The following is a 113903-nucleotide window of genomic DNA, read 5'->3' as shown; positions in this document are numbered from 1 at the left end:
CTCTGCTCGCAACTCTACGACCGGCCCGGCAATCCCTATGGCGACGAGTCCGGGCGCGACTGGCCCGACAACGACATCCGCTTCGCCCGATTTGCCTCCGCCGCCGCTGAGCTGGCCATGGGCAAGCTGGACAAGAATTGGGCAGCAGACCTGATCCATGCCAATGACTGGCAGGCCTCGCTCGTGCCGGCCTACCTTGCCTGGCACGGCGCCAAGCTGCCGTCGATCCTGACCATCCACAACCTCGCCTATCAGGGTCTTTTCCCGAAGGACGCGCTGCGGCGGATCGGAGCACCGGAGAGCTCCTTCCACATCGACGGCGTCGAGTTCTACGATCAGGTCTCCTTCCTCAAGGCGGGCCTCGTCTACGCCTCGCACCTCACCACCGTCAGCGGCACTTATGCGCGCGAGATCACCACGGCCGAGTTCGGCTGCGGCCTGGAGGGACTGCTCCGGCTGCGCTCGGACGCCGCCGAGCTCACTGGCATCCTCAACGGCATCGACGAGAGCTGGGACCCGCGCTCCTGCGCCCAGCTCGCCCAGCAGTTCGGCGCCGGCGACTGGGCCGGCAAGAGGGCCAATGCTGATTACGTCCGCAAGCAGTTCGGGCTTGCGGTCTCGCGCGGCCCGATGTTCGGCATCGTCGCGCGCCTCGTGCACCAGAAGGGTATCGACCTCGTGCTGTCGGCGGCCGACGAAATCGTGGATGCCGGAGGGCAGATCGTGGTCACCGGCTCCGGCGAGCCGGCGCTCGAGCAGGCCTTGATCGACGCGCATCGCCGCCGCCCCGACGCCATCGGCGTCGTGATCGGCTTCAACGATGCCCAGGCACGCCGCATCTTCGCCGGCAGCGATTTCACCCTGATGCCGTCGCGCTTCGAGCCGTGCGGCCTCAGCCAGATGTACGCCCAGCGCTTCGGCTCGCTGCCGATCGGACACCAGATCGGCGGGCTCGCCGAGACCATCACCGACGGCGAGACCGGATTTCTGTTCTCGAAACCCTCGCGCGATTCCTTCCTCGGCGGCGTCCGCCGGGCCTTCTCGGCCTTCATGGCGCAGGACCAGCTCGACACCATGCGCCGCAGCGCCATGGGCCGATCGTTCTCCTGGAGCATCTCGGCCGGCAGCTACAGCGCGCTGTACCGCAAGCTGGCGTCGGTGTGAGGCGCTTCGGCGCTCCCTCAATCTCAGTCATTGCGAGCGCCTCGCCCCCTCGTGCCCCGGACGCAGCGTGGCGTCTCTGCTGAGCACGGGCCCATCGCGCGTCGCAGTTCGCGGCCTCTGGGTCCCGGCTCTGCGCCGCAACGCGCTTTGCGCGTTGTGGCTTGTCCGGGACACGAGAGATCGTGCCCTCACCCCTTGCCGCGCGCATCCATCTGCGGCCGTCCGATCCACGCGCGGTTGAGGCAGCGGATCATCCAGTCCGGCTGCGGCTCGCCGCGCAGGCGCGCCTGTGCTTCCTGGTAGGGGCCGACATAGCGCAGCCTGTCGGGCAGTTTTGGATAGACGCGCCTGATCCAACGCAGCGCATTGTCGACCGCCCTGTCGTCGTTCGCGTCGAGCGCAAGAGCGAACCCGGCGCGCAGCCGTTCCGGCAACATCCGCGCCGTCAGCGCGCGGTACCAGCGCGGCGGCCGCAGCCACGAGCGGGCGCCGGCAAAGATCTGCGTCGCGATCTCGCGTGCCGCCGGGCTCACGGTGAGCGTCTCCGATTGCGCCATCGCCGCGGTGTAGGCGGCAAAGCCGGACCAGTCCGCCGGCAGATCGTCTGTCCTCAACCCGAACAAGGCACCGAACAGCCGGCTCTCGCTCCAGTAACGTTCGCGCTCCTCCGCCGTGAGAGCCGGCAGGACCAGGTCGTGCGCCATCAGCGCCGACTCCACCAGCGTCGCATGGACCCAGCGCAGCGATGCGATGTCGTTGGCGTGGTAGCGCGAGCCTGCCGCGAACGGGCCGACCGTCTCGGGCATCTCTCCGACAATCATGCTGTGACGCCGGTGCAGCTGGCGCGACGACAGCAGCGCCCGCTCGAGCGAGCCGAACACCATGGCAAACACGATGTCGAAGGTGCGATGGAAGCGTCCGATCGGATCGGCAAAGGTTTTGGAATGCTCGGCGATGGCCGCGGCAACCCAGGGATGGGCCAGCTGCAGCAACAGCGCGCGGCCGGCGCCGAGAAAGATGACGGCCTCGCGGTCGATCCGCCAGGTCAGCGTGTCAGGACCGAACACGCCGGCCACCGCTCCCGCTGCGTTGGCACGGACCTGATCGAGCGTTGCCTCGAGATCGTTCGCGGACACCATCTGCACGGCCTTCGGCTGCGAGGTGACCGACGATCCGCAAGGCCTGTGGCAATTCGATGATGAAGGAGCCGTTCTACTCCGCCGCCATCGGCAGCACGTCCATATGCTCGTGCAGCACCACGCCGGCGAGCGGATCGAATTCGCCGATCCACGGCTTTCGTTCGAGCACGGACCGCGTATGCGCATAGCCGGCGTCCCAGCGCCGCATGATGCCGGACGGGCTGAAGTCGATATCCTTGGTATGGGTCTCACGATCGAGCTGCGGCGCCAGCAGCCGCACGACATGCATTCGGGTCGGACAGCCGTAGCTGATCAACTCCCGCACTGCTGGGTCGCGGCGCTCGCTCTCGGAGAGGCGCGCGGCGAGCTGATTGATGACGTGGCGCAGGCGGTGGGCCTGCTGCTGGCGGGCGATCTGGCTCGCGATACGGCTCGAATATTGCACGTCCTTGTGCCGGTTCAGCACCTCCGCCATCGTCGTCGGCTCCGCGCCGATCGGATTCCACAGATGCACGGCGAAGATCAGCGAATTCCTGCGCGGATTGTCGTCGAACACGGCTTCGGTCGGCGTGTTGGACAGGATGCCGCCGTCCCAATAGAGCTCGCCGTCGATGCGCACCGCCGGAAACGCCGGCGGCAGCGCGCCGGAGGCCATCACGTGATTCACGGTCAGCTCGCCGTCGCGGCTGTCGAAATAGCGCATCTGGCTGCTGCGGACATAGGCGGCACCGACCGTCAGCCGCGGCGAGCAGCTGTTGACCAGGCTGAAATCGACCAGCTCGAGCAGCGTCCTCTCCAATGGTGCGGTCGAATAGAAGCCGGCGTGATCTGCTCCAAGCGGATAGGAATCACCGGCATGCGCCAGCGGATTGGGGCGAAAGAATCCGGGAATGCCGTTGGTGACGGTCGACCAATAGGTGAGCTTCTCGTTGAAGCCGGGAAACGCGGTGCGCAGATTCCAGATCGGATTCTGCTCCATCCGCTTCCAGAATTCCTTCAGATGCGCCAGCCGCTGGCCGGGTGCATTGCCCGCGATCAGGCTGGCATTGATGGCGCCGATCGAGGTGCCAATGATCCAGTCCGGCTCGATGCCGGCCTCATGCAGCGCCTGATACACGCCGGCCTGGTAGGACCCGAGCGCGCCGCCGCCCTGGAGCACGAGCACGACCTGGCCGGGCAGATCCGCGCCCTTGCTCTGCGTGTTGTCCTGCATGCCATTCATGTCCTGCTCCTGGTGAGCTTGCACCGATCGAATATTTACATGCCGTTGCGGCTTGTTGCGCCGGCCCATCTCAATGCGCGGTCCAGCCGCCGTCGACCGGAAGCGCGATGCCGGTGATCGAAGCCGCCGCGTCCGTCGACAGGAACACCGTCAGTGCGCCGAGCTCCTCGACCGTGGCGAAGCGCTTGTTGGGCTGCTGCGCCAACAGCACGTCGCGGATGACCTGGTCGCGGGAGATGCCGTGCGCCTTGGCCTGCCCGTCGATCTGCGCTTCGACCAGCGGCGTGTAGACGTAGCCCGGGCACACGGCGTTGCAGGTGATGCCATGCTCCGCCGTCTCCAGCGCCGTGACCTTCGTCAGACCGACGATGCCGTGCTTGGCGGCGACATAAGCTGCCTTGAACGGGGAGCCGACCAAGCCGTGCGCGGAGGCCACGTTGATGATCCGGCCAAACCCGTTCCGGCGCATCGCCGGCAGCGCGAGCCGCGTCGTGTGAAAGGCCGAGGTCAGGTTGATCGCGAGGATCTGGTCCCATTTCTCGACGGGAAATTGCTCGAGCGGCGCGACATGCTGGATGCCGGCGTTGTTGACGAGGATGTCGAGCCGGCCGGACTCGGCGATGGTCGCCGCGATCATCTCGGCGATCGACTTTGGCCTCGTCATGTCGGCCGGCGAGTAGCTCGCCCTGACGCCGAACTCGGCGGCGATCTGCTCGCGCGTCCGGCCGATCTCACTGGCGACGCCGAGGCCGTTCAGGACGACATCGGCGCCGGCCGCGGCCAGGGCACGTGCGATGCCGAGACCGATGCCGCTGGTCGAGCCCGTGACGAGCGCGACCTTGCCGGCCAGCGCGCGGGCAGGCTGCGATGTCTGCGGCTTCAGCGATATATTCATGGCACGGTCTCCGTTGGCGATGACTGGACTTCAAGCCTTCGCAAGACCCTGGAGGATCGGCGACCCGAACGGAAATACCGGCTGGCTTCCGACTCCATACGTCCGCGCTATCGCGGGCGGGATGTCATTTCCCGCTCCGATCGGCTAGGTTTCCGGCACTCTTGCTGGGAGCCGATCCATGGAAATGCACCAGGTCCGCTATTTCCTCGCGGTGGCGCGATTGCTCAATTTCACGCGTGCGGCGGAGGAGTGCAACGTCACGCAGCCCTCGCTGACGCGCGCGATCAAGCAGCTCGAGGCCGAGCTCGGCGGCGACCTGTTTCGCCGCGAGCGACCGGCGGCGCAACTGACCGAGCTCGGCCAGCGCATGCATCCACTCCTGAAGCAGTGCTATGATGCCGCAGTCGGCGCGCGCTCGCTCGCCTCCTCGTTCAGGAGCGGTGAAGTCGGCGCGCTGCGCATCGCGTTGACGCATTCGATCGACCTGGCATTGCTGATCCCGCATCTCAACGAGATCAGGCGGCAGTTCAACCGGCTCGAGCTGCGCTTCCTACGCGGGACGAGCCGCGAGGTCGCCGATTTCCTCAAGAAGGGCGAAGCCGAGCTCGGCATCGCCGCCGAGATCGACGAGGCCTGGGACCGGCTCGACACCTGGCCGCTGTTCACCGAGAGCTTCGAGCTCGTCGTTGGCGACGGACATCGGCTGGCCGGCCGAAGCAGCATCGAGCTGGACGATTTGCGCTCGGAGCAATTGCTGAACCGGACCTTCTGCGAGCATTCGCGCCGCATCTCCGCGAACCTGCGCGAGCACGGCATCGAGCACGGCCACGAGATTTCGAGCGAGCGCGACCTGATCGAACTGGTCGAAGCCGACATCGGCGTCGCCATGGTGCCGCACACCTCGCCTTTGCCGGAAACGCTGAGCCGCGCCACCGTCGCCGGACTGGACGCACGCCGCACCGTCAGCCTCTACGGCGTGGCCGGCCGCCAGCGCACGGCGGTTGCCAACGCCGTGATGCGTATGCTGCGCGGCGCCGACTGGCGGGCGATTGCAGGCTAGAAACCTACCCCTCATCCGGCGCTCCGCGCCGCCTTCTCCCGCAAGGCAAGAAGGGAAGAAAAGCTCAGTTCTCCCGGCTCGCGCTCTCCAACGCCGCGAGCAGATCGTCGATCTCCATGCGCTTGCGGAAATCGGGATCGACGAAGCGCGCTTTCACCATTCCGTCGCGGCCGACCACGAACACGGCCGGGATCGGCAGCATCCAGCCATCATTGCCGTGGAATTTCGCCATGTCCTGATACGACAACAGGTGCTGGATCTCCGCGCCGAGCCAGATCGCGAGATTGAGCGAGAGCGCATAGCCGTTGTCGAGATCGGTCAGGATCGGAAACGGCGCACCGGATTCGGTCTTGAGTTGTCCAGTGTATTCCTGCGTCTCCGGCATGATTGCAACGACCTGCGCCCCCATGGCCTCGATATGATCGAGCGCCTGGACCACGGCGCGGACATTGAGCCGGCAATAGGGACACCAATGGCCGCGGAAGAACATCACGGCGAGCGGACCTCGCTCCAGCAGCGCAGGCAGCGCGACCAGACGTCCGCCCTCGTCCGGCAGCATGAATGGCGGCATTGCATCGCCGGGACGCGGCGCGGTCTCGCCGCCGCCGTTCCCACCCAATCTCGCGACCAGGCGATCGACTGCCTCGCCATAGGCCGGAAAGACCGCACGGCTGGCATCGGCATAGGCGCGGAGCTGCTCGTTCAGGGTGCCGTCCATGTCGCGGCAGCGCTCGAAGGCAAGCCTGAGCTGCTCGGCATCGGCTGGCGAGAGAGATGTCATCTTCTGCTCCGGCATTGCATTCGGTGAATATTAGTTTCCCGGTTCGGCCGGCCGCAAGGGGCGGCCGCGATACCGGGCGCCAATCGGGGCGCCCTGTCATCGGACGCCGAATGGTACGGAAGCGGAAATGCCGTTGCCCAATCGGATCGATAGCCGCCGCGCATCAACATAGCGCATCGCTATCGCATCGAGAGCAAGCCGGCATTTCAGGATCGACGCGTTCTCGACCAAGCTCCCGTCATAGCCGGCGACCAGCGAGGTTGCGGCCAACACAGGAGACTTCTCATGTCCAAGCATCCCACATTGTCGCGCCTGGTCTGGTCCGGCCTCGCCGTCGTCGGCGCGCTGACGTTCGCGTCGCAGCCTGCCGTCGCGGGCGAATGCCCGGCCGACAAGGTCAAGCCGAACGCGCAAAAGATGGTCGACTACAAGCCGGTCGGCGTCACCGACGTGACGCTGGGCGCCATCGACCTCGGCAAGCAGCCCGCCCGTATCGAGGGCCGCGAGCTGCGCTTCCGCAAGCTGACCATCGCGCCCGGCGGCATCGTGCCGTGGCACAGCCATGACGACCGTCCCGCGCTGATCTTCGTGCAGCAGGGCGAGATCGTCGAATACGCCTCCAACTGCGTCGATCCGATCGTGCACAAGGCCGGCGACATCCGTCCCGAGGTCCACGGCACCTCGCATTGGTGGAAGAACCTCGGCAAGGAGACCGTCATTCTCTATGTCGGCGACGTCCGCAAGGATCCCAACGACCATCACATGTGAGGCCGCCTCGGGGGCTTGCATCCCCACCATTCCGGGCCTGGCGCTGCCGCGCCATCCCGGAATGACCATCCACTATACGCGGACAATCACGTCATGACCGACCTCTCCACGCCGATCAAGCCGTCCGCAATGGCGATGGACGCGCATTTGTCCGGTCTCGTGCTTCGCTCGGTCGTAATCGGGTTGACTGCATTCCTGACGGTCGTCGACCTGTTCGCGACGCAGGCGATCCTGCCGGCGCTGACGCGCCATTACGGCGTCTCGCCCGCGGCGATGGGCTTCGCCGTCAACGCCAGCACCTTCGGCATGGCCGTCGCAGGTCTGGTGGTCGGCCTCTTCAGCCCGCGCATCAACAGGCGGACCGGCATCCTCATCAGCCTTACGCTCCTCGCCATCCCGACGAGCCTGCTGGCGAGCGCGCCGAACCTTGCCGTCTTCACGGTCTTGCGGGTCGTGCAGGGCCTGTGCATGGCCTCTGCCTTTGCCTTGACGCTCGCTTATCTCGGCGAGCAATGCAGCACGATTGACGCCGGTGGCGCATTTGCCGCCTACATCGCCGGAAACGTCGCCAGCAACCTCGTTGGACGCCTATTCTCGGCAGCGCTCGCCGACGGCCTTGGCCTTGCCTGGAATTTCTACGTCTTCGCCGCACTCAATCTGGCCGGCGCGATCCTGGTCTTCTTCACGATCAAGCGTGTATCGCCGATGCATGCAACCATGCCTGCGACATCGCCGCTGATCGCCGCGGTCGCGCACTGGCGCAATCCGTCGCTCCGGGCCGCCTACGGCATCGGCTTCTGCATCCTGTTCGCCTTCATCGGCACCTTTACCTTCGTCAATTTCGTGCTGGTCCGGCCGCCGCTGTCGCTTGGCATGATGGACCTCGGCCTCGTCTATTTCGTCTTCCTGCCCTCGGTTGTCACGACGCTTCTGGCCGGCAGGGTGGCATCAAAGCTCGGCACGCGGCCGACGATCTGGGGCGCGCTCGCCATCGCCGGGCTCGGCCTGCCCTTGATGCTGAGGCCACATCTGAGCGAAGTCCTCACCGGCATGGTTCTGGTCGGCGTCGGCACATTCTTCGCGCAGGCCGCCGCCACCGCCTTCGTCGGACAGGCGGCTCCTGACAACCGCGGCATTGCCAGCGGGACCTATCTTGCATGCTATTTTGGCGGCGGGCTGGTCGGTACGGCCGTGCTCGGGCGCCTGTTCGACGCTTTCGGATGGCCCGCCTGCGTGCTCGGCGTCGGCGCGGCCCTTGCGGCCGCAGGCCTGCTCACCTTCGCCTTGAAGCGCTAGCGCTTGGGGGGAGCTTCCGGCGCCGGCTCCTCGTCGGCGATGGCGCGCCAGGCGGCACCGTCGAGGTCATCGTACTGGCCGCTCTTCAGCGACCACAGGAAGGCGACGAGACCCGCGCCGCCGAGCATCAGCGCCAGCGGGACCAGGATGACCAGGATCTCCATCACACGATCTCCCGCGAGGCGCTACGCGCGCGCAGCGAATTGAGCATGACCAGGATCGACGATCCGCTCATGGCAGCCGCCGCGATCAGGGGCGTCACGACGCCGCTGATGGCGACCGGCACGGCGAGGACGTTGTAGCCGATCGCGAGCCAGAGGTTCTGCCGCATCAAATGCAGCGCCTTGCGCGAGGCGTCGATGGCGGCAACCACCGGCGCCAGCGGCCGGCCGAGGAAGACGAGATCGGCGGTGGCCTGGCTCAGATGCGCGGCCGAGATCGGCGACATCGAGACGTGGGCTGCCGCCAGCGAGGGCGCGTCGTTCATGCCGTCGCCGACCATCAGCACCTTGGCGCCCCGCTGCTTCAGTTCCTCGATCCGCGCGATCTTGTCGGCCGGCGTGACGCCGGCGCGCCATTCGGGAATGTCGAGCGCGTTGGCCGCCGCCTTCACGGCCGCCTCGCGATCGCCGGAGAGAATCTCGATGCCGATGTTGCGCGCCTTGAGCGCCGCGATCACGGCCTTCGCATCCGGACGCAGGCCCTGGCGGACCGAGAGGACGAATTTCTCGCTGCCTTTGCTGAATGCGACGATGGAGGCCTCAGGATCGACGCTGCCGACGAGCGCCTCGGCGCCGCAGAATGAGGGGCGACCGAGGCGAAGCTGGACGCCGTCCACGGTTGCGCGGACGCCCTGCCCGGCCTCTTCGACCGCACCGACGACAGGCGATTTGGCGCCGGCGGCCTGGGCGACGGCGGCGGCGACCGGATGATGGCTCGACAGCGCAAGCCGGCCGGCGAGCTCGAAGATGTCGGCGGGGATGTCGGCGGCATTCATCACTTCGAGATCGGGCAGCGTCAGCGTGCCGGTCTTGTCGAAGATGACGTGATCGGCCTCGGCCAGCCGCTCGATCGAGTCGCCGGAATTCAGCAGCACGCCGGACTTGAACATCGCGCCGGAGGCGATGGTCTGCACGGTCGGAATGGCAAGCCCCAGCGCACAGGGACAGGTGATGATCAGCACCGCGACGCCGGTCACGATCGCATCATGCCAGGACGCACCGGCCATGACCCAGCCGAGGATGGTCAGAAGCGCGGTCGCATGCACCACGGGTGCGTACAGCCGCGAGGCGCGGTCGGCGAGCCGCATGTAGCGCGAACGGGCCTGCAGCGCGTTGTCGAGCAACCGCGAGATCTCGGCCAGCAGCGTAGCCTCGGAGGCGGCAGAGACCCGCACCCGTAGCGTGCCGGAGATGTTCATCGATCCCGCATAGACCGGCGTGCCCTGATCGGCCGTGACATAGAGCGTCTCGCCGGTGATCAGGCTCTGGTCGATCTCCGAACGCCCCTCGATCACGGTGCCGTCGACCGCGCAGCGCTCGCCGGGCCTGAGCAGCACGATGTCGCCGGGATTGATGGCTGCCACCGGAACCTGCGAGATCTCGTCGGGTCCGACGAACTTGGCGGCCGTCTCCGCCTTGAGCGCGGCGAGATTGCCGGCGACCGCGCGGGTCCGCCGCCGCATGTTCTGGTCGAGGAAGCGGCCGACCAGGAGGAAGGTCAGCAGCATGATCGCCGCGTCGAAATAAGCGTGCTCGGCGTGGTGGATGGTCTCGACCACGGACATGCCGAGCGCGAGGATCACGCCGATCGAGATCGGCACGTCCATGTTGGTCGTCTTCGCCGACAGCGCGCGCCAGGCCGAGCGGAAGAACGGCTGGCCGGCATAGGCCGCCGCAGGCAATGCGATCAGCGCCGAGAGCCAGTGGAAGAAGTCGCGCTGCTCGGGCAGCATGTCCGAAACGTTGCCCGACCACACCGGGATCGACAGCATCATCACGTTCATGGTGGCGAAGGCGGCAACGCCGAGGCACCGCAGCAGGAGACGCGATTCGGCGACCTCCGCCGCCTCCGCGCTCTCGGTCTCGAATGGGTAGGCCTTGTAGCCGAGCTCCTCGAGCCGATCGATGAAGCGGCCAGGGTCGAGCGTGCCCGCCTTCCATTCCAGCGCGACGCGGCGGTCGGTCAGGTTGACGCGCGCCAGCGTGACGTCGGGGATGGCGGACAGGCCGCGCTCGATCTTGGCCATGCAGCCGGCGCAGTGAACGCCTTCGACCGCGAGATCGATGTGCTGGACGCCCTCGCCCGCGGCCCGGACGTAGTGCGAGAAATCCCGCGTGACGTGCATGACAAAATCCTTCAGTTCAGGATCACGCGGTTGCGCGACAGGAACACGCGCGTCCCCCGCGCCTCGCCCTCGATCACCAGGTCCCACTGGCCCGGCGCAACGGATTCGGCATCGCCGCGATAGAGGCCGATGCCGGATTCGGTGAGCTCGACGGCGAGGTCGGCGCGCTTGTCGGTCGGCCGCTCCAGGCGTCCGCCGAATTTCAGCCCCGAGAGCGGCTGGCCGCCGGCATCGCGCGCCTCGACCTGGACCAAGGCACCGCCGTCGTTGCGGCGCTCGATATGGGCGTTGACCTTCCATTTGCGCAGCGCCTGGTCCTGCGCCGCCGAAATCTCGCGGTCGTAGGTCAGACCTGCGGCATAGGCGCTGTCGACTTCCGTTCCCGGCAGCGTCGCAATCGCCAGCTTCATCATGGTGGCGTTGACGCCGATCACGAGGGCGAAGAAAGCGACCAGCATCAGGAACACCTTGGTTCCGGTCAGCGGCTTGGATGACATGATGGTCTCCTCGACTTACGGCGCGACGAAATTGTCGGTGGCGCTCGCGGCCACGCCCAATCCGATATCCATGACGTGGAAGCGGACCGGAATCGACTTCTCGGGATTGTTCTCAGCCGGCGCGGTGACGAGCAGCCGCAGCTCGCTGGTGGAGTCGCGCGGGATCACGATGATCGGCCGATCCGGCGTCACCGAATCGACGCCGACGACATGCATCGTGGGATTGATCGGCCCCTCCACGTCGATGGCGATGGCGCGATCGTAGCCGCTCTTGTTGAGCAGCCGCACCGTGTAGGCGTTGCGGATCGAGCCGTCGCTGAGCTTGACCGCGACCGGATTGCGGTCGTGCAGCACGTTGACGTCGAGCAGACTGCGGGTCGCCAGCGTATAGACCATGAAGCCGCCGATCGCCGCGATGATCGCGCTGTAGACGATGGTGCGGGCCCGGACGATCCGGTAGATCGGCGCCTTGCCTTCCTGGCGGCGATGGATGTTGATGTCGTTGTCGTAGCCGATCAGCCGCTTCGGCCGGCCGATCTTGGCCATCACGTTGTCGCAGGCATCGATGCAGAGTCCGCACTGGATGCATTCCATCTGCGGTCCGTTGCGGATGTCGATGCCGGTCGGACAGACCGCGACGCATTGGTAGCAATCGACGCAATCGCCGACCTGCTGGCCGAGCGCGCGCAGCTCGGCGGCCTTCTTGACCGAGGTGCGCTTCTCGCCGCGGTCGTAGCGATAGGTGACGTTGAGCGCCCATTCGTCGGTGAGCGCGGCCTGGATGCGCGGCCACGGGCACATATAGGTGCAGACCTGCTCGCGCATGTAGCCGGCGAGGATATAGGTCGTCGCGGTGAGGATGCCGATCCAGATATAGGCGAGCATCGGCCCCTGGAAGGTGACGAGCTCCTTCACCAGGGTCGGCGCATCGTTGAAGTAGAGCACCCAGGCGCCGCCGGTCCACCAGGCGATCATCAGCCAGATCGAATGCTTGAGCACGATCTCGGAGACGCGCTCGAGCTTCAAGGGATCGGACGATTTGGCCTTCTTCATCCGCTCGCGCCGGTCGCCCTCGATCAGGCGTTCGACCGCGTAGAACAGATCGGTCCACACCGTCTGCGGACAGAGATAGCCGCACCAGATGCGGCCGCCGACCGAGTTCATCAGGAACAGCGCCACCGCGGCCACGATCAGCAGGCCGGTGAAATAGTAGACCTCCTGGGGCCACAGCTCGATGAAGAAGAAGTAGAAGCGGCTGTTGGGCAGATCGATCAGCACCGCCTGGCTCGGGGCGCCGAGGCCGCGGTTCCAGCGCACGAACGGCAGGAAATAGTAGATGCCGAGGCAGATCGCCATCAGGCCCCACTTGATGCGGCGGAACGTGCCGGAGACGCTTTGGGGGTAGACCTTCTGGCGGGGCGCATAGAGCGGCCCGACGTCGTCCACAGGCTTGAGCTCGTTCGGATTGACGGTCTTGTTCATCGCTTGGAACTTCTAAAAGAGGTGCGATTAAACCTAGACCCGACACCGCCGCGTCAGTTGATCCAGCTCAAACGGGGGCACTTTTGTTCACCCCCGTTTGAAGCCTTTGTGTCGCGGATCCGCTATTTTCCGCCGCCGAGCGAGTGGACGTAGACCGCCATTGCCTTGATGGTGGCGGGATCGAGCCGCCCTTCCCAGGCCGGCATCACGCCGGCACGACCCTGGCTGATGGTCTCGATCAGGCTCGCTTCGTCGGTGCCGTAAAGCGAGATCTTGTCGGTCAGATTCGGAGCGCCCACCTCCAGGTTGCCCTTGCCGTTGTCGCCGTGGCAGGCGACGCAGTTTTCCGCGAAGATCTTCTGGCCCTTGGCGGCGTCATATCCGTTTCGGGTCGACAGGCCCGACAGCGAGCGCACGTAATTGGCGACCGTGACGATCTCGTCCGGCTTCAGCACGCCATCCTTGCCGAAGGCAAGCATCTGGCCTTCATGCGCCTTGGCATGACCGGACCGGGCGCCGAACTGGATGGTCTGCATGATCTGGTCGAGCGTGCCGCCCCACAGCCAGTCGTCGTCGTTCAGGTTCGGATAACCCTTGGCGCCGGCACCGCCGGAGCCGTGGCACGGCGCGCAATTGTCGCCGAACACGGTCTTGCCCTTGGCGCGAGCGAGCGCCAGCAAGGCCGGGTCCTTCTCGATGTCGACCAGCGAGGCAGTGCCCAACGCCGCCATCTTGTCACCGCGGATCTTCTCGAGGTTCGCGAGCTCGACCGCGACGTCGGCGCGCGAGGAGTAGCCGAACATGCCGGTGGTATTGCTTTGGATCAGCGGCCATGCCGGATAGACGATCCAATAGCCGATCGACCAGATGATGGTGAGGTAGAAGGTGATCACCCACCAGCGCGGCAGCGGCGTGTTGAGCTCCTTGATGCCGTCCCATTGGTGGCCGGTCGTGGACTTGCCGGAGACGGAATCGATGTCGCTAGAATGATCGGTCATGGTTCTCTACTCCTCCCGCAAGGGCAGGTGCGCTGCCTTGTCGAACACAGCCTTGTTACGGGGCCAGAATGCGTAGGCGATGATCGCGAGAAAGATCGCGACGAACACCGGTGTCCAGATCGTCGTCACGAGATCTGACGCAAGATTGTGGACTGTAAGGATGGCTTTCATCGTTCATGCCTTCTCAGCGAAGATTGGCTTTCTCGTTGTAGATCTTGAAGTCGACCAGCGTGCCGAGCATCTGCAGGTACGCGACGAGCGCGTCCATCTCCGTCGGCGCGCCGACCTTGCCGTCGAAGTTCCGCACGACGGCCTTGGCGTAGCGCTTGGTGAAGGCGTCGGACCCGGCATTGTCCGGATCGGCCTGGGCTTTCATGTCGGCGGCGGCATTGGCGATCTGCTCGTCGCTATAGGGGACGCCGACCGTCCTGAGCGCGCGCATGTCGCCCGCGATCGCATCCGGGTCGACCTCGGCCTTGCTGAGGAACGGATAGCCGGGCATCACCGACTGCGGCACGATCGCGCGCGGGTTGGTCAGATGGGTGACGTGCCAGTCGTCGGAGTACTTGGCGCCGACGCGGGCGAGATCCGGGCCGGTGCGCTTGGAGCCCCACTGGAACGGATGGTCGTACATGCTCTCGGCCGCGAGCGAGAAGTGGCCGTAGCGCTCGACCTCGTCACGCAGCGGACGGACCATCTGCGAGTGGCAGAGATAGCAGCCCTCGCGGACGTAGACGTTGCGGCCCGCCAGCTCCAGCGGCGTGTAGGGCCTGACCCCGTCGACCTTCTCGATCGTGCTCTTGAGGTAGAACAGCGGGGTGATCTCGACGAGACCGCCGATCGCGATCACCAGCAGGATGCCGACGACCAGGATGATCGAGTTCTTTTCGAAGACTTGGTGGCGTGTCCAGAACGACATTGCTTTAGCTCCTCATTCCGCCGGCTGAAGAGCGACGGGCATCTGGACTTCCTGCTCGCCGACGCGAACCGTCATCCAGAGATTGTAGGCCATGATCAGCGCGCCGATCAGGAACAGGCCGCCGCCAGCGGCGCGGATGATGTAGAAGGGATGCATCGCCTCGACGGTCTCGATGAAGGAATATTCGAGGAAGCCGAGCGAGGTGTAGGCGCGCCACATCAGGCCCTGCAGGATGCCGGACACCCACATCGCCGAGATGTAGAGAACGATGCCGAGGGTGGCGACCCAGAAGTGCCAGTTGACGAGCTTCAGGCTGTAGAGGCCCTTGCGATTCCAGGCCCACGGCACCAGGCAGTATAGCGCGCCGAAGGAGACGAAGCCGACCCAGCCGAGCGCGCCGGAATGCACGTGGCCGATGGTCCAGTCGGTATAGTGGCTGAGCGAGTTGACCACCTTGATCGACATCATCGGACCTTCGAAGGTCGACATGCCGTAGAAGGCGACGGAGACCACGAGCATGCGCAGCACGGGGTCGGTGCGCAGCTTGTCCCAGGCGCCCGACAGCGTCATCAGGCCGTTGATCATGCCGCCCCAGGAGGGCATCCACAGCATGATCGAGAAGGTCATGCCCAGCGTCTGCGTCCAGTCCGGCAGCGCCGTGTAGTGCAGATGGTGGGGACCTGCCCAGATGTAGAGGAAAATCAGCGCCCAGAAGTGGATGATCGACAGCCGGTAGGAATAGATCGGCCGTTCGGCGCGCTTGGGGATGAAGTAGTACATGATGGCGAGGAAGCCGGCGGTCAGGAAGAAGCCGACCGCGTTGTGGCCGTACCACCACTGGAACATGGCGTCCTGGATGCCGCCCCAGGCGACGTAGGACTTCGAGCCGAACACCGAGACTGGAAGCGCCGGATTGTTGCCGAGATGCAGCACCGCGATCGTCACGATGAAGGCGAGATAGAACCAGTTCGCGACGAAGATGTGCGGCTCCTTGCGCTTGATGATCGTGACAAGGAAGACCAGCAGATAGACGACCCAGACGATGGTCAGCCACAAATCGGCGTACCATTCCGGCTCGGCATATTCCTTCGACTGGGTGACGCCGAGCAGATAGCCGGTGCCGGCGATCAGAATGAAGAAATTGTAGCCCAGGACGACGAACCACGGAGCGAGGTCGCCGGCGAGTCGGACGTGGCAGGATTTCTGCACCACGTAGAAGGAGGTCGCGATCAGCACGTTGCCGCCGAAGGCGAAGATCACGGCGGAGGTGTGCAGCGGCCGCAGGCGGCCGAAGCTGGTCCAGGGCAGATCGAAGTTCAGCGCGGGCCAGGCCAGCTGCGAGGCGATGATGAGGCCGACCAGGAACCCGGCGATGCCCCAGAACATCGCCATGAACGCGGAGAACTTGATCGGGCCCATATTGTAGTTGGGGCGTCCGTTGATCTCCGCCGGCGGCAGCGCCGCCGGGCGATCGAGGTAGCGGTTGACGATGACGAACAGCGCCGCGAGGCTCGCCGCCGCGCTGAGCGCGGCATGGAAGGCGAAGGGCGCATCGAGCGCCTTGGCCGAAGCGACCACGCACAGGAAGGCGGTGACTGCGAACACGACAGCCAAGCCGCTTTCACCGATGGTCATGGATTTGGAAATGGAGGGCTGGCTCATGCGGATTCTCTCTGAAAGAACACACCGCCAGAAACCACATTCATCCTCACCGGGAATTGATTGAAATCAAGGGCGGCACTTAAGTTCTCCGCAGCCACCCTTTGTGAAGACAAGGACCGTGCGGGAAGCTCAAATGTATGTGGGCTGGCCGCAGCGGACGTGTTTCCCGCCGGAACTGGTCCGGCGTGGCGCGCAAACGGGAGCCTCCGTACAATAACGGAGGCGACGATGAGATTGCCGGTCAGGGATGGTGCGTCAGTCGCGCGTCGTCGCCTTGAGCGCCGCGATGACGTCCTCGCGGGCGATGATCCCAACCAGCTTCTGCGCGCTGTTGAGGACGATGATGCTCCGGATGCGGTGCTCGACCATGATCTGGAGCACGCGCGTCAGCCGCGTATCGGGGCTGACATAGATGAACTCCGGCGTCATGACGTCGCCGACCTTGCGGCTCATCAGGTCGTGATAGCGCGGCATCATCTGGCTCGGCGTGAAGGCGAAGCACTTCAGGATGTCGAACTTGGTGACGATGCCGACCACCTGCCCGTCGTCCTCGACCGGATAGGAGTTGAAATCGTCGGTCTCGAACATTTCGCTGAGCTCGAACAAGTCTCGGTCGCGCTGCACCGTCTTGACGTTGCGCGTCATGTAACCGTCGACGGTCTGTTCAAGAAATCTGTACACGGCGCGTCCTCCTCGATTCGATTCCGGCCGACCGTCAGTGCGACAGCAGCACGCAGCGGGCGGTCTGCGTGACCAGATACTGGGTGACGCCCCCCAGGATCAGTTCACGAAACCTCGAATGACCATAGGCGCCCGCGACGATCAGGCTGGCATCGACGTCCCCTGCGACTTTTTCCAATTGCGCCGAGGCGTTTCCGTTCCGGGTGCCTTCGTACAGGCGCGCCGTCGCCGTGACGCCATGGCGGGCGAGCCAGGCGGCGACGTCGGCGACGCCGGCCATCACGACCGAACGGTCGTCGTCCCGCTCGGGAATTGTCGCGATGGTGACGTCCCTCGCCTTGCGCAGCATCGGCAGCGCGTCGGCCACTGCCCGCCGCGCCTCCGGCGTGTCCTTCCACGCCACCAGCACGCTGCGCAGGTCGAGCCACGTGACCCGATCGGGGACGACGAGAAGCGGGCGGCCGGCCTGCATCACCAGGTCCTTGGGGCTTGCGAGCGCAAACGCGTCGGAGAAGGCCGGGCTCTGCCCGCCGCTGACGATGATGTCGGCGCAGCGCGCCTGCGCCAGGACGAATCGCGCCGGAAAGTCCATCGCGCTGCGCCACTCCGCATGACCGCCGCGATTCCTGGTCGCCGCCCGGAATTGAGCCTCGAGGCCGGCCAGCCGCCGCTTGACCGAAGCCTCGCCCTCGTCGATCAGCGCTTGTGCCTCGGCGCCGTCGGTGAAATAGAGCGGCGGCGCGAACTGTGCCGCGGCGACCCCGACGATGGCCGCCTCGAATCGTTCGGCAAGCTCACCGGCCACCTGGAGACGCGCCTCGTTGGACTGATCGAGCGCCAAGCTGACCATCACCGTCGCGTATGTCATCGAGTATCTCCACATCACCGGGTTTTGTTGGAGCCTAAGCCCGCTGTCATGCAGCAGGATGAGATAGATCAAAATGAGCGCTTCCGGCTCCCTTGTCCTTCCCAATGGAATCCGCCAGTGAATTCAACGTCCGCGCTTGCCTCGGAGCGCGCCTTGGGCGAAATTGCGCCAGCGGTAACGGCGTCCTGCCGACCGGGCCGAGATGAGGAGCAGAGTTTGGCGCCGATCCGCGAGACCCAACCGGCAAACGATGGTCGGGGCGAGCATTTCCCGGTTCGCATCGAGGAATTCGGGGTGGGCACCTGGGACCTCGATCTAAAGACGCACGAACTCGAATGGTCGGACATGGCCAGGCGGCTGTTTGGCCTCGAGCGGGACCAGACCGTCAGCTACGATCTCTTTCTTTCCTTGCTGGAACCCGGGGATCGGGACCACCTTCTGAAGGCGATCGGACGCGCCTCGGAAGGCGGCGGAGGACTTGACCTGTCCTTCAGGTTGGGCGGCGTCTCCGGGACCGGTCAATGGATCCGGGCCAGGGCCGGCGTGATCCGGGACGATTCAGGAACGCCACGCCATCTCAGCGGAATCTTCCTCGACATCAACGAGGAAAAGCATCTCGAGGACGCCCTGCGCTCCCAGGAGAACCATCTTCGCTCGATTCTCGAGACCGTGCCGGACGCCATGATCGTCATCGATTCCCGCGGCATCATGCAGCTGTTCAGCAGCGCGGCGGAGCGGCTGTTCGGCTACAGCCGGCAGGAAGCCATCGGCCGGAACGTCAGCATCCTGATGCCGGAGCCCGATCAGTCGCGTCACGACAGCTATCTCGTGCGCTATCTCAGGACGAATGATCCGCACATCATCGGCATCGGCCGCATCGTGACGGGAAAGCGGCGCGACGGCACGACTTTCCCGATGCACCTGTCCGTCGGGCAGACGCAGCGCGCCGGCGAGCCCTATTTCACCGGCTTCGTCCGCGACCTCACCGAGCACCAGCAGACCCAAGCCCGGCTCCAGGAATTGCAATCCGAGCTGGTCCACGTCTCGCGGCTGACCGCGATGGGTGAGATGGCCTCGGCGCTCGCCCACGAGCTCAACCAGCCGCTGGCGGCGATCAGCAATTACATGAAGGGGTCGCGGCGCCTGCTCGCCGGCAGCAGCGATCCCAACACGCCGAAGGTCGAAAACGCGCTGGATCGCGCGGCGGAGCAGGCCCTGCGCGCCGGCCAGATCATTCGGCGCCTGCGCGACTTCGTCTCCCGCGGCGAGTCGGAGAAACGGGTCGAAAGCCTGTCCAAGCTGATCGAGGAGGCCGGCGCGCTCGGGCTTGCCGGCGCGCGCGAGCAGAACGTGCAGCTCCGCTTCAGCCTCAATCCCGACGCTGATCTCGTGCTCGCCGACCGGGTGCAGATCCAGCAGGTGCTGGTCAATCTGTTCCGCAACGCGCTGGAGGCCATGGCGCAGTCGCCGCGCCGCGAGCTCGTCGTTGCCAACACCCGCGTCGCCGACGACATGATCGAGGTGGAGGTCTCCGACACCGGCGCCGGCTTCCGCGATGACGTTCTCCCCAATCTCTTCCAGACCTTCTTCACCACCAAGGACACCGGCATGGGCGTGGGACTCTCCATCAGCCGCTCGATCATCGAGGCCCACGGCGGCCGCATGTGGGCCGAGAGCAACGCAGCGGGCGGAGCGACATTCCGCTTCACCTTGCCGGCAACGGACGAAAGCTGATCATGACGACCAAGGGACGTGTCTATGTCATCGACGACGACGCAGCGATGCGCGATTCGTTGAATTTCCTGCTGGATTCCGCCGGCTTCGACGTCACGCTGTTCGACGACGCCCTCGCTTTTCTCGAGGCCCTGCCGGGCCTCGACTTCGGCTGCGTCGTCTCCGACGTGCGGATGCCCGGCCTCGACGGGATCGAGCTGCTCAAGCGGATGAAGGCGCAGCAGAGCCCGTTCCCGATCCTGATCATGACCGGTCATGGCGACGTGCCGCTCGCGGTCGAGGCGATGAAGCTCGGGGCCGTCGACTTCCTGGAAAAACCGTTCGACGACGACCGCCTCACCGCCATGATCGAGTCGGCGATCCGCCAGGCCGAGCCCGCCGCCAAGAACGAGGTCGTCGCGCAGGACATCGCCGCCCGCGTCGCGTCCTTGAGTCCCAGGGAGCGCCAGGTCATGGAAGGGCTGATTGCGGGCCTCTCCAACAAGCTGATCGCCCGCGAATACGACATCAGCCCGCGCACCATCGAGGTCTACCGGGCCAATGTCATGACCAAGATGCAGGCCAACAGCCTCTCGGAACTGGTCCGGCTGGCGATGCGCGCCGGCATGCTCAACGATTGAGGCAGGTCAAGGCACCTTGCCGGCGCAGTGCTAGCCAGAGGACATGATCGAGGTTGGCTCACATCCTGCGCGGTCGTCATCCCCTGCCCGACCCACCGTCTTCGTGGTCGACGATGACGCCGCCGTCCTGGGATCCCTGCGGTTCCTGCTGGAGACCGACGGCTTTGCCGTACGGACCTTCAGGAGCGGCACGGCGCTGCTCAACATCGGCAGCGCGGCCGGACCGGACTGCTACGTCATCGATTACAAGATGCCAGACATCAACGGTATCGAGCTGGCCGGCCGCTTGCGCAAATCCGACCGCGACGTGCCTGTAATCCTGATTACCGGCTATCCCGACGAGAACATCTCGGCCCGGGCTGCGACGGCGGGCATCAAGGAGGTGGTTTTGAAGCCGCTTCTCGAGGAAAACCTGGTCAACTGCATCCGCCACGCCATCCAGGACCGCCCCGTCGCCTGACCTACGGGATTCTACGTAAGGCGCCCCCCTTAAGATATCGATCGAAATTTTCGAAGCCCCCGATACCGCGTACCAAGGCGCCATCACAACGGAGATGGCGCAGATGCTGACCCAGACGATCAACACCCCAGCGATCAACACCCAGCTTATCGGCAAGGCTGCTCCCGCCCATCCCGTCACCGACCAGTTCGGCGCCATCACCGGCCACGTGGGTCTGGTGGCCACGGAATTCTCCTACCGCAAGGACGAGGAGATCTATGGCGAGGACGAGCCGGCCGAATATGTCTACCAGGTCGTGTCGGGCGCCGTGAGCAGCTACAAGCTGCTTTCCGACGGCCGTCGCCAGATCGGCGCTTTTCATCTTCCCGGCGACGTGTTCGGCCTCGAATCCGGCCCCGCTCACCGCCTTGCCGCCGAAGCCATCATCGACACCACCGTGCGCCTCGTGAAGCGCGCGAGCCTCGAGAAGGCCGCCGGGACCGACGTCCAGGTCGCCCGCAAGCTCTGGGCGATGACCGCCTCCGAGCTGCGCCATGCCGAAGACCACATGCTGCTGCTGGGCCGCAAGACCGCGATGGAGCGCGTCGCGACCTTCCTGCTCGAAATGGACCGTCGCCTCGCCGTCGCCGGCATGATGGCGCTGCCGATGTGTCGCCGCGACATCGGCGACTATCTCGGCCTCACCCTTGAAACCGTGTCGCGCGCGCTGTCCCAGCTTCACACCCAGGGCATCCTCGGCTTCTCCGGCGCCCGCCAGATCGTGTTGCGCAACCGTCAGCGTCTGCAACATCTCGACGCCTGATCTTCGCCTGATCCTCCTCCCTACCAACTTGGCCGGTCGAACTCGTTTCGACCGGCCATTTTCTTTCTTGACCGGCGGTCATGCCGTACGCCGCGTCTCCGGCATCGCAAGGAGAATCAGCAAGAGTCCGGTCGCGGCAACGCCCGACAGCCCGATGAAGGCGGTCGCGTTGCCGAACTTGTCGCTGACATAGCCGCCGAGCACGGTGCTCAGCGACGCGCCGATGCCCGTTGCGGTGCCGACGATTCCCTGTGCCAGATTGAAATGGCCGCTGCCGAAGGCGACGTCGGCAACGATCAGTGGAATCATCACCGCGAATACGGCGGCGGTAATGCCGTCGAACACCTGCACGGCGACCAGCAGATAGGGATCGCGCACGGTCGCAAACAACAGGCCGCGAATCGCCAGCGCGCCGAACCCGATCAGCAGCAGCGGTCGCCGACCCCACGCCTGCGCCTTGCGCCCGACCGTCGGCGACAGCAGCGCCACGATCGCTTGGGGGACTACGATGCAAAAGGCGACGAGCACCGTCGCCCATTGGGCGGACCGCGCCGTCACCGCACTTGCCATCAGCGGCATCATCGAGGCGTTCGCCAGTTGCAGCAGCAGAACGCTCAAGGCAAAGATGATCAGCGGACGCTGCCGGATCAGGTGCCAGATATTGGTGTCGGCACGGTCGGCGGCTTCAGGCGGCATCTCGCCGTGACAGCGCCTGATATCGACCTCATTCTCGCGGATGCGCGAGAGTGCGATCAGAGTCGGAATCACGAGCAGGAACGTGACCAGGAAGACCGACCGGCTCGACAGCAGATACCCCGCCGTGCCCATCACCGCCGCTGCGACGCCGTTGCCGAGCGAGGCAAAGCGCGCGTTGCGGCCGAGCCGCTCGCCGATCGCGAGCGGGCCGACAAGGCCCAGGCTGATGGCCGCAATCGCCGGCCCCAGCACGCAGCTCGCCATCGCATGCAGGGTGGCGGCGGTCACCACGACCGCGAAGATCGGCATCGCGGCATAGGCCAGCGCGCAGGCGCCGATGGTCGTGATCGCGAGGGCGGCGACGAGACGCTCCGATTTCGCGGCATCAATGATCGCCCCGCCCGGCATCTGCCCAATCAACGCGACGATGCCGCCGATCGACAGCACGAAGCCGATCTCGACCTGGGTCCATTTCTGGGTGGTCAGATAGACCGCGATGAAAGGACCGAATCCGGTCTGCACGTCGGCGAGGAAGAAGATGAACCAGTCGAGGCCGCGCAGGCTCTGGCGCGACGGCGCCGGGACGCCGGCGACCGAAGGCGCGGCGACGTTGTCCTGCTCAACGCGGCCCTCCCGATCTGCATGGTTCGGCTTCCTCGACAACAGCACAGGCGGTGGGCCCTCCCGGCACCTCACTGGATCGCTTGCAGCGGTTGAAGGCTGCCGGACGCGCCGAGCACGACGATCGGCGTGTCCTCCTTGTATTCCGGCGCGGCCGCAACCTGCGCCTTGGTCAATTCCAGCGTGATGCTGTCCTTCTTGTTGGCAATCTTGCCGAAGCGCAGCGCGTTCCATTCCACCACGATCTTGCGGCTGCCGACGCCGAGAAACCCGCCAAAATCGATCGCGGCAGCGCGCACATGGCCGGTGCGATCGACGATGACGTCGACGATGCGGCCCATGTCCTCGCCGGCCGCACTGCGCACGTCGCGGCCGAGCACGCCGTGGGCCTCGCTCGCGCCGATGATGGTCACCGACGGCGGCGGGGCGGCATCCTTCGGCGTCACCGGCACGGTCGAGGCCGGCGGCTGGGTCGCCGGCACATTGGCCTCGCGCGGGGGTGTCGGCGGCTCGTCGGCGGCGTGCGAGGAGGCGACCGCCAGGCTCGCAACGATGGCTATACCAAGGATCAACGCTCCATTCGCACGCATGACGCCCTCCTTGCGCGCCGCTAGCGCGCCAGCACGATCGAGACCTGAATCTGGCCGCGCGTGCGCATCACCTCCAGCGCCACGTCGTCGCCGTGGCGGCTGACGCGCAGATCGACGCTGGAATCGCCCAGGCGCAGATCGCGCAGGATCACCTCGTTGAGGAATACCGGCAGATGCGGGTTGCGCAGGCGAATCTCGCCGCGCGCGACGTCGAATTCGAGACCGAGCGCCGCCTCTAGCAGCGTGAACGGCGTCGCGCTGGCCCAGGCCTGCGGCGCACAGGCGACCGGATAGAGCGTCGGGCCTCGCCGCTTCTCGCGCCGGAAGCCGCAGAACAATTCGGGCAGCCGGCGCAGGTCCATGTAGGTCGCCGCGTCGAACAGCCCCTTGAAGACATGCGCCACCGAATGCTTGAGACCGTAGCGCGCGAGCCCGAGCGCGATCAGCGCGTTGTCGTGCGGCCAGATCGACCCGTCATGGTAGGACATCGGATTGTAGCGCGCTTCGCCCTGCGCGACGGTTCGGATGCCCCAGCCCGAGAAGAAATGCGGCCGCATCAGATCGGCGGCGACGAGGCGGGCGCGGTCCTCGCGGATCATGCCGCTGAACAGCACCTGACCGGCGTTCGAGGTCCGCACCTTGCACGGCCGCTTCCTGCCGTCGAGGGCGAGCGCATAGGTGCCGAGCTCCTCGCACCAGAACGCCTGCTCGAAGCGTTCGGCCAGCGCCCTGGAATCGGCGTCGAGCTTGCGCGCACGGTCCAGCTTGCCGAGCCGCAAGGCGCAACGCGCGGCGAGCTGCTTGGCGGCAAAGACGTAGCCCTGGACCTCGGCGAGCGCGATATTGCCTTCCGCGAGCTTTCCGTCGGCGTGGAAGATCGCGTCGTAGGAATCCTTCCAGCCCTGGTTGGCCAGCCCCTTCTCGGTCGCGCGCTGGTATTCGACAAAGCCGTCCTGGTCGGGATCGCCGGGGCCGTCGATCCAGGCCAGCCCGGCCTCGATCGCCGGCCACAGTTCGGTCAGCGTGGCCTCGTCGCCGGTGCGCTCGAAATAGCTTCCCGCGAGCAGCACGAACAGCGCAGTCGAATCGACGCTGCCGTAATAATGCGCGAACGGCACCTCCCCGAGCGCCGCCATCTCGCCGCCGCGCATCTCGTGCAGGATCTTTCCGGGGGCCGCGTCAGCGAGCGGGTCGACCGCCTCCGCCTGGAAATGCGCGAGCCGGCGCAGAACGCCCTTGGCGATGCGCGGGTCGACCCACAGCATCTGGAGCGCGGTGATCAGGCCGTCGCGGCCGAACGTCGTCGAGTACCAGGGAATGCCGGCATAGGGATAACGCCCCTGCGGCGTCTCCGTCATCAGCATGTTGAGGTCGGCCATGGCCTGGCACAGCACCTCGTTGAAGATGTTGTTGGAGGTCTCGATGCTGGCGGCGCCCATGGTGGAATGGCGCATCTCGCGGCGGTGGGCGAGCAGTCCCCGGAAGAACCGCGCCGGTTTCTCCGCGATCGGCCGGTTGCAGGACACGGCCACGAAAAGAGAGGTCGATTCGTGCGGGTCCAGCTCGAGCTGCCAGGTCGCCGCGTTCACCGACAGCCGCGTCGGACGCGGGTCGAGATGCAGCGCCGTGGTGCGCTCGGTATCGTCGAGACCGCGATATTCGAACAGCACATCGGTCGGCCCGAGCAATCTGCTCGTGCCGGTCCCGCGATGCGGGCGGCGCTCGCCGCGAACCTCGAACAGGTCGGCAAAGTCGTTGTCGAACAGCAGCGTCAGCTCGAAGCTGGTGCGCCGCTCGCCATGGTTCTGCACGCCGATGCGCTGATAGGCGGTGCCGCGCCACAGGAAGATCGTGCGCACGATGTGCAGCAGATCCTTCTGCAGGACGAGGCTGTCCTGCCGGTAGATGTCCGGATTGGTCAGATCGACGGTCAGCGCCGAATTGTCGTCGCGCAGGTTGGAGCCGAGCAGCAGCGGCTGGAGATCGTCGAGCACGAGCTCGAGCCGTGCGAGGTAGCGCGTATCGTGATGGAACAGGCCATCCGGCCCGCCTGCCGATGCGCCGATGTCGCCATGGCTGTCGAGCACAATGAACATGTCGTCGTGCTTGAGCGACCGCCGAGGCCGCGCCGAGGGCCCGGTCATCGGAATGTAGAAAGGCTGCTCCGCGACCTGTTCGGAGGTCCGTGTCACGGAGACGAGTTGGGTTACGGCTTCGGCCGACATGAGCAGCTCCCCTGCGCTTGTTTTGAAACGCGACCGACTCGAGAACGCGACTGTTGGCTTACGCGGCGGCTTGCGCCAGCCTACTCATTTCCTGCGTGACCAGTTCACGATAGGGTCCGTGCCCCTGCATGAGGCGCTCGGGCGATCCGTCTTCGATGATCTTACCATTTCTCAGCACCACCACGCGGTCGAAATTGCGCAGCGTTGCCAGCCGATGCGCGATCGCGATCACGGTGCGGCCGCGCATCAGGCGCGACAGCGCCTCGCGGATCGCCTCCTCGGATTCGCTGTCGAGCGCGGCGGTGGCCTCGTCCAGCAGCAGGATCGGCGCGTCCTTCAGGAAGGCGCGCGCGATCGCGATGCGCTGGCGCTGGCCGCCGGACATCTTGACGCCGCGGTCGCCGACCATGGTGTCGAGACCTTCGGGCAGGCCGTCGATGAAGTCGCAGCGCGCCGCGATCGCCGCGCGCAGCACCTCGTCGTCGGTCGCGTTCGGGCGGCCGTAGCGGATGTTCTCGCGAATGGAGCGATGAAACAAGGAAATGTCCTGCGGCACGACTGAGATCGCCTCGCGCAGGCTCAGCTGCGTCACCTTCGAGATGTCCTGCCCGTCGATGGTGACGTTACCCTCGTCGACGTCGTAGAAGCGCTGCAGCAGCGTGAACAGCGTCGACTTGCCGCCGCCGGACTGGCCGACCAGGCCGACGCGCTGGCCGGGCTGCAAGCGAAGGCTGAACCGCTCGAAGATCTTCTCCCCGCCTGGATAGCCGAAGGTGACGTTGTTGAACGCGATCGCCGCGCCGCTCTTGACCAGCGGCTCGGCCTCGGGGTGATCGCGCAGCTCGTGCGGCACCAGCAGCGTGGCGATCGCCTCGGTCAGGCGCGCGACGTGCTGGGTGACGTCGACCAGCGCCACCGCAAGATCGCGCGTCGCGCTCAGGATGGAGATGCCGAGCGTACAGACCAGCACGACGTCGCCGGTGGTCGCCGCACCCTTCTGCCAGAGCGTGATGGCCCAGGCCATCAGCGCGATCGTCAAAAGCACGGTCACGGCGGCATGCAGCAACCGCAGCTTTTCCAGATAGCGCAGGCTGCGGCTTCGCGCAGTCAGCTCCCGGTTCACCGTCGCGTCGAACCGCTCATGCTCGTGGCCGATGCCGCAGAAGGCCCGCACCAGCGGCATGTTGCTGATGACGTCGATCATCTCTCCGTCGACCGCGGCCGCCTTGTCGGCGAAATCGTCGTGCAGCGGCTTGCCGGCGGCGGCAAGGTGAAACATGGTGACAACCATGCCGCCGGCGATCACGATGAGGCCGAGCGCCATATAGGGACTGACGGTTCCGATCAGCGCAATCGCCGCAATTGTGGCGATGCAGGGCGGCAACACGTTCCAGACGAACATGTTCTCGACCGTGAACACCGCGTTCGAGGTCGCCGTGATCCGGCTCGTCAGCATCCCCGGCATCCGGTCCGAGAAATAGCTGGGTGCGTGTCCGGTCAGATGACGAAATATGTCACGCCGTAAATCGCCCGTGACCCGGACGAAGGTGAAGCTCGCCGTCCAGCTTGCGATCCGCCACAGGAAGTTGTCGGCGGCGATCAGCGACATGAGCAGAATGAATGCCAGCCATACGCCACCGCCCTGCGATGGTCCCGCCGACAAGGCGTCGACGAGAGATTTGACCCCGTACTGGGTGCCTACGGAGCAGGCAACCGCTCCGACCACCGCGGTGAGGATCACCAGATGCGACGCCATTCGCATCCGAAGATAGCGCAAGACAAAGGCAAATGGCCTGCGCGCGTATCCAGAAAGATGATCCATATCGCTGACGCCCCGTTGTTCTGTTGTTCGTTTCGCTACTGGCCGAGTGAACATCGACCGCTTCCGCTCGGTTCCCCGGCGACGCCATCACGACATGCGGATGCGGACGATCTGCGAAGATGTGGTGGCAGCATCGCGACGCTCCCCGGACGTGTCGAATAAGTAACGTTTGGGAGAAGGAACTTCGCAGGTGCGGGAACGTTCCCCTGTCTGGCATAGCCGGTGCCGTACTGGCGGGGGTTTTCGACAATCATGATCGCAGAGGAGATGGTGAGATGCGCATCGCGCAGGTAGCTCCGTTGACGGAGGCTGTTCCACCCAAGCTTTATGGCGGCACCGAGCGGGTGGTGCATTGGTTGACGGAAGAGCTGGTGGCCCTTGGACACGACGTGACGCTTTTCGCCAGCGGCGACTCGCAGACCTCGGCCAAGCTCGATGCCTTGTGGCCGAAGGCGCTTCGCCTCGACGGTTCCGTGCGCGATCCCAACGCGCTGCACATGGTGCTGCTGGAGCGGGTGCGGCAGAAATGTGACGACGAGGAATTCGACTTCCTCCACTTCCATCTCGACTATTATCCCTGGTCGCTGTTCCACCGGCAGCCGACGCCGTTCCTGACCACGCTGCACGGCCGACTCGACCTGCCGGAGCATCAGCCGGTCTTCAACACCTTCTCCAAGATGCCGGTCATCTCGATCTCCAACGCGCAGCGGCGGCCGGTGCCGCAGGCCAATTGGGTGACGACGATCCATCACGGTCTTCCGGAGAACCTGCTGACGCCGAAGCCCGCGCGACAGGAATATCTCGCCGTGCTCGGCCGCATTGCGCCCGAGAAGGGCGTCGACCGCGCCATCAAGATCGCGACGCATTGCGGCATTCCGCTGAAGATCGCGGCCAAGGTCGATCGTGCCGACCAGGATTATTACGACGAGCTGATCCGGCCGATGATCGAGAACAATCCGCTGGTGGAATTCATCGGCGAGATCGGCGATCACGAGAAGTCCGATTTCCTCAGCGGCGCGCTCGGGCTGCTGCTGCCGATCGACTGGCCGGAGCCGTTCGGCCTCGTGATGATCGAGGCCATGGCCTGCGGAACGCCGGTCGTCGCCTTCAACCGCGGCTCGGTGCCCGAGATCATCGACGAGGGGCTGACCGGCTTCATCGTCGAGGACGTGATCAGCGCGGCGGGCGTGGTGAACCGCCTTCCGCAACTCGACCGCGCCGCGATCCGCAGGCAATTCGAGACGCGCTTCACGGCGCGGCGCATGGCGCTGGACTATCTCGCCGCCTACCGCAGCCTCGCCGAAGAAAAAGCGCCGCGGATCAAGCTGGTGAGCAGCGCGGAGTAGCTAGCACACCTACAAATGTCGTCCCGGACAAGCGCGCCGTAAGCGCGCGCCGATCCGGGACCCATACTCCGCAGCAGTAGTTGTGCGAAGACTCGGAGCTATCAGCTCGCGCCCCGACTTCTTCCTGGGGTTATGGGTCCCCGCCTTCGCGGGGACGACAGCGGGTGCGACGCAGCTCTTGGGTACGCCAAGGCCAACCCAACCTACACCACCACCGCCCGCTTCGGCTCGACGATCTCGAACATCCTCGGGAATTCGTCCATCAGGCCCATCAGCTCGGCGAGCTTCATCGGGTTGCCCGATAGCTTGACCTTGCCGGCCGCAACGGCTTCCGGAAAGCTCGTCAGCTTGGCGATCACCTCGTCGAGGGTCGCGCGCGCCAGGGTGAAGCTGGCATCGGCGCCTTCCGCCTGCACCCCCTCGCTGTAGGTGAGCGCGCAGTTCTCCAGATTGAGCACGAAGGTCTCGCGGGTGTCGGAAAAGTTCCAGTTCAGGACGATGTGCTTGCCTTCCGCCTTCGGACCGTTGAGGCGAATACCCAGCACATCCCAGAGCTGCGAGGTGCGCAGCGCGGCCAGCGTCTCGCGCGGCATCGGCGGGCGTGCCGGCACCTTCGGCATGCCCTGGCGCAATTCCTGGGCGCCGAACAGATAGGCGTTGCGCCAGGTCGCGCTTTCGGCGGCATAACCGAGCTGCTCCAGCGTATCGGCCAAGAGACCGCGGGCCGCCGCATTGTCAGGCTCGGCGAAGACGAGATGGCCGAGCACTTGCGCGACGAAGCGGAACTCACCCTTGTCGAAATCGGTGCGCGCCCGCGCCAGGATCGCGTCCGCCCCGCCCATGTACTCGACATACTTCTTGCCGGACTCGACCGGCGGCAGCGGATCGAGATTGACCGGATTGGCGTCGTACCAGCCGAGATATTTCTGGTAGATCGCCTTCACGTTGTGGCGGATGTGGCCGTAATAGCCGCGGCCGTGCCAGGCGCCCTCCAGGCTCTTCGGCAGCTTGATCGTCTCGGCGATCTCGGCGGCGGTGAGGCCGTGATTCATCAGGCGGATGGTCTGGTCATGCGCGAATTTGTAGAGGTCGCGCTGCTGCCGGATCATCGTGCCGATGCGCTCGCGTCCCCACACCGGCCAGTGATGCTGGCCGCACATCGCTTCCGCCTTGCCGTCCCACAATTGCAGGGCCTCGCCCAGATATTTCGACCAGGCCAGCGCGTCGCGCACATCGGCGCCGCGGAACGGCAGCAGGTTGTGGAAATTGTGCGTGCAGTTCTCGGCGAGGTTCAAGAGCTTGTAGCGCGGGACGAAGAAGTGCATCTCCGCCGGCGCCTCGCTGTTCGGCGCCATCTGGAATTCGAACGCGATTCCGTCGATCACGCGCGTGTCGCCGGTCGCCATGATCAGGTCGGTTGGGCGCAACAGCGCAACCGATCCCGCCGCCATCGACTTGCCGAGACCGCAATCGACCTGTCCCCGCGCCCCCTTGGCGAGCAACGGCCCGAACTGGTACTGCGCCCGGCGCAGCATCGCCGGTCCCGCAATGATGTTCTCGGAGACGGCATGCTCCATGAACAGGTTCGGCGCGATCAGGGGCACGCGGCCGCTGGCGAGCGCCTCCTCCTCCACCACGCCGCGGGCACCGCCCCAATGGTCGGTGTGGGTGTGCGTGAAGATGACGGCCGAGACCGGCTTCACGCCGCGATGCCTGAAATAGAGATCGAGCGCGGCGCGGGCGCCCTCGATCGAGGTCAGGGTGTCCACGACGATGACGCCGCTGTCGCCCTCGATCAGCGTCATGTTGGCGATGTCGAGCCCGCGCACCTGGTAGACGCCGGGCACGACCTCGAACAGGCCGTGCTGCATGTTGAGGCGCGACTGCCGCCACAGGCTGGGATTGACCGTGGGCGGCGCCTCTTCGGCGGACAGGAAACCGTAAGGCCGAAGACTCCAGACCGTCCGCCCCTGCGGGCTCGTGATCTCCGCGTTCTCGATGCTGCCGAGGAAGCCGCGCGCGGCATCGTCGAAATCCCGCGTGTCGGAAAACGGCAGCGCGTTCAGCATCGCCGCTTGCTGCGCGATGACGGAGGGCGTTGCGTCCTTCGGCTCGCTGGCGATGTCCGTCATGCGTGTGTCCTCCCGGCCTGTCGCGCGGCATCTAACCGCATCTGGCGGACGTTTGCCATCGGCGACGGAAGGATACGTAGCCCGGATGGAGCGAAGCGCAATCCGGGAAAGTCGACGCGCTGGAAGAAAGGCCCGGATTACGCTTGCGCTTCATCCAGGCTACCAAGTGACCTTCCCGCTACATCCCCAGCAGCCTCGGCAGCCACAGCGACAAGCCGGGCCAATATGTCACCACCACGAGGAAACCCAGCATGGTGAGCAGCCATGGCCACACCGCGACCGTGAGCTCTGTGATCCCCATCTTGGCGATGCCGGAGGCGACGTAGAGATTGAGGCCGACAGGCGGATGGCACAGGCCCACCTCCATGTTGACCGTCATCAGGATGCCGAAATGAATGGGATCGATGCCGAGCTTGACCGCGACCGGAAACAGGATCGGCGCCATGATCAGGATGATGGAGGACGGCTCCATCACGTTGCCTGCGATCAGCAGCAGCAGGTTGACGAGCAGCAGGAACCCGATCCACCCCAGGCCCTGGTCGATCATCCATTGCGCCAGCGCCTGCGGCACGTTCTCGTAGGTCATCAGGAACGAGAACAGCACGGCGTTGGTGATGATGTAGAGCAGCATCGCCGAGAGGTTCGCCGATGACAGCAGCACCCGCGGCACGTCGCGCAGCTTCAGATCCTTGTAGATGAACACCGCGACGATGAAGGCGTAGACCGCGCTGACGGCGGCGGCTTCGGTCGGCGTGAACAGGCCGCTGTAGATGCCGCCGATCACGATCACGATGAGCAGGATGCCCCAGATCGACTTGCGGAAGGCGTCGAGACGCTCCATCAACGTCGCCTTCCGCATCCGCGGATAATCGTTGCGCCAGGCGCGATAGAACGTCGTGGCGCCGAGCAACGAAGCGAGCGCAAGCCCGGGGACGATGCCGGCAATGAACAGTTTTCCGACTGAGCTGTTGGTGGAGACGGCGTAGAGCACCATCGGGATCGAGGGCGGAATCAGGATGCCGAGCGAGCCCGAGGTCGTGATCACGCCGGCGCCGAACCGCTTCGGGAAGCCTTGCGCGACCATCGCCGGCAGGATCACCGAGCCGATCGCCACCACGGTCGCCGGCGACGAGCCGGAGATCGCGGCGAACAGCGCGCAGGCCACCACACCCGACAACGCGAGACCGCCGTACCAATGGCCGACCAGGGAGGTTGCGAAGGCGATCATCCGCCGCGCCACCCCGCCATGGGTCAGGAAGTTACCGGCCAGGATGAAGAACGGGATCGCCATGATCTCGAAGTTCTCGATGCCGGTGAACAGCTTCAGCGCCACCGATTCGGTTCGCACGTCGGTGAGCGTGAACATGAAGCTGAGCACGGTGAGACCCAGCGCGATCGAGATCGGCATGCCCGTCAGCATCAAGGACAGCAATAGCGCGAACACGATGAAGACGCGCAGGCCTTGCGGCAGCGCGATGATGTGGGCCGCATGCGCGATACACACGGCAACGATCAGGACCGGCAGCAGCATCAGGATCCAGCCGAGCGGGCTGCGCTCGTCCCTGGCCACCTGCGTGGGCGTGACCGGGGCCGGATGCACCGGATCCACCTCGACACCCTCAACGCCTTCGACGCCCGCCACGTCGTGGTGCGGCAGCTCGCCGGTGCGGTAGAACGACCAGGCGACCTGCAGGAAGCGGAAGCACATCAGGCCGGAGCCGACCGGGATGGTGAGATAGACCATCCACATCGGCGCTTCCAGATCGTTGGACTGCTGACCGCTGTGCCACATGTGGCTGACGAAGGCGGCGCCGAAATAGCCGATGATAGCGGTGAAAAGTGCGCCGCACAGCAGGCCGAAGGTGATGACGCGCCGGCGCGACCCACCGGGGAGAATGTTGACGAGCACGTCGACGCCGACATGGATGCCGGTCCGCACGCCGTATGCGGCGCCGAACTTAGCCATCCAGATGAACATGTAGATGCAGAGCTCCTGCGCCCAGGACAGGTCGAGCGCGGCAAGCCAGGCGAACACCGCGCGCATCGGGACGGCCAGGAAAGCCAGGTTGCGGGCTTCCGCCCATTTGGCGATGTCGATCGACAGGCCGGCGCCGTAGCGGTGCAGCACGGCGACGAAGATCAGCGACGTCGCGGCCGCGATCATCGTCGCGATCAGCCATTCCTCGAGATGATCGAGAAAACGATTCAGCACTCGCAGCAACTTGGTCCCCCCAGCTTCGGTTCGTCCATTCAAGAGCGAAACGGCCGGGAGTGCGATCACGCCCGACCGTCGGCATTTCTTATTGGGGCGCAGCCCGTCAGTTCATCTTGACGTCGAGTTCCTTGGCAAGGAGATCGAGCACCTCCTGCCCGACCCGCCCCTTTGCCCATTTATACGTCGGCTGCATCGCCTCTTGCCAGGCCTTGCGGTCGGCATCGGTGAGATAGTGCAGATTGGTCTTGCCCGTCTTCTTGATCGCGGCCAGCGCGTCCTCGTTCTCCTGGCGCGCGATCGAGTTGGTGTAGTCGGTCGCCTCCGCCATCGCCTTGTCGAGCTGGGCGCGGATGTCGGGCGGCAGGCCCGACCAGAACTTGGAATTGACGATCACGGCATATTGCAGATGGGCATGATAGGACACGGTGATGTCCTTTTGCACCTCGTAGAACTTCTGCGTCAGGTAGTTCGACGCGGTGTTCTCGCAGCCGTCGACCACGCCGGTCTGCAGGGCCTGGTAAACTTCCGAGAACGCCATGATTTGAGGGATCGAGCCCATGATGCGGAGATATTGGTCGGCGATCTTCGATCCGGAGATGCGGAATTTGAGACCCTGGAAATCCGTCGGCTTCAGCAAGGCGCGGTTGGCGGAGAGCATGTGGAAGCCGTTGTCCCAATAGGCGAGACCGGTGATGCCCTTGGCCTCCAGCTTCTGGAACAGCCATTTGCCGATCGTACCCTTCATCGCGTTGGCATACACCGCATCGTCCTTGAACAGCCAGGGCAGATCCAGCGCTTCGAACTCCTTGACGCCGAGCGGCGCGAATTTCGCGGTGGAGGGCGCGAGCATCTGCACCGAGCCGAGCTGCAGAGCCTCGATCTCCTCCTTGTCCTTGTAGAGCGTGGAGTTCGGGTAGACTTCGACCTTGACCTTGCCGTCGGTGTATTTCTCGGCCAGCTCCTTGAATTTCAGCGAGCCCTTCCCTTTCGGGGTGTCGTTGGCGACGACGTGGCTGAACTTGATGACGATCGGGGCTTGCGCCGGCGCAGCGGCGGGGGCCAGACCGAATGCGGCCGCCGCGACCGCGAGTAGCAGTTTGCGCATGAAAACCTCCCCAACAACCTCGAAACCGGGTTCTTTTTGTTTTGCGGTCAGTACTGGCAGCAATCCGCAAGCCGAACAACCAGACCTAAGCCCAATTTACCGCACCCAAGCTATCTTGACGGACGCTGTCTGCGCAACCCGGCATGCGGGCCCGTCCGTGGGAAAGAGCGCTTATGTGCATTGCGGCAATGCATCAGCCCTTGCGCTGGGCGACCATGAAGAGACGGCGGAACGGGAACAGGGTCTGCCCTGCCGCATTCTTCGGGTAGGCTTTCGCAACGCGCGCGCCATAGGCGGCTTCGAACGCGATCTTCTCGTCGCCTGAGAGCACGTCGAGATAGCGCGTCAGCCAGGTCCCCTTGGTCCATTCCTTGACCGGGTTGTCGCCGTCGAGCACTTGCAGATATTCGGTCTCCCAGATGTCGATATTGGCCGACATCGGCGCGAGAAGATCATGGTAGTAGGCCGGGCCCTCGACCGGCGGCGGCGTGACGAGATGCTCGACCTTGGATCGCCAGGGACCATCGAGCGCGGTCTCGCCGATCAACACATGCGACGGCGCCAGGAAGTTGCGCGGCATCTGCACCGCAAGCATGCCGCCAGGCTTCACCCTCTCCATCACCGACGGAAACAGTGCCGCATGATTGGGCAGCCAATGCAGTGCGGCATTGGAATAGATCAGGTCGTATTGCCTGGCCGGATGCCAATGGCCGAGATCTTCCTGTGACCATTGCACATCCGGTGCCGCCTTGCGGCCGGCGGCGACCATCTCGGCCGAACCTTCGACGCCGGTCACGCTCGCCTCCGGCCAGCGCTCCTTGATCAGTTTCGTGACGTTGCCGGCGCCCGCGCCGAGATCGACAATCTCGCGCGGGCCAAAATCCGGAATCCGCATCAAGAGGTCGACGGCGGGCCGGAGCCGATGGCCGGAGAATTTCAGATATTGCTGCGGATCCCAGACCATCGCTCAACGCCATTTTTCTTTTTCGTGTTTCCTTCAACGTCGCTCTTGGTTACCACTGCTCGTCCCGCTCAGGCAATTCGCAAGGCCGGCGGGACGGGACAGGAAACGATCAGCGACAAGCAAGAACAACCAAGAGAGCGTGTGACCATGGACCTCGGGCTCAAATCGAAAACCGCTGTTGTCACCGGCGCGAGCATCGGCATCGGACGCGCCATTGCCAAGGGCCTCGCGGCCGAAGGCGTGCGCGTGGTCGGCGTGGCGCGGCGCGGCGACTTGCTCGCAGAGCTCGTGAAGGAAGTCGGCGGCGGGCTGATCACGCCGTTCGAGCAGGACGTCATGGCCAAGGACGCGGCGGAGCGGATCGCTTCCTTCACCTTGAAGGAGCTCGGCCATGTCGACATCCTCGTCAACAATGCCGGCGGCAGCCGGCCGCTGCCGGTCGATGCGCCCGACAGCAAATGGGACGAGGCGATCGCGCTGAACTTCACCAGCTACCGCCGCATCGCGCATGCGCTGCTGCCGCAGATGATCGAACGCAAATGGGGCCGCATCGTCAACATCACCGGCAAGTCCGAGCCCGAAGGCCTCAACGCCGCCTTCGCCGCCAAGGCCGCGGTGCACGCCTGGGCCAAGGGCCTGTCGCGCGAGATCGGCGAGCACGGCATCACCATCAATTGCATCCCGCCCGGCCGCATCATGAGCGAGCAGATCCGCCGCAACTACGCGCCCGATTATCGCGAGCGCTTTGCGGAAGAGGAAATTCCGGTCGGCTATTGGGGCGAGCCGGAGGATCTGGCGGCGCTCGCGGTGTTCCTGGCCTCACCGGTGGCGCGGTACATCACGGGCACGGTGATCCCGGTGGACGGCGGATTGCGGCGGTATCAGTTCTAGACAAAGACCGATCCCGTAGGATGGGTGAGCGCAGCGAAACCCATCGATCCAAGTCAAGCCGCAGCATGATGGGTTTCGCAAGTGCTCTTCCCATCCCACACGCTGGTTCCGCGCAACATCACTGCCCGGTGATGCCGGAACGGTCAGTCCGCCAGCGCGTTGGCTCCTATATATAAAGGAGACCATCATGAGCGTTGAAGGCAAGATCAAGGAAAGTGCCGGTTACATCAAGGAAGAGATGAACGAGCACGGCAAGGACCCCGAGAGCCAGCGCAAGGCTCAGGAGGGACGCGATCTTCGCAACGAGGGCCGCATGGAAGACGGCAAGCCGCCGAAGACCACCAAGCCCGGCACCGGACACTGATCCGATCCAGTTCAAAGCCGCCTCCGGTCGAAACCGGGGGCGGTTTTTGTTTGGGCAATACGAGCGCGCGGAACATGCGTGGGATCGCGCCGTTGCTCCGGGCCCACTGGAGGAAAGTCTATGTCCAAGACATCGCTCGCCGAGATCGCAAAGGAAATGGCCGGCATCGACATCGCCATTCTTTCGACCCACACCGACAACGGCCAGATCGCCAACCGTCCCATGAGCAACAACGGGGATGTCGCCTACGACGGCACGTCATACTATTTTGCCCATGAGCGGACTCGTACCGTATCGGACATCCAGCGAAACCCGAAAGTGGCGCTCGGGTTTTCGTCGGAAGCAGGCCTGTTCTCAAAGGGCATCTACATCGCCGTCGAAGGGACCGCCGAGCTGATCCGTGACAAGGCGGCCTTTCAACAGCATTGGACCAGCGATCTCGACAAATGGTTCGAGAACGGCATCGATACGCCGGGCATCGTCCTGATCAAGGTCAAGGCTAGCCGCGTGACCTATTGGAAGGGGCGAGACGAGGGTGAAATTGAGCTCTGATCGGCGAGTTCATCGTGCGGCGATTCCTTCGGTGGTTCTTCCAGAACCGCGAGACCGGTGCCATCACCGTCGCGCAGTGGCCCAATCTCCTTTTGTGGACCGTGATCGTTGCGGGCGTTCTGCTCTGGATCTGGCCTTCCGCAGGCAAAGCCAGCGTCGGCTTGACGATCGTATTGAAAGGCGGACTCGTCATCTGGGGCATCGACGAGATCGTTCGCGGCGTGAACCCCTGGCGGCGCTGTCTCGGCGCCGCCGTCGTCATCTATGAGTTCACGACGCTTCTGCCGTGAACCGGGAGACAATCGACGGGTGAGACGACGGCCCTGCCGCTGCAAGCTTGCGGCCCTGCTTCGAGACGCGCTCAGTTCGCGCAACGCGCCAAATGCGATCTGCCCCCGGGGGATGGGGAGCGACGGTATCAATTCCGGAAATGCAGGTTCTTGCTCCACGTCCTGAACGTTGCTACGCCGCAGCAGCGTCGAGGCGTCGACAACGTTGATTTGCGTCAAGGGAACGTTCGAGACGCTGCCAGATCTTTGCGCGCGATCGGCGAGCCGACACCAGACTGCCGCGGTAATTGGCCATAGCCCGCAGGGCGGCCGGCCATTGGAGTGAACTCCGTGAACGATTGGACACGTTGGGTCCCCGGAATCCATACGCTTCGCCACTACGAATCTGATTGGCTTCGGCACGATGTTTTCGCAGGTCTCGCGCTGGCGGCCATGCTCGTTCCGGTCGGAATTGCTTATGCCGCGGCGTCCGGCCTGCCGGGCATCCACGGGCTCTACGCCACCATCGTCCCTCTTCTTGTCTACGCGATGTTCGGTCCGAGCCGCATCGTCGTGCTTGGCCCCGACTCGGCGCTGGCTGCCGTCATCCTCGGCGTGATTGCCCCCTTGTCTGGCGGTGATCCGGTGCGCGCAGCGATGCTTGCCGCGATGATGGCGCTCGTTTCAGGAGCTATGCTCATTGTGGCGGGCATCGCGCGGTTGGGGTTTTTGACCGAGCTTCTGTCCAAGCCGATACGCTATGGCTACATGAACGGCATCGCGCTGACCGTTTTGATTAGCCAGCTGCCAAAGCTGCTCGGCTTCTCGATCGAGAGCGAGGGCCCGCTGAAAGACCTTTGGGCTATCGCCACCGGGATCCACGAAGGCAAGATGAACAGGGCCGCATTCGCAGTCGGGCTTGGCACGCTGATCGTCATCCTGCTGCTTAAGGGCAGCAAACGACTTCCGGGAGTCCTGATTGCCGTCGTCGGAGCGACCCTTGTCGTCGCACTGCTTGATCTGGCAACCGGTCATGGTGTGAAAGTCCTGGGGCCACTTCCGCAAGGTCTGCCGGCTTTCGCGATTCCCAAGATCGGATACGGCGATCTGATCCCCGTGCTGGCCGGCGGATCCGCCATCGCCCTGGTCTCGTTCGCCGACACCAGCGTGTTGTCGCGAACCTATGCTGCTCGTTTGGGTGACAAGGTCGATCCCAACCAGGAAATGGTGGGTCTTGGCGCAGCCAACCTGGCGACCGGCTTCTTTCAGGGTTTTCCGATCAGCAGCAGCTCGTCGCGTACGCCGGTTGCCGAAACCGCCGGCGCGCGCACCCAGCTGGCGAATGTCGTCGGCGCGATCGCGATCGCGTTCCTTCTACTGCTTGCGCCCAATTTGTTGCAGCACCTGCCGAACGCCGCATTGGCGGCAGTGGTGATCGCAGCCGCGATCGGCCTGATCGAGATCAACGATCTCAAGCGGATCTACCGGATCCAGCGGTGGGAGTTCTGGTTGACCGTGCTGTGCTTCGTGGGCGTGGCCGTGTTCGGCCCAATTCCGGGAATCGGCCTCGCCGTTGCGGTGGCGATTGCGGAATTCCTGTGGGACGGCTGGCGTCCGCACTCCGCCATTCTCGGGCGCGCGTACGGCGTCAAGGGCTATCACGACATCACGAGATATCCCGATGCCCGTTTGATCCCCGGACTGGTGCTGTTCCGATGGGATGCGCCGCTGTTCTTCGCCAACGCCGAGTTCTTCAAGGAGCGAATTCTCGCCGCGATCGAAACATCGCCAACACCCGTGCGCTGGCTGGTCGTCGCCGCCGAACCGGTCACGAGCGTAGACGTAACCGCCTGCGATACTGTTGCCGAACTGGACGAGGCGCTCAAGGCCAGGGGCATTGAACTCTGCTTTGCCGAGCTCAAGGATCCCGTGAAGGACAAGCTGAAGCGTTTTGGTTTGTATGCTCAGCTTGGCGAAGCCCAGTTCTTTCCGACCATCGGCTCGGCCGTTTCGAGCTATCTGGAGATCAATGACGTCGCGTGGGAGGACTGGGAGGATGAGGTCAAGGTCGGCCCGTAGAAAGGCAGAGCGGCGAATATGACCCGCTCGCGCCTGCAGTGACTGGGCCTACCCGCGACAACGAAATAGCCTCGCCGGCAGATGACTTGCCGCAAGCCGGCCATTCTCCGATGAGCCGCCGGCAAACCGATGCAGTCTATCCCTGGCCCACCGGCGGAACGACATACAGCGTCAGCGCAAAGACCGCATAGATGAAGATCATCAGCGCGCCGACGAACCACGCGGAGCGGCCGCTGGCGGTGATGTAGGCGGACGTGACCGTCGCGATCATCACCATGGTGACGGCGCCCGGCCAGAACTGCAGGTCCATGGGCTTCGGCCCGACCACGTAGCTGAGCAACACCAGCGCGGGTGCCACGAACAGCGCGATCTGCGAGGCGCTGCCGAGCGCGATGCTCACCGCCATGTCGAGCCGGTCCTTACGTGCAGCGGCAAAAGCCACCGCAAACTCGGCTGCGGCCCCGACCAGCGAGACGACGATGAAGCCGACAAAAGCCGGGCTCATCCCGAAGGTTTCCGCCGCCTTTTGCACCGATTCCACGAAGATCTCGCTGACCAGCGCGACCAGCACCGTGACGACCAGAAGCGTGCCCACGGCTATTCCGATCGGCCAGTGCGCCTCCTTGTCGTCGCCGTGGTCGGCGCTGGCAAACAATTCCTTGTGGGTCACGAGCGAGAACCACAGGCCGAGTCCGTAAGCGAGGATCAGCAGGATCGAAATGCCGAGGCTGAGCTTGGTCAGGATGCCGCCATCCTGCGGCAGGTGATCGAGATCGGCGACCGCCGACGGCGCGAGCAGGGCCACGGTTGCCATCAGGAGCAGACCCGATGATAGCCGCGCGCCGGCACGGTTGAACTCCTGAACATGGTAGCGCAGGCCGCCGAGCAGCAGGCAGGCCCCCAGCATGAACACCGCGTTGGTGACGATCGCGCCCGCAATCGAGGCCTTCACTAGCATGTACTGGCCCGCATGCAGTGCCGTGATGGCGATGATCAGTTCCGTCAGGTTGCCGAGCGTAGCATTGAGCAGCCCGCCAACGGCATCACCAGTCTTCGCTGCCACGGCTTCGGTAGCATGACTGAGCAGGGCCGCCAGCGGCACGATGGCAAGCACGGCCAGCACGAACAGCAGCGTGTGGGACTGCGGAGCCGCCTTCTCGGCCACCAGTACGATAGGCACGAAGGCGAGCATCCACAGCAAAGGAGTATTCCGGATCTCCCTGAGCAGGATCTGCATATCGGCGGCCCCTTCCATCGATGCCCTCCAGGAAAGGTCCGCGAGCCTGCTGCGGGAGTGTTGATCTGGCTCAACGTCGGCCGACCGATGCGCGCGCCGCGGGCTTCATCGTATGCGTCCGCGGTTTGCAGCCGCAGGGATTTGGCCGATGCGTCAACGTGATCGCAACCGCCGACGCGGCGTTTCGAAAATCCCTTATCTTTCAAGGGGCACTCTACTGTGCATGGGGTTGTTTTTCGATTTTTGTCTTGAGCCCCGGGCACCGCCGCCGCACCTTTTCGCGCATAGACAGCATGCAGGCGGATGGCTGTGGAAGGCGGTCCCACCGTAGTACATGCCAATTGGACCTTGGAGCCACGCGCCGGAGCGCCGCGCGAACGCAATGACAACCACGTTACCCGCCGCTGCGCGCGAGCCCGACCGCCCCGTCGCCGATGGTCTCCCGGCAGCCCAGCGGCGCTGGGCGATCGCCGCGATCTTCACCGCGCTGGCGATGGCCTCGCTCGACACCGCGATCGCCAACATCGCTCTGCCAGCCATTGCCGCGGATCTGCACGTCAGCCCGGAGCAGTCGGTCTGGGTCGTCAACGTCTACCAGATCGCGCTGGTGGCAACGCTGCTGCCGCTCGGCGCGCTCGGCGAGATCGTCGGGCACCAGCGCATCTATCTCGGCGGCCTGATCCTGTTCACCATCGCCTCGCTGTTCTGCGCGGTGGCGTGGTCGCTGGACAGCCTCCTGCTCGCGCGCACGCTGCAGGGCCTCGGCGCCAGCGGCATCATGAGCGTCAACACCGCGCTGGTGCGCTTCGTCTATCCCGGACGGATGCTCGGCCGCGGCTTCGGCCACAACGCGCTGGTGGTCGCGACCGCCTTCACCTTCGGGCCGTCGATTGCGTCGGCCATCCTGGCGTTCGGCCCGTGGCCCTGGCTATTCGCCGTCAACATCCCGTTCGGCCTCGTCGCGATCGGCATCGGCTTTGCGATGCTGCCGAAGACGCCGCGCGCCGATCACGGCTTCGATTTCCTCGGCGCGATCCTGGCTTCGGCTTGCCTCGGCCTGTTCATCACCGGCATCGGCAGCGCGGCGCACAATCTGTCGCCGGTGCTCGTTGGCACCGAGTTGGTCGCCGCGCTCTCGCTCGGCTTGATCCTGACGCGCCGGCACGCCGACCATCCCGCGCCGATGCTGCCGATCGACCTGTTCGCCCGGCCGATGTTCGCGCTGTCGGCGGCAACGGCCGTGTGCTCATTCGCGGTCCAGGGCCTCGCCTTCGTCTCGCTGCCGTTCTATTTCGAGGACGTGCTCGGCCGCTCGCAGGTCGAGACCGGCTTCTTCATGACGCCGTGGCCGCTGGTGGTCGGCATCATGGCGCCGATCGCCGGCCGCCTGTCCGATCGCCACGCAGTCGGCCTGCTCGGCGGCATCGGCCTCGTGCTGCTCGGCCTCGGCATGGCGCTGCTCGCGACGCTTCCCGCCAACCCTGCCATTGCCGACATTATCTGGCGGATGGTGATCTGCGGCATGGGGTTCGGCTTCTTTCAGGCGCCGAACATGAAGGCGGTGATGTCGAGCGCGCCGCCGCATCGCAGCGGCAGCGCCTCGGGCATCGTCGCCACCGCACGCCTGACGGGACAGACGACAGGCGCCGCGCTTGCCGCCGCCTGCTTTGCGCTCGCCGGCCACGAGGGCGCAACGCTGGCGCTGGCGCTCGGCGCCGGCTTTGCCGCCCTCGGCAGCGTGATGAGCTTCCTGCGGCTGGCGGTGAAGTAGGGCCCCCTTAGGCCAGATGCCGGGCGGCCGTCATGCCGGACGTCGCCGCCGGAACGACCGTCTCGTCCTCGATCGCGGCAAGGCGCGTGTCGATGGCAGCGATGACCTTGCGCGAGTACGGTCCGAGGTGGGCGTAGGCGGCGATCATCTGCACCGCGATGCGTGCAGATGACGTATCGCGCTTGGCGCAGTTCATGAAGGCCTGCCACAGCGGCGCCCGCGCCTCGGGAAGGGCGGTGACCACCTTGTGCACCGTTTCCATCGCCCCCAGCTTGGAGCGGATATCCCCTTCGGTCAGCTCGGAGCGCTGCCTGGATCGATCGAGCAACGTCATCAGGCGTTCGATGCGTCCCGCATAGGCTGCCGGACTGTAGATGTGCTCCAGCACCCGCTTGTAGTCCGTCAGAATTTCGCGCAGCGGGCGGACCGGATCGAAGTTGATGCCGGCCGTGCATTGATCGGCACCGATGGTCGGCGCCACGTCGTGGCCCGGATGCAGCCGCCCTTCGCGCTCCAGCCGCCGCGTCAGCTGCGTGTTCGGCAACGCGTAGAGCAGGCCGACCATGGCGACGGGAATCGCGGCCTCCTCGATGAAATCGATCATCGCATCGGCCATCGAGACCTTCTCATTGTCGAAGCCGACGATGAAGCCGGCGGTGACCAGCATGCCGGCGGCATAGATCTTGTGGATGCTCTCGGCGATGTTGCGCCTTGTGTTCTGCTTCTTGCGCATCGCGACCAGGGTCGCAGGGTCGGGACTCTCGATGCCCACGAAGATGGCGAAGAAGTTGGCCGCGCCCATCAGCTCCAGGAGTTCAGGATCGTCGGCGAGATTGACCGACGCCTCGGTCGATAGCTCGAAGGGGTAACCATGGGCGCGCTGCCACTCGGCGAGCTGCGGCAGGAACTGGCGCAGCGACTTCTTGTTGCCGATGAAGTTGTCGTCGACGAAGTCGAGATGGCCGCGGTAGCCCATCTTGTAGAGCGTCTCGAGCTCGACGAACATCTGCTCGACCGTCTTGGTCCTTGGCACGCGGCCGTAGAGCTCGATGATGTCGCAGAACTCGCAGGTGAAGGGGCAGCCGCGGGAATATTGCACTCCGAGATAGAGATAGTCCTCGAACTTCAGGAGGTCGAAGCGCGGCACCGGCGTCTTGGTGACGTCGGCTTGGAACTTCGGCGCGGTGAAGGTGCCGGAGCGTGCCCCGCTCTCCCAGGCCGCGATGAAGTCGTCGATGACGCTCTCGGCCTCGCCGAGCACCCGGAAGTCGGCCTTCTCATAGATGTGCGGGCTGGAGGTGGGATCGGGACCGCCGACGACCACCGGCTTGCCCGCCGCGCGGCACATATCGATCAAGCGCAGCGTATCCGCCTGCTGCGGCAACATGCCGCCGGTGAAGACGACGTCGGCCCAGGCGAGCTCGTCGTCATCGAGCGCCTGCGTGTTGCAGTCGATCAGCCGGACCGTCCAGCTCTCGGGCAACATCGCCGCGACGGTGATCAATCCGAGCGGGGCCGCGGGACGCCGCACCCCCATCAGCTTGCAGGATTCGCCAAAGCTCCAGAACGATTCCGCCGTGAACAGCGGATAGAGCATCAACACGTTGCAGGGGCTTGGCACGTCGATGGAACTCCTTTTGCGTCGGCGCAGTGTAGCAAAGCGCGGTCGTCTTGCATCCCGGCAAAAAGGACAAACTGTCGCTCGGCCACATGCGCTGGAACCGCAGACGTCGCCTCAAGCCCGGCAGCCGGCGCCTGAAGAGAGATCTTGCGGCCCGCGACGGCCAGATTCCTCGCAGCGACCCCTCGGACTGTTGATTTGAACCGTTCCAGTTTGCCGGACACATTGCGCGCCTGAGTTCAATCGGTGGATTGGACCAATCAGGGGACTGCGATGGCAAACCTAACAATCAACGGAAAAACCTTCACCCTCGACGTCGAGCCGGATACGCCCCTGCTGTGGGCGATTCGCGAGAATGCCGGCCTGACCGGCACGAAATACGGTTGCGGCATTGCACAATGCGGTGCCTGCACGGTTCACATCGAAGGCGTCGCCACCCGCTCCTGCGGGGTTTCGGTCAGCGAGGCCGAAGGCAAGAAGATCACCACGATCGAAGGGCTCGCCTCGGGCGACACGCTGCACAAGGTGCAGGAGGCCTGGATCGCCCAGGACGTGCCGCAATGCGGCTATTGCCAGAGCGGCATGATCATGGCCGTGGCCGCGCTGCTGAACGAGAAGCCGAAACCGACCGACGCCGACATCGACGAGGCCATCACCAACATCTGCCGCTGCGGCACCTTCCAACAGGTGCGTGAAGCGATCCACACGATCGCCAGCGCGTAAGGAGCCGCCTCATGAACAAGCATGTTTCTCCCAGGATGAACCGCCGTGCCTTCGTCATCGGCAGCGCCACGCTCGGCGCCGGCCTCGCCATCGGTCTCGACATCCCCTTCGGCGGCCCCGCCGTGGTCCGCGCCGCGGACGGCTCGCCCGAGATCGGCGCCTGGGTCGTGATCCGGCCCGATGACACTATCGTGATCCGCATCGCCCGCTCCGAGATGGGCCAGGGCTCGCTCACAGGCCTCGCCCAGCTCGTGGCCGAGGAGCTCGAATGCGACTGGACCAAGGTCACGACCGAATACCCGACACCCGGCACGAGCGTCGCCCGCAAGCGCGTCTGGGGCGATTTCTCCACCGGCGGCAGCCGCGGCATCCGCTCCTCGCAGGATTATGTCCGCAAGGGCGGCGCCACCGCGCGCGTGATGCTGATCCAGGCCGCCGCCGACGGATGGAAAGTGCCGGCCGCCGAATGCACGGCCGAAAACAGCGTCATTACCCACAAGCCGTCGGGCCGCACCACGACCTACGGCAAGGTCGCCGAAGCCGCCGCGAAGCTGACGCCGCCGGCCGAGGTCAAGCTGAAGGATCCGAAGGACTGGAAGCTGATCGGCAAGGGCGTGAAGCGGCTCGACACCCTCGACAAGACCACCGGCGCCATGATCTACGGCGCCGACATCAAGCTGCCGGGCATGTTGAACGCCGCGATCAAGGACTGCCCGGTATTCGGCGGCAAGCTGAAGAGTTTTGACGAATCCAAGATCGCCGCCATGAAAGGCGTCAAGAAGGTCGTCAAGGTCGGCGATACCGCGGTTGCCGTGGTCGCCGACACCTGGTGGCACGCCAAGACCGCGCTCGACGCGCTGCCGATCGTCTGGGATGAGGGTGACAACGCCAAGGTCTCGAGCGAGTCGATTGCAAAGTGGCTGGCCGAGGGGCTCAAGGACGACCAGCCGGCCTATGTCGGCAACAAGAATGGCGACGCCAAAGCCGCCATTGCCAGTGCCGCCAAGAAGGTGGAGGCCGTCTACTCCTATCCCTACCAGAACCACGCCACCATGGAGCCGATGAACGCCACCGCGCTCTACAGCGCGGACAAATGCGAGGTGTGGTGCGGCACGCAGAACGGCGAAGCGGCGTTCGCAGCGGTGCTGGAGGCCTCCGGGCTGCCGGCGGAGAAGTGCGACGTCCACAAGGTGATGCTTGGCGGCGGCTTCGGCCGGCGCGGCCAGACCGATTATGTCCGTCAGGCCGTGATGATCGCCAAGCAGATGCCGGGCACCCCGGTCAAGCTGTTGTGGTCGCGCGAAGAGGACATGGCGCACGGCAGGTATCATCCGATCACCCAGTGCAAGATGACCGGCGCGTTCGATGCCAACAACAATCTGATCGCGCTGCACTACCGTCTGTCCGGGCAATCGATCCTGTTCTCGCTCCGCCCGGAAGCGCTGCAGAACGGCATGGATCCGGCCGCCTTCCAGGGTGTCGCCCAATCCGGCGAGGCCGCGTTCGGCTATTCGGTGCCGAATCTGTTGGTCGAGCACGCGATGCGCAACCCGCACGTCCCGCCCGGCTTCTGGCGCGGCGTCAACGTCAATCACAACGCGATCTACATGGAATGCTTCATGGACGAGCTGGCCCAGGCCGCAGGCCAGGACCCGCTCGAATTCCGGCGCAAGCTCATGGGCAATCACCCCAAGCACCTCGCGGTGCTCAATGCGGTCGCCGAGAAGATCGGCTGGGACAAGCCGGCACCGCAGGGCGTCTATCGCGGCATCGCGCAAGTGATGGGCTATGGCAGCTATGTCGCCGGCGCCGCCGAGATCTCGGTGACCGACGGCAGCAAGATCAAGGTGCATCGCATCGTCGCCTCCACCGATCCCGGCTACGTCGTCAATCCGGCGCAGGTCGAGCGACAGGTCGCGGGCTCCTTCGTCTATGGGCTGTCCGCGCTTTTCTATGGCGGCTGCACCGTCAAGGACGGCAAGATCGAGCAGACCAACTTCGACACCTACAATTCGATGCGCATCGGCGAGATGCCGAAAGTGGAAACGGTGATGGTGCCGAGCGGCGGGTTCTGGGGCGGTGTCGGCGAGCCGACCATCGGCGTCGCGGCGCCGGCGGTGCTCAACGCGTATTTCGCCGCGACCGGCAAACGCATCCGCTCGGTGCCGCTGCGCGACCAGAACATCACCTTTGCCTGAGACACGCGGCGGCGGCCACGACGGCCGCCGCCGCACGCTTTTTTCGGACAAGTCCCATGAATGTGCCGGTGACACGGCGGGATGCCGTCCTCGGCATCACCGCCGCGGCCGCATCGCTCGCCACACCCTCGATCCTGCGCGCGCAATCGTCAGGCCGCATCGTCGTGGTCGGCGGCGGCTTCGGCGGCGCGGCCTGCGCGCGTGCGCTCAAGCGCGCCGGCGCTGGCTTGCAGGTCACCCTGATCGAGCCGAACAAGATCTTCGCCTCCTGCCCGTTCAGCAACGAGGTGATCGCCGGCCTGCGCAAGATGGAGACGCAACATTTCGGCTATGACAAGCTTGCCGCTGCGGGCGTCACCGTGATCAGCCAGGCCGCCGCGAAGATCGAGCCCCAGCAGCGCAGCGTCACCACGGCCGATGGCACGGTGCTGACCTATGATCGTCTCGTGCTCTCGCCCGGCATCGACTTCCACGTCGAAGCCCTGCCCGGCTACGACGAGGCGGCATCGGAAAAAATGCCCCATGCCTGGAAGGCAGGCGCGCAGACGCTGCTGCTGCGCAAGCAGCTGGAAGCGATGGACGACGGCGGCACGGTCGCCATTGCCGTTCCCGCCAATCCCTCGCGGTGTCCGCCCGCGCCTTACGAGCGCGCCAGCCTGATCGCGCATTACCTGAAGACGAACAAGCCCCGCTCGAAGGTGCTGATCCTCGATGCCAAGGACAATTTCTCCCAGCAGCGGCTGTTCGAGAAGGCGTGGAAGGAGCTCTACGGCGGCATGATCGAGCGCATCGCGCTGTCGCAAGGCGGCCGCGTCACCTCGGTCGATCCGGCGACCATGACCATCGTCACCGAATTCGGCAATTACACGCCCGATGTCGCCAACGTCATCCCGCCGCAACGTGCTGGACGCATCGCCGAGATCGCGGGCGCTGCGGATGCGACCGGCTGGTGTCCGATCGATCCCGTCAGCTTCGAGTCGAAACTCGTCCCGAACATCCATGTCATCGGCGATGCCTGCCTCGGCGGCGGCATTCCCAAATCGGCGTCGGCCGCAAGCGGGCAAGGCAAGGCCTGCGCCGCCGCCGTTGCCGATCTGCTCGCCGGCCGTGCGCCGCAAACGCCGCGGCTGACCGGCATCTGCTACAGCACCGTCGCACCCGGCTACGGCTTCTCCCTTGCCGGCAATTACCAGCCAAGAGGCGACATCTTTGCCGAGGTCGAGGGCGGCGCGACCAGCCCGGTCGATGCCCCGCGCGACTTGCGGGCGCGCGAGGCCGCTGAGGCGGAGCGCTGGTTTGAAACCATCACGGCGGATACTTTTGGCTAGCGCATGATGATCCGAGCATGTCGCCACGGTCACGATGCGCTCCCTCCCCCGCCTGCGGGGGAGGGTTGGGGAGAGGGTGTCTCAACAGCGAAGACTCCCCCAGAGGAGAGAGCCCTCACCCGGCGCTTCGCGCCGACCTCTCCCGCAAGCGGGAGAGGTAAGTGGAGTTCGCGGCGACCCCAGCCATCCCATCTCATAGCTGCGATTGCGGCGCTCATCGTGGCAAGCCTGGTCGTCGCCTTGCCGACCCAAGCCGAAGAACTCCTGCCCTACAACATCGTCAACGACGGCATCCCGCAATCGCTCACCGGCTCGCCCGGCGATGCCGCGCGCGGACGCGCACTCGTGCTCGCGCGCACCACGACCTGCATCCTCTGTCACTCCGGCCCGTTCCCAGAAACACGGTTCCAGGGGGATCTCGCGCCCGATCTTGCCGGCGCCGGGAACCGATGGACGGTGAGCCAGTTGCGGCTTCGACTGGTCGATGCGTCGCGATTCAACGCCGAGACCATCATGCCGTCCTATTATCGCACCGACGGCCTCGTGCGGGTCGGACGCAATTTCGCCGGCAAGCCGATCTTGTCGGCTGCCGAGATCGAGGACATCGTGGCCTTTCTTGCAACGCTTCGCGACTAGGACCGTTCATGCCCACCACGCGACGACAATTCCTGAGCCTCGCTGGAGGCGTCACGGCCGCCGGGACGATCCCGGTCGTCACCCTGCGTCCGCTGCAAGCAACGCCCGCGATGCTCAATCACGCGATCCGCAATATCGTCGGCGAAGTCCCGATCCGCACCGGTAGGGTGAAGCTCGACATTCCGCCGCTGGTCGAGAACGGCAACGTGGTGCCGATGACCGTGAGCGTCGCAAGCCCGATGACGGCAGACGACCACGTCAAGAGCATCCACGTCTTCAACGAGAAGAACCCGCAGCCGAACATCGGCAATTTCTATCTCGGCCCCTTCTCCGGCCGGGCCCAGGTCTCGACCCGCATCCGGCTCGCCGACACCCAGAAAGTGGTGGCGATCGCGCGCCTGTCCGACGACACGTTCTGGCAGGTCGCCGCCGACGTCGTCGTGACGCTGGCCGCCTGCACCGAGGAGATGAACTGATGGCCGCGCTCATCAACGTTCCCTCCAAGGCCAGGCGCGGCGACGTCATCGAGATCCGCGCGCTTACCTCGCACATCATGGAGACCGGATTTCGCCACACCGTGGACGGCAAGCTGGTGCCGCGCGACATCATCACGAGCTTCACCTGCCGCTACAACGGCGCCGAGATCTTTCGCGCCGACCTCTTTCCGGCGATCGCGGCCAATCCGTACCTGTCTTTCTTCACGGTCGCCAAGGACAGCGGCAAGTTTGAATTCGAATGGATCGGCGACAACGGCTATTCGTCCACCGCCTCGGCCTTGATCACGGTCGAATGAGCGTTTGGCGCGCAATAGCAGCGGCGGCCTTGTTCGCCGCGGCGCCTGCCTTGATCGCCGGCGAAATCCCGCCCGATGCGCGCCGATCCGGCTATCCGTTCATGGGGCCGGACACCCGGGCGATGCAGGACGACGACACCTCCAATCCGGCCATGCTGTTCGTGCTCGACGGCGAGGCGCTGTGGGCGAAGAAGACCGGCAGCGCGGAGAAGGCCTGCGCGGATTGCCATGGCGAGGCGCGCGCCAGCATGAAGGGCGTCGCGGCGCGCTACCCCGCCATCGACAAGGCGCTTCGCCGCCCCGTCACGCTCGACCAGCGCATCAATCTTTGCCGCGCCGATCACCAGCGGGCAACGCCGCTGCCCTACGAGAGCCGCGACCTCCTGGCCCTCTCCGCGTTCGTCGCCCATCAATCGCGCGGTGTTGCGATCACCGCCGGCGACGATCCGCAGGCAAAACCCTTCGTGGAGCAGGGCCGCGAGCTCTTCATGCAGCGCGAAGGCCAGCTCAACCTCGCCTGCACCAATTGCCATGACGACAATTTCGACAAGCGCCTCGCGGGTGCGCCGATCACGCAAGGGCAGCCGACCGGCTATCCGCTCTACCGCCTGGAATGGCAGACGCTGGGTTCGCTGGAACGGCGCTTGCGCAGCTGCATGACCGGCGTGCGCGCCCAGGCCTATGATTACGGCTCGCCCGAGCTGGTCGCGCTCGAGCTCTATCTGATGTCCCGAGCGCATGGGCTGCCGATGGAAACGCCGGCCGTGCGGCCCTGAATGAAAGCGGCCGGCGTTCGCCGGCCGCTTCGAACAAGCTCGCGCCGTCGCCTATTCCGCCGGCGCCGCCGACATCTCCGGATGCGCGGCATAATGTTCGCTGGTGCCGAGCTTGCCGGCGGCGAACAGGCCGGCGGCCACCGCAGCGTAGGCCAGCGCGACCGCCGGGGTGACGCCAAAGCCGCCGCCGATGCCGACGGCCTCGCCATGCATGAAGCCGAAATAGGTGAGCACGGCACCGACCAGAGCAAAGGCCGAGGCCTTCTCGAAATCGCGCTCGATGATGAAGACGCCGATTGCGCCGAGGACCAGGCCGCCGAGGATGGAGCCGCCGCCCATGACTTCAAGTCCGTGGTAGAACACGCCCTGCTGCGGCAGCGCGGCGATCGCGGCCGCCTTCACGGCGTCGGCCTTGTCGGCCGCCAAGCCACCGACGGTTGTCGCCGCATTCATGGTCGAACCAAGCATCGTGTCGATCTGCAGCTTGGCCCAGGCGGCCAGATGCGGCGTCAGCGCCAGCACGATCGCGGGCGCGTGCTTGATCGGCGTGGTCTGGAACGCCTGCGCACCGATCAGCATGCCGATGTAGAGCAGGATCGGCGAGATCGCGACGACGGGCACGAGCGCCAGCAGCACCGAAATGATGCCGAACCAGGACAGCACGATCACCATGATGCCGGTCGCAGCGGAATAGCCGATCCGGCCGCCCATCGCCTTCCAGCCGGGATGGCCGATATAGACGGCGTTGATGAAGGGATTGCCCATCAGGCAGCCGATCAGGCTGACGACGCCGTCGGCCGTGAGCACGCGCGTGGTCGGATATTCGTCGCCGGCCGCCTCCGCGCTCTCGACATTGTCCATGGCTTCGACGAGGTCGTAGATGCCGAAGGGAATGGCGGTGACGAGGATGATGCCGAGGAATTCGAAGCCGGAGAAGACATAGCCTATTGCCGGGATCGGCACCGAGAAGCCGAAATTGGCGAAGGCAGCGCCAACGCCGGCGAGGCTCAAGCCGCCGATGCCGAGCCCGAACAGGTTGGAGCCCCAGGCGATGACCATGCCGACGGCGATGGCGACGAGGCCTGCGGGAATGCCCCGCCAGTACTTCACACCGCCGAACCAGCTCACCAGGATGATGGCGAAGCAGACCAGACCGATCTGCGGCGTCATGTACATTTCCAGGGCTGGCCGCATCGAGATGAAGGTGACGGAGACGCCGGCAAGCGTGCCGAGCAGCGCCGCGCGCGGCGTGATCCTGCGGATGAACGGGGCAATGAAGCCGCCGATCATCAGAATGAAGCTCTGGAAGAACACCCAAACCAGGCCGGCCGACCAGCCCTTGAGCGGATCACCGGTCTTCAGGGTGATCGGCAGCATGATCACGAAGGTGACGATGAACATGTGCGGCACGCTGACGCCCGAGGGCAGCGCGCAGACGTCGCTGCGGCCGGTCTTCTGCGCCAGACGATAGGCAAGATAGGCGTAGTAGAAGGTCGAGAGGCACATCATCAGCCCGAGCGCGGGCAGGATGCGGCCGAACACCAGACTGTCCGGCATCTTCAGGACGAAGCGCAACAGGCCCGTGAGCACCAGCATATTGACGAGGATGTTGGTGCCGAAGCCGAAAAACGCGTTCCAGTCGCCCGATGTCCATAGTGCCGGCTTGAACCCGGACGTGTCGATTTCAGATTTGCCGGCCGTCCCCGTCAATGTGCTCATGATATCACCCCTCAAATGGTCGAAATCCTCATTGCCTCCAAGACTGCGGCTGAGGTTGCGACCCAGCCGAAGATGCCGCCTTGGGCCTTGATCATCTTCAGGCCCATCTCGTGAAACTCGGGGAAGTAGGACGCGCAGCCGTCAGACATAACGACGCAGCGGTAGCCGCGGTCATTGGCCTCGCGCACCGTGGTGTTGACGCACACTTCGGTGGTGACGCCGCACACCAGCAGGTTTTCGATGCCGTATCTCTCCAGCACGTCATTGAGCTCGGTGGCGTAGAACGCCCCCTTGCCGGGCTTGTCGATCACGACCTCGCTGTCGAGCGGATAGAGCTCGGGAATGATGTCGTGGCCGGCCTCGCCGCGAATGAGGATGCGGCCCATCGGGCCGGGATCGCCGATGCGCAAGGACGGCGCGCCGCGCTCGATCTTCGCCGGGGGCGCGTCGGAGAGATCGGGCAGATGGCCCTCGCGGGTGTGGATCACCAACATGCCGGTGCCGCGCGCCGCTTTCAGCACTGCGCCGATCGGCTTCACCGCGCGCGCAAGCTGGCTGACGTCGTTGCCGAGCGTCTCACCGAAGCCGCCGGGCTCCATGAAGTCGCGCTGCATGTCGATGATGAGAAGCGCGGTGGCGGACCAGTCCAATCTGACCGGCTCGGGCTCGGCGTTGATGACGCCCAATGTCGGCTTGCTCAAGTCCAGCATGACGCCCGCCCCTCGCGAGAACTGCGCGAGGAGTTCTGCAAGCGGCGTGCCATTGTGTACAATTGCGATGGCGCACAGGCTGCGAAAGAATTTGCTTTGGGCTCAGAAGGTTAGGCGAGCGTTCGGCGCCTGCTCATTCCCTGTGCGACGGCTTAGCGACGTGCATTTGCATAAAGGATAGGCTGATGCTGAAGCTCCGTCCGCCGTCATTCCGGGGCGACGCGAAGCGGCGAGCCCGGAATCCATAACCACGATCGTGAGTATGGATTCCGGGCTCGCGACTTCGTCGCGCCCCGGAATGACGACCGAGAGAATGGCGGCTACTTGGCCCCATACAGCCGTCGATACTCCTCCTCATACGGCGCATACGAGTCCTTCAGCGTCGCCATGTTGAGCAGCATGGTCGCCACCACCGCACCGGTCTTGTCGAACACGCGCGTCTTCACCCAGGCGCTTTCGGTGCGGCGGCTGCCGGAGAGCGCGACCACCTCGCGCTCGACCTCGTAGTCGTCGTCGACGAACAGCGGGCCCTTCACCAGCCGGATCTCCTGGTCCGCGAACAGGCCGACGGCCGGGCCCTTGGCCGGCAGCGGATCGTCCTTGGAGCGGTACTGGAACAGCACGCTCAGCATCTCCATCGGGATGATCGGCCTGCGCCACGGATTGTCGGCAGTCGAATAGTAAGGCGAGCTCTCGGTGATGGCAGCGAGCTTCTGGTGCAGCGAGAACGGATAGAGATCACCCATGATCTGGTCGAACGCCATCCGCACCGCCTGGCGCTTGCCGGTCTGAGCGACCTTTACATCGCGCAGGATGACGGGATCGGCGAGCGGCTTGAGCTCGCCAAGGCGGGCCTCCAGCGCCGTCGCCGCGTGCGGTTCACCGACCGAAGCCGTGCCGCGCAGCACCTCGGTGCCGTCGCGCTTGACCATCTGGATCTGGCACTGGCTGGTGCCGGGCAATGGCTTCGACAGGATCGCCTGCACCTCTTCGCCCTCGTAGCAGACGCTGCGATAATGCGTGGACAGACATCCGGTCTCGAACCAGGCCTGTCCCCACAATCGCGCGCCGAGCGGGGCGAACTGACTGAAATGCGTCGGGCCTTCGATGGTGCCGCCCTTGAAGCCGAGCTTCTGCGCGGTGGCGTCGTCATGGATCGAGGCATGCGCGTCGTAGGTTTGCGCCTGCAGCATCTGACGCGGCTGGCGCCACGGCCCGATCAGGGTCTCGGTCGTCTCGGTGATTTCGGTATCGAATGCGTTTACAGCCATGATGTCCTCCGCTCGCAAGCCATGACTAGCAGGAGCGCCACGGATGCGGCCAGCCGTATTGACTTCGCCGGCCCATGCTCTTGACTGGGATCCTCCGCTTCGCAAGCCGCAATCCTCCCGCGGTGCAAAATCCTCACCGGGCCAGAACAATAAGGACTCCACGACATGACGCTGTTGCAGGTCGAGCTGGACGATAAATACCGGCTCGAATCGAAGCGGATCTTCCTGTCCGGCACACAGGCCCTGGTCCGCTTACCCATGCTGCAGCGCGAACGCGACCGGCTTCAGGGACTCAACACCGGCGGCTTCATCTCCGGCTATCGCGGCTCCCCGCTCGGCATGTACGACCACGCGTTGTGGCGCGCGAAGTCGCACCTTCAGCAACACGACATCGCCTTTGTTCCCGGGCTGAACGAAGATCTCGCCGCGACCGCGGTCTGGGGCAGCCAGCAGGTCGGCCTGTTTCCCGGCGCCAAGGTCGATGGCGTGTTCGGCATCTGGTACGGCAAGGGCCCCGGCGTCGACCGCTCGGTCGATGCGCTCAAGCACGCCAATGCCGCCGGCACCTCGCTCAACGGCGGCGTGCTGGCGCTCGCCGGCGACGACCACGGCTGCCAGTCCTCGACGCTGGCGCATCAGAGCGAGCAGGTGTTCGCGGCCGCGCTGATTCCCGTTATCAACCCGGCGACGCTGCAGGACTATCTCGACCTTGGCCTCTACGGTTTTGCGCTGTCGCGCTTCTCCGGCTGCTGGGTCGGCTTCAAGGCGATCAGCGAGACGGTGGAGAGTTCGGCGTCGATTGATAGCGACCCCGAGCGCATCCAGATCAGGCTGCCCGACGATTTCGAGATGCCGCCCGGCGGCCTCAACATCCGCTGGCCCGATCCGCCGCTGGAGGCGGAGAAGCGCCTGTTCGGCCCGAAGATGGCCGCCGTGCAGGCCTTCGCCCGCGCCAACCGGCTCGACCGCATCGTGCTCGATTCCAAGCCGGCGCGGCTCGGCATCGTCGCGACCGGCAAGGCCTATCTCGACCTGCGGCAGGCACTGGCGGATTTGGGCATCACCGACAAGGACGCGCAGGATCTCGGCCTTCGCATCTACAAGGTCGCGCTGACCTGGCCGCTGGAGGAAAGCGGCGCCAAGCGCTTCGCGGAAGGTCTCCAGGACGTGCTCGTGGTCGAGGAGAAGCGCGGCTTCATCGAAGACCAGCTGATGCGCATCCTCTACAACATCGATGCCTCGAAGCGCCCGACCGTCACCGGCAAGCGCGACGAAAGCGGCGCGCCGCTGCTGCCGAGCGAGGGCGAGCTGACGCCGACCATCGTTGCGGGTGCCCTGGTGGCGCGTTTGCGCAAGCTCGGCCATCACAGCCCGGTGCTGGAGCAGCGCCTTGCGCGGCTCGAGGCGTTCGACCATCCCGTCACCACGAGCACGCAGATCAAGCTCGCGCGCACGCCGTTCTTCTGCTCGGGCTGCCCGCACAACACCTCGACGCGCGTGCCCGAGGGCAGCCGCGCCATGGCCGGCATCGGCTGCCACGGCATGGCCCTGAGCATGCCGACCCGCCGCACCGATCTGATCTCGCATATGGGCGCCGAGGGCGTGAACTGGATCGGCCAGTCGCCCTTCACCACCGAGCAGCACATTTTCCAGAACCTCGGCGACGGCACCTACACACACTCCGGTCTTCTGGCGCTCCGCGCCGCCTCCGCCGCCGGCATCAACATCACCTACAAGATCCTCTACAACGACGCCGTCGCGATGACCGGCGGCCAGCCGGCCGAGGGCGCCTTCAACGTCGCCCAGATCGCCCATCAGGTCTGGGCCGAGGGCGTCAAGCGGCTCGCGATCGTCTCGGACGATCCGAGCAAATACCCGCAAGGTAATTACTTCCCGCAAGGCGCGACCATCCACCACCGCCGCGAGCTCGATGCCGTGCAGCGCGAGCTGCGCGATATCAAGGGCCTCACCGTCATCATCTACGACCAGACCTGCGCCGCCGAAAAGCGCCGCCGCCGCAAGCGCGGCCTCTATCCCGATCCCGCCAAGCGTGCCTTCATCAACGAGCTGGTCTGCGAAGGCTGCGGCGATTGCTCGCAGGCCTCCAACTGCGTCTCGGTGCAGCCGCTGGAGACCGAGTTCGGCCGCAAGCGCCAGATCGATCAGTCCAATTGCAACAAGGACTTTTCCTGCGTGGAAGGGTTCTGTCCAAGCTTCGTCACCGTGCACGGCGGCACGCTGAAGCGGATGAAGACCTCGGCGGTCGATTCCGGTCAGCTGTTCGCCGATCTGCCGCTGCCGCCGGCGCGTGAGCTGGATGGCCCCTACAACATCCTCGTCACCGGCATCGGCGGCACGGGCGTCATCACCATCGGCGCACTGCTCGGCATGGCCGCTCATGTCGACGGCCGCGGCTGCTCGGCGCTGGATTTCACCGGCCTGTCGCAGAAGAACGGCGCGGTGATGAGCCATGTCCGCATCGCTCCGAAGCCGGAGGACATCTCCGCCGTCCGCATCACCACCGGTGGCGCCGACGTCATTCTCGGCTGCGACATGATCGTTTCGGCAGGTCCCTCCGCCCTCAGCCGCGCCGAGCGCGGCGTGACCAAGGCCTATATCAACGCCGATTTGCAGCCGACCGCGAGCTTCGTGCAAAATCCCGATCTCGACTTCGAGATGGGCACGATGCAGACCGTGCTGCGCGACGCCATCGGTGACAACAACCTCGACATCATCGACGCCACCGGCATTGCCGCGGCGCTGATGGGCGACAGCATCGCCACCAATCCCTTCATGCTCGGCTTCGCCTTCCAGAAGGGCGCGATTCCGCTGTCGCTCGAAGCGCTGCTCCGCGCCATCGAGATCAACGGCGCCGCGATCGAGATGAACAAGCTCGCCTTCACCTGGGGCCGCCTCGCCGCCCACGACATGTCGCGGGTGCGCAGCGTGCTGCAGTTCAAGAACCGTGCGTCCGCGCCGGCCAAGTCGCTCGACGACATCATCGCGACCCGCGCCGAATTCCTGACCTCCTATCAGGACAAGGCCTATGCCGACCGCTATCTCGCGGCCGTCGCCAAGGTGCGCAAGGCGGAAGCCGCCGCCTCGCCCGCATCAACGGAGCTGACCGAGACGGTCGCGAAGAACCTGTTCAAGCTGATGTCCTACAAGGACGAGTACGAGGTCGCGCGGCTCTATACCGATGGCAGCTTTGCGAAGAAAGTGTCGGAGAAATTCGACGGCGATTTCACGTTGAAATATCACCTCGCGCCGCCGATCTTCGCCAGGCGCGACAAGACGACGGGCCGGCTCCAGAAGCAGGAGTTCGGCGGCTGGATGCTCCATGCCTTCCGCGTGCTCGCCAGGCTGAAATTCCTGCGCGGCAGCGCGTTCGATCCGTTCGGCCGGACCGAGGAGCGCCGGACCGAGCGCAAGCTGGTCGCGGATTATCTCGGCATGATCGATCAGCGGATCGTCGGGCTGAAGCCGGAGCAGATCCCGCTGCTGGCAAGGCTTGCGCGCGTGCCGGAGACGATCCGCGGCTTCGGCCACGTCAAGGAAGCCAACGTCAAGCTCGCGGCAGCCGAGACGGCGCGGCTGGAGGCGGAACTGGAGAACAGCCGCTTTGCGGCGGCAGCGGAGTAGCGGCTAGGGGCTGGCCTCTATCCGCGTCATTGCGAGCCGCTCGCGACAAGATTGCGCAGCAATTTGCGCTGATGCGACGAAGCAATCCAGAGTCTCGCTACACGCTCGATGTCATCGCCCGGCTTGACCGGGCGATCCGGTACTCCGAGGCGGTTGTGATTCAACTGATGGGCCGCGGCGTACTGGATGCCCCGCTTTCGCGGAGCATGACGGCGGTGGGGATGGCTAAACCGACGCCAACACGCTGGCAGCGGTCTCACGTGTCGCCCCACCCTCCGCCAGATGCCTTCCCGCAATATATCCAAACACCAGCGCCGGTCCCAGCGTGATGCCCGGCCCCGGACAATTCCCGTTCATGATCGAGCCCATGTCGTTGCCGCAGGCATAGAGGCCGGCGATCGGCGTATCGTCCGCGCGCAGCACGCGGGCCTGCGCGTCGACCTTCATGCCGATCGCGGTGCCGAGATCGGCCGGATGAATGCGCATCGCGAAGAACGGCGCCCGCGTGATCGGGGCCACGCAAGGGTTGGGCTTGTGACGGATATCGCCGAGATGGCGCTGAGAGAGGGTGCTGCCGCGGCCGAACTCGGGATCGCGGCCCTCCTCTGCATCGGCATTGTAGTTCACGATCGTCGCCGTGAGGGTGGACGGCTTGACGCCGATCCTGGTGGCGAGCTGCGCGATATCGGCCGCCTCGATCAGCTCGCCACTCGCCGCATAACGCCGATAGCGGCGCGTGAACGGCCTGATGCGGCCGAGACCGTAGTCCCATAGGAAACGGCGGTCGCAGATCAAATGAAACGGCCGATCCGGCTCGCCGTTGCCGTCGCGCAGCATGGCGAGCACGAATTCGTGGTAGGACAGCGCCTCGTTGACGAAGCGCCGGCCCGCTGCATTGACGGCGATCACGCCCGGCTTGGCGCGGTCGGTCACCATGTGCGGAAATACGCCGCGGCTGCCGTCGGCCCTGGCGAAAAGCGAGGCCGGCACCCAATAGGCCGGGCTGGCCGCGTCCGTGTTGAGCGCGGCACCTGTCGCTGCCGCCAGCCGCAGCCCGTCTCCGGTGCTGGAGGTGTTGGCCGCCGAAACGAATCCGGCTGCCGCCGGAAGAAGACGCTTGCGCAACACGGCGTCGTGCGAAAAGCCGCCGGTCGCCAGCACCACGCCGCGGCGCGCTGCGATCGGCCGGTCGCGGGAACCATGACGGATCACCACGCCGCTGACGCGATCGCCCTGCATCGAGAGATCTTCGACATCGGCGCTGAAGAGAAATTCGACCTGCCGCGCCAGCAGCGAAGCGTATAGTCGCGCGGCAAGCGCGTTGCCGAGATGCAGCGTCGTGCCACGCGGGCTTCGTAGCCGCTGCAACGCATAGGCCGAAACCAGCCGCGCCGCGCGCATGGTCGCGCGCAGGGATTTTCCAACGCTGCGCAAATGCGGAATGTCGAGACGATCGACCATCATCCCGCCGCACAGCGTGGACTCCGGCAGCGGTGGCCGCAGGCGCGCAAAGCCCTCGCCCAGCCGCCTGCCGTCGAAAGCAACCGGCTCCAGCACGCGGCCGCCCGAAGTCGCGCCCAGTCGTTCCGGATAATAATCCGGATAGGCCTTCACCGGCTGAAGACGAACCTCGGTGTTGGCTTCGAGATAGGCGATCGCCTCGGGCCCGCGCGCGAGGAAGGCGGCACGCAGGCCGGCATTGGCGGGCTCGGACACCGTGCTCGACAGATATTGGACGGCATCCGCGACACTGTCGGAGAGCCCGGCCTCTTTCATTTTCGCATTGGCAGGGATCCAGACCATGCCGTCTGACCAGGCGGTGGTGCCGCCGACGAACGCGGTCTTCTCGATCACCAGCACTCGCAGGCCTTCGGCAGCCGCCACGGCCGCGGCCGTCATGCCGCCGGCTCCGGCGCCGATGACGATGACGTCGTAGGTCTCATGCGCCGGCATCATGCGGCATTTTTCCTGGGACGAGACATGACATTGTCATACCTCGCCCTTGGGCCTGCAGCTAGCGTTGCGGCTTGCGCTCGATCGGGTCGATCTCGATCGCCCGCAGGCGGCCGAGCCGGAGCACGTCCATGGCGAGCCGCCGGCCGATGCGGTCGCGATCGAGCACGCGGATCAAATCGTCGACGCCGTTGATCGCGACGCCATCGAGCCTGATCACGACGTCGCCGGGCAGCAGGCCCGCCTTCGCCGCAGGGCCGTCCGGCTCGATCTGCGCGAGCAGCGCGCCCATCTTGTTCTCGACGCCGGCCACGACCGCATGCCGCCGAGGCACCGGCGCGGTCTGCCCGGCGACGCCGATATAGGCGCGGCGGACATAGCCGTGGCGGATGATCTCCGACAGCACGAATTGCGCGGTGTTGCTGGCGACCGCGAAGCAGATGCCCTGCGCACCGTTGATGATGGCGGTGTTGATGCCGATCACCTCGGCATGCGAGGACACCAGCGGCCCGCCGGAGTTCCCCGGGTTGAGCGCGGCATCGGTCTGGATCACGTCTTCGATGGTGCGCCCGCTCACCGAGCGGATCGAGCGGCCGAGCGCCGAGACCACGCCGGCCGTGACGGTCGATTCGAAGCCGAGCGGATTGCCGATGGCAATCACGAGCTGGCCGCGACGCAGCGTCTTGGAATTGCCGAGCGCGGCATAGGGCAAATGGCGCACGCCGTTGGCGCGCAGCAAGGCGAGGTCCGTGTCGGGATCGACACCGAGCACCTGGGCGTCGCCGACATGACCCTCGACGTCGCGCAGCCGGATCTCCTTGGACGTGCCGACCACGTGGCTGTTGGTGAGCACGAGGCCATCAGGCGAGATCACGATGCCCGAGCCGAGCCCGCCGCGCTCGCGTCTATCAGGCACCTTGGGCCCGGTCTCGACCCGCACGACCGCGGGGCCGACCCGGTCGGTCACGTCGATCACGGCATTGGAATAGGCGTCCAGCAGCGCTCCGTCGTCGACCGGAGCAGCCGCCGCCGTTCGCGATGACGGTGCGTCATCGACGATATCTGAGGTGAAATCCAGCATGGCAAGAGTCCTTGAAGGCTCACACAGATGGTGGCCTGTTCCCTGCCGCGCAAGGACCGCAGGGCTGGACTGCCCAGATGGCTAGGGCGCCCGCCTCAGCGAGCCGCCCCTCGCCTTGACCGGATCGAGCAGCGACCAGTCGCCGTCCGGCAGCACGTGGCCCTTGGGAAAGGGCGCGCGCAGCTCGAGCCCGAGCGAGCGCAGCACGCGGTCGTCGCGGTAGTAGCATTGCAGGACGACGCGGACGAGTGTTGCAGCGGCCACCCCGCCGTCCCTGCGGAACTCTTGCGCCACGGCATCGCGCCTCCCGGCGTCGAGCTCGGCGAGCGGCGCTCCGGCGAGCCGCGCCAAATGGTCCAGCGCCGCTGCCACCGGCTTGGCGTCGCGGCCGAGCGTCGCAAGGATGTCGGCCTGGATCGCGGCATCGTCGGCGCCGGGCACCTTGTACTCGTCGCTGGCGGGAATGATCATCGCGGCGATGGTGCGCAAGTCCTGGCGCTGCCGCGGCGTGAGGGTGAGCTCTTCAGCCATGTCGTCCTCTTGTGGAAACTTTGAGACCAAGATGAAGGTGCGCTCCCTCCCCCGCTTGCGGGGGAGGGTTGGGGAGAGGGTGCTTCCGCAGAGAGACTCCCCGAGAGGAGAGAACCCTCACCCGGCGCTGTGCGCCGACCTCTCCCGCAAGCGGGAGAGATGCACTGACCCCGTGGCTCGCTTCGGTCCACATAATGATCAATCGAACAAATTGGCGAGGCGCTGCTTCATCTGGTCGGCGATGTAGAGCGCAAGAGCCTGAATGGTGGAGGTCGGGTTCACACCGCCCGAAGTGACGAAGATGCTGCCGTCGACGATGAAGAGGTTCTTGACGTCGTGGGTGCGGCCCCATTCGTTGACGACGGAGCGCTCCGGATCGGTGCCCATCCGCGCGGTGCCGAGCAGATGCCACCCTCCCCAGGGGATCGGCGAGTTGATGCAGATGTCGGTCGCGCCTGCCGTCTCCAGAATCTCCCGGCCGCGGGCGAGGGCATGCTCCATCATCTTCCGGCTGTTCTCGCTGATCGTGTAGTCGACCTTCGGCGCGGGAATGCCGTGGCTGTCCTTGAGCACGGGATCGAGCGTGACCCGGTTGTGCTCCTCCGGCAGATCCTCGCAGATCGCGGAGAAACCCAGGCGATGACCATTGAGCTTGCGGAAGATACGGTGATGATCCTCGCCCCAGGGCAAGATGCCCTTCTGCTCGCTGACCACGGCCTCGAACACCGGGCCCGCGCCCCGCACGAACTGCACGCCATAGCCGCGCACGAAGCCGCGCGACAGGTCCGTGTCGTACCACTGCTTGCTCCACAGGCAGGTCGGCGGCGCACGGTTGCTGTCGGTCGGCTCCTTCACATAGCCGTAGATCTGCGCATAGGGGTGGAACATCAAATTCTTGCCGACAAGGCCGGACGAATTGGCAAGCCCATTCGGGAAGCGGCCGGAGGCCGAGTTCAAAAGCAGCCGCGGCGTGCCGACGCCGTTGCAGGCGATGATGACGACATGCGCGGGCTGAAACTGCTCGACGCCGTCCTTGTCGTAATAGACCACGCCCGAGGCCATGCCGTTCTCATCGGTGGTGATCTCGCGCACCCGGCAATGGGTGCGCAGCTCGACGCCGGCGCGGATCGCATGCGGCCAATAGGTGATATCGGTGGACGACTTTGCGCCTTGCGCGCAGGCCGGGGTGCAATGGCCGAGATTGATGCAGCGCGCCCGCCCCTCATAGTCCATGGTCGCGACCGTGGTGTCGGACGGCCACCAATGCCAGCCGAGCTGGTTCATGGCCTTGCCGATGATGGCGCCGGACAGGCCGAGCGGCTGCTGCGGCATCGGCGGATGGGTCAGCGGCGAGAGCGGATCGCCTGAGAGGCCCGACGTGCCCATCATGCGGTCGTTCTCCTCGAAGAACGGGGTCAGCGCGTCGTAGTCGATCGGCCAGTCGTCGGCGACGCCGTCCAGCGTCTTCACCTTGAAATCGGAGGGATGCAGCCGCGGCCAATGCGCGGTGTACATCACCGTCGAGCCACCGACCGCATTGTAGTTGACGACCTTGATCGGCGAATTGTCGTCGTTCACAGGATAGTCCTCGGGCCGGCCGCGCACGTTCGGGCTCGACGACCACTCGCCGTAGAATTTGGCCTCCCAGTCCCGGCCGGTGCTCGGATATTCCGCCGGGTTCATCCAGCCGCCCTGCTCCAGGCAGAGGATGTGCATCTTGGTCTCGGCCAGCGACCACGCCACCGCGGCGCCCGAAGCGCCGGCGCCGATGATCAGGACGTCCACGGGCTCTTTCATCGCAACCTTTTCCTCCCGCCCTCGCCGCTTTCCGGGCGATTCGGCCTGCACGGTTCGCAAGGCCCGCGAACGATAGGGTCAGAGCGGCGGGGGAGTAAAGCCGCGAGGCCGGAATGTCGCACTTCGCGGGGTGCAGACCATTGGTATCGCCATATCCGGATGCTAGGAACGGGCAGACTGGCAATCGATAGCGAGACCGCATGTCCTTCCGAAATGTCTTTGCCGCCGCCCGCGCCTTCGCGCTCGTTTGGTTCTGCGCCTTGCCCGGCTTCCTGGCGTCTTCCCAGCCGGCCTCCGCGCTGACAGCCGCCGCCACGGCCCGCGACGGCAATTCCATCCAGCTCGGCGACGTCACCTACCGGCTCGACGGCGTCGATGCGCCCGAGCTGGACCAGGTCTGCATCGACGATCACGCCGATCCCTGGACCTGCGGTATCGAGGCACGCGACCAGCTGGCCAAGCTCGTCAACAAGCGCTCCGTGCGCTGCGACGATGTCGGGCCGGAGAAGAGCTTCGGCAAGCGGCACCGCGCCATCTGCACCGCCGAGGGCGACAAGGCCAGCCTGAACGAGCAGCTGATCAGGCTCGGCTTTGCGGTCGCGCGAGAGCCTATCAAGGCGAACGTCAAGCCGGCGGCCAGCGAAGCCAAGACGGCGTCGGCCGGAATCTGGAAGGGCTGCTTTGTTGCACCGCAGGACTTCCGCGCCGGCAAGAAGGACGGCGCACTCCTGGGCTCGGCCTGCCGCCCGGATCGCGACAAGGAGATTCGCGCCGTGCTGTTCCCCGAGGAGCTGACGATGCCCCCGAGCTGCAGCATCAAGGGCAAGCTCGCGGTACGAGCGCGCGTCACCGGCAATATCGGCATCTATCATTTACGGGGCTGCCCGAGCTACCCGGCGACCACCAGGCCGGACCGCTGGTTCTGCTCGGAGGACGACGCCCAGGCGGCCGGCTTTCGCAAGGCTTATAATTGCCGCCGCCCGAAGTGAACAAAGCGCTTCACGCAGCCGTGAGTAGTAGTCCGGCTCCGTATTGATCCGGAATTGAACCAGGCCGGGACTTGCTGCATTTGTATGCGTACGCAAGCGCTTGCGCGAGCGTTTCCTTGGCGGACGATCCTCATCGGATTGTCTTTGCTTGGGCGTTTCCTCCCTAGACTTGGGCCGCTTGTCATCACAAGCGGCTCTTCTTTTTTGGGGCGGGTCTCGTCACTGCATCCGCATGATCTGGTCCATCGGCGGCATGTTCGCATTCAGATGCGCCATGCATGCCCGGCGGGACCGCGTGCGCCGGGCGCGACCATGACCGGCACGATCTGTCTTCTGCCTCGCGTCGTCCGTGCTATCGTGACGAAAAAGCGGGGAGAAAGCGTCATGCGCCTGAACGACAAGGTCGCCATCGTGGTCGGAGCCGGACAAAGCCCCGGCGAAGGCATGGGCAACGGCCGCGCCACCGCGCTGACCTTCGCGCGCGAAGGCGCGAAGGTCCTGTGCGTCGACCATCATCTGGAATCCGCGCAGGAGACCGTTGCGATGATCGCCGCGAAGGGCGGCACCTCTGCGGCGTTCAAGGCCGACGTGACCAGGTCGGCCGACATCAAGACGATGGTTGAGGACGCGCAGTCGCGCTGGGGCCGGATCGACGTGCTGCACAACAATGTCGGCGTCAGCCTGTCCGGCGGCGATGCCGAGCTGCTTCAAATCACCGAGGAAGCGTTCGACCGCGTCGTCGCCATCAACCTGAAGAGCTGCATTCTCGCCGCCAAGGAAGTGATCCCGATCATGCGCGCGCAGAAGAGCGGCGCCATCATCAACATCTCCTCGATGGCGGCGATCACGACCTATCCTTACGTCGCCTACAAGGCGACGAAATCGGCGATGATCGCCTTCACCGAGCAGCTCGCCTACCAGAACGCCGAATACGGCATCCGCGCCAATGTCATCCTGCCCGGCCTGATGAACACGCCGATGGCCGTCGATACCCGCGCCCGCGAATGGCACAAGACCCGCGCCGAGGTCGAAGCCGACCGCGACAGCAAGGTGCCGCTGCGCAGGAAGATGGGAACGGCGTGGGACGTCGCCAACGCGGCGCTGTTCCTCGCGTCCGACGAGGCGAACTTCATCACCGGCGTGACCCTGCCGGTGGACGGCGGGGCCAGCGTGAGACGGGGTTAGGCCGTTGTTCTCCTCCGCCTGCGGCAGGGCAATCGCAGATGAGAGCTTTTCCCTGCGGCCATCCTTCGAGACGCCCACCTTTGGCGGGCCCTCAGGATGAGGACGGAGTGCGCGTTTCAGCGGGCACCGATGCCACTTAGCCTCATCCTGAGGAGACCGCGAAGCGGTCGTCGCGAAGGACGAGGCGCGCGCTCAGCTCGCGAGTGATGCCACACGCGATTGCCCTGCCCTTGCGGGGAGAGGCAAAGCATGTTCGCTCACCGCGAATGCGTCACCCGCCAGATCGTGCCGTTGCCATCCTCCGACACCAGCAGCGATCCGTCCTTTGCCACCGCCACTCCCACCGGCCTGCCCCACACTTCCGTGTCGCTCACCACGAACCCCGTGACGAAATCCTCATACTCGCCGGTCGGCTTGCCGTCCTTCATCCTGATCCGGATCACCTTGTAGCCGGTGCGCTTCGAGCGGTTCCAGGAGCCATGCTGAGCGGCGAACGCGTCGCCTTGATACTCGCTCGGAAACTGCGTGCCCTGGTAGAACGTCATGCCGAGCGAGGCTGAATGCGGCTGAATCAGCACGTCGGGCACCGTCACCTTATCCTTGAGATCCGGCCGCACGCCGGCATGGCGCGGATCTTCGTTGTTGCCGATGTAGAACCACGGCCAGCCATAGAAGGCGCCCTCCTTCACACTGGTGACGAAGTCGGGCACGAGATCGTCGCCGAGGCCGTCGCGCTCGTTGGTCGAGCACCAGGGCAGACCGGTCTGTGGCTGGACCGCAAGGCCGACGCAATTGCGGATGCCGGTGGCGTAGATCTTGCGCTCCTTGCCATCTGGCGTGAAGGCCAGCACCGCCGCGCGCTCCGTCTCGCTGGCCCAGGCTGCGCCGAGTGGTTGCGTTTTCGACCACGCCTCCAATCCGCCCGGCGGCGTGCCCAGACCTTCCGCGACATTGCTGAGCGAGCCGACCGAGACCAGCATGCGCTTGTTGTCGGGCGTGAAGACGATGTCGCGGGTGGAATGGCCGCCGTCATGCGGCAGGCTTGGCACGATCGTCTCGGCCTTGCCGCGCGCCTTGAGATCGCCGGCCTGATAGGGAATGCGGACGACGCTGTCGGTGTTGGCGACATAGACCCATTGCGGATTTTCGCCGTTCGGGAAGAAGGCGATGCCGAAAGGCTGGCGCAAGCCGCTGGCAAAGACATCGTTGCTCGCGACCTTGCCGCCCTCGCCTGCGCGCAGCACGCGAATGGTGCCGGCCCGCGTCTCCGCGACGAAGACATCGCCATTCGGCGCCACCCGCACGATGCGCGGCGCGCGCAGCCCTTCGGCGAACAGCTCGATCTTGAAGCCCGCCGGCACCCGGAGCGCGGCGTCCGGCGGGCGCGGCACCACGCGCGACGAGCTCGCAACCGATCGCGTGGCGCCGGGCCTGACCAGATCCTGCGGCCGGATCAGCCTGATCGTGCCGGGCTTGTCGGCCTGCCAATCACCATAAGCGTCCTTGCCCTGCAACACGGGCTCGGCCGGTGCACCGGTCGCGGCCACGATCAACCCCGCAGCCAGCACCGCGGTCGAAATCCTGTTCGTCACGTCGTCATCCTCCCGGCCTGCACGTCGCAAACGTCAACGTCGATCGCCCCGCAAATGGTCCGCGGCAAGTTACACGCCGCCGAATTCCACGTCAGCCCGTGCTCGCACGATGTGCATCGGGCGCGTTCCATCGTACTGGAAAATGCGGCCGATCGATGCGACAGATGTGAGGGCGCGGCTGCACGTCGCGGTCAGCAAAGCCGCGGCATCGCCGCCACCATTGTTGGGGGCATCATGTGGGGATCCATCATATCGGAATGGGCGAGCCTGCTGCTCCGCTGGCTGCACGTGGTGGCGGCGATCGCCTGGATCGGCAGTTCCTTCTATTTCATCGCCCTCGATCTCAGCCTGAAGCCGAGACGCGACCTGCCCGACGGCGTGCAGGGCGAGGCCTGGCAGGTCCATGGCGGCGGCTTCTACCGGATCATGAAATATCTGGTCGCCCCCAGCCAGATGCCGGACGAGCTGACCTGGTTCAAATGGGAGGCCTACACGACCTGGCTGTCCGGCTTCGCGCTGATGGTGGTGGTGTATTATCTCGAGGCCGACCTGTTCCTGGTCGACAAGTCGATCCTCGACCTCACGCCGTTCCAGGCCGGCCTGTTCAGCTTCGCGAGCCTCGCGCTGGCATGGCTGCTCTATGAGGCCGCCTGTCGCACCGGGCTCGCGCAACGCGAATTGCCCTTTGCCATCGGCGGCTATTTGTTCCTGGTCGCGCTGACCTATGCCTTCACCCATGTGCTGAGCGGCCGCGGCGCCTTCAACCAGATCGGGGCGATCATCGGCACCATCATGGTCGCCAACGTCTTCGCGCTGATCATCCCGAACCAGAAGAAGATCGTGGCGGCGCTGATCGCGGGGCAGGCGCCCGATCCGAAGCTCGGCAAGGCCAGCAAGGAGCGCTCGGTCCACAACAATTATCTGACGCTCCCCGTCGTCGTGCTGATGATCAGCAACCACTATCCCCTGCTCTACGCCACCCGCTTCAACTGGATCATCGTCGCGATCATCCTGGCGCTCGGCCCGGTGATCCGCCATTTCTTCAACGCGCGGCACGCCGGGCGCAAATCGCCATGGTGGGTGTGGGGCGTGGCGGCAATCGGCGTGATCGCGATCCTGTTGCTGTCCGCAGCCGGCCCACGCGAGGTGAGGACGGGCGCGCTGTCAGCCCAACCCACGCGCAATGCCGTCGAGGAGATCGTGATGTCCCGCTGCAGCATGTGCCACGCGGCCGAGCCGGTCTGGGCCGGGATCGTGACCGCGCCGAAGGGCATCCTGCTCGATACGCCCGAGCACATCCACCGCAACATCCGCCTGGTCGGCCGTGTCGCGGCCTGGTCCGGCGCAATGCCGCCGGGCAACATCACCGAGATGACCGGCGAGGAGCGCGCGATCCTCGCCGCCTATCTCGAGCAGCCACACTGACCCGGTCATCCAACGGAATCGCATTTCACGACATGAAATTCCCTACCTCGCCCCCGATTTGAAAATGACTTGGCCGCCTATCCGGCGTAGACAAGACCAACGCAGTCCGGGTCAGTTGCACAGGCGGGAAAAGAACAGTGGCTCTCAAGAACGTCATCGGTATCGACCACGCCGTCATCATGGTGAAGGACCTCGACAAGGCCGCCGAGAACTACCGGCGGCTCGGCTTCACCGTCTCCCCGCGCGGCACCCACAGCGCGCATATGGGCACCGGCAATTACACCATCATGTTCGATCCCGATTATATGGAGCTGCTCGGCGTGCTCGCCGCGACCGAGCACAACGTGCCGGCGCGGGCCTTCCTCGACAAGCGCGGCGAGGGCATCGAGCGCATCGCCTTCACCGCGGTCGATTCCGCCGCCGGTGCCGAGGAGATCCGCGCCCGTGGCCTGACGCCGATCGGCCCGACCGATTTCGAGCGGCCGGTGACGCTGCCAAACGGCGCTGTCTCGGCGGCAAAATTCCGCACCTTCATGTGGCCGACCGCCGAAGCGCCCGGCGGCGTGCGCATCTTCGCCTGCCAGCACAAGACGCGCGAGACCGTGTGGATTCCCGAGTTGATGAGGCACGCCAACGCGGCAAAGCGGATCAAGCAGGTTCTGATCGCAACGCCCGAGCCAGCGCAGGACGCCGCGCATCTTGGCCGGCTGATCGACCGCGAGCCGAAGGCCGAGCCCGACGGCGCCATGACCGTGCCTTCCGGCGGCGATCGCGCCGACTTCGTCTATCTCACGCTGGAGCAGCTCGAAAAGCGCTATCCGGGCGTGCCGCTCGCCGGCCTCGTCGAGCGCGGCGGGGCCGCGCTGGTGCTCGTCAGCGACGATCTGGCGGCGACGGAGAAGGCGCTTGGTTCGGCTGCGGTGCGCAGCGGGCCCGCGGTCTGCGTGCCGCCGGCCAAGGCCAACGGCACCCTGCTCGCCTTCGTCGCCGGCTGATTTGAAACTAATTTTTTAACGCGTGTTTACCCGGCGGCTGTAGGATTCCCGGCAATCCAAAGCTACCGGGGCCCAACGCATGTTCAAAGAGGGATCGCCGATCGCCTATGACGCGCCGGCCGAATTGAAGAAGTGGCCGTCGCTGAAGGGCGAGAGGCAGAAGGACCGGGGTCCGCCCTATCTGGTCTACAACGGCACGCTCGCCGACTGCGTCCGCGAGCTGATGGGCAAGCCCATCAAGGGCATCTCGCTCTACGACATCATGACGACGCCGCAGGCCGCCTTCGACCAGACCGTGCTGTCGCCCGCCGACGCCGCCGAGATCGCGATGCGCAAGGACTTTCCCAAGGTCTAGTTCGACGCGCGCTTGCCGGCCGCCGTATCCCGCTGCTTCGAGGAGGATTCCGTCGGCGCATCGAGGAAGACGACGGGGATGCCGCGCTTGGCATTCTCGCCGATCACGCGCGCGTCCCAGTTGGTGAGCCTGACGCAGCCGTGCGATGCGGACTTGCTGACCCTGTCCGGCTCCGCCGTCCCGTGGATGCCGTAGCCCTGGGCCGATAGCCCGATCCAGTACGATCCGACCGGGCCATTGGGACCCGGCTTGATCTCGAAGGGCCTTTTGGATTTCACGCTCTTGAACTTGTACTCGGGATTGTAGCGGTAGGTCGGCAGCTCATGGATGCTGGTGACTTTCAGCGTCCCCGTCGGGGTCGGACGATCCGGACTGCCGATTGACGCCGGGTAGAACGCGACCAGCCGGCCAGAGCCCTCGTAGGCCTTCAGTGTCGCCTGCTGCTTGTCGATCTCGATGCGAACGATGCGCGGAAGCTCCCGCCGCGCCGCGACGTTGGCGACGACGATCGTCTCGCCGGCCTTGTCGAACGCCTTTCCCGGATTGAGCGCCTTCAACAACTCTTCGCTCATGTGGAATTTTTCGCCGAGCCCTTCGAGCGGGCTGGTGTAGCTCAGCGCCTCCAGCGACTTCATGTCCTCGAGCTTGGTTGGCAGCTTCTTGAGGAATGGCCCTTTCACATCCGCGTCGGTGATCTTGTAGTCGACGAGAACGGGGCCTTCGCTGGCTGCGTTCAGCTTGTCCCAGAGTTCAGGCGCGATGGTCTTGTCGAAGCCAAGCCCGTTCTGCTCGGCGAAGGCCTTCAGCGCCTTCTGCGCGTTCTCGCCGAGCTTGCCGTCGATTTGGCCCGGAGAGAATTGCGCACGATCGAGCAAAATCTGAAGCTTCGTCACCGGCGCGCTGATCTTGTCGGCAGCGGGTAGCTTTTCCGGACGCGCTGCATCGTTCACGGCCTTCGCATCGAGATTGCCCGCGTGCGCCGGACAAACCAGCCACAGCGACATCACCGCGCCAAGCATCCATCGCATCATGATCGCTCGTCCCATTCCGAAAATAATGATCCGCAAATCGCGGGCAGTTTCTTTTTGGGAACACCGTACTAACACCGAAGGAACCGGCGAGACCGCAGCTTTGCCGCAATCGGAAGGTTAAGAACTTCCTAGCGCCGGCGCATCGCTGGCCGTTCATCCCACAGTTCGAGGTTGTCCCAGCAAATGCGATTTGTCGTCGCGGCTTGCGCCGCGTTTCTGCTTCTGATGTGCGACCTCGATCCGTCGGCGTCCCGGAAAACATCAACTTTCGACACCGCCATTCTTCAGAACAATCATGCCTCGCCGCTGGTTCCGATGGTCGAGCTCTTCCTCGCCAGCGTCCAGGCCATCGAGCTCGCCAACGCGCGCGCGGCGCATGAGGAAACGATCGAACCGCTGCGCGCGAGCGAACCCGCCGCCGAGGAGCCGGTGTCGCCGACGGACAAATTCTGCCATGCGCTTCGCGAAGCGGCCGAAGCCAGCGGCATTCCCGTGCCGTTCTTTGCCCGCCTGCTCTGGCAGGAGAGCCGCTTCAAGTCCAACGAGGTCAGCCACGCCGGCGCCCAGGGGGTTGCGCAGTTCATGCCGGAGACGGCTGCCGAAGTCGGGCTCGACGATCCCTTCGATCCCATGAAGGCGCTGCCGGCCTCGGCAAAGTTCCTGCGCAAGCTGCGCGATGATTTCGGCAATCTGGGCCTTGCCGCAGCCGCCTACAATGCAGGTCCGGGCCGCGTTCAGAAGTGGCTTGCCAAAGAGAGCGGGCTGCCGCGCGAGACGCGCGACTATGTCCGAATCATCACCGGCACCAAGGCCGAGGACTGGACCGAGCGCTCGGAGGCCATTGCAATCCGGATCGACCTGCCGCGCGAGGCGCCTTGCGAAGGTGTCGGCAGCCTCTCGAAGGCCAAGGACGTCGCCTGGGTTCCGGTCAACCTGACGCCCTCGGTCACGCGCATCCTTGACAAAGCCGAGCAGCTCGCCGCCCGGGCGACGACGAACCGTGCGCGCAAGCGGTTTGCAACCCAGCTGCGGAACAATGTCGCGGCCCAGCGCAAGGGACGCAGCATGATCGCGGCACGCGCGGCCGGCAAGAGCGCGAAGGCGCGTGCCGTTCGCTTCGCATCGGGCGAACGGCCCTCCGGTTCGTGAGCGGAGCCGCCGCTTGCGCGGCTCCACGTTTCCGGAGAGAAAGCGGGAACGCTGCTGCAGGGAACCCCGCGATGCCATCGAAGAGTGCCGGGATCATCGCCTATCGGAGGCGCCGGAAGCTCGAGGTTCTCCTCGTTCATCCCGGAGGGCCGTTCTGGCGCAACAAGGATCTCGGCGCATGGTCGATCCCCAAGGGGGAATATGCGGACGAAGAAGAGGCGGATATCGCCGCGCGGCGCGAATTCGCCGAGGAGCTTGGGCTCGATCTGTCCGGGCCGCTGACCGCGCTTGGTCAGGTCAAGCAGCGCGGCGGCAAGCTCGTCACCGCTTTCGCGGCCGAGCTCGATCTCGACGTGAGCTGCGTTCGCAGCAACACGTTCGAGATGGAATGGCCGCCACGAAGTGGCAAACTGCAGGCCTTCCCGGAGGTCGATCGTGCCGAATGGTTCACGCTCGAAGCGGCGCGGGAGAAGATCAACGCAGGCCAACGCCCCCTGCTCGACCGGCTGGCGCAGCTGACGGGTAGCGAGTAGAGGCTCACTCCGCCTTGATGTTCGCCGCCGCCACGACCTCGGCGAGGTCTTTCGTTTCCTTCGCGATCTTGGCGGCGTAGTCGGCCGGGCTGAGCACGCTGACGACGCCTTGCGAGCCGAGCTTCTCCGCGATTGCGGGATCCTTGGCCGCCGCGACGATTTCCCGGTGCAGCGTCTCCAGGATCGGCGCCGGCGTCGATTTCGGCATGAAGAAGCCGACCCAGAACGAGATGTCGAAGCCGGGATACCCCGCTTCCGCGACGGTCGGCACGTCGGGCAGCGACGGCAGCCGCTCGGCCGAGGACACCGCGAGCGCGCGCAGCTTGCCAGCCTTGACCAGCGGCACGGCGGAGAGCGGATCGAACACCGCGAGCACCTCCTGCGCGAGAATGCCAACCTCAGCGGCCGAGCCGCCGCGATAGGGCACGTGGATCAGCTTGATGCCGGCCTTCTGGCTGAGCAGCTCCATGGCGAGATGGGCAAGGTTGCCGTTGCCGCCCGAGCCGTAGGCCAGCGCCCCGGACGCCGCCTTGGCCGCGGCGACGAGATCGGCGACGGTCTTGATGTCGGCCGTCTTGGGATTCTCCGGATTGACCACCAGCACCAGCGGTGCCGACACCACAGTGGTGAGCGGCGCGAAGTCCTTTTCCGGGTCGTAGCGGATATCCCTAAACAGCGTCCTGTTCAGCGTGATGGTGGAGGAGTTGCAGGCGAGCATGGTGTAGCCATCCGCATCGGCACGCGCGACGCCTTCGGCTGCAATCATGCCGTTGGCGCCGGCGCGGTTCTCGACCACGAAGGGCTGTCCGAGCTTGCTACCGAGACGATCGCCGATGATGCGCGCGACGACATCGACCGGACCGCCCGCGCTGAAGCCGACCATGACCTTGACCGGCCGCACCGGATATTTCTGCGCCATGACTCCGGTGGGCAGCACAGCGGCGCACAATCCGGCGATGACGGCCAATAGGCGGACGGTTCGTTGCATCGGTTCGCTCCCCAGATCTCACCAGCGCCGCTTGTGCAGCCTTGTTGGCGTGACGCATTGGAGGATCATGAATAGCGGTCGTGCCGGATTTCGCAATCGCGTTCGCCCGCCCTCATTCCGCAGCACGGCAGGTCCGCACCTCCTTCAAACAAAAAATGCGAAAACAACCCCATGCACAGTAGACCGCACCAGTCGAAACAACGACTTACGGCAGGGCCGCAAGCTTCGGATCAGGCTTCGGATGGCACGAAATCGTAATTGACTCGTCGGGCAAAACAGGGGCATCCTGGCATCATCGCGATCCGCGTGAGCATCGGCCTCCACGACCATGTGGGTCTCGCTTCGGTCGCGCACAAGCCCTGCATCGACATCTAACAACGCAACCGCCACACAGCAGCTGCGCGCGCCGGTTTCGCATCAGCGGAGCCTGCTGGCACGTGCCGTGGGCCCAAAGGATCTCTCGACATGACGACAGCCCTGACACGCAACAGCACGAGGCCCGTCGCCCGGTATGGCGGCAACCGGCCGAGCCCGCGGATCAAGCTCGACCGAAAAGACATCGTGATCCAGCATCCGGACGCCGAAACCGGCGAACGGTTGATGGGAGAGGCGCTCGGCGCCGTCGACCGCGACGCGCTGCACGGCATCCTCAAGCAATTGATGAAAGCCAGCGTGATCCTGCAGAAGCCCGACGAGGACAATCTCGCTTTCATGATCTCGATGGTGAAAGGCATCGCCCCCAGGGATTCGCTCGAGGCCATGCTGACGGCGCAGATGGTGTCCGTTCACGTCGCCACAATGCGCGCCGCATCTCGCCTTGCCTTCACCGAGGGCCTCTCGCAGCAGGAAGGCGCTTCGCGCACATTGACCCGGCTGGCCCGCACCTTCGCGGCGCAGATGGAAGCGCTCAACCGCCACCGCGGCAACGGGGAGCGTCCGATCACGGTGCAAAATCTGTCGGTGCAGGATGGCGGCAGCGCAATCGTGGGGAATGTCGCGCAGCATGCGCACCTGACCGTGGGCGAGCCGGGCACCGCGACAGACGCGGGACTGGTGTCGTCCGACGAAACCGGCGACTACCAGCACGACCGGACCGAATTATTGCAGGGCGCCACCGCATGAGTGCGGATCGGGCCCGCAACACGCGCGCAATGGCGGAGAGCCCGCGCTGCGGCGCCAGCACGCGTGGCGGCCTCGCCTGCCGCGCGCCGGCCGTGCGCGGCAAGCTGCGATGCCGCATGCACGGCGGCGCCCTAGGATCGGGTGCGCCATGGGGCAACCGCAACGCGCGCAAGCACGACGTCTTCACGCCGGAGCGGATCGCCGAGCGAAGGGCGATCCAGGAGCTACTCGACGAGGCCGGGGAGCTCTTGAAGGAACTGGACTCGAATTAAGGGAATCGGGTCATTCAGATGTTAAGCGTCGATAACACCGGCTTCGCCAGCCGAAAGGCTAGTGCGACCCGTTCGCCGGATTGGCGGCAGAGATCTGCAACCCTGCCTCCTCCAGCGCTTGGGTAATCTGCTTCGCCAGCAGCTTGGCTTCTTCGGTCCCGATCTGGGCGTCGGGATGTCCTTTGAAGAACGCGCAAATGGTGGTGGCGATGATGGTGTTCACCTGGTGCAGATCATCCATTTGAGACACACCAAATTGCCGACTGCTTCACCCGGACGGGGTGCGCGTCGGCCCGCAGAGAACGATCAGCGCAAGCCAAAGAATGACAAAATGGCCGCGATCACGACGATTAGCCCTATGAGGTAGATCAGGCCGTTCATCTCAGGTCTCCTTTGGATGGGATGATTGAATCTATCCGGGGATCGTGTCCACCCTTCGCGCTGCACTGCTCAACCAGCTCAAGCTTTTCGAGCTGAACTTCCTTCTCTATGGCCGTCAGAGAGTTGCCGATCTTATCGACAATCCTAATCAGATTGGCATTGGAGATCTTGAGGTGCTTGCGAACGGACTTGACCTGCTTCGCGTTCGCAAGATCAAGCGTTGTGCGAATGACCCGTGGCGGTCTTGAGCGCAGCATCAGAAGGTCTCCTCACCAAGGTAAGGGCGATGACGCCGCTTTGTTCCTATTTTTCCCGATCGGCACGGCCTCGACTGGCGACCAAGCGAAACGGCGACGATCGCCGTCGCTATCGACGTGGCCATCCGCGCCAGCCGAGGACGACGCCGACCGCGTCGGAAGATGGGTGTGCGCAAGCAGAAGTTGATGCTCCCGGCTGCCTCTCGGTCTTTACAGTGCAGCCCAGTTGCGCACGGATTGCCGGCTGAAACCACAATCCGGAATGAGGGGGGCGCGCTGCCGCCATTGGCGCTCCCCTCACCATCATGTAAGCCATCCAAAACCTTTTCGGGATCGAACGCTCATGGCCACCACCGACGACGCGGGCACCGGCACCCGCGTGCTGATCCTTGCACTCGTCGCGCTCGCCTGCGGCCATATGCTCTCGACCCTGCTGCGCACGATTCCGGCCGTCAGCCTCGACCTGATGGCGGCGGATTTCCATCTCGAGCCGCAGGCGCTGGCGAGCCTCACCTCGATTTATCCCTTCGCTTTCGCCGCGGCGCAGATCCCGGTCGGGGCGGCAATGGATCGCTTCGGCGTGCGACCGGTGTCGCTGAGCCTGCTGGCGGGGACCGTGCTCGGCGCGGTGGCGTCGGGGTTTGCCACCGGCCCTGCGAGCTTCGCGGTCGGGCAGTTCATGCTGGGGGTCGCCACCTCGGGCATGCTGATGTGCCCGATGACGCTGGCGGCGAAGCAATTGTCTGCGGCGCGGTTCGGGTTGTGGTCGGGCGCGATCCTCTCGATCGGCAATATCGGCATGCTGCTGTCGGCGAGCCCGCTCGCCCTCGTGGTCGACACTTGGGGTTGGCGCGCCGGGTTCTGGATGTCCGCGCTCGGCGGCGTCGCGGTCGCGCTCGCCGTGTTCGCGCTGGTGCCGCATCAGCCGGCCGAGCATAAGGACGAGTCCTCGCCGCTGTCGCAGATGATCGAGGTGCTCAGGCTCGGCCTCTCGCGGCCCTTGCGCGGCCTGATCGCGCTGGCGCTGGTATCGCTGGCGAGCTCGCTGGTGCTGCGCGGCTTGTGGGGCGGGCCGTGGCTGATGGACGTCAAGGGATTGTCGCGGGTCGAGGCCGGCAACCAGCTCGGCGCGTTCACGCTGGCCATGATCATAGGTCCGCTTGTCATCGGCGTGATCGACCGCCGGCTCGGCCGGCGTCGCGCGCTGGTGGCGGGCTCGCATATGGCCGGGGCGCTGCTGCTGGCGCTCATGGCGCTCGGAGCACCCCATTATGCGGTCTCCGTGCTATCAGGCCTACCCGTGATGCCGCCGCAATACGACCTCGTGCTGTTCGTGCTGATTGGGCTTGCGACCTCCGCCCAGCCCCTGCTGTTCGGCATGTCCCGCCAGCTCGTCGATGCGCAAGTGGCGGGCAAGGCGCTGGCCGCGATCAACCTCGCCTTCTTCCTCGGCGCAGCGCTGATGCAGTCGATGACGGGCGCGGTGGCAGCGCTCGCCGGACTCCCGGCCGTGCTGCTGTTCATGGCTGCCATGCTGGCACTCGGCGTGCTGATCTTCTTGGCTTACACCGCAACAAATTCGTAGGATGGCCAGAGCTCTTCGCGAGCCTATCATCTCCGCGGGGGAGTCGATGGGTTTCGTCGCGCTCTACCCATCCTACGAGATCGCTCGCCAAAGGAACCATTCATGCCCGTCGACACCAAAGCCGCCACCGACCGCCTCATGCGCTTCCTCGCTGTGGAGGGCGTCACCGGACAGGAGGCGGCGATAGGGCGCGAGCTCATGGCCGCGCTGAAGGAGAGCGGCGTGCCGGCGAAGGCGATCCGGCTCGATGATGCCAACACCCGCATTCCCGTTCCGACCGAGACCGGCAACCTCATCGTCGACCTGCCCGGCCGCGGCGCGCTGCACAACCAGCCGCGCATTATGTTCATGACGCACATGGACACCGTACCGCTCTGCGCCGGCGCCAAGCCAAAGAAATCGGGACGCAAGATCGTCAACGAGGCCAAGACCGCGCTCGGCGGCGACAACCGCTGCGGCTGCGGCGTGCTGGTGACGCTGGCAGCCGAGCTCGAGAAGCAGAAGCTCGATCATCCGCCGATCACGCTCTTGTTTTGCGTCCGCGAGGAGAGCGGGCTCTACGGCGCCCGCCACGTCAAGCTGGACGAGCTCGGCTCGCCGGTGATGGCCTTCAACTACGACGGCGGGGCCGCCTCCAACGTCGTCATCGGCGCCGTCGGCGCCGACCGCTGGACCGTCGAGATCTTCGGCCGCGCTTCGCATGCCGGCGTCGCGCCGGAGCGCGGCATCTCCTCGACCATGATCATGGCGCTCGCGCTCACTGAGGTGAAGGCCGGCGGCTGGTTCGGCAAGGTGGTGAAGGGCAAGGGGCAGGACAAAAAGGAAGGCACCAGCAATGTCGGCCCCGTCACCGGCGGCGAGGGCCGCCCCGCGGGCGATGCCACCAACGTCGTCACCGACTACGTTCATGTGCGTGGCGAGAGCCGCAGCCATGACGGAAAATTCTTCAAGGAGATCACCAAGGCCTACAAGGCCGCGTTCGAGAAGGCGGCCAAAAAGGTTACGAATGCGCAGGGCAAGTCCGGCAAGGTCAAGTTCAAGGCCGAGACCGACTATTATCCGTTCCGCATGAAGGACAGCCAACCCGTCATCAAGCGCGCGGTCGAGGCCGTGACCGCGGTCGGCGGCACGCCCAACGTCCGCACCGCCAATGGCGGCCTCGATGCCAATTGGATGGTCCGTCACGGCATTCCGACCGTGACCTTCGGCGCAGGCCAGAACGAGGCGCACACGGTCGACGAATGGATCAATCTCGACGAATACGACCGTGCCTGCGCACTGGCCGTGCAACTCGCGACGATGCGGTGAGTTGGATTGTAGGGTGGGTTAGCGTCAGCGTAACCCACCACCATATCCATCCACGGCAACAGAAGAGGTGGGTTACGCCAGCGTTTGCGCTTCGCGCAACCGCTAGCTAACCCACCCTACGAACCAAAAGAAAAGCAGGGAGGCACCATGCCGCGCATCGCCAATATCGAGACCGGCCTCTACCGGATCCCCCTCCCCGTCACGCTGTCGGATTCCACCCATGGCGAGATCACGGCGTTCGAGCTGATCACCTGCCGCATCCGCGATGCCGATGGTGCCGAGGGTGTCGGCTACACCTATACGGTGGGACGCAACGGCGGGGCGACGGCGGACATTCTCAAGCGCGAGATCCCGCCGCTGATCGAAGGACGCGAGGCCGACGACACCGAGGCGATCTGGCAGCAGGTCTGGTGGGCACTGCACTATGGCGGCCGCGGCGGGCCGGTGGTGCTGGCGCTCTCCGCACTTGACATCGCGCTGTGGGATTTGAAGGCGCGGCGCGCCAAGCTGCCGCTGTACCGATTGCTCGGCGGCTTCGACGGACGGGTGCCATGCTATGCCGGCGGCATCGACCTCGATCTCTCCGTGGATGAGCTGCTCGCGCAGACCGACGGCAATCTCGCGAAGGGCTTTCGCGCCATCAAGATGAAGGTCGGCCGGCCCGACCTGAAAGCCGACGTCGCGAAGGTCTCCGCGATGCGGCAGCATCTCGGCGACGGCTTTCCGCTGATGGCGGATGCCAACATGAAGTGGACGGTCGAGGAAGCAATCCGCGCGGCACGTGCTTTCGTTCCTTACGACCTCACCTGGCTGGAAGAGCCGATCATCCCTGACGACGTCGCCGGCCACGCGCGCATCATGCAGGCCGGCGGCGTGCCGATCGCGGCGGGCGAGAATCTGCGCTCGCTGTGGGAGTTCAAGAACTACATCGCATCCAGCGCGGTGTCCTATCCCGAGCCCGACGTCACCAATTGCGGCGGCGTTTCCGCCTTCATGAAGATCGCGCGGCTGGCGGAAGCCTTCAACCTGCCCGTCACCAGCCACGGCGCCCACGACATCACAGTGCACTTGCTCGCGGCCTGCCCGAACCGCTCCTTTCTGGAGGCACACGGCTTTGGGCTGGACAAATACATCGAACATCCGCTGGTGCTCGAGGACGGCAAGGCGCTGGCGCCCGACCGGCCCGGCCATGGCATCAGCTTCGACTGGAACGGGCTGGCGAAGCTGGTGGGGTAGAGAGATGCGACAACAAGCGAGGTGCGCCCCCTCTCCCGCTTGCGGGAGAGGGTTGGGGAGAGGGTGTCTCCGCAGTGAGACTCCCAATGACGATCCAGCCCTCTCCCGGCCTCTCCCGCAAGCGGGAGAGGTGAAGGGGAGCACGCGGCGCCATTTGTCTGCACCAACGACTCATCGCTGCACACCGGACATTCCAAGGCGCTTGGTGCAAGGCACCGATAATCCGTTATGGTGACGACAACCGACACCTTGCGAGAGAGAGCGTTGCCTTGACACCTGAGCTGCACCAGAAGCTGACCGCGTGGCGCCGGCACCTTCATGCCCACCCGGAGCTGTCGCTCCAGGAGAAGGAGACTGCCGCCTTCGTGCAGGACAGGCTCACCGAGCTCGGCATTCCGTTCGAGGCCGGTATCGGCGGCCACGGCATCGTCGCGACCTTGACGCGCGGGCATGCGCAAAGCCGCGTCGGCTTGCGTGCCGACATGGACGCGCTGCCGATCACCGAGGACACCGGCCTGCCCTATTCGTCCAAGACGCCAGGCGTGATGCATGCCTGCGGCCACGATGGCCACACCGCCGCGCTGCTCGGCGCTGCCGCACTGCTCGCCACTGATACCAGCTGGAGCGGCACGGTCGATCTCATCTTTCAGCCGGCGGAGGAAGGTTTTGGCGGCTCGCGCGCGATGGTCGCGGCCGGGCTATTCGACCGCTTTCCGATGCAGCGCGTGTTCGGCTTCCACAATTGGCCCGGCCTTGCCGCCGGCACCATTGCCGTGCACGACGGCGTCGTCATGGCCTCCGGCGGACGCATCACCATTACCATCGAGGGCCATGCGGGCCACGCCGGCATGCCGCACCTGACGCGCGATCCGGTGATGGTGGCCGGCCATCTGATCGTGGCGATGCAATCGATCGTGGCGCGCGGCGTCGATCCGCTCGACACCGCCGTGCTGTCGCTCTCCACCATCGAAGGCGGCACCGCGCCGAACCAGATCGCCGGACGCGTCACCATCCGCGGCACGCTGCGCTACCACCGCGAAGCGGTCAAGGACGTCATCCTCGACGGCATCGAGCGGACCTGTGCCGGAATCGCGACCAGCTTCGGCGTCAAGGTCACGCCCGAGATCGTCTGGGGGGTGGGCGTGGTGGTCAACACGCCTGATGAGGCGGACCTCGCGCGCATCGCTGCGGAAAAAGTCCGGGCGCCCGTGCGGCGCGACCTCGCGCCCAGCATGGCCGGCGAGGATTTTGCGCATTATCTCCAGCAGCGGCCGGGCGCCTTCGTCTGGATCGGCAATGGTGAATTGCGTGACGGTGCCGAGCTGCACGGCCCGCGCTACGACTTCAACGACGCCATCTTACCCGTGGCGTCGAGCTGGATGGCCGAGGTGGCCAAGGCGGCGCTGGCGTCGAACTGATCTACGCCCGCCACGCCGACAGCAACATATCTTGCGGACGAACGTTGCCTCCAACAAGGCGCGGCCTCCCGCCGCGCTCAACGGATGGCAGATCGATGGCGCGCGTTCTGATCGGAACTTCGGGCTGGCATTACGATTCCTGGCGTGGCCCGTTCTTTCCGGAGGGCGTGACGCTGAAGCAGCAGCTCAGCTACTACGCCGGACAGTTCGACACCACGGAGCTGAACGGCGTGTTCTACCGCACGCCGACGCCCGAAGCGGTGACGGGATGGCGCAAGCAGACCGGGCGGGATTTCGTCTTCGCCTGGAAGGCCTCGAAATTCATCACGCATTGGAAGCGCCTGTCGGAGCGCTCCGTCAACAGCCTCGAGCTGCTGGAGGACCGCATCTCCAGGCTCGGCGGCAAGGCCGGCCCGATCCTGTTCCAGCTGCCGCCGCAGTTCGAGGCGAACCCAGATCGCCTTGCATCCTTCTTCAAGCTGCTGTCGCGGAAGCGGCGTTACAGCTTCGAATTCCGGCATCCGAGCTGGTATCAGCCGCGCATCCTGCGCATGCTGGCGGACGAGAACATCTCGCTCTGCCTGTCCGACCATCACGACGCGCCGGCGCCGTGGAAGCGCACCGCGGATTTCGTCTATGTGCGCGGGCATGGGCCGAGCGGGCGCTATCACGGTCACTATACGAAATCCGCGCTGGCGCAATGGGCCAAGCGCATCAAGTCCTGGAAGCGGCAGGGCTGCGACGTCTACGTCTATTTCGACAACGACCAGAAGAGCGCCGCCCCAGCCGACGCACTGGCGCTGAAGCGGCTGCTGCGATCCTAGATGATGCCGCCCCGCCGAAGCGCCGCGATCTCCGCTTCGTCATAGCCGAGCTCTTTGAGGACGAGATCAGTGTGCTCGCCGAGCGTCGGCGGGCGGCTTGCGATTTCGCCCGGCGTTTCCGACAGCCGGACCGCCGCCCGTGTCACCGGGGCCGGGCTCGGCAGGCCGGGATAGTCGACGTCCTGCATGAAGCCGGCGGCACGAATGTGCGGATGATCCAGCGCCTGTTGCGGCGAGAGCACGGGGCCGGTCGGAATCATGGCCTGGCCCAGCGTATCGACGGCCTCCTGCGTGGTACGCTCGGCGCACCAGCGCGCCATCCGCTCGCTGATGATGCGGCCGTTGTTGCCGCGGCTGATATCGTCGGCAAAGCGCGGATCGTTCAGCCATACGTCCTCCTCGCCCATCAACCGCGCCCAGCGCTTGAACAGCGGATGGCCCGTGACCTGGCACAGCACCCAGCCGTCCCTGGTGCGGTAGATGTCGGCGGGCGCCGCGGTCTGGCCGAGATTGCCGGTCGGCACGCGGTTGACGTTGATCAGCGCCTGCTCGATCAGCGTCGCGTTGGTGAAGGACAACGCGGTTGCAAGCAGCGCGCCCTCCACGATTTGTCCGCGTCCGGACTTGCCGCGCTCGATCAGGGCTGCGAGCGTGCCGAACGCGCAATGCAGCGCGGTGCCGAAATCGACCCAGTTCACCGCGGCGCGGTACGGCGGATCGCCTGCGCCCGTCATGTACACCGAGCCGGACATCACCTGCCCGACACCGTCGAAGCCGACGCGGTCGGACCAGGGGCCGGGCCCACCGAACGCGGTCGCCGTGGTCAGGATGATGTCGGGCTTGATCGTCTTCAGAGATTCGTAGTCGAGCTTCATCGCGCGCAGGGTCTGCGGCGGCAGGTTGGCGACGACGACGTCCGCGGTCGCCACCAGGCGGCGCATCACCTCCTGCCCTTCCGGCTTCATCGGATCGAGCGTGACGCACTTCTTGTTGCGGTTGACCTGGAGAAACAGCGCGCCTTCGCCGTTTTCGCCGACCGGCGCCACGAAGCGGTCCTCGCTGCCGTCGCGCTTCTCGACGCGAATGACCTCGGCGCCGAACTCGGCCAGCAGCGTCGCGCAATAGGGCCCGGCGATATAGCGCCCGAAATCGAGCACACGCACGCCCTCCAAGACTCCTCCCATCGATCCCTTCCCTGTTGTTTGTTGCAGATTACAGGGAAAGGCTGCCGGGGCAAGCTGGGAAGCGGAAGGCACATGCGGCTTTCGTCATCGCATCGCGAACAGCTCCTGATGAAACCGCAGTTCGACAGGAAAGCCGTGCGCACGGAAGTCCCGCCTGAGCGCCTCTCCGAAAGCCGCCGGACCGCAAAACCAGATGCTCGCCTCGCGCCATTGCGGTACGGCTTCGCGAATGCGGTCGCCGGTCAAGCGGCCATCACGGGCGTCGATGAGAACGTGGAGACGAACATCTGCCGAGCGTGCATCTGCCGCAAGCTTGCCGAGGGCTTCTTCATCCACATCAGCGGTGGTGTGGAAGAGATCCACCGCCTGCGCGACAGAGCAGCCGGCAACGTTCTTCATGGCCGCCTGTTTCATGCGGGCAACGAAGGGCGTGATGCCGATACCGCCGCCGATCCAGATCTGATGCGAGCAATCGTCGTCGAAGGTGAAGCAGCCATAGGGCCCTTCCACCTTCACCTCCTGCCCGACACGGAGCTTGTCCCGCAGCCGGCTGGTGTGGTCGCCAAGTTCCTTGGTGATGAATATGATTCTGGGGTCTGCAGCGTTCCACCCGGAGGCGATCGTGTAGGGATGCGCGCCCTCGGAGAGGTCGGACGTGGCGAATGCGAACTGGCCCGGCCTATGCCCCGGCCAGCCATGGGGCACCTGGATCTCGGTCTCGATTGCTCTGACGCCGGGATAATATTTGAGCGAGGTGATCCTGCCCTGGACCTGGCGTTGGGCGCCAATGCGTCGCAACAGCGTCACGGCCGCCGCCCACGTTCCGACGGCAAGCAGCGCCGCGACGATCCAGCCGAGCGGCGACATCCAGTAGCTGAACTTGATCAGCGTCACCGCATGAAAGACCAGGATCAGATATGCGACGGCGAGGAACCGGTGCGTCTTGTAGAACAGCCGATAGGGAAACATCTGGATGAGCGCCAAAGCGATCAGCACCACGGTGCCGTAGAAGGCCCATTCGCCCAGCCCCTCCGCCGCTCCATGCAGGCCGTTGAAGAAAGCCTCGATGGGATTGTCGATGGCGGGCCTTGGTCCACGCTGCGGTCGGGTCAGCACCCCCCAACCGACCGCCCATTTCGGACCATTGGCCCAGAGCCAATGGGCAACTGCCGTTACGAGGGCCGCGATCCCGAACCATTTGTGCAAGCGGTACATCTTGTCGAGACCGCCCAGCCACGGCTCAGGCCAACGCGGTCGTAGCGCGAGGATCATCGCCATGCTCATGCAACCGATGGCAAGGACGCCGCTCAACTGGACCATCCTCTCGCGAAGCGGGAAGAAGGGGCCCGGGCCAAATGGCTGCGGCTCCGCAATCAGCCACAGCAGGACGAGAACCACCAGACTGCCCCAAAATGCGCGCTTGAGCTTCTGCATGTCGCCCTTCCCTCACGAGTTGCCCAGCTTGAGCCAATCGCGCTGCGTTGCATTGAGCTGACTCAAAGCTCGTTCATGATGGGCTGCATTGGCCGACGACGATCTGGCGCCTGGCTCCCCGCGCATCCTGCGTCGTGGGGCCGCAGCTCGTTCAGCTCGCGACTTTGCTCCAGCACAAACTCCCGTTCGTCGTGAATCCCCATCTGGATGCAGAAGCTCTCCGGAGGAAATCCATGATGATCCCGACCAAATCGTTCGCGCTGACCGCCCTCGCGCTCTGTCTTGCCCTTGGACAGCCGGCCCTCGCCGCCGGGCCACACGCGCACGAAGGACCAACCGCGACCGCCCGGCCGCAGCTCGACCACGGCAAGAAGTGGCCGACCGACGATGTCCTGCGGCGCGGCATGAACGACATCGCTCTCGCGATGAGGCAATCGCTGGCGCCCATTCACGGCAATGTGTTTACGCCTGCGCAATATGAGGCTCTGGCCGCGCGAATCCAGGCGCAGGTCGATGACGTCGTGGCAAAGTGCAAGCTGCCCGAGCAGGCCGATCAGCAGCTCCATCTCGTTCTCGAGCAGATCATCGACGGTGCGGCCAAGATGAAGAGCGGCACAGGCCGCGATCAGGGAGCCGTGAAGATCGTGCGGGCGCTCGCTCAATACGGCCGGTATTTCGACCACGCCGGCTGGCGACCGCTGGAACACTGAGATCGATTGACGGTTATGCGGCGACGGCCTCGTAGATATCCTCCTCCTGGGCCGTGTGCATGCGCACCAGCGTTTCGATCGCCTCGATCACGCGCTGGGCGTCGCGAATGAGGTAGCGGTCGATTTTCTCCGACGGCAGATCCTCCGCGATCCGGGCGAGCAGCCGCGCGAGATGCAATATCTCGCGATGCGCACGGCTCATGGCAGCGAGCCCGTGGCGGTCGCGCAGCACCTCCGTGAGCTTCGGATAGACGCTGTCCTCGTCCTCACGCTCGTGCAGCACGACGCTGCCCTGCACCAGCCGGTGGGCTTCATCAATCAAGGCAGCGGCGGATTCGGGCGCCGCATCGTCCAGCGCATCGACGATGTGGCGCAAGCGGTCGAGATCCCTCAGCAGGGCCTGATGATCGTGATGCAACGTCAGCCCCTGCTCCGCCGTGAGACGCGGTCCACCGCTGACCAGGGGTGGATTGAGCGCTCGCAGCGCGTTCAAAATGACGGCGACATCGATCACCTCCTGAACGATCGCGGCGGGCACGGGAGCTAACCAGCCGAGGCTGGCGGCGGCCATTGCCACCAACGACAATCCCATCCCGACGAAGATGCTTTGCAGGGCAATGCGCCGCGCACGCTGCGCGATGATGATCGCTTCGCCGACCCGATCGAGCCGATCCGTCAGAATCACCACATCCGCCGCCTCCGAGGAGGCACTGGCCCCGCGCGCGCCGAGCGCCACCCCGGTGTCGGCCACGGCCAGCGCGGGGGCGTCATTGATGCCGTCGCCGACCATGATGGTCGGATGCAGCCGCTGCTCGCTCCGCACCGCTTCGACCTTGTCCGAGGGAACGCGATCGGCCAGCACGGCATCGAGGTCGAGCGCGGCTCCGATGGCCTGCGCCGCGGCGGCGCGATCACCGGTCACCATCACCATGCGTGCGATGCCGGCATCGCGCAGCAGCCTGATCGCCCGCGGTGTATCGGCACGCAGTTCGTCGGCAAGCAGCAACGCGCCGACGAGGCGGCCGTCCACCGCGACAAAGACGATCAGCGCCGAGCGCCACGAGGCACGTCGGATCGCCCGCAACTCCCATGGCGAGAGCTCGGCACGCGAGAGAAGCATCTCTCGCGAGCCCGCCGCCACATGCCGTCCATCGATCTGGCCGCTGAGGCCGGACCCCATGGTCTCCTTGACGTGCTGCGGCGGCTTCAGCTGGAGCCCTTGCGCGAGGGCCGCAGCGACAACCGCCTTCGCAAGCACGTGATGCGACGCCTGCTCGAGCGAGGCCCCGAGCGCGAGCACCTCAGCCGGATCCTCGCCCGGCGCCACTTCCACGGACAATAACCGCGCCCCGCCTACAGTCAGGGTCCCGGTCTTGTCGAATAGCACCGTGTGCGCACGGGCGAGCGCCTCCAGCGCCCTTCCGCCCTTGACCAGGATGCCGCGGCGGGCCGCTCGCGCCACCCCGGCGATGAAGGCGACGGGCGCGGCCAGGATCAGGGGGCAAGGCGTCGCCGCCACCAGCACGGCAAGGCTGCGGGTCACGTCACCGGAGATGTGCCAGGCCACGAAGGCGACGACGAGCGTTACCGGCAGAAAGATCAGCGCATATTGATCGGCCAACCGCACAAAGGGCGCTCTAGCCGTTTGCGCCGCAGTCACCATGCGCACGATGCCCGCGTAGGTACTCTCGCTGGCCGGCGCGGTCACGGTCAGCTGGAAGGTCTCACCCGCATTCAGAGAACCGGAAAGAACGGCGCTTCCGCGCGTCTTCTCCACCGGGATCGGCTCGCCCGTCACCGCGGACTCGTCGATCGTGGCAAAAGCCGACGCAACGACCCCGTCGACCGGCACGATCTCGCCGGCCTTGACCAGAAGCTCTTCGCCGACCGCGACAGCCTCGACCGGAACATCCTCGATCCGCTCGCCGGACTTGCGATGGACCTGCCGTGGCGCCCGATCGACCAGGGACCTAAGATCATGCTCGGCCCGTGCGATCGCGATCTCCTCCAGCACGTTGCCGCCGGAATACATCAGCGCGACCACGGCGCCTGCGAGCGGCTGTCCGAGCGCCAGCGCCGCACTCATGGACAGCAGCGCGATCGCGTCCACGCCGAGGCGGCCTCGCAGCAGATCCTGGACGATCGAGACCGCCAACCCCACGATCACGGGCGCCGTGCCGAGCGCCCAGGCGACATCGGCGAGATCGGGCCGGCCCGCGGCTCGCGTGACAATACCGGCAGTCAGCCCCGCGATTGCGATCGCAACCAGAGCCCATCGCAGCACCCGATCAAACGACATGGCTTGGCGCGCCGCCCTTCGGTTCGGCTCAATGCTGTGGCGCGACGGCGCTCTTGTTCCTGTGCATGAACGTCATCATCTCCTCAAGCGTGAGCTTGCCGTCCTTGTCGCGATCCATGGCCTTGAAAAGGCGTTCGTGAGCGGCCTGAAATTCGGGCAACGCCACGGTCCCGTCGCCATCCGCATCCATCAGCGCGAAGATGATACGGAAGGCAACCGGCGGCTCCATGGCGTCACCGCCCATCGCGCCATGCCCCTTCATTCGTTGTCCCATCATGCCGCGCCCCATCATTCCCATCATGTCTCCACCGCGCGGCGGGCTCTGCCGCTCGGCGGATGGGCTCGCAGGAGAGCTCGACTGCGACGACGCCGCCTGCCCTTCTGCGGGATGATGGTCTTGATGGTCCGCTGGCGATTGAGCCAAACCCGGCTGGGCCAAGGTCACAAACAGTAACGCTGCAGCAATGGTTCGACCTAGCATAGCGCGTCCTCCGACTTTGACGTGGGCCTCCGAAGGTGTCGCACTTCACCGAATTTATCTTGAGCCAAGTCAAGAAAGCGCATTTTGCCCAATGGCTTTTCGGCGCGGATAAGGCGCCGAATTCAGCCGAGGCAGAGTTTTTTGCGACCTAGCCGCCGTCCCTGCGGGCGCAGCCGATCGCCTCGGTCAGCACCTTGCGGTCGCCGATGTGATTGGCGAGCAGCAGGATCAGCCGGGCGTTCATGCGCAGCGCCTGCTCCTCGTCGAGGTCGCGCTGGCTGTTGATCAGCTCGGCATAGAAATCGTCGGGGTCAGCGATGTTCGGCGACAAACTGAGCATCATGCCGCAAGCTCCGTCCGGTCGGCGGTGTCGTGGCCGGCGGCGCGCAGCACCGCCTGTGTGATCCTGGCCTCGTCGAAACCGCTCCAGCGCGCGGCGACATATTGATCGGGGCGGAACAGATAGGTGGTTCCGGGCGCAGCGCCGTAACGCTCCGCAAGAAGACCGGTGGGATCCTCGATGTCGCGGCCCACGAGAATGAGCTTCGCCGTGAACGGCCCGACCGCGATCTCGGTCTTGTCGCTCACCTTGCCGAAGGCCACGACCGTGAAGCCGTCGCCGAGACAATGCAGGAACCAGGCTGGCTTGCCGTCCACCGCGATTGGCGCATCCGCCGCATTCGTGCCGGGCCGCATGCCTCCCGGCACCGCGTCCTGGTCCGGCGTGTTGAGCGCCGACGTCAAATAGGGGGTCGGGGTCGACAGCCGTCCGCTGTTGACCAGCGGCCGGGCGAAGCCGTGATGGCGGGCGAGCTCCAGCACCGCGTCGCGGAAATAGCGGCTCGGTTTGGTCTTCGGGGTGATGAAGTCGGTGGCCCGCGTCGAGTTCAGGATGTTGTCGTCCGCGGCATAGGCACGCTCCTCGTGATAGCTGTCGAGCAGGGCTTCCGAGGCTTCGCCGCGCAGCACCATCGCGAGCTTCCAGGCGAGATTGTCGATGTCCTGCACGCCGGTGTTGGCGCCGCGTGCGCCGAACGGCGAGACCTGATGCGCGGCATCGCCGGCGAACAGCACCCTGCCTTGCCGGAAATTATCGATGCGCCGGCAGGCGAACTGATAGATCGAGACCCATTCGAGCGTGAACTCGGTGTCCTCGCCGAGCATGGCGCGAATGCGCGGGATCACCCGCTCGGGCCGCTTTTCCTCATCGGGATTGGCCTCCCAGCCAAGCTGGAAGTCGATGCGCCAGATGTTGTCGGCCTGCCGGTGCAGCAGCACGGACTGGCCGGGGTGGAACGGCGGGTCGAACCAGAACCAGCGCTCGGTCGGGAAATCCGCCTTCATGGCGACGTCGGCGATCAGGAAGCGATCCTGGAAGAACTGCCCGGTGAACTCGGCGCCCACCATCTTGCGCACGTCGGAATTGGCGCCATCGCAGGCGATCACCCATTGCGCCTCCATGGTGAAGATGCCGTCGGGCGTTTCCACCGCCAAGGTCGCGTGGTCGGCGGCCTGCTTGAGGCTGATGAGGCGGTGCTTCCAGCGCAGCTCGATCAGCGGATTGGCCCCGCATTGAGCGACCAGCATCTCCTCCAGATGATATTGCTGCAGGTTGATCATGGCCGGCCATTGATGGTCGGCCTCGGGCAGCAGATTGAACTGGTAGGACAGCTCGTCCCGGAAGAACACCTTCCCGACATTCCAGCTGACGCCGCGCTCGACCATCGGCGCCGCGCAACCGAGGCGGTCCCATATCTCGAGCGGACGCTTGGCGTAGCAGACTGCGCGCGAGCCGATCGAGACGGTGTCGTTGTCGTCGAGCACCACGACGGGCTGGCCGCGTGCCGCGCAGTCGAGCGCCGCGGTCAGGCCGATGGGGCCTGCGCCGATCACCACGACCGGATGCCGCTTCACGATTCCCTCGACCTGCTCCTGGGACCGGCGATAGCCGAACTTCGGATAGATGTAGCTCATGTTCGCTTCCTGATGCACGGGTCCGGGATCAATGCGCGTCCGCGAATTCCTTCTCGTGCATCCAGGCGGTGTGGCGCGGCGGACGCTTGGTGCGCGACCATTCCTCGACCATCTCGTGGGCGACCGACTTCATGCGCTCGATCTGCTCGGGGGTCGCGGTCCAGGCCGCGATCTCCAGGCGATGGCCGCTGGGATCGCGGAAATAGATCGACTTGAAGATAGTGTGGTCGGTGACGCCGACGACGTCGAGCCCGGCGGCCTCCGCGCGCGCCTTGGCCTCGTCGAGCTCGGCGAGATCCTTGACCTGGAAGGCGATGTGCTGGGTCCAGTCCGGCGTGTTGGGATCGCGGCCCATCGGCGGCGAGTTCGGCAGCTCGAAGAAGGCGAGGATGTTGCCGTTCCCGGCATCGAGGAAGATGTGCATGTAGGGATCCGGCGCCTTCGTCGACGGCACCCGGTCCTCGGCAATGGCGCCGAGCAGATCCATGTTCATGACCTTCTTGTAGAACTCGACGGTGGCCTTGGCGTCGACACAGCGATAGGCGACGTGATGGATCTTCTCGATTTTCATGATGTCTCGCTCCCTGGACTTGCCGTTGCGAAATTGGTATCAGATGTTACTATTTCTTGGATTTGATCTGGATCAACCGGCTCGGAAGAATCCGCCGGGTGGAGCTGCGGCGCGGAAATGGTGTGATGGGACGTTCGGAGACGGCGCGTGGCCGGGAGGCGACCGAGCGCATGACGGCGCAGGAAGGTAGCCAGCTCGACCTGCAGCAGTATTTTCCGTACCGGCTGGCGCGCCTCGCCGAACAGGTGTCGCTGGCCGTTGCCGAAGTCTATTCCGAACGCTTTGCACTGACGCGGCAGGAATGGCGGGTGCTTGCGATCCTCGGCCTACGGACGGAAATCGCGACCAAGGAGATCGGTCCGCTGACGACGCTCGACAAGATGCAAGTCAGCCGCGCCGTCCAGGGCCTTCAGTCGCGCGGCATCGCGAGCCGCAAGCATCATCCGGACGATCGGCGCGAGCTGATCGTCGCGCTGACCCCGGCCGGCCGCGCGCTCTATCGCAAGATCGTGCCTTTCGCACTGGCGCGGGAGACGGAGCTGCTCGGCGTGCTGACCGCCGAGGAGGTGGAGGTGCTCGACCGGGCGATGCACAAGCTATCGGCAGCGTTGAGCTAGCCGGTCCTTTGGCCGACGTCATGATCAGCGCCCGGCCGCAATCCGGCGCGGAGAAGCGCGATGGACATGATGCCTTGCGCACTGCGACCAAACGTCAAAGGCACGCAGCTCCAGACTTGAAGTCGTCGCCGCCCATCCTAATTCAGACGCTGCCGGGCCGCGTGTTCGGCGAAACGAAACTCATACAGAGGATGGAAGAGCCCGCGCTCGCGGGCGCGTATTCGAGGGAAGTCACATGAGAAAGCTTGCTCTTGCAATCGCCGCGGCAGCAACGCTCCTCATCGGAACGATTGCGCCGGCTTCGGCCCACTGGCGGGGCCATCATCATTGGGGCGGCCCGGGCATAGGTCCAGCCGTCGCGCTCGGCCTGTTCACGGGAGCATTGGCCGCCGCGACCGCCCCGCCGGTGTACTACGCGCCGGTCTACGGGCCGCCGGGGTATCATTATGGACCCCGGTACTATCGGACTGTGCGCTATTATCCACCCGCCTACCCCTATTGGTACGCCTGGTGACGGGACAAGGCCCGGCTCCGGCCGGGCCCTGTCGGCGCGTGTCCCTACGTGCGGAGACACCGGGAACGGAAGGCAGGAGGAAAAGTTCTGTCGATACGACGCAGGTCCGGACGCGTCCCGGGCCCTGATCGCGCGCGCAACATGCGCCTCGACGCGACCCGCCGGCGCAAACAGCATCGGATCTGCTCTCGCATGAACAAGAATGTCCGCTTCAATCTCGGATATGCCGTTGCCGCAATCTTCGCGGTGTTCTTGATCCAGCATCTCATCTCCACGGCCAGCCAGATCGCCGTGATTCCCTACAGCGAATATCAGCAATTGCTGCGCCAGGGGAAGGTCGACACTGTCGGCATTTCCGACCGGACCCTGCAAGGCACGCTGAAGGAGCCGCTCGCCGGCGGACAGAAGCAATTCGTCACCACGCGGGTCGACCAGGATGTCGCGCAGGAGCTGGAGAAACACAATGTCCGCTTCACCGGACAGATTGAAAGCACGTTCCTGCGTGACCTCCTGTCGTGGGTTATGCCCGTGCTGCTGTTCTTCGGCCTGTGGTGGTACATCGGCCGCCGCATGGCGGAGGGCGGCGGCATCGGCGGTGGGCTGATGGCGATCGGCAAGAGCAAGGCCAAGGTCTATGTCGAGTCCAACACCGGCGTCACCTTTGCCGACGTCGCAGGGGTCGACGAAGCCAAGGACGAGCTTCGCGAGGTGGTCGATTTCCTGAAGAACCCCACCGATTATGGCCGACTTGGCGGCCGCATGCCGAAAGGCGTGCTGCTGGTCGGCCCGCCGGGCACAGGCAAGACCCTGCTGGCCAAGGCTGTCGCGGGCGAAGCCAGAGTGCCGTTCTTCTCGATCTCCGGTTCGGAGTTCGTCGAGATGTTCGTCGGCGTCGGCGCGGCGCGGGTGCGGGACCTGTTCAAGCAGGCGCACGAAAAGGCGCCGGCGATCATCTTCATCGACGAGCTCGACGCGCTTGGCCGCGCCCGCGGCATCGGCCCCTTCGCCGGCGGCCACGACGAGAAGGAGCAGACGCTCAACCAGCTGCTGGTCGAGCTCGACGGCTTCGATTCCCGCTCCGGACTCGTCATCCTCGCCGCCACCAACAGGCCGGAAATCCTCGACCCCGCCCTGCTCCGCGCCGGCCGCTTCGACCGGCAGGTGCTGGTCGACCGCCCCGACAAGAAGGGCCGCATCGAGATCCTCAAGGTCCACATGAAGAAGGTGCGCCTCGCCGAGCATGTCGAGGCGGAGACGGTCGCAGCCCTGACCCCCGGCTTTACCGGCGCGGACCTCGCCAATCTCGTCAACGAAGCCGCGCTTCTGGCGACCCGCCGCGGGGCCGACGCGGTGAGCATGAGCGACTTCAACAATGCGGTCGAGCGCATGGTCGCAGGCCTCGAGAAGCGCAACCGCCTGCTCAATGCCAAAGAGCGCGAGATCGTGGCCTATCACGAGATGGGACACGCTTTGGTCGCGCTTTCGCTGCCCGGGACCGACCCCGTGCACAAGGTGTCGATCATTCCGCGCGGCGTGGGGGCGCTCGGATACACCATCCAGAGACCGATCGAGGACCGCTTCCTGATGACGAAGGAGGAACTGGAGAACAAGATGGCGGTGCTGCTCGGCGGGCGCGCGGCCGAGCTGATCGTGTTCGGGCATTTGTCGACTGGTGCGGCCGACGACCTGCGCCGGGTGACCGACATCGCGCGCAGCATGGTGACGCGTTACGGCATGTCCGAGAAGCTCGGCAGTGTCGCCTATGAGCGTGATCCCGGCAATTTCCTCGCCGGCGCGGACCGCCCCTACCCGGGCCGCGAGCGCGACTATGCGGAAGAGACCGCGGCTGCGGTCGACCAGGAGGTGAAGGCCATCGTCGACCAAGTCTTCCAGCGCACCCAGGGCATCCTGAAGACGCGGCGGCCGATCCTGGACCGTGCCGCAAAGAAGCTCCTGGAGAAGGAAACCCTGGAGCAGAGCGATATCGATGCGCTGATCCAGGAAATGCCGAAGGACGGATTGCGGGCGATCTGAGCGTCGCGACGGGCGCGGGCATTCGACGCCTCATGCGCGAGACCGGCCTCTACACGGCCCGCTTCCGCCTGAGTTCCGCCGGAAGTTCGATCATCTTCCGGCTTGACGGCGAACCGTTCGAGATCATCGGCAAAGGCAAGTCTTCGCTGCTGGGCGCCTCCATTCCCATGCCGGAATCTCCATTCCTGGCGCGCCATTCGATGAAGAGGTGACCGGCGACCAACATCACGCCGGCGCACAACAGCGCGAGAGCCGCGCTGACGAGATCACGATAATTGTCCATCCCTCAAACCAACCATAGGTGCCGTCGGGCGCCCCCGGCTGCTCGCTGAGCACACGCAAACCGCCGGCTGCATGGACGAAGGTAGAATGAAGACGCCGCGGTTCAAGGGACGGTCTGAGCGCGCACCTCAGTGAAAATCGCCGCGGCATGCGATTGCCCTGCCGGCTCGGCGGTCGTTCACACCGGAACATTCCGCTCATTGTCAAATTCTTAATGGCACCACTGGCCTGAGAGCGTCTGGGTGCCTGGCTGGGCTCAGCGGATCAGGCGATCGGTGGTTCTGACCAACTTGCTCTCTGGAGGATTTGGACATGAGAAGGACCTGTACCCAAACAGTGCGGCCTGCAGACGCGACGCGCTCGTTGCTTCAGGCAGCAGGCGCAGCGGCTCTGCGCAAGAATGGTGTCGAGGAGCAATGAGCGATGCTAGCGCTCTCGTCGCTTCCTGCGATCCATTCCGAACGCGGGCTGTCCCGCTATCTGAACGAGATCCATCGATTTCCGTTGCTCGAGGCTCCGGAGGAAATTGAATATGCTCGCCGCCTGCGTGATTGCGGCGACCCCGAGGCGGCCTACCGCCTGGTGACCAGCCACCTGCGGCTGGCGGCGAAAATAGCGCTTCAACATCGGCGCTATGGCCTCGCCATCGCCGACCTCATCTCCGAAGCCAATGTCGGGCTGATGTTGGCTGTCAAGCGGTTCGATCCGGAGAAAGGCTTTCGGCTCGCAACTTATGCGAATTGGTGGATCAAGGCGGCCGTGCAGGAGTACATCCTCAGATCTTGGTCGCTCGTCAAGCTCGGCACCACCGCGGCGCAGAAGAAGCTGTTCTTCAACCTGCGCAAGCTGAAGAGCAGGCTCGGCGTCCCGGAGGATGGCGATCTGCGCACCGATCAGCTCAAGCAAATCGCGGGCTGCCTCAACGTGAGAGAAGGCGACGTGATCGAGATGGACGGCCGGCTGCGCGGCGACATCTCCCTGAACGTGCCGCTCAGCGCCGATACCGAGGGGGACGAGTGGCAGGATCGTCTCGTGGATCCCTCCCCCGATCCCGAAAGCCTGCTGCTGGAGGCGAGCGATCGTGAACGAGAGAAGACCGCCCTCGCCGAAGCCCTTGCCGCACTGTCGCCCCGCGAGCACAGCATCATCAGGGCACGATATCTGGACGAGCCGCACAAGACGCTGGAGGACCTTGCCGGTCAGTTCGGCATCTCGCGCGAGCGTATCCGACAGATCGAGCAGCGCGCGCTGCAACGGATCAAGGCGAAGGTCTGCGCCCGCCTCACCGATCCGGGCTCTGCGGCCATCACCGTGGCCCGGTGAGAACCAGAACCGCTGATCGGCCGGAAGGCCGATCAGCACCCGGTGCAGATGTCGGGGACAATGCGCTCGGCCGAAAAGTCGGCGCTCTTGCGCTCGATGCGGCGCGGCTTCTCAGTGTCGGTGCGTGAGGTCGCACCGGAGCTTGTCGCGAGCTGCCGGGCGGGCGCTGCCGAGCTCCGTACCTCTCCGCGCGGAAAGTCCGTCTCCCTGGCCTGGAGTACATTTGCCATTCCCAACAAGGCGACGGCAACAACGATGCCTCTCATCTCTCGTCACCTCCTTTCGCTTGAGCATGCGAACCGCTGCGTAGCCATGCTGCATGAGCATAACGGATGACCGTCGCGTTCGTTCGATGCTCGCGCCTCGGCTAGTCGGTTCAAGGCAACGGACCTCCGCAGACAGCGGAGCGGCGCGCGGCCGCTCCGACGCCTCAGCTCATGGCAGGCTGCGGCCGACCATGCTCGTGCGGGGTAGCGTCGAGACGGATACCCGATGGCCCAAGAACCGGCGACAGCAACGTATCCACCTTCATAGTGGCGTTGGCCCGCTCCCAATTCGACCACGGCATCGTGTCCAGGTATGGGATCGGCGGCAACCTCAACCGTTCGAAAGTGTCTGCTGCATTGGCTCCAGAGTCGGGACTCTCGGCGCCATGGGCCGCAACGGGCACGAGAGAGAGGCTGGCGGCAACGGCCAAGGCCGCGAGGTGCCGCGCCATTTGCGTGTTCTCCGCGCGAGCGGAGAAAGTACGATGCTTGATCATCTCATTCTCCAATCGTTCGAAAACAGATCCAATGATCGTGACAACGCTCAGGGAAAACGAGCCCGGCGGCACCGCCGGGCCCGTTCGTCTCAGAAGTCCATCGCGGGAGCGCTCGCCGGTTCGGCCTTCTTCGGCTTGTCAGCCACCAGCGCTTCGGTCGTGATGAGCAGCGAGGCAACCGAGGCCGCATCCTGCAAGGCGGTACGCACCACCTTGGCAGGATCGATCACACCGGCCTGGACCATGTCCTGGTACTCGCCCGTCGCCGCGTTGAAGCCCCACGTGTAGGTTTCGTTCTCGAGGAGCTTCCCGACGATGACGGAACCGTCCTCGCCCGCATTCTGCACAATCTGCCGGGCCGGCACCTGGATGGCGCGACGCACGATATCGACACCGGCCTTCTGGTCCGCATTGGCGGTCTTGACGACATCCAGCGCCTTGAGGGCACGCAGCAGGGCCACGCCGCCGCCGGGCAGGATGCCTTCCTCGACGGCAGCCCGCGTCGCATGCAGGGCATCGTCCACACGGTCCTTGCGTTCCTTGACCTCGACCTCGGTCGCGCCGCCGACCCGGATCACGGCGACGCCGCCTGCCAGCTTGGCCAGCCGCTCCTGGAGCTTCTCACGGTCGTAATCCGAGGCCGTCTCTTCGATCTGAGCCCTGATCTGCTGGCTACGCGCCTCGATGTCCTTCTTGGCGCCGGCCCCGTCGACGATCGTGGTGTTCTCCTTGTCGATCACGACCTTCTTGGCACGGCCCAGCATTTTCACCGTGACGTTTTCGAGCTTGATGCCGAGGTCTTCGGAGATCACCGTGCCGCCGGTGAGGATCGCAATGTCCTCCAGCATCGCCTTGCGGCGATCGCCAAAGCCGGGCGCCTTGACCGCGGCCACCTTCAGGCCGCCGCGCAGACGGTTGACGACCAGCGTCGCCAGCGCCTCGCCCTCGACCTCCTCGGCGATGATCAGGAGCGGCTTGCCGGATTGCACGACCTGTTCGAGCAGCGGCAGCATCGACTGCAGACCCGACAGCTTCTTCTCGTGGATCAGCACATAGGGATCCTCGAGCTCGGCCCGCATCTTCTCCGCGTTGGTGACGAAATAGGGGGAAACATAGCCACGGTCGAACTGCATGCCCTCGACCACCTCAAGCTCGGTGTGCAGGCTTTTGGCCTCTTCGACCGTGATCACGCCCTCGTTGCCGACCTTCTGCATGGCCTCCGCCAGGAAGCGGCCGATCTCCGTATCGCCGTTGGCGGAGATGGTGCCGACTTGGGCGATCTCGTCGTTGGAGGTGACCTTCTTGGCGTGCGACTTGAGGTCGGTGACGATGGCGTCCACGGCAAGGTCGATGCCGCGCTTGAGATCCATCGGATTCATGCCGGCGGCGACGGCCTTGGCACCTTCCTTGACGATGGCCTGCGCCAGAACGGTTGCCGTGGTGGTGCCGTCTCCGGCGAGATCATTGGTCTTCGAAGCGACCTCGCGCACCATCTGGGCGCCCATATTCTCGAACTTGTCCTCCAGTTCGATCTCCTTGGCGACAGTGACGCCGTCCTTGGTGATGCGCGGTGCGCCGAAGGATTTCTCGATGACGACGTTGCGTCCCTTTGGACCGAGCGTGACCTTCACCGCGTTCGCCAGTGTGTCGACGCCCCGCAGCATGCGCTCGCGGGCCTCGGTCGCAAACTTCACGTCCTTGGCAGCCATGTTGCATACTCCTTTCTGTTCGATGACTGTCAGTTACGCCGCCTTCTTCAGCGCGCCGGCCTGTTCGACCACGCCGAGAAGGTCGCTTTCCTTCATGATCAAGAGCTCCTCGCCCTCGATCTTGACCTCGGTGCCCGACCACTTTCCGAACAGCACCCGGTCGCCGGCCTTGACGTCGAGCGGCACGAGCTGGCCCTGCTCGTTACGCGCGCCCGGCCCCACGGCGATGATCTCGCCCTGCTGCGGCTTCTCCTTGGCGGTGTCGGGAATGATGATGCCGCCGGCGGTCTTCTCCTCGGCATCGATGCGGCGCACGAGCACACGGTCGTGCAACGGGCGGAAATGCATGCACATCCTCCTTGATAGGTTCAGCGATGTCCAAAATCCGGGTCCGGAACCGGCCCCCGGGCGGCAAACGACCTAGGGAGGGATCGATTTCCGTTCAAGAGGGCCCGGCGAAAATTTTTGCCCCCGGCTGACGTGCGCCTGGGCGGGCTGCCAGGACCGCCGGCACGGCACTTCGGCCGCCAGCAGGACGTGGTCGGCACGTCGCAGGTGGATCGCCTGCAAGCTCAACTTTTTCCAGATCGGCGAGGCCGTGACGAACCTTTGCGTCGGGAGGCGGAGCTCTCCGCAGCGCGCGCCTCGGCCGGGATAAGGTGCCCAAGCGGCAATTGCGAGGTTTGCTTCAAGCGATCGAGAACGATGGACGAGCGCACATGCGCGACGCTGTCGTGCGGCAGGAACACCTCGTTGAGAAGCCGCGAGAGTGCCTTCAAGTCGGTGATCGTCACCTTGATGAGGTAATCGGCTTCGCCTGTCAGCGCATAGGCCTCCTGCACTTCCTCAAGGCTCTCGATCAGCTTGAGGAAGCGTCGCGAATTGTCCGGCGAGTGAGTTGCAAGCGTCACCTGCACGAAGACGACGATGCCGAGCCCGAGCACTTCGCGGTCGAGATGAGCGTGGTAGCTCGCAATCGCGCCGGCATCTTCGAGCGCCGCACGACGGCGCGAGCATTGCGATGCCGATAGACCGACGACGTCGGCCAGTTCGAAATTCGACAGACGTCCGTTGGCCTGAAGCGCCTGCAATAATTTGACGTCGAACTGATCCATGCGTGGTCCTTGCGCAAAAGTGCGACCATCCGCATGTTTCACGCATAGTTCGGCTTTGTCGAGCGGATTTTGCGGAGATCGTGCAGGCCGCCGGCAGTATATTTCCATCGGATCAGACAGCTTTCCAGGAGTGCGACATTGGGCCCCTTCCCTCACGATGCCCCGCCCGCCACGATTTCGGCGCTCAATCCGGCCGGCACCGATGGTTTCGAGTTTGTCGAGTTTGCCCATCCGGAGCCGCAGCAGCTCGCCAAGCTCTTCGAGCAGATGGGCTACACGGAGGTCGCGCGGCACAAGACCAAGGACATCTCGCTTTGGCGCCAGGGCAAGATCAATTACGTCCTGAACCGGGAGCCGAACTCCCATGCGGCGCGATTCGTCGGAGAACACGGCCCCTGCGCGCCGGCGATGGCCTGGCGCGTCGTCGATGCCAAGCACGCCCTGAAGCGCGTCCTGGAGCTCGGCGGAACCGAATACACCGGCAGCGACAAGTCGCTCGACGTGCCGGCCGTGGTCGGCATCGGCGGATCCCTGCTGTACCTGGTCGAGACCTATGGCGCGAGGGGCTCGCCCTATGCGGTCGAGTATGACTGGACCGGCGACGTCGATCCGACCCCGAAAGGCGTCGGGTTCTACTATCTCGATCACCTCACGCACAACGTCATGCGCGGCAACATGGACACCTGGTACAAGTTCTACAGCCAGACGTTCAATTTCCGCGAGATCCGCTACTTCGACATTGCGGGCAAGCTGACCGGCCTGACCTCGCGCGCCCTGACGTCCCCCTGCGGCAAGATTCGAATCCCGATCAACGAGAGCGCCGACGACAAGAGCCAGATCGAAGAATATCTGCGCCAATACAAGGGCGAAGGCATCCAGCATATCGCCGTCGGCACCGACGACATCTATTCGGCGACCGACGCCATCGCGGCGCGCGGGCTCGAGTTCATGCCGGGCCCGCCCTCGATCTACTACGACAAATCATTCGACCGCGTGAAGGGTCACACCGAACCGCTCGATCGCATGCGCAAGCACGGAATCCTGATCGACGGCGAGGGTGTCGTCAATGGCGGGCTGACGCGCATCCTGCTTCAGATCTTCTCCAAGACCGTGATCGGTCCGATCTTCTTCGAGTTCATCCAGCGGAAGGGAGACGACGGTTTTGGCGAGGGCAACTTCAAGGCCCTGTTCGAGAGCATCGAGGCCGACCAGATTCAGCGCGGCGTGCTGAAGGCATCCTGAGGGAGGTCGCGATCCAAGACGCGTGGAGGAGCTATCGCGGCGCGCCGGCCGAGGGAACCATCCTGTGCGACGCCAATGACATCGGCGAAGGCAGCTGCAAATCGATCAGGTCCGGCCCGGCTGATTTTCCGATCCTGATCGTCAGGTCGGCGGGCACTCTGGCGGCCTACGTCAATGCATGTCCGCACCAGTATCTGCCGCTGGATCATCGCGGTGACAATTTGCTGAGCGCGGACGGCACGGTTCTCCGGTGCACCAATCACAGCGCCGGATTCCGTGTTCAGGACGGCGTCGGCGTCGAAGGGCTCGGCCTGAATTGCGCCCTCGACGCCATTCCGATCGCTGTGGACGACCAGGGCTGCATTCGCGTGCAGGCCGCATCAAGGGCCTGATCAAGCGCGATTGTCGGCGGGCGTGGCGGCGCCAACAGATCACGTCTCATCTGCGACCGTGTTGCGGAGCACGCCGATGCCTTCCGCTTCGACCTCGACGACGTCGCCGGGCTTCAGCCAGATCGGCGGATCGAAGCGCGCGCCCGCGCCCGTCGGCGTACCCGTCACGATGACATCGCCGGGAACCAGGGTCGTGAACGTCGAGATGTAGTTGATGATCTTGCGGAAGGAGAAGATCATGCGGCTCGTGCGATCCTGCTGGCGGACGTCGCCATTGACCCGCGTTTCGAGCTTGACGTCGGCAAGCTGGCTCTCATCGGTATAGGGGATGAGCCAGGGTCCGATCGAACCGGTCCGATCGAAGTTCTTCCCCTGTGTCACGTTGAACTTGGCGTGCCTTACCCAGTCGCGGATCGTGCCTTCGTTGCACAGCGACAGCGCGGCGATGTGCCCGAGCGCCTCGCCCTGCGCAATCCTGCGCCCGCCCTTGCCGATCACGATGACGATCTCACCCTCGTAGTCGAGCTGCGGGCTCTCCGGGGGACGCAGCAAAGGCTGTTCATGGCCGGTGAACGAGCGCGGAAAGCGGATGAAGAGCGAGGGATTCGAGGGAGCCGCCTGCCCGTCCTTGTATTCCTCGTTGCGGTCGGGAAAGTTGACGCCGACGCAGATGATCTTTTCCGGTGCCGGCACGGGAATCTCATAGCGGATGTCTTCGACCGGAAAATCCGCGGGTCGCGCGGCGCTCTCCTCGGCCAGAGACAGCAGCGCACCGTCCTCGATCACTTCACGCAGGCTGGGCCAGCGCTTGCCGTGACGGCCGGACAGATCGACCACGCCACGATCCACGAGCAGGCCGTAGCCGGGCGCAGCGTTGCGGGTGAAGCTGATGAACCTTGGACGAGACATGCGCGGCCTTCCTTGTTGATTGTGTTCTCCAGCCGATCAGGGCGCGATGATCGGCTGGGCCGCCAGGTCGGCGTCGCGCGGGACAATTCCGGCGAAGAGGCTGCCATGCTCGAACCAGGATTTCGGCGCGGGCGCCCCCCACAGCGTCTGGCGCTGCGGGTCCTTCAGGTCCCATTTGATCGGCTCGAGATCGGGATCGACGGTCTGGTAATCCGAGCAATAGATTTCGATGCGGTGGCCATCCGGATCGAGGATGTAGAGGAAGAAGGCATTCGAGATGCCGTGGCGTCCCGGACCGCGTTCGATGTTGGAGACCCATCCGGTGGTCGCCATGAGGTCGAGAAGATCGATGATGTTGAGCGGGGTCGGCACCCAGAACGCCGTGTGGTGCAGGCGCGGGCCGCGGCCATTGGTGAACGCCAGGTCGTGAACGCCGCCCTTGCGGTGGGTCCAGGCCGCCCATAGCCGTCCGGTCTCCTCGTCCGCCGTGTACTCCGTCACGCGGAAACCGATCTCGTTGTAGAATGCGACGGATTCGTCGACGTTCGGCGAGAAGCAATTGAAGTGATCGATGCGGAGCGGCTTCACGCCCTTGTAGAGAGCGTACTTCTGATGAATCGGCGGCAACCGGTCCATCTTCGAATAGAACTCGAGCGGAATGCCGTGCGGATCGCGGGTGCGGAAGGTGCGCGACTGATAGGGTCGCTCCACCCATTCGACCGGCAGATCCCTGCTCTTGAAGAAGTGGACTGCCTTGTCGAGGTCTTCTTCGCCGAACAGCTTGAAGCCGAGATCGCGGGCCTCGATCTTGTCGGACTTCCTCAGCACGATGCAATGGTGGCCGCGCTCTTCCATCGCCCGAAGATAGATCGCATCGGAGCTTTCGTCCGTCACCTGCAGACCGAGCGTGTCGACATAGAACGCGCGGGACTTGGCAAGGTCGCTCACGCCAAACTCGACATGACTGAGACGTACGATGTTGAATGGCGGATAAAGGTTGGGCGTAGGCAATGCCATGATATCCTCCTCGGGTCTGCTGCGGACCGCTTAACCGCCCAGTTTTTGGATCTTATGCTCGGTGGTGGCGAACGCGACGTTCTTCGTCTCCATATAGAAATCGAACGACCAATCGCCGCCGTCGCGGCCGATGCCGGAGCTCTTCACCCCGCCAAAGGGCGTCGGCAGGTGGCGAACGTTCTCCGAATTGACCCAGATCATTCCGGCTTGCAGCCGGTCGGTGAAGCGGAAGGCCCGCGTGACGTCGGCCGTCCAGAGATAGCCGGTGAGGCCGTACTGGACGTCGTTGGCGAGCGCGAGGGCCTCCGCCTCGTCCTTGAACGGAATCGCCGTCAGCACCGGCCCGAAGATTTCCTCCTGTGCGATGCGCATTCGGTTGTTGGCGCCGGTAAAGAGCGTCGGGGCGACGTAGCAGCCGCCGCCGGGACCATCGACCTTGCGGCCGCCGGTGGCAATCGTGGCGCCCTCCGCCCTGCCGATCTCGACATAGTCGAGGACCTTCTTCTCGTGAACCGGATGGATCAACGGACCGATGACGGTCTCGGGATCGAGCGGATGTCCCACCTTGATCCGGCCGGCCTTCTCCGCGACCATCGCGGTGAATTTGTCATAGATGCTCGCCTCGACGAGAAGACGCGAGGAAGAGGTGCAGCGCTCGCCGTTGAGAGAGTAGATCATGAACACCGCCGCATCCGCGGCGCGATCGAGGTCGGCATCGGCGAACACGATCACCGGGTTCTTGCCGCCGAGTTCGAAATGAACACGCTTCAAGGTATCGGCGCCCTGCTTCATAATCATCGAGCCGGTGCGGCTTTCCCCGACGAATCCAATCGCCTTGACCAGCGGATGCTCGGTCAGCGCCTTGCCGGCGTCCTCGCCGAGGCCGTTGACGAGATTCCAGACGCCCTTGGGCAGACCGGCCTCTTCCGCGATCTCGACCAGCAGGCGCGCGGTCAGCGGCGAGAATTCGGCCGGCTTGTGTACGATGGTGCAGCCGGCCGCGAGCGCCGGCGCGATCTTCCACGTCGACAGCATGAATGGCGTATTCCACGGCGTGATGACGCCCACCGGACCGATCGGCACGCGGGTGGTCATGTTCACCTGGCCGTCGGTCCGAAGCGACTTGCCGTCGCGCGCCTCGGGCGCGCGGTCGGCATAGAAGCGGAAATTCTCGGCGCCCCTCAGCGCCGCCTTGGCCATGAACTTGAGGGATTGCCCGGTATCCATGCATTCGACGAAGGCGATTTCTTCGGCGCGGGCGACGATGGCATCGGCAACCTTGTGCAAGAGCGCTTTCCGCGCCTCCCCGGAGGTTTCGGCCCATTGCGGAAAGGCCGCGTGCGCGGCCTTCGCGGCCCGATCAATGTCCGCGGCCTTGCCGTGCGCCACCTTGGCGAGCGGCTTCAGATCGACGGGAGAGATGGTTTCGAATGTCGCGCCGTCCGCAGCTGGGACGTCCTCGCCGCCGATGCGGTTGAGCACCCCATGCTGCCCGAACCGGGCAAGGTAGCGTTCCGCCCTGGCGATGTTTTCCGCAAGCTTGGACATCACGGGTCCTCCCTCGTTCGAGCCGCTGCGACCGGCAGCTCTTTGTTTGGCGACGGCAGAAAGCCATGCGCGCTTCGACGCACTACGTCGCCTTGCCGGCCATGATATTTAACATGTTAAGTATTTCGGCCGCTGTCAAGGGGTTTGCGGCGGAAAACCTCCGCCTCGAGCTGGCGCCGGGAATCGGGACCGCAAGAACCCATCGAACAAAGGCCAGCCGACGCGGCGAGCCCGACGAGATTGGGAGGCACGGCCATCCTGACGTCGTGACCGCGGCGCTGCAGCTCACATGCAACCGCAGCCGCAGGCTCGATGTCTCCTCGTGTCCCGTGGACTGCGATGGCAAACCCGATGGTCCCGCTCCGGTTTTCGACGGTGCCGCGTGATGGCGTTCGCGTCGGTGCGGATTCCATCCACCATGTTTCAAGCCACGGGAAGATTTGGAGAATACGAAATCATGGATGTCAAGCGCGGCCCTTCATGCTAATTGACACTGGTCAAGCGCATGGCTTACGGCTTTCTACGTACGATATTTTCTTCAAAGTCTGCGCTGTTTTGCTCGGAAATCCATGATCAAGCCATGACGTTGCCCCAAGCCCTCAGCGACGGCGCACCCGACGCCTCCGATCTTTCCGCGCTTGCAATCGATCGCAGCGCCGGCTCGCGCCGCCGCCGACGGCTGCGCCAAATCCTGGGGCGCGTGCTTCTCCTCGTCCTGCTCGTCGGCATCGGGGGCGCGACGTGGCTGTGGCGCAGACATGCGCAGATCGTCGTCGAGACGGCGGTGGTCTACTCCGTCTATCCGTCACAGGCGCTGACGCTGCTGAACGCGACGGGCTACGTCGTTGCGCAGCGCAAGGCGTCCGTCGCCTCGAAGGCAACAGGCCGTCTCGAGTGGCTCGGCGTGCTCGAAGGCAGCAAGGTGCGCGAGGGCGAGGTGATCGCCCGGCTCGAGAGCAGCGACACGGCGGCGGTGCGCGACCAGGCAGCCGCCAACGTGCAGGTTGCGGAAGCCAACCTGGCCCAAGGGCGGGCGGAGCTTACGCAGGCGGAAATCGCCTTCAAGCGCTCCGAGGCCCTCGGCGAGAAGAACATCATCAGCGACTCGACGCGCGAAACCGCCGAGGCACGCCTCGCCAAGGCGCGCGCCGCGTTCAGCGGATACGGCGCCGCCATCGCCGCGGCGCAGGCCAATCTCCGCGCCTCCGAAGTTGCCGTCGGGCAGACCCAGATTCGAGCGCCCTTCGACGGCGTCGTCCTCACGCGCCACGCCAATGTCGGCGACACGATCACACCGTTCTCGCAGGCGGTCGACACCAAGGGCGCGGTGGTCACCATTGCCGACATGGACTCGCTGGAAGTGGAAGCCGACGTGGCGGAGTCGTCGTACCTGAGCATCCACGCGGGGCAACCGGTCGAGATCCAGCTGGACGCGATCCCCGGTGAGCGCTTCGAGGGCGTGGTCAGCCGCATGGTGCCGACCGTGGATCGCGCCAAGGCATCGACCCTCGTGAAGATCCGGTTCGTGCAGCGCGACCCGCGGATGCTTCCGGACATGAGTGCAAAGGCGGCTTTCCTCGAGCGAGAGGTATCGGAGAAAGAGCGCAAGCCCGTGCTTGCCGTGCCGGCGGCCGCCGTCTTCGAGGTCGATGGGCGCCAGCATCTCTATGTCGTCGAGGATGGCAAGGCTCGTCTGCGGAACGTCGATCTCGGTGCGAAGATCGGCGACCAGATCGAAGTCCGCAACCTCAAGGCCGGCACGCGCGTCGTGGTCCGGCCGCTGGAAGATCTCGTCGACGGGCGCGCAGTGAAGCAGGCCACGAAGTGACCGTGCTTCGCATCTCCGACCGGCCGACCGGAGAGGACGTGCTGATCGCGCTGAGCGACGTCAGCAAGAGCTACCGCCGCGGCGCGCAGATCGTCCCAGTGCTCTCCAGACTCACCTTCGACATCCGCCGCAAGGAGTTCCTCGCCCTGATGGGCCCGTCGGGGTCGGGCAAGTCGACGATGCTCAACCTGATCGCCGGCATCGACAGTCCGGACCAGGGCTCGATCAAGGTGGGCGGCGAGGACATCACGCTGCTTCCGGAGGCCGAACTCGCCGACTGGCGCGCGGCGAACGTAGGCTTCATCTTCCAGTTCTACAATTTGATGCCCGTGCTCACGGCGCTCGAGAACGTCGAGCTGCCTCTCACGCTCACCAGCCTGGGGCGGCGCGACCGCCGGGACCGCGCGCAACTCGCGCTCAGCCTGGTCGGCCTCAGCGATCGCGTCAAACATTTGCCCTCGGAACTCTCGGGCGGACAGCAGCAGCGCGTCGCGATCGCGCGGGCGATCGTCACCGATCCGACGGTGCTGGTAGCCGACGAGCCGACGGGCGACCTCGACCGGCAGTCGGCGAAGGAGGTGCTCGAGATCATGCAGCGGCTCAACCGCGACATGGGCAAGACGATCGTGATGGTCACGCATGATCATCGCGCCGCCGCGCATGCGAAACGCATCATGAATCTGGAGAAGGGCGATCTCTCCTATCTCGTGGAGCAGCGCCTTGAGTGAGTGCCGACCATGAGCCAGTGGCTCACGCTCGTGGCGCGCAACGTCTTGCGCCACCGGCTCCGCACCTCCCTGACGCTGGTCGGTCTTATCGTTGCGATCCTCGCCTTTGGCGTGCTCCAGACCGTCGTCAAGACGTGGTATGCGGGCGTGGATGGCGCTGTTCCTTCGCGGCTGCTGACTCGCAATGCCGTCTCCTTTACGCTTCCGCTGCCGAAATCCTATCAGAAGCGCATCAGCGCCGTCGAAGGCGTGCGGCGCGTTACCCACTTGAGCTGGTTCGGCGGCGTCTACAAGGATTCGAAAAACTTCTTTCCCCAGTTTGCGATCGACGCCGCGAGCTATCTCGACATGTTCCCCGAGCTCCTGGTGCCGGACGAGGTGCGGCGCGCCTTCCTGAGCGAGCGCCGCGGCGCGATTGTCGGACGCAAGCTCGCCAAACGCTACGGCTTCAAGCGGGGCGACGTGATCCAGCTGCGCGGAACCATATTCCCCGGCAATTGGGAGTTCGTGATCTGCGGCGTCTTCGACGGCCGGGACCCCAAAACCGACACCTCGCAGCTGTTCTTCCGCTGGGACTACCTGAACGAGACACTGCGTGTGCGCTCCAAGGCACAAGCCGACCAGGTGGGCGTGTTCGCGGTGGACGTCGTTAGCCTGGACAGCGTTGCAGACGTCAGCCAAGCGATCGACGAAGTGTTTCGAAACTCGCTGGCCGAGACGCTCACCGAGACGGAGCGCGCGTTCCAGATCGGCTTCGTGAAGCAGACCGAGGCGATCCTCATTTCCATTCGAGTCGTCTCCTTCGTGGTGATCTTCATCATCCTGGCCGTGATGGCGAACACCATGGCGATGACCGCCCGCGAGCGACTCCGCGAGTACGCCACGCTGAAAGCCATCGGCTTCAGTCCCGGCTACGTGGCGCGATTGATCCTCGGGGAATCCGTCTTGATAGCGTTGATCGGCGGCGCGATCGGCATCGCCCTTACGCCCCCGGTCGCCGCCCGCCTTGCCGAGCTCTCCGCCACGCTGTTCCCGACCCTGTTCGTAAGCGTCAACACCGTCATACTGCAGGCACTTGCAGCGTTGTTGGTCGGGATTCTCGCCGCACTATTGCCGATGCGCAGGGCAGCCCGTGTCCGCATCGTCGACGGCCTTCGGGCGTTGGGCTGATCATGCCGCTGCTGCTCTCCTACAGCTTGCGAAACCTGCAGGAGCGCAAGCTCACCAATTTGCTTACCGCAACCGGCATGGCCCTCGTGGTCTTCGTCTACGCCGCCGTGCTCATGCTCGACTCCGGACTGAAGCAGACGCTGGTCGCGACCGGCGAAGACACGAACGTCATCTTCGTGCGCCGCTCTGCGGAAGTCGAGATCCAGAGTTTGATCGATCGCCGGCAGGCCAGGATCATCGAAAGCCAGCCCGAAATCGTCATCGGGGCCGAAGGAGCACCGCTGGTATCGAAGGAAGTGGCGGTCTTGATCGCGCAGCCAAGGCGCAAGACCAGGCAGGGGAGCAACCTGTTGATCCGCGGCGTCGGTCCGGCCGCCCTCGCCGTGCGTCCGCACGTGCAGATCGCCGAGGGACGCATGTTTCGCCCGGGATCGAACGAGATCGTCATTGGCCGGGCCCTCGCGGGGCGCTTCGAAGACATGGAGATCGGATCGAGCCTCCGGTTTGCCCAGCGGGAGTGGAGGATCGTGGGACGGTTCGACGCGGGCGGCAGCGGGTTCGATTCCGAGATCTGGGGCGACAGCGAGCAGCTCATGCAATCGTTCCGGCGCGACTTTTTCTCGTCGATCACGGTGCGGCTCGCCGATCGTTCCGGCTTCGACACTCTCAAGGCGCGCCTTGAAGCCGACCCCCGCCTTACCATCGAGGCCAAGCGCGAGCGCATCTTCTATGAGGAGCAGTCACGCCTGCTCTCAGGGTTCATTCAGATGCTCGGGCTCACGCTCTCGGGGATGTTCTCGCTCGGCGCGGTCATCGGCGCGACGATTACAATGTACGCGGCCGTGGCCAGCCGCATGATGGAGGTCGGAGTGCTGCGCGCGCTCGGATTTCGGCGCTCGCGGATCCTGGTTGCATTCCTCGTCGAGGCGCTGCTGCTTTCGCTGATCGGATGGATCGTTGGAATCTTGTTGGCGTCACTGATGACGCAGGTGAAGATCACGACACTGAACTGGACGTCGCTCTCCGAGCTTGCGTTTCGGTTTGTGCTGACACCCGGCATCGTCCTGCGGTCACTGGTCTTCGCCCTCGTGATGGGCTTCCTCGGAGGTTTCCTGCCGGCCGTGCGGGCTGCCCGCATGAAGATCGTCGACGCGCTACGCGTCGCTTGAGCGCTCGGCAGGCGTTGCGCCGTCCGCTTTGTCAATCGGCAATCGCCAGCCGATCGTCCCGCACAGACCCACGTCCGCAAGCGCATCGCGCACGAATGGCATCAGCTCGGCGTAGGACGTGACGTGGTTCGGCACGTAGCCGGACACGTTACACAAGAGCTGCTCGTTGACACGATAGCACGCGATGAAGAGGAAGCCGCCGAGCCTCGCGAGGTCCGAGGCCGTATAGCGCTCCAGAGGCGTAGCCTGCAGGAGCAAAGCCTCGCCACAGGGTCGGTTCGCGTCCAGCGGCAATTCGCCGACCAGGCTACACCCGACCGGCAGGCCGGCCCCGAGCGCCTCTTGCTCCAGGCACCGCACCAGCCATAGCGGCACATACGGAATCAGGGGAAACAGCGGCGACAGGTCATCGCCGTGCTGGTTCAGCGAGGCCAGCGCAGCCTTGAAATCCCGCTGCAGGGCGTGTGGATCGTGGCGGCAAGCATCGGGGTCCACCATCAATGTGATCGACCGCAGCGCGTTGCCGCGCCGGTCGCCGGTACGGCGGTCGCTGACCGGCAGCACCAGCTTGACTCGGCCCGAGGCGTCCACGCGGCCGATCCGGAACGCGAGCCGTGCCGCGAATGCCATGATCAGCGTGCTGCTTGCAACGCCGAGATCGGACGCGCGCTGCTGGCACGCTCCCGCGTCCATGACCACCGGCACGAGCGGCGCGTCCACGGCCGGCTTGAAGCGGTCCAGGCGGCTTCGCACGCGGGGGCTCGAAGCGGGCAAGCCCGCTCTCTCCTTACGCGACCGCCGCACGAGAGCCGCCAGAGCGCAGCAGACGTCAGGCAGGGCACGCAGGCTCTCGACGCTATCGCGCGCCAGCATCACCGGAGACCAGCGCCATGACGGGGCCGGAAACCCGTGGTCGAGAGGTCGACCGGCCACCGCGTCGGCGATGGCCAGACTTACGGCACGCATGTCGGCGATCGTGTGCGACACCAGCATCGTCAGCGCGCAGCCTCCGCCCTCCAGCGCCTGGACTGCCAGGCGCCAGCCAGGTCCGCGCTCGGGATCCACGGGCAGATCAAGCAGCAGACGTCGCAGCTCGGGCAGACGCTCGCGGGGCAGCGGGTCGCGGAACCACGTCACCGGGCCCGGCACAGAGTTTGCCACCCAGCGGTGCCGTCCCCATGGCAACGGTGAACGTTGCAGGAGGCGTCCCAGCAACCCTCCTGAGAGGCATTCGCCGAACTCTCTCACAGCGGCCTCATCGATAGCGCGAGGATATAACCAGGTGACTTGCACGACGGGCCCGCGTCCGAGCGCACGTAATGCGACGAACGAGCCCTGGTCCATATAGCACACGACGTCGTCCGCCCCAGCATCTGGGTCGCTGGTCCCGCCGCACCGTCCGAGCCGTTTGTCGGCAGACGAAGAACTCAAGCCTCAGGCCCCCTGTCTGCTTGCTGCACGAAGCGACTTTTATCCATCAAGGGGGCATCTCCCATTGATTCGGAATACAATGCAATAAACGGTCTCGGCCACGCCGCCGGGATCAAGCGTCTATGACCGCCTCAAGTCCAAAATCGGTGAGCGTTCGAGAGACCAACTGGCGAAGTTCGTCGACCGTGGTCGGCGCGGGCCGCAACTGGCAGGCCTCGATGCACAGAGACACTTCCTTGTCGTAGCGGGAGGCCACGACGACGAGATGTCCATGGGAACGCTGCAGGTCCTCGCGTGTGACGTTGACATCGACGGCTCGTGTCAGCAAGTGCCGGCACGGCTCGCCGTCGATGCGCGCGAGCCCTTCCGGCAGCATTCCAAGGTCGGAACAGCTCACCGGCAGCTCATCAGAATAATCAAACAACCCGTTCACAAGCGTCTTTGCAGCGGTGCGGGGCATCCAGGCGATGGCCGGAAGCAAGGACGTCAGCACATCCGTCTGACTTTTCCGCGCGCCACGCAGCAGAGCCCTCGCGGCATTCACGGGCTCCAGATTTTTGGTCAGCCCTTCAGGCGCGACGTTCATCATGTGGAATTCGATCGCCAGCGCTCGTTCATCGGCCAGCCCCCGCCTTCGGCTTCTCGGCACAAGCAGGCTGACAGCGCCATCCGAGAAACGGCGGCGGCCCAGGCTCGATGCCAAGGACGCCACGAAGCCCGGCAGCAGCGTGCTCATGCCACCACCAAGCCGCTGCTCGCACGCCAACCAGGCCCGCGAATCGACAGTCACCGCAACAGCTGGAAGCTCCACGATCGCTGAGGGGTCGTCACCCGCCTCGACGGCTGCAAGCGCCGGGCGCTTTGCGGGAGCGGAGAGCCTGTACCGGTTCGTCTGTGCGATCCGAGCGAGGGCGGCAATCGTCTGCGGAGCGTCGGCGAGGATCTGCCAAGCGTCCGACAGGCACCCGGACAGCCCCCCACGGGCGCCTTTGGGCAAGTAGGGATTCGGGACGCCTGTGCCGTTCACGGCAGACGCGATGACGCGCAAGGCTCCCATCCCATCGAGCAGCAGATGCGATCCGACGATGCTCACGGCCGTGCTGCCATCGTCGAATGGCTGGATGGCCATTCGCCCGGCAGGACCGATGACAGGATGGATCGGCGCGCGCGCGTGCTGGTTGGCCCACTGCAGCAACTGCGATCGTGGCAGCGGGTCCGAGCTCTTCTCGAACGGAACGGACCTTGCCGCCGGCTTCACCCAACGTGGCCTGCCCCAGGGCAGAGGTGACGGCTCAATGAGCCGGTTGAAGGACAATGCCGTGAGCCGTTCATATGTTTGCACCAGCGCGGCGTGGTTCACGTCACGATCATAGAGCCAGAGACATTGCATCAACTGGCTCCGGCCGGTGACCCGGAACAGTTCGTAGGCCAATTGGTCCAGCCAGGCGAGGCGGTGCCGCGTGTGTGCAGGGGTCCCGGCCGTGCTCGTCTCAAGCATCAAAAAACTCGCCAGCGAGTTCGTAGTCGGCCAGGAGACCTTCCACGAGCGCACGAAGATGCCGAGGCTCAGTGACCACGCCGGGCTGGTAGGCAACGAAGCTCAGGGCGATATATCCAGGTATGACGCCGGCCAAGAGCGTCGCCACGCCTTGACGCGCCTCGATCGCGCGGCGCGCGACCGCGCGGTCGATGCCGCGAAAGCACATGCGATCAGCCGCATTGCCATCGATCTGGAGCATGTCCTTGGGCAAATCGCCCAGGTTCGAACACGTGACCGGCAGGTCGGCGAGCGCGCCAAGCGCCAGATGGCTGGCAGCCGAGAATGCGCGTTGCGGCACAAAGGGCACCAAGGGCAGCAGCGCGGCAAGTCGATTTGGCTCCTGTCTCGTCCGCAGCAGCGTGGCCCGCAGGCGCCGCTGCAACGCATGCAGGCGCCCGCGCGGTTCGTCCACACGCACCTTGAATGTGGCGAGGGCGACGTCGTTCCCGCCCGTGTGTAACAGACCTTTGCGCTGGTTCACGGGAAACAATAGGGTCACTTCATCATCGCGGATGCGACCGAGCAGCTCGGCAAACCCCGCGGTGATCGCCGCCAGGAACGTGAGGCGGCTCGCACCGCGGCTCCGTGCTCGGGCGTCCCAGACCGACGTGGGCACGCGCAGGAAGGCCGACGGATAGACGACTGTCCGGTCATCTTCGGTTGCCACCACCGTCGATGCGGCGGGTGTGTTGGACGTGCCGAGCGAGGTCGATGCCGTACGCGCCAGCTGGCCAAGCGCTCGCAATGTCGCCGGCGCGTCACGCACGATGCGTTGGAGCTCGGCACCCAGCGCTGTCGCAGCGCGCTGCGCTGTCCGGACTCCCGGATAGAGTGGCACACGCCGCTCTCCGCGCGCTGCCTCGCTCACAGCCGTTGCGACCGTCAACCCGTCTGCGATGCAGTGCGACACGACAAGCGAAACCACCGTGGAGCCATCGGTGAAGCCCTGGGAGGTCAAGGTCCATGGCGGTCCGCGCACGGGATCCAATGCAAGCTCCACCTGCGCGTCGGCCCACACCTGCATCGCCTCCGGGTCAAGCGGCGCCGCCACGGTCGCGATGGCAGCCGACGGCGGTGGCGCGCTGACCCATTGGTGCCGTCCGAACGGAAGCAGCGCCGGCCGGATCAGCCGCGCCAGATGACCATGCGCGAGATTGTCACGAAACCTCGCCAAGGCGTCGACGTCTACCGGCCGCAGGTAGCGCCACAGCAACTGAATGACCGCGTGCTGCCCGAGGGCGACATGCGCGAGATAGATCGCCTGATCTGCGAAGGACAGGAATGCCGGCGTCATGCTCGACACTTTAGCCGGGGGCGCCGTCGCATGCTTCATCGTTCGCGACCGACATCGGAGTACGTCGGCAGCAATGCGTCGGCGGCGCGGCGGCATGCGTCCGCAAACGCCTCGACATAGCGGTGCATCGATACGCGAGCCGTCTCGTTGGCCGGATAGGCTGCCGTGAGCGAGAGCCCACGTTGCGTACGGAACAACCAGATCGCAACCTGCGCGGCGATGCCCTGGTTGATGTACACCCTCCCATTCGCCTGATGCCATTCGCGGGCAATCTGCGCGCTGAGCGGAGGAACGTTCACATCCATATAGGATAGCATGACCCCGCCTGAGGCAACGGACCCGATCGTCGGCAATCCGGCCGCCAGCTCCAGCACGAGCTCGATCGGCAGCTCGGCCAAGCTCATCCGTTCGTCGAAGTTGCGCTGGGCCGCGAAGGCAAGTTCAGGAAACCTTCGTTGTTGCACGGCGAAGTCGATTGGCACCACTCCCACGCACCAACCGCTCGTCCTGAAAGCCTTTGGCGATCTTCGCGTCGTCGTGGGCGTGACGACACTGTAGTGCGAACGGCCAACCAATTCCCGTTCGGTCAGCGCTGCGCAAGCCAGCAGACCGCCGATCGCCCGCGCGCCGGCGGCATGGCACGCGGACTCGAATGCGTCCATGACGGTGTCTTCGAGGATGTCCACATGCACGTACTCCGCGTGATAGCGATCCTCCAGCACACCGAGCGGCAGCGCGAAAGAGGGCATCCGCCCGCCGTTGCGGTGCAAGAACGCGATCCATCGGTTCACCTCGGGATCCGCCAGCGTTGTCGCGGCCGCCCGCTGGCGCTGACTGCTGCAGTAATCCAGATACCTCCCCGGCGATCCCAGCTGAAGCGGCCTCTCGCCGTCGAGCACAGCGCGATAGGCCGAGCGGATCTCCGTC

General features: G+C 65.1%; 104 protein-coding genes and 1 pseudogene (2 of these 105 cut by a window edge). 49 read left to right on the top strand and 56 right to left on the bottom strand.

Annotation, left to right across the window (positions count from 1 at the left end; all coding sequences use genetic code 11):
* Window positions 1–1164 carry the 3' portion of a glycogen synthase GlgA gene (gene glgA / locus DCM79_RS27825; protein ID WP_257177278.1) on the top strand. The gene continues 252 nt to the left of window position 1, outside the view, so only the last 1164 of its 1416 coding nucleotides appear in the window; its start codon lies off the left edge, out of view; the stop codon is at window positions 1162–1164.
* Window positions 1165–1352: 188 nt separating this feature from the next.
* Here glgA and DCM79_RS27820 read toward each other — a convergent pair whose 3' ends face one another.
* The 3 genes from DCM79_RS27820 to DCM79_RS27810 all read right to left on the bottom strand — a co-directional run bounded on the left by DCM79_RS27820 (window position 1353) and on the right by DCM79_RS27810 (window position 4420).
* A complete protein-coding gene (locus tag DCM79_RS27820) occupies window positions 1353–2303 on the bottom strand; it encodes an oxygenase MpaB family protein (protein ID WP_257177277.1) in 951 nt (316 codons plus the stop codon).
* A 73-nt stretch (window positions 2304–2376) separates the two neighbouring features.
* The gene (locus tag DCM79_RS27815) at window positions 2377–3525 is read right to left on the bottom strand and encodes a patatin-like phospholipase family protein (RefSeq protein WP_257177276.1); all 1149 of its coding nucleotides are present in this window, start codon (window positions 3523–3525) and stop codon (window positions 2377–2379) included.
* Between the two features lie 70 nt (window positions 3526–3595).
* The gene (locus tag DCM79_RS27810) at window positions 3596–4420 is read right to left on the bottom strand and encodes a 3-hydroxybutyrate dehydrogenase (protein WP_257177275.1); all 825 of its coding nucleotides are present in this window, start codon (window positions 4418–4420) and stop codon (window positions 3596–3598) included.
* A gap of 178 nt (window positions 4421–4598) precedes the next feature.
* Here DCM79_RS27810 and DCM79_RS27805 point away from each other — a divergent pair, with 178 nt between their 5' ends.
* Window positions 4599–5480 (top strand): LysR family transcriptional regulator, encoded by an 882-nt coding sequence (locus tag DCM79_RS27805; RefSeq protein WP_257177274.1) that lies wholly within the window; start codon window positions 4599–4601, stop codon window positions 5478–5480.
* Between the two features lie 64 nt (window positions 5481–5544).
* Here DCM79_RS27805 and DCM79_RS27800 read toward each other — a convergent pair whose 3' ends face one another.
* Window positions 5545–6261, bottom strand: a complete 717-nt coding sequence (locus tag DCM79_RS27800; RefSeq protein ID WP_257177273.1) for a peroxiredoxin-like family protein — start codon at window positions 6259–6261, stop codon at window positions 5545–5547.
* A 285-nt stretch (window positions 6262–6546) separates the two neighbouring features.
* Here DCM79_RS27800 and DCM79_RS27795 point away from each other — a divergent pair, with 285 nt between their 5' ends.
* On the top strand, window positions 6547–7029 hold the full coding sequence (locus DCM79_RS27795) for a cupin domain-containing protein (RefSeq protein ID WP_257177272.1): 483 nt from the start codon (window positions 6547–6549) through the stop codon (window positions 7027–7029).
* Between the two features lie 93 nt (window positions 7030–7122).
* Window positions 7123–8325: an MFS transporter gene (locus tag DCM79_RS27790; protein ID WP_257177271.1), complete on the top strand. Its 1203-nt coding sequence runs from the start codon at window positions 7123–7125 to the stop codon at window positions 8323–8325.
* Here DCM79_RS27790 and ccoS read toward each other — a convergent pair.
* From ccoS to DCM79_RS27740, 10 genes are all read right to left on the bottom strand, one after another.
* On the bottom strand, window positions 8322–8489 hold the full coding sequence (ccoS, locus tag DCM79_RS27785; RefSeq protein ID WP_257177270.1) for a cbb3-type cytochrome oxidase assembly protein CcoS: 168 nt from the start codon (window positions 8487–8489) through the stop codon (window positions 8322–8324). The genes DCM79_RS27790 and ccoS overlap by 4 nt on opposite strands.
* Window positions 8489–10672 carry a cation-translocating P-type ATPase gene (locus DCM79_RS27780; RefSeq protein WP_257177269.1) on the bottom strand — a complete coding sequence of 728 codons (2184 nt, stop codon included), beginning with the start codon at window positions 10670–10672 and terminating at the stop codon, window positions 8489–8491. The genes ccoS and DCM79_RS27780 overlap by 1 nt, the downstream gene beginning before the upstream one ends.
* Window positions 10673–10683: 11 nt before the next feature.
* Window positions 10684–11169 (bottom strand): FixH family protein, encoded by a 486-nt coding sequence (locus DCM79_RS27775; RefSeq protein WP_257177268.1) that lies wholly within the window; start codon window positions 11167–11169, stop codon window positions 10684–10686.
* A gap of 15 nt (window positions 11170–11184) precedes the next feature.
* On the bottom strand, window positions 11185–12651 hold the full coding sequence (gene ccoG, locus DCM79_RS27770; RefSeq protein ID WP_257177267.1) for a cytochrome c oxidase accessory protein CcoG: 1467 nt from the start codon (window positions 12649–12651) through the stop codon (window positions 11185–11187).
* 122 nt (window positions 12652–12773) lie between these two features.
* Window positions 12774–13649 (bottom strand): cytochrome-c oxidase, cbb3-type subunit III, encoded by an 876-nt coding sequence (ccoP, locus tag DCM79_RS27765; protein WP_028135115.1) that lies wholly within the window; start codon window positions 13647–13649, stop codon window positions 12774–12776.
* Between the two features lie 6 nt (window positions 13650–13655).
* Entirely contained in the window at window positions 13656–13820 is a 165-nt protein-coding gene (locus DCM79_RS27760) for a cbb3-type cytochrome c oxidase subunit 3 (protein ID WP_028135114.1), read from the bottom strand.
* Window positions 13821–13833: 13 nt separating this feature from the next.
* On the bottom strand, window positions 13834–14568 hold the full coding sequence (ccoO, locus tag DCM79_RS27755; protein WP_257177266.1) for a cytochrome-c oxidase, cbb3-type subunit II: 735 nt from the start codon (window positions 14566–14568) through the stop codon (window positions 13834–13836).
* A 12-nt stretch (window positions 14569–14580) separates the two neighbouring features.
* Window positions 14581–16230 (bottom strand): cytochrome-c oxidase, cbb3-type subunit I, encoded by a 1650-nt coding sequence (ccoN, locus tag DCM79_RS27750; RefSeq protein WP_028135112.1) that lies wholly within the window; start codon window positions 16228–16230, stop codon window positions 14581–14583.
* A gap of 255 nt (window positions 16231–16485) precedes the next feature.
* Window positions 16486–16911 carry an HPP family protein gene (locus DCM79_RS27745; protein ID WP_257177265.1) on the bottom strand — a complete coding sequence of 142 codons (426 nt, stop codon included), beginning with the start codon at window positions 16909–16911 and terminating at the stop codon, window positions 16486–16488.
* A gap of 34 nt (window positions 16912–16945) precedes the next feature.
* Complete coding sequence (locus DCM79_RS27740; protein ID WP_257177264.1) at window positions 16946–17779, bottom strand: universal stress protein; 834 nt, start codon at window positions 17777–17779, stop codon at window positions 16946–16948.
* A 216-nt stretch (window positions 17780–17995) separates the two neighbouring features.
* On the opposite strand from DCM79_RS27740, the gene fixL reads away from it, so the two are divergent.
* The 4 genes from fixL to DCM79_RS27720 all read left to right on the top strand — a co-directional run bounded on the left by fixL (window position 17996) and on the right by DCM79_RS27720 (window position 21395).
* A complete protein-coding gene (gene fixL / locus DCM79_RS27735) occupies window positions 17996–19513 on the top strand; it encodes a sensor protein FixL (protein WP_257177263.1) in 1518 nt (505 codons plus the stop codon).
* 2 nt (window positions 19514–19515) lie between these two features.
* The gene (fixJ, locus tag DCM79_RS27730) at window positions 19516–20133 is read left to right on the top strand and encodes a response regulator FixJ (protein WP_257177262.1); all 618 of its coding nucleotides are present in this window, start codon (window positions 19516–19518) and stop codon (window positions 20131–20133) included.
* 43 nt (window positions 20134–20176) lie between these two features.
* Window positions 20177–20593 (top strand): response regulator, encoded by a 417-nt coding sequence (locus DCM79_RS27725; protein WP_257177261.1) that lies wholly within the window; start codon window positions 20177–20179, stop codon window positions 20591–20593.
* Window positions 20594–20696: 103 nt separating this feature from the next.
* Window positions 20697–21395 carry a helix-turn-helix domain-containing protein gene (locus tag DCM79_RS27720; RefSeq protein WP_257177260.1) on the top strand — a complete coding sequence of 233 codons (699 nt, stop codon included), beginning with the start codon at window positions 20697–20699 and terminating at the stop codon, window positions 21393–21395.
* A 78-nt stretch (window positions 21396–21473) separates the two neighbouring features.
* Here the strand turns inward: DCM79_RS27720 and DCM79_RS27715 are convergent, their stop codons facing one another.
* The 4 genes from DCM79_RS27715 to DCM79_RS27700 are packed head-to-tail and all read right to left on the bottom strand — an operon-like array spanning window position 21474 to window position 27349.
* On the bottom strand, window positions 21474–22760 hold the full coding sequence (locus DCM79_RS27715) for an MFS transporter (protein ID WP_257177259.1): 1287 nt from the start codon (window positions 22758–22760) through the stop codon (window positions 21474–21476).
* 23 nt (window positions 22761–22783) lie between these two features.
* Window positions 22784–23302: a PRC-barrel domain-containing protein gene (locus DCM79_RS27710; protein WP_257177258.1), complete on the bottom strand. Its 519-nt coding sequence runs from the start codon at window positions 23300–23302 to the stop codon at window positions 22784–22786.
* A gap of 20 nt (window positions 23303–23322) precedes the next feature.
* On the bottom strand, window positions 23323–25527 hold the full coding sequence (locus DCM79_RS27705) for an amylo-alpha-1,6-glucosidase (protein ID WP_257177257.1): 2205 nt from the start codon (window positions 25525–25527) through the stop codon (window positions 23323–23325).
* A gap of 58 nt (window positions 25528–25585) precedes the next feature.
* Window positions 25586–27349, bottom strand: coding sequence for an ABC transporter ATP-binding protein (locus DCM79_RS27700; RefSeq protein WP_257177256.1), 1764 nt, complete (start codon window positions 27347–27349; stop codon window positions 25586–25588).
* A 275-nt stretch (window positions 27350–27624) separates the two neighbouring features.
* Here DCM79_RS27700 and DCM79_RS27695 point away from each other — a divergent pair, with 275 nt between their 5' ends.
* Window positions 27625–28695, top strand: a complete 1071-nt coding sequence (locus tag DCM79_RS27695) for a glycosyltransferase family 4 protein (protein WP_257177255.1) — start codon at window positions 27625–27627, stop codon at window positions 28693–28695.
* A gap of 203 nt (window positions 28696–28898) precedes the next feature.
* Here the strand turns inward: DCM79_RS27695 and DCM79_RS27690 are convergent, their stop codons facing one another.
* The 5 genes and pseudogenes from DCM79_RS27690 to DCM79_RS27670 all read right to left on the bottom strand — a co-directional run bounded on the left by DCM79_RS27690 (window position 28899) and on the right by DCM79_RS27670 (window position 35111).
* Window positions 28899–30827, bottom strand: a complete 1929-nt coding sequence (locus tag DCM79_RS27690; protein WP_257177254.1) for an alkyl/aryl-sulfatase — start codon at window positions 30825–30827, stop codon at window positions 28899–28901.
* A gap of 178 nt (window positions 30828–31005) precedes the next feature.
* Window positions 31006–32286, bottom strand: a complete 1281-nt coding sequence (locus DCM79_RS27685) for a TRAP transporter large permease (RefSeq protein WP_257180866.1) — start codon at window positions 32284–32286, stop codon at window positions 31006–31008.
* 228 nt (window positions 32287–32514) lie between these two features.
* Window positions 32515–32991, bottom strand: a pseudogene (locus DCM79_RS27680) (TRAP transporter small permease); the annotation flags it as partial.
* 154 nt (window positions 32992–33145) lie between these two features.
* Window positions 33146–34147, bottom strand: coding sequence for a DctP family TRAP transporter solute-binding subunit (locus DCM79_RS27675; protein WP_257177253.1), 1002 nt, complete (start codon window positions 34145–34147; stop codon window positions 33146–33148).
* 193 nt (window positions 34148–34340) lie between these two features.
* A complete protein-coding gene (locus DCM79_RS27670; protein ID WP_257177252.1) occupies window positions 34341–35111 on the bottom strand; it encodes a methyltransferase domain-containing protein in 771 nt (256 codons plus the stop codon).
* A 147-nt stretch (window positions 35112–35258) separates the two neighbouring features.
* On the opposite strand from DCM79_RS27670, the gene DCM79_RS27665 reads away from it, so the two are divergent.
* The 5 genes from DCM79_RS27665 to DCM79_RS27645 all read left to right on the top strand — a co-directional run bounded on the left by DCM79_RS27665 (window position 35259) and on the right by DCM79_RS27645 (window position 39266).
* Complete coding sequence (locus tag DCM79_RS27665; RefSeq protein ID WP_257180864.1) at window positions 35259–36002, top strand: SDR family NAD(P)-dependent oxidoreductase; 744 nt, start codon at window positions 35259–35261, stop codon at window positions 36000–36002.
* 187 nt (window positions 36003–36189) lie between these two features.
* Entirely contained in the window at window positions 36190–36366 is a 177-nt protein-coding gene (locus DCM79_RS27660) for a hypothetical protein (protein ID WP_257177251.1), read from the top strand.
* Between the two features lie 120 nt (window positions 36367–36486).
* Window positions 36487–36918: a pyridoxamine 5'-phosphate oxidase family protein gene (locus tag DCM79_RS27655; RefSeq protein ID WP_257177250.1), complete on the top strand. Its 432-nt coding sequence runs from the start codon at window positions 36487–36489 to the stop codon at window positions 36916–36918.
* Between the two features lie 14 nt (window positions 36919–36932).
* A complete protein-coding gene (locus DCM79_RS27650) occupies window positions 36933–37208 on the top strand; it encodes a hypothetical protein (RefSeq protein ID WP_257177249.1) in 276 nt (91 codons plus the stop codon).
* 330 nt (window positions 37209–37538) lie between these two features.
* Entirely contained in the window at window positions 37539–39266 is a 1728-nt protein-coding gene (locus tag DCM79_RS27645) for a SulP family inorganic anion transporter (protein WP_257177248.1), read from the top strand.
* Window positions 39267–39402: 136 nt separating this feature from the next.
* Here the strand turns inward: DCM79_RS27645 and cax are convergent, their stop codons facing one another.
* The gene (gene cax, locus DCM79_RS27640) at window positions 39403–40503 is read right to left on the bottom strand and encodes a calcium/proton exchanger (RefSeq protein WP_257180863.1); all 1101 of its coding nucleotides are present in this window, start codon (window positions 40501–40503) and stop codon (window positions 39403–39405) included.
* A 382-nt stretch (window positions 40504–40885) separates the two neighbouring features.
* On the opposite strand from cax, the gene DCM79_RS27635 reads away from it, so the two are divergent.
* Complete coding sequence (locus DCM79_RS27635; protein ID WP_257177247.1) at window positions 40886–42274, top strand: MFS transporter; 1389 nt, start codon at window positions 40886–40888, stop codon at window positions 42272–42274.
* A gap of 7 nt (window positions 42275–42281) precedes the next feature.
* Here DCM79_RS27635 and DCM79_RS27630 read toward each other — a convergent pair whose 3' ends face one another.
* Window positions 42282–43901, bottom strand: a complete 1620-nt coding sequence (locus DCM79_RS27630; protein ID WP_257180862.1) for a B12-binding domain-containing radical SAM protein — start codon at window positions 43899–43901, stop codon at window positions 42282–42284.
* 267 nt (window positions 43902–44168) lie between these two features.
* Here DCM79_RS27630 and DCM79_RS27625 point away from each other — a divergent pair, with 267 nt between their 5' ends.
* The 7 genes from DCM79_RS27625 to soxA all read left to right on the top strand — a co-directional run bounded on the left by DCM79_RS27625 (window position 44169) and on the right by soxA (window position 50349).
* Entirely contained in the window at window positions 44169–44618 is a 450-nt protein-coding gene (locus tag DCM79_RS27625; protein ID WP_028135089.1) for a (2Fe-2S)-binding protein, read from the top strand.
* Window positions 44619–44629: 11 nt separating this feature from the next.
* Complete coding sequence (locus DCM79_RS27620; RefSeq protein ID WP_257177246.1) at window positions 44630–46816, top strand: molybdopterin cofactor-binding domain-containing protein; 2187 nt, start codon at window positions 44630–44632, stop codon at window positions 46814–46816.
* A 56-nt stretch (window positions 46817–46872) separates the two neighbouring features.
* Window positions 46873–48144, top strand: a complete 1272-nt coding sequence (locus DCM79_RS27615) for an NAD(P)/FAD-dependent oxidoreductase (protein WP_257177245.1) — start codon at window positions 46873–46875, stop codon at window positions 48142–48144.
* Between the two features lie 219 nt (window positions 48145–48363).
* On the top strand, window positions 48364–48780 hold the full coding sequence (soxX, locus tag DCM79_RS27610; RefSeq protein ID WP_257177244.1) for a sulfur oxidation c-type cytochrome SoxX: 417 nt from the start codon (window positions 48364–48366) through the stop codon (window positions 48778–48780).
* Window positions 48781–48788: 8 nt separating this feature from the next.
* A complete protein-coding gene (locus DCM79_RS27605; RefSeq protein WP_257177243.1) occupies window positions 48789–49256 on the top strand; it encodes a SoxY-related AACIE arm protein in 468 nt (155 codons plus the stop codon).
* On the top strand, window positions 49256–49573 hold the full coding sequence (gene soxZ / locus DCM79_RS27600) for a thiosulfate oxidation carrier complex protein SoxZ (protein WP_257177242.1): 318 nt from the start codon (window positions 49256–49258) through the stop codon (window positions 49571–49573). Before DCM79_RS27605 ends, soxZ begins: the two co-directional genes overlap by 1 nt.
* Complete coding sequence (gene soxA, locus DCM79_RS27595) at window positions 49570–50349, top strand: sulfur oxidation c-type cytochrome SoxA (protein ID WP_257177241.1); 780 nt, start codon at window positions 49570–49572, stop codon at window positions 50347–50349. Before soxZ ends, soxA begins: the two co-directional genes overlap by 4 nt.
* 51 nt (window positions 50350–50400) lie before the next feature.
* Here the strand turns inward: soxA and DCM79_RS27590 are convergent, their stop codons facing one another.
* From DCM79_RS27590 to DCM79_RS27580, 3 genes are all read right to left on the bottom strand, one after another.
* A complete protein-coding gene (locus DCM79_RS27590) occupies window positions 50401–52068 on the bottom strand; it encodes a regulator (RefSeq protein ID WP_257177240.1) in 1668 nt (555 codons plus the stop codon).
* A gap of 11 nt (window positions 52069–52079) precedes the next feature.
* Window positions 52080–52778, bottom strand: coding sequence for a cysteine hydrolase family protein (locus DCM79_RS27585; RefSeq protein WP_257177239.1), 699 nt, complete (start codon window positions 52776–52778; stop codon window positions 52080–52082).
* Window positions 52779–53098: 320 nt separating this feature from the next.
* Window positions 53099–54049: a hypothetical protein gene (locus DCM79_RS27580; RefSeq protein ID WP_257177238.1), complete on the bottom strand. Its 951-nt coding sequence runs from the start codon at window positions 54047–54049 to the stop codon at window positions 53099–53101.
* Window positions 54050–54214: 165 nt separating this feature from the next.
* On the opposite strand from DCM79_RS27580, the gene DCM79_RS27575 reads away from it, so the two are divergent.
* Complete coding sequence (locus tag DCM79_RS27575; RefSeq protein WP_257177237.1) at window positions 54215–57691, top strand: indolepyruvate ferredoxin oxidoreductase family protein; 3477 nt, start codon at window positions 54215–54217, stop codon at window positions 57689–57691.
* Between the two features lie 225 nt (window positions 57692–57916).
* On the opposite strand, the gene DCM79_RS27570 is transcribed toward DCM79_RS27575, so the two are convergent.
* From DCM79_RS27570 to DCM79_RS27555, 4 genes are all read right to left on the bottom strand, one after another.
* Window positions 57917–59647 carry an FAD-dependent oxidoreductase gene (locus DCM79_RS27570; RefSeq protein ID WP_257177236.1) on the bottom strand — a complete coding sequence of 577 codons (1731 nt, stop codon included), beginning with the start codon at window positions 59645–59647 and terminating at the stop codon, window positions 57917–57919.
* 58 nt (window positions 59648–59705) lie between these two features.
* Complete coding sequence (locus DCM79_RS27565; protein ID WP_257177235.1) at window positions 59706–60725, bottom strand: S1C family serine protease; 1020 nt, start codon at window positions 60723–60725, stop codon at window positions 59706–59708.
* Between the two features lie 81 nt (window positions 60726–60806).
* Window positions 60807–61256, bottom strand: coding sequence for a gluconate 2-dehydrogenase subunit 3 family protein (locus DCM79_RS27560; RefSeq protein WP_257177234.1), 450 nt, complete (start codon window positions 61254–61256; stop codon window positions 60807–60809).
* Between the two features lie 198 nt (window positions 61257–61454).
* Window positions 61455–63053: a GMC family oxidoreductase gene (locus DCM79_RS27555; protein WP_257177233.1), complete on the bottom strand. Its 1599-nt coding sequence runs from the start codon at window positions 63051–63053 to the stop codon at window positions 61455–61457.
* Window positions 63054–63253: 200 nt separating this feature from the next.
* Between DCM79_RS27555 and DCM79_RS27550 the strand changes: the two genes are divergently transcribed.
* Entirely contained in the window at window positions 63254–64042 is a 789-nt protein-coding gene (locus tag DCM79_RS27550) for a thermonuclease family protein (protein WP_257177232.1), read from the top strand.
* Window positions 64043–64426: 384 nt separating this feature from the next.
* Window positions 64427–65227: an SDR family NAD(P)-dependent oxidoreductase gene (locus DCM79_RS27545; protein WP_257177231.1), complete on the top strand. Its 801-nt coding sequence runs from the start codon at window positions 64427–64429 to the stop codon at window positions 65225–65227.
* A gap of 257 nt (window positions 65228–65484) precedes the next feature.
* Here the strand turns inward: DCM79_RS27545 and DCM79_RS27540 are convergent, their stop codons facing one another.
* Window positions 65485–66819, bottom strand: a complete 1335-nt coding sequence (locus tag DCM79_RS27540; protein ID WP_257177230.1) for a sorbosone dehydrogenase family protein — start codon at window positions 66817–66819, stop codon at window positions 65485–65487.
* A gap of 234 nt (window positions 66820–67053) precedes the next feature.
* Between DCM79_RS27540 and DCM79_RS27535 the strand changes: the two genes are divergently transcribed.
* The 3 genes from DCM79_RS27535 (at window position 67054) to DCM79_RS27525 (ending at window position 69594) form a co-directional block, all read left to right on the top strand.
* A complete protein-coding gene (locus tag DCM79_RS27535; RefSeq protein WP_257177229.1) occupies window positions 67054–68244 on the top strand; it encodes a urate hydroxylase PuuD in 1191 nt (396 codons plus the stop codon).
* Between the two features lie 137 nt (window positions 68245–68381).
* Entirely contained in the window at window positions 68382–69239 is an 858-nt protein-coding gene (locus DCM79_RS27530) for a VOC family protein (RefSeq protein WP_257177228.1), read from the top strand.
* A 79-nt stretch (window positions 69240–69318) separates the two neighbouring features.
* Entirely contained in the window at window positions 69319–69594 is a 276-nt protein-coding gene (locus DCM79_RS27525) for a hypothetical protein (protein ID WP_257177227.1), read from the top strand.
* Here the strand turns inward: DCM79_RS27525 and DCM79_RS27520 are convergent.
* Window positions 69591–70625, bottom strand: a complete 1035-nt coding sequence (locus DCM79_RS27520; protein WP_257177226.1) for a L,D-transpeptidase family protein — start codon at window positions 70623–70625, stop codon at window positions 69591–69593. The genes DCM79_RS27525 and DCM79_RS27520 overlap by 4 nt on opposite strands.
* Before the next feature lie 183 nt (window positions 70626–70808).
* Between DCM79_RS27520 and DCM79_RS27515 the strand changes: the two genes are divergently transcribed.
* The gene (locus tag DCM79_RS27515; RefSeq protein WP_257177225.1) at window positions 70809–71774 is read left to right on the top strand and encodes a lytic transglycosylase domain-containing protein; all 966 of its coding nucleotides are present in this window, start codon (window positions 70809–70811) and stop codon (window positions 71772–71774) included.
* 71 nt (window positions 71775–71845) lie between these two features.
* Entirely contained in the window at window positions 71846–72307 is a 462-nt protein-coding gene (locus DCM79_RS27510) for an NUDIX domain-containing protein (RefSeq protein ID WP_257177224.1), read from the top strand.
* 4 nt (window positions 72308–72311) lie between these two features.
* Here the strand turns inward: DCM79_RS27510 and DCM79_RS27505 are convergent, their stop codons facing one another.
* Complete coding sequence (locus DCM79_RS27505; RefSeq protein ID WP_257177223.1) at window positions 72312–73295, bottom strand: tripartite tricarboxylate transporter substrate binding protein; 984 nt, start codon at window positions 73293–73295, stop codon at window positions 72312–72314.
* A 465-nt stretch (window positions 73296–73760) separates the two neighbouring features.
* Between DCM79_RS27505 and DCM79_RS27500 the strand changes: the two genes are divergently transcribed.
* Window positions 73761–74417 carry a hypothetical protein gene (locus DCM79_RS27500; protein WP_257177222.1) on the top strand — a complete coding sequence of 219 codons (657 nt, stop codon included), beginning with the start codon at window positions 73761–73763 and terminating at the stop codon, window positions 74415–74417.
* The gene (locus tag DCM79_RS27495) at window positions 74414–74689 is read left to right on the top strand and encodes an HGGxSTG domain-containing protein (protein WP_257177221.1); all 276 of its coding nucleotides are present in this window, start codon (window positions 74414–74416) and stop codon (window positions 74687–74689) included. Before DCM79_RS27500 ends, DCM79_RS27495 begins: the two co-directional genes overlap by 4 nt.
* A 58-nt stretch (window positions 74690–74747) precedes the next feature.
* On the opposite strand, the gene DCM79_RS27490 is transcribed toward DCM79_RS27495, so the two are convergent.
* Window positions 74748–74930 (bottom strand): hypothetical protein, encoded by a 183-nt coding sequence (locus DCM79_RS27490; RefSeq protein ID WP_257177220.1) that lies wholly within the window; start codon window positions 74928–74930, stop codon window positions 74748–74750.
* Window positions 74931–75066: 136 nt separating this feature from the next.
* The gene (locus DCM79_RS27485) at window positions 75067–75327 is read right to left on the bottom strand and encodes a hypothetical protein (protein WP_257177219.1); all 261 of its coding nucleotides are present in this window, start codon (window positions 75325–75327) and stop codon (window positions 75067–75069) included.
* A 343-nt stretch (window positions 75328–75670) separates the two neighbouring features.
* On the opposite strand from DCM79_RS27485, the gene DCM79_RS27480 reads away from it, so the two are divergent.
* From DCM79_RS27480 to DCM79_RS27460, 5 genes are all read left to right on the top strand, one after another.
* Entirely contained in the window at window positions 75671–76912 is a 1242-nt protein-coding gene (locus tag DCM79_RS27480) for an MFS transporter (RefSeq protein WP_257177218.1), read from the top strand.
* A 102-nt stretch (window positions 76913–77014) separates the two neighbouring features.
* A complete protein-coding gene (locus DCM79_RS27475; protein ID WP_257177217.1) occupies window positions 77015–78220 on the top strand; it encodes a M20/M25/M40 family metallo-hydrolase in 1206 nt (401 codons plus the stop codon).
* A gap of 147 nt (window positions 78221–78367) precedes the next feature.
* Window positions 78368–79456, top strand: coding sequence for a mandelate racemase/muconate lactonizing enzyme family protein (locus tag DCM79_RS27470; RefSeq protein ID WP_257177216.1), 1089 nt, complete (start codon window positions 78368–78370; stop codon window positions 79454–79456).
* Window positions 79457–79725: 269 nt separating this feature from the next.
* A complete protein-coding gene (locus DCM79_RS27465; RefSeq protein ID WP_257177215.1) occupies window positions 79726–80874 on the top strand; it encodes an amidohydrolase in 1149 nt (382 codons plus the stop codon).
* Window positions 80875–80969: 95 nt separating this feature from the next.
* Window positions 80970–81698: a DUF72 domain-containing protein gene (locus DCM79_RS27460; protein ID WP_257177214.1), complete on the top strand. Its 729-nt coding sequence runs from the start codon at window positions 80970–80972 to the stop codon at window positions 81696–81698.
* Here DCM79_RS27460 and DCM79_RS27455 read toward each other — a convergent pair.
* Together DCM79_RS27455 and DCM79_RS27450 are read right to left on the bottom strand one after the other, a co-directional pair.
* A complete protein-coding gene (locus tag DCM79_RS27455; protein ID WP_257177213.1) occupies window positions 81695–82882 on the bottom strand; it encodes a CaiB/BaiF CoA-transferase family protein in 1188 nt (395 codons plus the stop codon). The genes DCM79_RS27460 and DCM79_RS27455 overlap by 4 nt on opposite strands.
* An 84-nt stretch (window positions 82883–82966) precedes the next feature.
* Window positions 82967–84316, bottom strand: a complete 1350-nt coding sequence (locus DCM79_RS27450; RefSeq protein WP_257177212.1) for a ferric reductase-like transmembrane domain-containing protein — start codon at window positions 84314–84316, stop codon at window positions 82967–82969.
* A gap of 134 nt (window positions 84317–84450) precedes the next feature.
* On the opposite strand from DCM79_RS27450, the gene DCM79_RS27445 reads away from it, so the two are divergent.
* A complete protein-coding gene (locus DCM79_RS27445; protein WP_257177211.1) occupies window positions 84451–85026 on the top strand; it encodes a hypothetical protein in 576 nt (191 codons plus the stop codon).
* A 13-nt stretch (window positions 85027–85039) separates the two neighbouring features.
* On the opposite strand, the gene DCM79_RS27440 is transcribed toward DCM79_RS27445, so the two are convergent.
* From DCM79_RS27440 to DCM79_RS27420, 5 genes are all read right to left on the bottom strand, one after another.
* The gene (locus DCM79_RS27440; protein ID WP_257177210.1) at window positions 85040–87325 is read right to left on the bottom strand and encodes a heavy metal translocating P-type ATPase; all 2286 of its coding nucleotides are present in this window, start codon (window positions 87323–87325) and stop codon (window positions 85040–85042) included.
* Between the two features lie 28 nt (window positions 87326–87353).
* Complete coding sequence (locus tag DCM79_RS27435) at window positions 87354–87806, bottom strand: EF-hand domain-containing protein (RefSeq protein ID WP_257177209.1); 453 nt, start codon at window positions 87804–87806, stop codon at window positions 87354–87356.
* A gap of 148 nt (window positions 87807–87954) precedes the next feature.
* Window positions 87955–88149 carry a DUF2783 domain-containing protein gene (locus tag DCM79_RS27430; protein ID WP_257177208.1) on the bottom strand — a complete coding sequence of 65 codons (195 nt, stop codon included), beginning with the start codon at window positions 88147–88149 and terminating at the stop codon, window positions 87955–87957.
* Window positions 88146–89780 carry an FAD-dependent oxidoreductase gene (locus tag DCM79_RS27425; RefSeq protein WP_257177207.1) on the bottom strand — a complete coding sequence of 545 codons (1635 nt, stop codon included), beginning with the start codon at window positions 89778–89780 and terminating at the stop codon, window positions 88146–88148. The genes DCM79_RS27430 and DCM79_RS27425 overlap by 4 nt, the downstream gene beginning before the upstream one ends.
* 28 nt (window positions 89781–89808) lie before the next feature.
* The gene (locus DCM79_RS27420; RefSeq protein WP_028135049.1) at window positions 89809–90351 is read right to left on the bottom strand and encodes a VOC family protein; all 543 of its coding nucleotides are present in this window, start codon (window positions 90349–90351) and stop codon (window positions 89809–89811) included.
* 125 nt (window positions 90352–90476) lie between these two features.
* Here DCM79_RS27420 and DCM79_RS27415 point away from each other — a divergent pair, with 125 nt between their 5' ends.
* The 5 genes from DCM79_RS27415 to rpoH all read left to right on the top strand — a co-directional run bounded on the left by DCM79_RS27415 (window position 90477) and on the right by rpoH (window position 95121).
* Window positions 90477–90968 carry a MarR family winged helix-turn-helix transcriptional regulator gene (locus DCM79_RS27415; protein WP_373568120.1) on the top strand — a complete coding sequence of 164 codons (492 nt, stop codon included), beginning with the start codon at window positions 90477–90479 and terminating at the stop codon, window positions 90966–90968.
* A 235-nt stretch (window positions 90969–91203) separates the two neighbouring features.
* Window positions 91204–91482, top strand: a complete 279-nt coding sequence (locus DCM79_RS27410) for a hypothetical protein (RefSeq protein WP_257177206.1) — start codon at window positions 91204–91206, stop codon at window positions 91480–91482.
* A gap of 192 nt (window positions 91483–91674) precedes the next feature.
* A complete protein-coding gene (gene ftsH, locus DCM79_RS27405; protein WP_257177205.1) occupies window positions 91675–93516 on the top strand; it encodes an ATP-dependent zinc metalloprotease FtsH in 1842 nt (613 codons plus the stop codon).
* 32 nt (window positions 93517–93548) lie between these two features.
* Complete coding sequence (locus DCM79_RS27400) at window positions 93549–93728, top strand: hypothetical protein (RefSeq protein ID WP_257177204.1); 180 nt, start codon at window positions 93549–93551, stop codon at window positions 93726–93728.
* Window positions 93729–94221: 493 nt separating this feature from the next.
* On the top strand, window positions 94222–95121 hold the full coding sequence (gene rpoH, locus DCM79_RS27395) for an RNA polymerase sigma factor RpoH (RefSeq protein WP_257177203.1): 900 nt from the start codon (window positions 94222–94224) through the stop codon (window positions 95119–95121).
* 430 nt (window positions 95122–95551) lie between these two features.
* Here rpoH and DCM79_RS27390 read toward each other — a convergent pair whose 3' ends face one another.
* The 4 genes from DCM79_RS27390 to DCM79_RS27375 all read right to left on the bottom strand — a co-directional run bounded on the left by DCM79_RS27390 (window position 95552) and on the right by DCM79_RS27375 (window position 98708).
* Complete coding sequence (locus DCM79_RS27390) at window positions 95552–95884, bottom strand: hypothetical protein (protein ID WP_257177202.1); 333 nt, start codon at window positions 95882–95884, stop codon at window positions 95552–95554.
* Between the two features lie 89 nt (window positions 95885–95973).
* Complete coding sequence (gene groL / locus DCM79_RS27385) at window positions 95974–97593, bottom strand: chaperonin GroEL (protein ID WP_257177201.1); 1620 nt, start codon at window positions 97591–97593, stop codon at window positions 95974–95976.
* A 33-nt stretch (window positions 97594–97626) separates the two neighbouring features.
* Entirely contained in the window at window positions 97627–97941 is a 315-nt protein-coding gene (groES, locus tag DCM79_RS27380; protein ID WP_257177200.1) for a co-chaperone GroES, read from the bottom strand.
* A 224-nt stretch (window positions 97942–98165) separates the two neighbouring features.
* Window positions 98166–98708 carry an Lrp/AsnC family transcriptional regulator gene (locus DCM79_RS27375; protein ID WP_373568128.1) on the bottom strand — a complete coding sequence of 181 codons (543 nt, stop codon included), beginning with the start codon at window positions 98706–98708 and terminating at the stop codon, window positions 98166–98168.
* 138 nt (window positions 98709–98846) lie between these two features.
* On the opposite strand from DCM79_RS27375, the gene hppD reads away from it, so the two are divergent.
* Entirely contained in the window at window positions 98847–99950 is a 1104-nt protein-coding gene (gene hppD / locus DCM79_RS27370; protein ID WP_257177199.1) for a 4-hydroxyphenylpyruvate dioxygenase, read from the top strand.
* Window positions 99944–100342: a Rieske (2Fe-2S) protein gene (locus DCM79_RS31865; protein WP_373568127.1), complete on the top strand. Its 399-nt coding sequence runs from the start codon at window positions 99944–99946 to the stop codon at window positions 100340–100342. The genes hppD and DCM79_RS31865 overlap by 7 nt, the downstream gene beginning before the upstream one ends.
* Window positions 100343–100381: 39 nt before the next feature.
* On the opposite strand, the gene DCM79_RS27365 is transcribed toward DCM79_RS31865, so the two are convergent.
* The 4 genes from DCM79_RS27365 to DCM79_RS31860 all read right to left on the bottom strand — a co-directional run bounded on the left by DCM79_RS27365 (window position 100382) and on the right by DCM79_RS31860 (window position 104229).
* Entirely contained in the window at window positions 100382–101251 is an 870-nt protein-coding gene (locus tag DCM79_RS27365; protein WP_257177198.1) for a fumarylacetoacetate hydrolase family protein, read from the bottom strand.
* Window positions 101252–101287: 36 nt separating this feature from the next.
* A complete protein-coding gene (gene hpaD, locus DCM79_RS27360; protein WP_257177197.1) occupies window positions 101288–102268 on the bottom strand; it encodes a 3,4-dihydroxyphenylacetate 2,3-dioxygenase in 981 nt (326 codons plus the stop codon).
* Window positions 102269–102298: 30 nt separating this feature from the next.
* Window positions 102299–103816: a 5-carboxymethyl-2-hydroxymuconate semialdehyde dehydrogenase gene (gene hpaE, locus DCM79_RS27355; protein ID WP_257177196.1), complete on the bottom strand. Its 1518-nt coding sequence runs from the start codon at window positions 103814–103816 to the stop codon at window positions 102299–102301.
* Between the two features lie 116 nt (window positions 103817–103932).
* Window positions 103933–104229 (bottom strand): glycosyltransferase, encoded by a 297-nt coding sequence (locus DCM79_RS31860; RefSeq protein WP_373568119.1) that lies wholly within the window; start codon window positions 104227–104229, stop codon window positions 103933–103935.
* A gap of 167 nt (window positions 104230–104396) precedes the next feature.
* Here DCM79_RS31860 and DCM79_RS27350 point away from each other — a divergent pair, with 167 nt between their 5' ends.
* Genes DCM79_RS27350 through DCM79_RS27335 form a run of 4 tightly spaced genes read left to right on the top strand, consistent with a single transcriptional unit; the run spans window position 104397 to window position 108711 of the window.
* Window positions 104397–105644, top strand: coding sequence for an efflux RND transporter periplasmic adaptor subunit (locus DCM79_RS27350; RefSeq protein ID WP_257177195.1), 1248 nt, complete (start codon window positions 104397–104399; stop codon window positions 105642–105644).
* Window positions 105641–106372 carry an ABC transporter ATP-binding protein gene (locus DCM79_RS27345; RefSeq protein WP_080672153.1) on the top strand — a complete coding sequence of 244 codons (732 nt, stop codon included), beginning with the start codon at window positions 105641–105643 and terminating at the stop codon, window positions 106370–106372. The genes DCM79_RS27350 and DCM79_RS27345 overlap by 4 nt, the downstream gene beginning before the upstream one ends.
* Window positions 106373–106381: 9 nt before the next feature.
* Window positions 106382–107542, top strand: a complete 1161-nt coding sequence (locus tag DCM79_RS27340) for an ABC transporter permease (protein WP_373568182.1) — start codon at window positions 106382–106384, stop codon at window positions 107540–107542.
* A 2-nt stretch (window positions 107543–107544) separates the two neighbouring features.
* Complete coding sequence (locus DCM79_RS27335) at window positions 107545–108711, top strand: ABC transporter permease (protein ID WP_257177193.1); 1167 nt, start codon at window positions 107545–107547, stop codon at window positions 108709–108711.
* Here the strand turns inward: DCM79_RS27335 and DCM79_RS27330 are convergent.
* The 4 genes from DCM79_RS27330 to DCM79_RS27315 all read right to left on the bottom strand — a co-directional run.
* Entirely contained in the window at window positions 108697–109848 is a 1152-nt protein-coding gene (locus DCM79_RS27330) for a hypothetical protein (protein ID WP_257177192.1), read from the bottom strand. The genes DCM79_RS27335 and DCM79_RS27330 overlap by 15 nt on opposite strands.
* Window positions 109849–110254: 406 nt before the next feature.
* On the bottom strand, window positions 110255–111574 hold the full coding sequence (locus tag DCM79_RS27325) for a hypothetical protein (RefSeq protein WP_257177191.1): 1320 nt from the start codon (window positions 111572–111574) through the stop codon (window positions 110255–110257).
* A gap of 58 nt (window positions 111575–111632) precedes the next feature.
* Complete coding sequence (locus DCM79_RS27320) at window positions 111633–112976, bottom strand: hypothetical protein (RefSeq protein WP_257177190.1); 1344 nt, start codon at window positions 112974–112976, stop codon at window positions 111633–111635.
* A 35-nt stretch (window positions 112977–113011) separates the two neighbouring features.
* Window positions 113012–113903 carry the 3' portion of a condensation domain-containing protein gene (locus tag DCM79_RS27315; protein ID WP_257177189.1) on the bottom strand. It continues 488 nt past the right edge of the window, so only the last 892 of its 1380 coding nucleotides appear in the window; the start codon falls outside the window, past its right edge — the gene reads right to left on this strand; it ends in the stop codon at window positions 113012–113014.

The organism is Bradyrhizobium sp. WBOS07, assembly GCF_024585165.1.
GTDB classification, from domain to species: Bacteria; Pseudomonadota; Alphaproteobacteria; order Rhizobiales; family Xanthobacteraceae; genus Bradyrhizobium; species Bradyrhizobium japonicum_B.
This window is presented reverse-complemented; position numbering and strand designations above follow the sequence as displayed.

Excerpts from the sequence above, each read along its gene's own strand:
- DCM79_RS27820 (WP_257177277.1), bottom strand. The coding sequence starts at position 2,303 with ATGGTGTCCGCGAACGATCTCGAGGCAACGCTCGATCAGGTCCGTGCC.
- DCM79_RS27815 (WP_257177276.1), bottom strand. The coding sequence starts at position 3,525 with ATGAATGGCATGCAGGACAACACGCAGAGCAAGGGCGCGGATCTGCCC.
- DCM79_RS27810 (WP_257177275.1), bottom strand. The coding sequence starts at position 4,420 with ATGAATATATCGCTGAAGCCGCAGACATCGCAGCCTGCCCGCGCGCTG.
- DCM79_RS27805 (WP_257177274.1), top strand. The coding sequence starts at position 4,599 with ATGGAAATGCACCAGGTCCGCTATTTCCTCGCGGTGGCGCGATTGCTC.
- DCM79_RS27800 (WP_257177273.1), bottom strand. The coding sequence starts at position 6,261 with ATGACATCTCTCTCGCCAGCCGATGCCGAGCAGCTCAGGCTTGCCTTC.
- DCM79_RS27795 (WP_257177272.1), top strand. The coding sequence starts at position 6,547 with ATGTCCAAGCATCCCACATTGTCGCGCCTGGTCTGGTCCGGCCTCGCC.
- DCM79_RS27790 (WP_257177271.1), top strand. The coding sequence starts at position 7,123 with ATGACCGACCTCTCCACGCCGATCAAGCCGTCCGCAATGGCGATGGAC.
- ccoS (WP_257177270.1), bottom strand. The coding sequence starts at position 8,489 with ATGGAGATCCTGGTCATCCTGGTCCCGCTGGCGCTGATGCTCGGCGGC.
- DCM79_RS27780 (WP_257177269.1), bottom strand. The coding sequence starts at position 10,672 with ATGCACGTCACGCGGGATTTCTCGCACTACGTCCGGGCCGCGGGCGAG.
- DCM79_RS27775 (WP_257177268.1), bottom strand. The coding sequence starts at position 11,169 with ATGTCATCCAAGCCGCTGACCGGAACCAAGGTGTTCCTGATGCTGGTC.
- ccoG (WP_257177267.1), bottom strand. The coding sequence starts at position 12,651 with ATGAACAAGACCGTCAATCCGAACGAGCTCAAGCCTGTGGACGACGTC.
- ccoP (WP_028135115.1), bottom strand. The coding sequence starts at position 13,649 with ATGACCGATCATTCTAGCGACATCGATTCCGTCTCCGGCAAGTCCACG.
- DCM79_RS27760 (WP_028135114.1), bottom strand. The coding sequence starts at position 13,820 with ATGAAAGCCATCCTTACAGTCCACAATCTTGCGTCAGATCTCGTGACG.
- ccoO (WP_257177266.1), bottom strand. The coding sequence starts at position 14,568 with ATGTCGTTCTGGACACGCCACCAAGTCTTCGAAAAGAACTCGATCATC.
- ccoN (WP_028135112.1), bottom strand. The coding sequence starts at position 16,230 with ATGAGCCAGCCCTCCATTTCCAAATCCATGACCATCGGTGAAAGCGGC.
- DCM79_RS27740 (WP_257177264.1), bottom strand. The coding sequence starts at position 17,779 with ATGACATACGCGACGGTGATGGTCAGCTTGGCGCTCGATCAGTCCAAC.
- fixJ (WP_257177262.1), top strand. The coding sequence starts at position 19,516 with ATGACGACCAAGGGACGTGTCTATGTCATCGACGACGACGCAGCGATG.
- DCM79_RS27725 (WP_257177261.1), top strand. The coding sequence starts at position 20,177 with ATGATCGAGGTTGGCTCACATCCTGCGCGGTCGTCATCCCCTGCCCGA.
- DCM79_RS27720 (WP_257177260.1), top strand. The coding sequence starts at position 20,697 with ATGCTGACCCAGACGATCAACACCCCAGCGATCAACACCCAGCTTATC.
- DCM79_RS27710 (WP_257177258.1), bottom strand. The coding sequence starts at position 23,302 with ATGCGTGCGAATGGAGCGTTGATCCTTGGTATAGCCATCGTTGCGAGC.
- DCM79_RS27705 (WP_257177257.1), bottom strand. The coding sequence starts at position 25,527 with ATGTCGGCCGAAGCCGTAACCCAACTCGTCTCCGTGACACGGACCTCC.
- DCM79_RS27700 (WP_257177256.1), bottom strand. The coding sequence starts at position 27,349 with ATGGATCATCTTTCTGGATACGCGCGCAGGCCATTTGCCTTTGTCTTG.
- DCM79_RS27695 (WP_257177255.1), top strand. The coding sequence starts at position 27,625 with ATGCGCATCGCGCAGGTAGCTCCGTTGACGGAGGCTGTTCCACCCAAG.
- DCM79_RS27690 (WP_257177254.1), bottom strand. The coding sequence starts at position 30,827 with ATGACGGACATCGCCAGCGAGCCGAAGGACGCAACGCCCTCCGTCATC.
- DCM79_RS27675 (WP_257177253.1), bottom strand. The coding sequence starts at position 34,147 with ATGCGCAAACTGCTACTCGCGGTCGCGGCGGCCGCATTCGGTCTGGCC.
- DCM79_RS27670 (WP_257177252.1), bottom strand. The coding sequence starts at position 35,111 with ATGGTCTGGGATCCGCAGCAATATCTGAAATTCTCCGGCCATCGGCTC.
- DCM79_RS27665 (WP_257180864.1), top strand. The coding sequence starts at position 35,259 with ATGGACCTCGGGCTCAAATCGAAAACCGCTGTTGTCACCGGCGCGAGC.
- DCM79_RS27660 (WP_257177251.1), top strand. The coding sequence starts at position 36,190 with ATGAGCGTTGAAGGCAAGATCAAGGAAAGTGCCGGTTACATCAAGGAA.
- DCM79_RS27655 (WP_257177250.1), top strand. The coding sequence starts at position 36,487 with ATGTCCAAGACATCGCTCGCCGAGATCGCAAAGGAAATGGCCGGCATC.
- cax (WP_257180863.1), bottom strand. The coding sequence starts at position 40,503 with ATGCAGATCCTGCTCAGGGAGATCCGGAATACTCCTTTGCTGTGGATG.
- DCM79_RS27635 (WP_257177247.1), top strand. The coding sequence starts at position 40,886 with ATGACAACCACGTTACCCGCCGCTGCGCGCGAGCCCGACCGCCCCGTC.
- DCM79_RS27625 (WP_028135089.1), top strand. The coding sequence starts at position 44,169 with ATGGCAAACCTAACAATCAACGGAAAAACCTTCACCCTCGACGTCGAG.
- DCM79_RS27620 (WP_257177246.1), top strand. The coding sequence starts at position 44,630 with ATGAACAAGCATGTTTCTCCCAGGATGAACCGCCGTGCCTTCGTCATC.
- DCM79_RS27615 (WP_257177245.1), top strand. The coding sequence starts at position 46,873 with ATGAATGTGCCGGTGACACGGCGGGATGCCGTCCTCGGCATCACCGCC.
- DCM79_RS27605 (WP_257177243.1), top strand. The coding sequence starts at position 48,789 with ATGCCCACCACGCGACGACAATTCCTGAGCCTCGCTGGAGGCGTCACG.
- soxZ (WP_257177242.1), top strand. The coding sequence starts at position 49,256 with ATGGCCGCGCTCATCAACGTTCCCTCCAAGGCCAGGCGCGGCGACGTC.
- soxA (WP_257177241.1), top strand. The coding sequence starts at position 49,570 with ATGAGCGTTTGGCGCGCAATAGCAGCGGCGGCCTTGTTCGCCGCGGCG.
- DCM79_RS27590 (WP_257177240.1), bottom strand. The coding sequence starts at position 52,068 with ATGAGCACATTGACGGGGACGGCCGGCAAATCTGAAATCGACACGTCC.
- DCM79_RS27585 (WP_257177239.1), bottom strand. The coding sequence starts at position 52,778 with ATGCTGGACTTGAGCAAGCCGACATTGGGCGTCATCAACGCCGAGCCC.
- DCM79_RS27580 (WP_257177238.1), bottom strand. The coding sequence starts at position 54,049 with ATGGCTGTAAACGCATTCGATACCGAAATCACCGAGACGACCGAGACC.
- DCM79_RS27575 (WP_257177237.1), top strand. The coding sequence starts at position 54,215 with ATGACGCTGTTGCAGGTCGAGCTGGACGATAAATACCGGCTCGAATCG.
- DCM79_RS27570 (WP_257177236.1), bottom strand. The coding sequence starts at position 59,647 with ATGATGCCGGCGCATGAGACCTACGACGTCATCGTCATCGGCGCCGGA.
- DCM79_RS27565 (WP_257177235.1), bottom strand. The coding sequence starts at position 60,725 with ATGCTGGATTTCACCTCAGATATCGTCGATGACGCACCGTCATCGCGA.
- DCM79_RS27560 (WP_257177234.1), bottom strand. The coding sequence starts at position 61,256 with ATGGCTGAAGAGCTCACCCTCACGCCGCGGCAGCGCCAGGACTTGCGC.
- DCM79_RS27555 (WP_257177233.1), bottom strand. The coding sequence starts at position 63,053 with ATGAAAGAGCCCGTGGACGTCCTGATCATCGGCGCCGGCGCTTCGGGC.
- DCM79_RS27550 (WP_257177232.1), top strand. The coding sequence starts at position 63,254 with ATGTCCTTCCGAAATGTCTTTGCCGCCGCCCGCGCCTTCGCGCTCGTT.
- DCM79_RS27545 (WP_257177231.1), top strand. The coding sequence starts at position 64,427 with ATGCGCCTGAACGACAAGGTCGCCATCGTGGTCGGAGCCGGACAAAGC.
- DCM79_RS27535 (WP_257177229.1), top strand. The coding sequence starts at position 67,054 with ATGTGGGGATCCATCATATCGGAATGGGCGAGCCTGCTGCTCCGCTGG.
- DCM79_RS27525 (WP_257177227.1), top strand. The coding sequence starts at position 69,319 with ATGTTCAAAGAGGGATCGCCGATCGCCTATGACGCGCCGGCCGAATTG.
- DCM79_RS27520 (WP_257177226.1), bottom strand. The coding sequence starts at position 70,625 with ATGATGCGATGGATGCTTGGCGCGGTGATGTCGCTGTGGCTGGTTTGT.
- DCM79_RS27515 (WP_257177225.1), top strand. The coding sequence starts at position 70,809 with ATGCGATTTGTCGTCGCGGCTTGCGCCGCGTTTCTGCTTCTGATGTGC.
- DCM79_RS27510 (WP_257177224.1), top strand. The coding sequence starts at position 71,846 with ATGCCATCGAAGAGTGCCGGGATCATCGCCTATCGGAGGCGCCGGAAG.
- DCM79_RS27505 (WP_257177223.1), bottom strand. The coding sequence starts at position 73,295 with ATGCAACGAACCGTCCGCCTATTGGCCGTCATCGCCGGATTGTGCGCC.
- DCM79_RS27500 (WP_257177222.1), top strand. The coding sequence starts at position 73,761 with ATGACGACAGCCCTGACACGCAACAGCACGAGGCCCGTCGCCCGGTAT.
- DCM79_RS27495 (WP_257177221.1), top strand. The coding sequence starts at position 74,414 with ATGAGTGCGGATCGGGCCCGCAACACGCGCGCAATGGCGGAGAGCCCG.
- DCM79_RS27490 (WP_257177220.1), bottom strand. The coding sequence starts at position 74,930 with ATGGATGATCTGCACCAGGTGAACACCATCATCGCCACCACCATTTGC.
- DCM79_RS27485 (WP_257177219.1), bottom strand. The coding sequence starts at position 75,327 with ATGCTGCGCTCAAGACCGCCACGGGTCATTCGCACAACGCTTGATCTT.
- DCM79_RS27480 (WP_257177218.1), top strand. The coding sequence starts at position 75,671 with ATGGCCACCACCGACGACGCGGGCACCGGCACCCGCGTGCTGATCCTT.
- DCM79_RS27475 (WP_257177217.1), top strand. The coding sequence starts at position 77,015 with ATGCCCGTCGACACCAAAGCCGCCACCGACCGCCTCATGCGCTTCCTC.
- DCM79_RS27470 (WP_257177216.1), top strand. The coding sequence starts at position 78,368 with ATGCCGCGCATCGCCAATATCGAGACCGGCCTCTACCGGATCCCCCTC.
- DCM79_RS27460 (WP_257177214.1), top strand. The coding sequence starts at position 80,970 with ATGGCGCGCGTTCTGATCGGAACTTCGGGCTGGCATTACGATTCCTGG.
- DCM79_RS27455 (WP_257177213.1), bottom strand. The coding sequence starts at position 82,882 with ATGGGAGGAGTCTTGGAGGGCGTGCGTGTGCTCGATTTCGGGCGCTAT.
- DCM79_RS27450 (WP_257177212.1), bottom strand. The coding sequence starts at position 84,316 with ATGCAGAAGCTCAAGCGCGCATTTTGGGGCAGTCTGGTGGTTCTCGTC.
- DCM79_RS27440 (WP_257177210.1), bottom strand. The coding sequence starts at position 87,325 with ATGTCGTTTGATCGGGTGCTGCGATGGGCTCTGGTTGCGATCGCAATC.
- DCM79_RS27435 (WP_257177209.1), bottom strand. The coding sequence starts at position 87,806 with ATGCTAGGTCGAACCATTGCTGCAGCGTTACTGTTTGTGACCTTGGCC.
- DCM79_RS27430 (WP_257177208.1), bottom strand. The coding sequence starts at position 88,149 with ATGATGCTCAGTTTGTCGCCGAACATCGCTGACCCCGACGATTTCTAT.
- DCM79_RS27425 (WP_257177207.1), bottom strand. The coding sequence starts at position 89,780 with ATGAGCTACATCTATCCGAAGTTCGGCTATCGCCGGTCCCAGGAGCAG.
- DCM79_RS27420 (WP_028135049.1), bottom strand. The coding sequence starts at position 90,351 with ATGAAAATCGAGAAGATCCATCACGTCGCCTATCGCTGTGTCGACGCC.
- DCM79_RS27415 (WP_373568120.1), top strand. The coding sequence starts at position 90,477 with ATGGGACGTTCGGAGACGGCGCGTGGCCGGGAGGCGACCGAGCGCATG.
- DCM79_RS27410 (WP_257177206.1), top strand. The coding sequence starts at position 91,204 with ATGAGAAAGCTTGCTCTTGCAATCGCCGCGGCAGCAACGCTCCTCATC.
- ftsH (WP_257177205.1), top strand. The coding sequence starts at position 91,675 with ATGAACAAGAATGTCCGCTTCAATCTCGGATATGCCGTTGCCGCAATC.
- DCM79_RS27400 (WP_257177204.1), top strand. The coding sequence starts at position 93,549 with ATGCGCGAGACCGGCCTCTACACGGCCCGCTTCCGCCTGAGTTCCGCC.
- rpoH (WP_257177203.1), top strand. The coding sequence starts at position 94,222 with ATGCTAGCGCTCTCGTCGCTTCCTGCGATCCATTCCGAACGCGGGCTG.
- DCM79_RS27390 (WP_257177202.1), bottom strand. The coding sequence starts at position 95,884 with ATGATCAAGCATCGTACTTTCTCCGCTCGCGCGGAGAACACGCAAATG.
- groL (WP_257177201.1), bottom strand. The coding sequence starts at position 97,593 with ATGGCTGCCAAGGACGTGAAGTTTGCGACCGAGGCCCGCGAGCGCATG.
- groES (WP_257177200.1), bottom strand. The coding sequence starts at position 97,941 with ATGCATTTCCGCCCGTTGCACGACCGTGTGCTCGTGCGCCGCATCGAT.
- DCM79_RS27375 (WP_373568128.1), bottom strand. The coding sequence starts at position 98,708 with ATGGATCAGTTCGACGTCAAATTATTGCAGGCGCTTCAGGCCAACGGA.
- DCM79_RS27365 (WP_257177198.1), bottom strand. The coding sequence starts at position 101,251 with ATGTCTCGTCCAAGGTTCATCAGCTTCACCCGCAACGCTGCGCCCGGC.
- hpaD (WP_257177197.1), bottom strand. The coding sequence starts at position 102,268 with ATGGCATTGCCTACGCCCAACCTTTATCCGCCATTCAACATCGTACGT.
- hpaE (WP_257177196.1), bottom strand. The coding sequence starts at position 103,816 with ATGTCCAAGCTTGCGGAAAACATCGCCAGGGCGGAACGCTACCTTGCC.
- DCM79_RS31860 (WP_373568119.1), bottom strand. The coding sequence starts at position 104,229 with ATGGAATCCGCACCGACGCGAACGCCATCACGCGGCACCGTCGAAAAC.
- DCM79_RS27350 (WP_257177195.1), top strand. The coding sequence starts at position 104,397 with ATGACGTTGCCCCAAGCCCTCAGCGACGGCGCACCCGACGCCTCCGAT.
- DCM79_RS27340 (WP_373568182.1), top strand. The coding sequence starts at position 106,382 with ATGAGCCAGTGGCTCACGCTCGTGGCGCGCAACGTCTTGCGCCACCGG.
- DCM79_RS27335 (WP_257177193.1), top strand. The coding sequence starts at position 107,545 with ATGCCGCTGCTGCTCTCCTACAGCTTGCGAAACCTGCAGGAGCGCAAG.
- DCM79_RS27320 (WP_257177190.1), bottom strand. The coding sequence starts at position 112,976 with ATGACGCCGGCATTCCTGTCCTTCGCAGATCAGGCGATCTATCTCGCG.